At 61.8% G+C, this 113,558-nt stretch carries 101 protein-coding genes and 1 pseudogene (1 of these 102 running past the window's edge); 35 read left to right on the top strand and 67 right to left on the bottom strand.

Annotation, left to right across the window (positions count from 1 at the left end):
- From AC3WG5_RS04910 to AC3WG5_RS04885, 6 genes are all read right to left on the bottom strand, one after another.
- Positions 1-897: the beginning of a TnsB C-terminal domain-containing protein gene (locus tag AC3WG5_RS04910; protein ID WP_492568000.1), read on the bottom strand. It extends 933 nt beyond the left edge of the window; 897 of the gene's 1,830 nt are visible here — the first part of the coding sequence; the start codon lies at positions 895-897; its stop codon lies off the left edge, out of view.
- Positions 898-899: 2 nt separating this feature from the next.
- Complete coding sequence (locus tag AC3WG5_RS04905) at positions 900-1,580, bottom strand: TnsA endonuclease N-terminal domain-containing protein (protein WP_492567999.1); 681 nt, start codon at positions 1,578-1,580, stop codon at positions 900-902.
- 697 nt (positions 1,581-2,277) lie between these two features.
- Entirely contained in the window at positions 2,278-2,673 is a 396-nt protein-coding gene (msrB, locus tag AC3WG5_RS04900; protein WP_492567998.1) for a peptide-methionine (R)-S-oxide reductase MsrB, read from the bottom strand.
- A gap of 127 nt (positions 2,674-2,800) precedes the next feature.
- A complete protein-coding gene (locus AC3WG5_RS04895) occupies positions 2,801-3,448 on the bottom strand; it encodes a histidine phosphatase family protein (protein ID WP_482581293.1) in 648 nt (215 codons plus the stop codon).
- A gap of 33 nt (positions 3,449-3,481) precedes the next feature.
- Positions 3,482-4,357 carry an AEC family transporter gene (locus AC3WG5_RS04890; protein ID WP_492567997.1) on the bottom strand — a complete coding sequence of 292 codons (876 nt, stop codon included), beginning with the start codon at positions 4,355-4,357 and terminating at the stop codon, positions 3,482-3,484.
- 123 nt (positions 4,358-4,480) lie between these two features.
- Entirely contained in the window at positions 4,481-5,845 is a 1,365-nt protein-coding gene (locus tag AC3WG5_RS04885; RefSeq protein ID WP_492567996.1) for a deoxyguanosinetriphosphate triphosphohydrolase, read from the bottom strand.
- Between the two features lie 183 nt (positions 5,846-6,028).
- On the opposite strand from AC3WG5_RS04885, the gene argE reads away from it, so the two are divergent.
- Both argE and AC3WG5_RS04875 read left to right on the top strand, forming a co-directional pair.
- A complete protein-coding gene (argE, locus tag AC3WG5_RS04880; RefSeq protein WP_492567995.1) occupies positions 6,029-7,213 on the top strand; it encodes an acetylornithine deacetylase in 1,185 nt (394 codons plus the stop codon).
- Complete coding sequence (locus AC3WG5_RS04875) at positions 7,210-7,602, top strand: cupin domain-containing protein (RefSeq protein WP_492567994.1); 393 nt, start codon at positions 7,210-7,212, stop codon at positions 7,600-7,602. The genes argE and AC3WG5_RS04875 overlap by 4 nt, the downstream gene beginning before the upstream one ends.
- Here the strand turns inward: AC3WG5_RS04875 and AC3WG5_RS04870 are convergent.
- From AC3WG5_RS04870 to gcvA, 7 genes are all read right to left on the bottom strand, one after another.
- Complete coding sequence (locus tag AC3WG5_RS04870) at positions 7,593-7,874, bottom strand: hypothetical protein (RefSeq protein WP_492567993.1); 282 nt, start codon at positions 7,872-7,874, stop codon at positions 7,593-7,595. The genes AC3WG5_RS04875 and AC3WG5_RS04870 overlap by 10 nt on opposite strands.
- A 162-nt stretch (positions 7,875-8,036) precedes the next feature.
- The gene (locus AC3WG5_RS04865) at positions 8,037-10,145 is read right to left on the bottom strand and encodes a putative bifunctional diguanylate cyclase/phosphodiesterase (protein ID WP_492567992.1); all 2,109 of its coding nucleotides are present in this window, start codon (positions 10,143-10,145) and stop codon (positions 8,037-8,039) included.
- A 333-nt stretch (positions 10,146-10,478) separates the two neighbouring features.
- Positions 10,479-11,564: a TRAP transporter substrate-binding protein gene (locus AC3WG5_RS04860; protein WP_492567991.1), complete on the bottom strand. Its 1,086-nt coding sequence runs from the start codon at positions 11,562-11,564 to the stop codon at positions 10,479-10,481.
- A gap of 77 nt (positions 11,565-11,641) precedes the next feature.
- On the bottom strand, positions 11,642-13,150 hold the full coding sequence (locus AC3WG5_RS04855; RefSeq protein WP_482581303.1) for a TRAP transporter large permease: 1,509 nt from the start codon (positions 13,148-13,150) through the stop codon (positions 11,642-11,644).
- Positions 13,147-13,701, bottom strand: coding sequence for a TRAP transporter small permease subunit (locus AC3WG5_RS04850; protein WP_492567990.1), 555 nt, complete (start codon positions 13,699-13,701; stop codon positions 13,147-13,149). The genes AC3WG5_RS04855 and AC3WG5_RS04850 overlap by 4 nt, the downstream gene beginning before the upstream one ends.
- A 269-nt stretch (positions 13,702-13,970) precedes the next feature.
- The gene (locus AC3WG5_RS04845) at positions 13,971-16,778 is read right to left on the bottom strand and encodes an aconitate hydratase (protein ID WP_492567989.1); all 2,808 of its coding nucleotides are present in this window, start codon (positions 16,776-16,778) and stop codon (positions 13,971-13,973) included.
- Between the two features lie 71 nt (positions 16,779-16,849).
- Positions 16,850-17,752, bottom strand: a complete 903-nt coding sequence (gene gcvA / locus AC3WG5_RS04840) for a transcriptional regulator GcvA (protein WP_008952902.1) — start codon at positions 17,750-17,752, stop codon at positions 16,850-16,852.
- 186 nt (positions 17,753-17,938) lie between these two features.
- Between gcvA and acnB the strand changes: the two genes are divergently transcribed.
- The gene (gene acnB / locus AC3WG5_RS04835) at positions 17,939-20,524 is read left to right on the top strand and encodes a bifunctional aconitate hydratase 2/2-methylisocitrate dehydratase (protein ID WP_294863543.1); all 2,586 of its coding nucleotides are present in this window, start codon (positions 17,939-17,941) and stop codon (positions 20,522-20,524) included.
- 775 nt (positions 20,525-21,299) lie between these two features.
- Here acnB and AC3WG5_RS04830 read toward each other — a convergent pair.
- The 3 genes and pseudogenes from AC3WG5_RS04830 to AC3WG5_RS04820 form a co-directional block, all read right to left on the bottom strand.
- Positions 21,300-22,226, bottom strand: a pseudogene (locus tag AC3WG5_RS04830) (pyridoxal-phosphate dependent enzyme).
- Between the two features lie 71 nt (positions 22,227-22,297).
- Entirely contained in the window at positions 22,298-22,684 is a 387-nt protein-coding gene (locus AC3WG5_RS04825) for a RidA family protein (RefSeq protein WP_008952703.1), read from the bottom strand.
- An 18-nt stretch (positions 22,685-22,702) separates the two neighbouring features.
- A complete protein-coding gene (locus AC3WG5_RS04820) occupies positions 22,703-23,464 on the bottom strand; it encodes a helix-turn-helix transcriptional regulator (RefSeq protein WP_492567988.1) in 762 nt (253 codons plus the stop codon).
- Between the two features lie 352 nt (positions 23,465-23,816).
- Here AC3WG5_RS04820 and AC3WG5_RS04815 point away from each other — a divergent pair, with 352 nt between their 5' ends.
- The 4 genes from AC3WG5_RS04815 to moaA all read left to right on the top strand — a co-directional run bounded on the left by AC3WG5_RS04815 (position 23,817) and on the right by moaA (position 28,202).
- A complete protein-coding gene (locus tag AC3WG5_RS04815; RefSeq protein ID WP_492567987.1) occupies positions 23,817-24,431 on the top strand; it encodes a tyrosine-type recombinase/integrase in 615 nt (204 codons plus the stop codon).
- Positions 24,432-25,249: 818 nt separating this feature from the next.
- Positions 25,250-26,170, top strand: a complete 921-nt coding sequence (locus tag AC3WG5_RS04810; RefSeq protein ID WP_482580986.1) for a bestrophin family protein — start codon at positions 25,250-25,252, stop codon at positions 26,168-26,170.
- Positions 26,171-26,190: 20 nt separating this feature from the next.
- Positions 26,191-27,030: a formate dehydrogenase accessory sulfurtransferase FdhD gene (gene fdhD / locus AC3WG5_RS04805; protein WP_482580985.1), complete on the top strand. Its 840-nt coding sequence runs from the start codon at positions 26,191-26,193 to the stop codon at positions 27,028-27,030.
- Positions 27,031-27,116: 86 nt separating this feature from the next.
- Entirely contained in the window at positions 27,117-28,202 is a 1,086-nt protein-coding gene (gene moaA, locus AC3WG5_RS04800) for a GTP 3',8-cyclase MoaA (protein ID WP_482580984.1), read from the top strand.
- Between the two features lie 88 nt (positions 28,203-28,290).
- On the opposite strand, the gene AC3WG5_RS04795 is transcribed toward moaA, so the two are convergent.
- Together AC3WG5_RS04795 and AC3WG5_RS04790 are read right to left on the bottom strand one after the other, a co-directional pair.
- Positions 28,291-28,593 (bottom strand): helix-turn-helix domain-containing protein, encoded by a 303-nt coding sequence (locus AC3WG5_RS04795; RefSeq protein WP_482580982.1) that lies wholly within the window; start codon positions 28,591-28,593, stop codon positions 28,291-28,293.
- 139 nt (positions 28,594-28,732) lie between these two features.
- Positions 28,733-30,157, bottom strand: coding sequence for an aminotransferase-like domain-containing protein (locus AC3WG5_RS04790; protein ID WP_492567986.1), 1,425 nt, complete (start codon positions 30,155-30,157; stop codon positions 28,733-28,735).
- Positions 30,158-30,408: 251 nt separating this feature from the next.
- Here AC3WG5_RS04790 and AC3WG5_RS04785 point away from each other — a divergent pair, with 251 nt between their 5' ends.
- The 3 genes from AC3WG5_RS04785 to AC3WG5_RS04775 all read left to right on the top strand — a co-directional run bounded on the left by AC3WG5_RS04785 (position 30,409) and on the right by AC3WG5_RS04775 (position 35,237).
- Complete coding sequence (locus tag AC3WG5_RS04785; RefSeq protein ID WP_492567985.1) at positions 30,409-32,736, top strand: FdhF/YdeP family oxidoreductase; 2,328 nt, start codon at positions 30,409-30,411, stop codon at positions 32,734-32,736.
- A 72-nt stretch (positions 32,737-32,808) separates the two neighbouring features.
- The gene (locus AC3WG5_RS04780; protein ID WP_482580975.1) at positions 32,809-34,203 is read left to right on the top strand and encodes a cytochrome ubiquinol oxidase subunit I; all 1,395 of its coding nucleotides are present in this window, start codon (positions 32,809-32,811) and stop codon (positions 34,201-34,203) included.
- Between the two features lie 47 nt (positions 34,204-34,250).
- A complete protein-coding gene (locus tag AC3WG5_RS04775; RefSeq protein ID WP_482580973.1) occupies positions 34,251-35,237 on the top strand; it encodes a cytochrome d ubiquinol oxidase subunit II in 987 nt (328 codons plus the stop codon).
- A gap of 629 nt (positions 35,238-35,866) precedes the next feature.
- Here AC3WG5_RS04775 and AC3WG5_RS04770 read toward each other — a convergent pair.
- Positions 35,867-36,853, bottom strand: a complete 987-nt coding sequence (locus tag AC3WG5_RS04770) for a zinc-dependent alcohol dehydrogenase family protein (RefSeq protein WP_492567984.1) — start codon at positions 36,851-36,853, stop codon at positions 35,867-35,869.
- Between the two features lie 100 nt (positions 36,854-36,953).
- Here AC3WG5_RS04770 and AC3WG5_RS04765 point away from each other — a divergent pair, with 100 nt between their 5' ends.
- Entirely contained in the window at positions 36,954-37,823 is an 870-nt protein-coding gene (locus AC3WG5_RS04765; protein ID WP_492567983.1) for a LysR family transcriptional regulator, read from the top strand.
- Positions 37,824-38,481: 658 nt separating this feature from the next.
- Here the strand turns inward: AC3WG5_RS04765 and AC3WG5_RS04760 are convergent.
- The 11 genes from AC3WG5_RS04760 to AC3WG5_RS04710 form a co-directional block, all read right to left on the bottom strand.
- On the bottom strand, positions 38,482-38,958 hold the full coding sequence (locus tag AC3WG5_RS04760) for an FKBP-type peptidyl-prolyl cis-trans isomerase (RefSeq protein ID WP_008952893.1): 477 nt from the start codon (positions 38,956-38,958) through the stop codon (positions 38,482-38,484).
- 444 nt (positions 38,959-39,402) lie between these two features.
- On the bottom strand, positions 39,403-39,840 hold the full coding sequence (locus tag AC3WG5_RS04755; RefSeq protein ID WP_008952892.1) for an HIT family protein: 438 nt from the start codon (positions 39,838-39,840) through the stop codon (positions 39,403-39,405).
- A 172-nt stretch (positions 39,841-40,012) separates the two neighbouring features.
- On the bottom strand, positions 40,013-40,237 hold the full coding sequence (locus tag AC3WG5_RS04750; RefSeq protein WP_008952891.1) for a TIGR02450 family Trp-rich protein: 225 nt from the start codon (positions 40,235-40,237) through the stop codon (positions 40,013-40,015).
- A gap of 8 nt (positions 40,238-40,245) precedes the next feature.
- Entirely contained in the window at positions 40,246-40,788 is a 543-nt protein-coding gene (locus AC3WG5_RS04745; protein WP_492567982.1) for a lipocalin family protein, read from the bottom strand.
- Between the two features lie 154 nt (positions 40,789-40,942).
- The gene (locus AC3WG5_RS04740; protein ID WP_081455935.1) at positions 40,943-41,122 is read right to left on the bottom strand and encodes a DUF2256 domain-containing protein; all 180 of its coding nucleotides are present in this window, start codon (positions 41,120-41,122) and stop codon (positions 40,943-40,945) included.
- On the bottom strand, positions 41,119-41,535 hold the full coding sequence (locus AC3WG5_RS04735; RefSeq protein ID WP_492567981.1) for a nuclear transport factor 2 family protein: 417 nt from the start codon (positions 41,533-41,535) through the stop codon (positions 41,119-41,121). The genes AC3WG5_RS04740 and AC3WG5_RS04735 overlap by 4 nt, the downstream gene beginning before the upstream one ends.
- 17 nt (positions 41,536-41,552) lie before the next feature.
- Positions 41,553-42,335 carry an SDR family NAD(P)-dependent oxidoreductase gene (locus AC3WG5_RS04730; RefSeq protein ID WP_492567980.1) on the bottom strand — a complete coding sequence of 261 codons (783 nt, stop codon included), beginning with the start codon at positions 42,333-42,335 and terminating at the stop codon, positions 41,553-41,555.
- 3 nt (positions 42,336-42,338) lie between these two features.
- On the bottom strand, positions 42,339-42,869 hold the full coding sequence (locus tag AC3WG5_RS04725; RefSeq protein WP_492567979.1) for a DUF3833 domain-containing protein: 531 nt from the start codon (positions 42,867-42,869) through the stop codon (positions 42,339-42,341).
- Positions 42,866-44,074: a class I SAM-dependent methyltransferase gene (locus AC3WG5_RS04720; RefSeq protein WP_492567978.1), complete on the bottom strand. Its 1,209-nt coding sequence runs from the start codon at positions 44,072-44,074 to the stop codon at positions 42,866-42,868. Before AC3WG5_RS04720 ends, AC3WG5_RS04725 begins: the two co-directional genes overlap by 4 nt.
- A complete protein-coding gene (locus AC3WG5_RS04715) occupies positions 44,071-44,847 on the bottom strand; it encodes a DUF1365 domain-containing protein (RefSeq protein WP_482581331.1) in 777 nt (258 codons plus the stop codon). Before AC3WG5_RS04715 ends, AC3WG5_RS04720 begins: the two co-directional genes overlap by 4 nt.
- Positions 44,844-46,136, bottom strand: coding sequence for an NAD(P)/FAD-dependent oxidoreductase (locus tag AC3WG5_RS04710; RefSeq protein WP_492567977.1), 1,293 nt, complete (start codon positions 46,134-46,136; stop codon positions 44,844-44,846). The genes AC3WG5_RS04715 and AC3WG5_RS04710 overlap by 4 nt, the downstream gene beginning before the upstream one ends.
- A gap of 121 nt (positions 46,137-46,257) precedes the next feature.
- Here AC3WG5_RS04710 and AC3WG5_RS04705 point away from each other — a divergent pair, with 121 nt between their 5' ends.
- A complete protein-coding gene (locus AC3WG5_RS04705) occupies positions 46,258-46,869 on the top strand; it encodes a TetR/AcrR family transcriptional regulator (RefSeq protein WP_014087479.1) in 612 nt (203 codons plus the stop codon).
- 58 nt (positions 46,870-46,927) lie between these two features.
- Here AC3WG5_RS04705 and AC3WG5_RS04700 read toward each other — a convergent pair whose 3' ends face one another.
- The 4 genes from AC3WG5_RS04700 to AC3WG5_RS04685 form a co-directional block, all read right to left on the bottom strand.
- Positions 46,928-47,719, bottom strand: coding sequence for an EAL domain-containing protein (locus tag AC3WG5_RS04700; RefSeq protein WP_492567976.1), 792 nt, complete (start codon positions 47,717-47,719; stop codon positions 46,928-46,930).
- A 96-nt stretch (positions 47,720-47,815) separates the two neighbouring features.
- On the bottom strand, positions 47,816-48,778 hold the full coding sequence (locus AC3WG5_RS04695) for an L-threonylcarbamoyladenylate synthase (RefSeq protein WP_492567975.1): 963 nt from the start codon (positions 48,776-48,778) through the stop codon (positions 47,816-47,818).
- 45 nt (positions 48,779-48,823) lie between these two features.
- On the bottom strand, positions 48,824-51,199 hold the full coding sequence (locus tag AC3WG5_RS04690; RefSeq protein WP_492567974.1) for a YbcC family protein: 2,376 nt from the start codon (positions 51,197-51,199) through the stop codon (positions 48,824-48,826).
- Positions 51,196-52,662, bottom strand: coding sequence for an NADH-quinone oxidoreductase subunit L (locus tag AC3WG5_RS04685; RefSeq protein WP_492567973.1), 1,467 nt, complete (start codon positions 52,660-52,662; stop codon positions 51,196-51,198). The genes AC3WG5_RS04690 and AC3WG5_RS04685 overlap by 4 nt, the downstream gene beginning before the upstream one ends.
- A 96-nt stretch (positions 52,663-52,758) precedes the next feature.
- Here AC3WG5_RS04685 and AC3WG5_RS04680 point away from each other — a divergent pair, with 96 nt between their 5' ends.
- Positions 52,759-53,649, top strand: coding sequence for a LysR family transcriptional regulator (locus tag AC3WG5_RS04680; protein ID WP_014087474.1), 891 nt, complete (start codon positions 52,759-52,761; stop codon positions 53,647-53,649).
- 48 nt (positions 53,650-53,697) lie between these two features.
- Here the strand turns inward: AC3WG5_RS04680 and AC3WG5_RS04675 are convergent, their stop codons facing one another.
- The 6 genes from AC3WG5_RS04675 to AC3WG5_RS04650 form a co-directional block, all read right to left on the bottom strand.
- Complete coding sequence (locus AC3WG5_RS04675) at positions 53,698-54,408, bottom strand: YoaK family protein (protein ID WP_492567972.1); 711 nt, start codon at positions 54,406-54,408, stop codon at positions 53,698-53,700.
- Complete coding sequence (locus tag AC3WG5_RS04670; RefSeq protein WP_492567971.1) at positions 54,389-54,829, bottom strand: DoxX family protein; 441 nt, start codon at positions 54,827-54,829, stop codon at positions 54,389-54,391. Before AC3WG5_RS04670 ends, AC3WG5_RS04675 begins: the two co-directional genes overlap by 20 nt.
- On the bottom strand, positions 54,826-54,981 hold the full coding sequence (locus AC3WG5_RS04665; RefSeq protein ID WP_008952875.1) for a XapX domain-containing protein: 156 nt from the start codon (positions 54,979-54,981) through the stop codon (positions 54,826-54,828). The genes AC3WG5_RS04670 and AC3WG5_RS04665 overlap by 4 nt, the downstream gene beginning before the upstream one ends.
- On the bottom strand, positions 54,978-55,205 hold the full coding sequence (locus tag AC3WG5_RS04660) for a DUF1427 family protein (RefSeq protein ID WP_492567970.1): 228 nt from the start codon (positions 55,203-55,205) through the stop codon (positions 54,978-54,980). The genes AC3WG5_RS04665 and AC3WG5_RS04660 overlap by 4 nt, the downstream gene beginning before the upstream one ends.
- 19 nt (positions 55,206-55,224) lie before the next feature.
- A complete protein-coding gene (locus tag AC3WG5_RS04655; RefSeq protein ID WP_492567969.1) occupies positions 55,225-57,075 on the bottom strand; it encodes an amidohydrolase in 1,851 nt (616 codons plus the stop codon).
- A gap of 62 nt (positions 57,076-57,137) precedes the next feature.
- Positions 57,138-57,791 (bottom strand): hydrolase, encoded by a 654-nt coding sequence (locus tag AC3WG5_RS04650; RefSeq protein WP_008952872.1) that lies wholly within the window; start codon positions 57,789-57,791, stop codon positions 57,138-57,140.
- Between the two features lie 224 nt (positions 57,792-58,015).
- On the opposite strand from AC3WG5_RS04650, the gene AC3WG5_RS04645 reads away from it, so the two are divergent.
- Positions 58,016-58,951: a LysR family transcriptional regulator gene (locus tag AC3WG5_RS04645; RefSeq protein WP_492567968.1), complete on the top strand. Its 936-nt coding sequence runs from the start codon at positions 58,016-58,018 to the stop codon at positions 58,949-58,951.
- A gap of 188 nt (positions 58,952-59,139) precedes the next feature.
- Here the strand turns inward: AC3WG5_RS04645 and AC3WG5_RS04640 are convergent, their stop codons facing one another.
- Positions 59,140-60,132: a TRAP transporter substrate-binding protein gene (locus tag AC3WG5_RS04640; protein ID WP_492567967.1), complete on the bottom strand. Its 993-nt coding sequence runs from the start codon at positions 60,130-60,132 to the stop codon at positions 59,140-59,142.
- A gap of 509 nt (positions 60,133-60,641) precedes the next feature.
- Here AC3WG5_RS04640 and AC3WG5_RS04635 point away from each other — a divergent pair.
- The 4 genes from AC3WG5_RS04635 to AC3WG5_RS04620 all read left to right on the top strand — a co-directional run bounded on the left by AC3WG5_RS04635 (position 60,642) and on the right by AC3WG5_RS04620 (position 67,016).
- Positions 60,642-61,535: a LysR family transcriptional regulator gene (locus tag AC3WG5_RS04635; RefSeq protein ID WP_482581354.1), complete on the top strand. Its 894-nt coding sequence runs from the start codon at positions 60,642-60,644 to the stop codon at positions 61,533-61,535.
- A gap of 371 nt (positions 61,536-61,906) precedes the next feature.
- Positions 61,907-64,888: a DNA translocase FtsK gene (locus tag AC3WG5_RS04630; protein ID WP_492567966.1), complete on the top strand. Its 2,982-nt coding sequence runs from the start codon at positions 61,907-61,909 to the stop codon at positions 64,886-64,888.
- 200 nt (positions 64,889-65,088) lie between these two features.
- On the top strand, positions 65,089-65,421 hold the full coding sequence (locus AC3WG5_RS04625; RefSeq protein WP_008952867.1) for a tetratricopeptide repeat protein: 333 nt from the start codon (positions 65,089-65,091) through the stop codon (positions 65,419-65,421).
- Positions 65,422-65,582: 161 nt separating this feature from the next.
- On the top strand, positions 65,583-67,016 hold the full coding sequence (locus AC3WG5_RS04620) for a coniferyl aldehyde dehydrogenase (RefSeq protein ID WP_492567965.1): 1,434 nt from the start codon (positions 65,583-65,585) through the stop codon (positions 67,014-67,016).
- Between the two features lie 26 nt (positions 67,017-67,042).
- Here AC3WG5_RS04620 and AC3WG5_RS04615 read toward each other — a convergent pair whose 3' ends face one another.
- From AC3WG5_RS04615 to AC3WG5_RS04590, 6 genes are all read right to left on the bottom strand, one after another.
- Positions 67,043-67,621 (bottom strand): PqiC family protein, encoded by a 579-nt coding sequence (locus AC3WG5_RS04615; RefSeq protein WP_492567964.1) that lies wholly within the window; start codon positions 67,619-67,621, stop codon positions 67,043-67,045.
- Positions 67,618-69,267, bottom strand: coding sequence for an intermembrane transport protein PqiB (gene pqiB / locus AC3WG5_RS04610; RefSeq protein ID WP_492567963.1), 1,650 nt, complete (start codon positions 69,265-69,267; stop codon positions 67,618-67,620). Before pqiB ends, AC3WG5_RS04615 begins: the two co-directional genes overlap by 4 nt.
- Before the next feature lie 4 nt (positions 69,268-69,271).
- The gene (locus AC3WG5_RS04605) at positions 69,272-70,543 is read right to left on the bottom strand and encodes a PqiA/YebS family transporter subunit (RefSeq protein ID WP_492567962.1); all 1,272 of its coding nucleotides are present in this window, start codon (positions 70,541-70,543) and stop codon (positions 69,272-69,274) included.
- Between the two features lie 129 nt (positions 70,544-70,672).
- A complete protein-coding gene (locus AC3WG5_RS04600; protein WP_008952862.1) occupies positions 70,673-71,317 on the bottom strand; it encodes a TetR/AcrR family transcriptional regulator in 645 nt (214 codons plus the stop codon).
- Positions 71,318-71,366: 49 nt separating this feature from the next.
- Positions 71,367-72,218: a mechanosensitive ion channel domain-containing protein gene (locus tag AC3WG5_RS04595; RefSeq protein ID WP_492567961.1), complete on the bottom strand. Its 852-nt coding sequence runs from the start codon at positions 72,216-72,218 to the stop codon at positions 71,367-71,369.
- A gap of 6 nt (positions 72,219-72,224) precedes the next feature.
- Positions 72,225-73,835, bottom strand: a complete 1,611-nt coding sequence (locus AC3WG5_RS04590) for a peptide chain release factor 3 (RefSeq protein ID WP_008952860.1) — start codon at positions 73,833-73,835, stop codon at positions 72,225-72,227.
- Between the two features lie 170 nt (positions 73,836-74,005).
- Here AC3WG5_RS04590 and AC3WG5_RS04585 point away from each other — a divergent pair, with 170 nt between their 5' ends.
- The 7 genes from AC3WG5_RS04585 (at position 74,006) to AC3WG5_RS04555 (ending at position 78,805) form a co-directional block, all read left to right on the top strand.
- Entirely contained in the window at positions 74,006-74,617 is a 612-nt protein-coding gene (locus AC3WG5_RS04585) for a riboflavin synthase subunit alpha (RefSeq protein WP_492567960.1), read from the top strand.
- Between the two features lie 99 nt (positions 74,618-74,716).
- Positions 74,717-75,823, top strand: a complete 1,107-nt coding sequence (ribBA, locus tag AC3WG5_RS04580) for a bifunctional 3,4-dihydroxy-2-butanone-4-phosphate synthase/GTP cyclohydrolase II (RefSeq protein WP_014087457.1) — start codon at positions 74,717-74,719, stop codon at positions 75,821-75,823.
- A 41-nt stretch (positions 75,824-75,864) separates the two neighbouring features.
- Positions 75,865-76,332, top strand: coding sequence for a 6,7-dimethyl-8-ribityllumazine synthase (gene ribH, locus AC3WG5_RS04575; RefSeq protein ID WP_294863485.1), 468 nt, complete (start codon positions 75,865-75,867; stop codon positions 76,330-76,332).
- A 65-nt stretch (positions 76,333-76,397) separates the two neighbouring features.
- The gene (gene nusB, locus AC3WG5_RS04570; RefSeq protein WP_008952856.1) at positions 76,398-76,844 is read left to right on the top strand and encodes a transcription antitermination factor NusB; all 447 of its coding nucleotides are present in this window, start codon (positions 76,398-76,400) and stop codon (positions 76,842-76,844) included.
- Between the two features lie 60 nt (positions 76,845-76,904).
- Complete coding sequence (gene thiL, locus AC3WG5_RS04565; RefSeq protein WP_492567959.1) at positions 76,905-77,855, top strand: thiamine-phosphate kinase; 951 nt, start codon at positions 76,905-76,907, stop codon at positions 77,853-77,855.
- On the top strand, positions 77,839-78,336 hold the full coding sequence (locus AC3WG5_RS04560; protein WP_492567958.1) for a phosphatidylglycerophosphatase A family protein: 498 nt from the start codon (positions 77,839-77,841) through the stop codon (positions 78,334-78,336). Before thiL ends, AC3WG5_RS04560 begins: the two co-directional genes overlap by 17 nt.
- A gap of 115 nt (positions 78,337-78,451) precedes the next feature.
- Complete coding sequence (locus AC3WG5_RS04555) at positions 78,452-78,805, top strand: hypothetical protein (protein ID WP_008952853.1); 354 nt, start codon at positions 78,452-78,454, stop codon at positions 78,803-78,805.
- A 206-nt stretch (positions 78,806-79,011) separates the two neighbouring features.
- Here AC3WG5_RS04555 and AC3WG5_RS04550 read toward each other — a convergent pair whose 3' ends face one another.
- From AC3WG5_RS04550 to AC3WG5_RS04475, 16 genes are all read right to left on the bottom strand, one after another.
- A complete protein-coding gene (locus AC3WG5_RS04550) occupies positions 79,012-80,088 on the bottom strand; it encodes a calcium:cation antiporter (RefSeq protein ID WP_492567957.1) in 1,077 nt (358 codons plus the stop codon).
- A gap of 300 nt (positions 80,089-80,388) precedes the next feature.
- A complete protein-coding gene (locus AC3WG5_RS04545; RefSeq protein ID WP_492567956.1) occupies positions 80,389-81,540 on the bottom strand; it encodes a LytR C-terminal domain-containing protein in 1,152 nt (383 codons plus the stop codon).
- 31 nt (positions 81,541-81,571) lie between these two features.
- Positions 81,572-82,516, bottom strand: a complete 945-nt coding sequence (locus tag AC3WG5_RS04540; protein ID WP_492567955.1) for a type II secretion system F family protein — start codon at positions 82,514-82,516, stop codon at positions 81,572-81,574.
- A 35-nt stretch (positions 82,517-82,551) separates the two neighbouring features.
- Positions 82,552-83,526, bottom strand: coding sequence for a type II secretion system F family protein (locus AC3WG5_RS04535; protein ID WP_014087449.1), 975 nt, complete (start codon positions 83,524-83,526; stop codon positions 82,552-82,554).
- Positions 83,527-83,534: 8 nt separating this feature from the next.
- A complete protein-coding gene (locus AC3WG5_RS04530; protein ID WP_014087448.1) occupies positions 83,535-84,893 on the bottom strand; it encodes a TadA family conjugal transfer-associated ATPase in 1,359 nt (452 codons plus the stop codon).
- Positions 84,894-85,015: 122 nt separating this feature from the next.
- The gene (locus AC3WG5_RS04525) at positions 85,016-86,251 is read right to left on the bottom strand and encodes a CpaE/TadZ family protein (RefSeq protein WP_236261528.1); all 1,236 of its coding nucleotides are present in this window, start codon (positions 86,249-86,251) and stop codon (positions 85,016-85,018) included.
- A 47-nt stretch (positions 86,252-86,298) separates the two neighbouring features.
- Positions 86,299-86,772 (bottom strand): TadE/TadG family type IV pilus assembly protein, encoded by a 474-nt coding sequence (locus AC3WG5_RS04520; RefSeq protein WP_492567954.1) that lies wholly within the window; start codon positions 86,770-86,772, stop codon positions 86,299-86,301.
- Positions 86,769-87,239: a TadE/TadG family type IV pilus assembly protein gene (locus AC3WG5_RS04515; RefSeq protein ID WP_008952846.1), complete on the bottom strand. Its 471-nt coding sequence runs from the start codon at positions 87,237-87,239 to the stop codon at positions 86,769-86,771. Before AC3WG5_RS04515 ends, AC3WG5_RS04520 begins: the two co-directional genes overlap by 4 nt.
- A 9-nt stretch (positions 87,240-87,248) precedes the next feature.
- Positions 87,249-88,535 (bottom strand): TadE/TadG family type IV pilus assembly protein, encoded by a 1,287-nt coding sequence (locus AC3WG5_RS04510; protein WP_482581388.1) that lies wholly within the window; start codon positions 88,533-88,535, stop codon positions 87,249-87,251.
- Positions 88,536-88,576: 41 nt separating this feature from the next.
- Positions 88,577-88,873 carry a hypothetical protein gene (locus AC3WG5_RS04505; protein WP_492567953.1) on the bottom strand — a complete coding sequence of 99 codons (297 nt, stop codon included), beginning with the start codon at positions 88,871-88,873 and terminating at the stop codon, positions 88,577-88,579.
- A gap of 12 nt (positions 88,874-88,885) precedes the next feature.
- The gene (locus AC3WG5_RS04500; RefSeq protein ID WP_492567952.1) at positions 88,886-90,448 is read right to left on the bottom strand and encodes a type II and III secretion system protein family protein; all 1,563 of its coding nucleotides are present in this window, start codon (positions 90,446-90,448) and stop codon (positions 88,886-88,888) included.
- Positions 90,449-90,491: 43 nt separating this feature from the next.
- Positions 90,492-91,343 (bottom strand): Flp pilus assembly protein CpaB, encoded by an 852-nt coding sequence (gene cpaB / locus AC3WG5_RS04495; RefSeq protein ID WP_492567951.1) that lies wholly within the window; start codon positions 91,341-91,343, stop codon positions 90,492-90,494.
- A gap of 76 nt (positions 91,344-91,419) precedes the next feature.
- Positions 91,420-92,730, bottom strand: a complete 1,311-nt coding sequence (locus AC3WG5_RS04490; RefSeq protein ID WP_492567950.1) for an ATP-binding protein — start codon at positions 92,728-92,730, stop codon at positions 91,420-91,422.
- 204 nt (positions 92,731-92,934) lie between these two features.
- The gene (locus tag AC3WG5_RS04485; protein WP_482581395.1) at positions 92,935-93,486 is read right to left on the bottom strand and encodes an A24 family peptidase; all 552 of its coding nucleotides are present in this window, start codon (positions 93,484-93,486) and stop codon (positions 92,935-92,937) included.
- A 51-nt stretch (positions 93,487-93,537) separates the two neighbouring features.
- The gene (locus tag AC3WG5_RS04480) at positions 93,538-93,720 is read right to left on the bottom strand and encodes a Flp family type IVb pilin (protein ID WP_482581396.1); all 183 of its coding nucleotides are present in this window, start codon (positions 93,718-93,720) and stop codon (positions 93,538-93,540) included.
- A 498-nt stretch (positions 93,721-94,218) separates the two neighbouring features.
- A complete protein-coding gene (locus tag AC3WG5_RS04475; protein WP_482581398.1) occupies positions 94,219-94,428 on the bottom strand; it encodes a Flp family type IVb pilin in 210 nt (69 codons plus the stop codon).
- Between the two features lie 247 nt (positions 94,429-94,675).
- On the opposite strand from AC3WG5_RS04475, the gene AC3WG5_RS04470 reads away from it, so the two are divergent.
- The 6 genes from AC3WG5_RS04470 to AC3WG5_RS04445 all read left to right on the top strand — a co-directional run bounded on the left by AC3WG5_RS04470 (position 94,676) and on the right by AC3WG5_RS04445 (position 101,205).
- The gene (locus AC3WG5_RS04470) at positions 94,676-96,259 is read left to right on the top strand and encodes a hypothetical protein (RefSeq protein WP_492567949.1); all 1,584 of its coding nucleotides are present in this window, start codon (positions 94,676-94,678) and stop codon (positions 96,257-96,259) included.
- A gap of 45 nt (positions 96,260-96,304) precedes the next feature.
- Positions 96,305-97,249 (top strand): class I SAM-dependent methyltransferase, encoded by a 945-nt coding sequence (locus AC3WG5_RS04465; protein WP_492567948.1) that lies wholly within the window; start codon positions 96,305-96,307, stop codon positions 97,247-97,249.
- A complete protein-coding gene (locus tag AC3WG5_RS04460; RefSeq protein WP_008952835.1) occupies positions 97,246-97,584 on the top strand; it encodes an EamA family transporter in 339 nt (112 codons plus the stop codon). The genes AC3WG5_RS04465 and AC3WG5_RS04460 overlap by 4 nt, the downstream gene beginning before the upstream one ends.
- A 50-nt stretch (positions 97,585-97,634) precedes the next feature.
- Positions 97,635-98,594: a glycosyltransferase family 2 protein gene (locus AC3WG5_RS04455; protein WP_008952834.1), complete on the top strand. Its 960-nt coding sequence runs from the start codon at positions 97,635-97,637 to the stop codon at positions 98,592-98,594.
- 4 nt (positions 98,595-98,598) lie between these two features.
- Positions 98,599-100,473 (top strand): asparagine synthase (glutamine-hydrolyzing), encoded by a 1,875-nt coding sequence (asnB, locus tag AC3WG5_RS04450; RefSeq protein ID WP_492567947.1) that lies wholly within the window; start codon positions 98,599-98,601, stop codon positions 100,471-100,473.
- Between the two features lie 111 nt (positions 100,474-100,584).
- Positions 100,585-101,205, top strand: coding sequence for a methyltransferase family protein (locus AC3WG5_RS04445; protein ID WP_492567946.1), 621 nt, complete (start codon positions 100,585-100,587; stop codon positions 101,203-101,205).
- 121 nt (positions 101,206-101,326) lie between these two features.
- Here the strand turns inward: AC3WG5_RS04445 and adeC are convergent, their stop codons facing one another.
- From adeC to AC3WG5_RS04430, 3 genes are read right to left on the bottom strand one after another with little or no spacing between them, the layout of a single operon-like run.
- A complete protein-coding gene (gene adeC, locus AC3WG5_RS04440) occupies positions 101,327-102,793 on the bottom strand; it encodes an AdeC/AdeK/OprM family multidrug efflux complex outer membrane factor (protein ID WP_492567945.1) in 1,467 nt (488 codons plus the stop codon).
- The gene (locus tag AC3WG5_RS04435) at positions 102,786-105,995 is read right to left on the bottom strand and encodes an efflux RND transporter permease subunit (protein ID WP_492567944.1); all 3,210 of its coding nucleotides are present in this window, start codon (positions 105,993-105,995) and stop codon (positions 102,786-102,788) included. The genes adeC and AC3WG5_RS04435 overlap by 8 nt, the downstream gene beginning before the upstream one ends.
- Positions 105,996-106,010: 15 nt before the next feature.
- Positions 106,011-107,195, bottom strand: coding sequence for an efflux RND transporter periplasmic adaptor subunit (locus AC3WG5_RS04430; protein ID WP_492567943.1), 1,185 nt, complete (start codon positions 107,193-107,195; stop codon positions 106,011-106,013).
- A gap of 373 nt (positions 107,196-107,568) precedes the next feature.
- Here AC3WG5_RS04430 and AC3WG5_RS04425 point away from each other — a divergent pair, with 373 nt between their 5' ends.
- Positions 107,569-108,207, top strand: coding sequence for a TetR family transcriptional regulator (locus tag AC3WG5_RS04425; protein ID WP_492567942.1), 639 nt, complete (start codon positions 107,569-107,571; stop codon positions 108,205-108,207).
- Between the two features lie 46 nt (positions 108,208-108,253).
- Here AC3WG5_RS04425 and AC3WG5_RS04420 read toward each other — a convergent pair whose 3' ends face one another.
- Positions 108,254-108,871, bottom strand: coding sequence for a TetR/AcrR family transcriptional regulator (locus tag AC3WG5_RS04420; protein ID WP_492567941.1), 618 nt, complete (start codon positions 108,869-108,871; stop codon positions 108,254-108,256).
- A gap of 147 nt (positions 108,872-109,018) precedes the next feature.
- Between AC3WG5_RS04420 and AC3WG5_RS04415 the strand changes: the two genes are divergently transcribed.
- From AC3WG5_RS04415 to AC3WG5_RS04405, 3 genes are read left to right on the top strand one after another with little or no spacing between them, the layout of a single operon-like run.
- Positions 109,019-110,395: an efflux transporter outer membrane subunit gene (locus AC3WG5_RS04415; protein ID WP_492567940.1), complete on the top strand. Its 1,377-nt coding sequence runs from the start codon at positions 109,019-109,021 to the stop codon at positions 110,393-110,395.
- A gap of 36 nt (positions 110,396-110,431) precedes the next feature.
- On the top strand, positions 110,432-111,571 hold the full coding sequence (locus AC3WG5_RS04410; protein WP_492567939.1) for an HlyD family secretion protein: 1,140 nt from the start codon (positions 110,432-110,434) through the stop codon (positions 111,569-111,571).
- 12 nt (positions 111,572-111,583) lie between these two features.
- Positions 111,584-113,122 (top strand): DHA2 family efflux MFS transporter permease subunit, encoded by a 1,539-nt coding sequence (locus tag AC3WG5_RS04405; protein WP_492567938.1) that lies wholly within the window; start codon positions 111,584-111,586, stop codon positions 113,120-113,122.
- Positions 113,123-113,558: the final 436 nt, after the last annotated feature.

Below are 113,558 nucleotides of genomic sequence, written 5' to 3'. Positions count from 1 at the left end.
GAGTGTAAATGGAATGCCATACGCCGGCCATTCATGTTGGATGTCTGGATAGTGTTCAGCGATGTAATCCTTTTTGTTGATCATGTGCTTGAGGCAGCAAAATATGGCCTCAACACCAGGAGAGCTGAAAGAAATATAAAACCCCAATATTTGCCTGGAATAATTGTCGATCGCCCACGTGACATAAGGCCTGCCCAGTACAAGGAGGTTTTGCTCATCGAGGACGAATAAATCTAGCGGGGTGTGGTCTATCTCTACGCGTTCCAGCAGAAAAGTGGCACGAGGTGTCACTGAGCTGGAACGATATTTTTGCCGGACATATTCCCGACCATAACGAGCAAGATCGACGTCATAGGCGGGCAACTGCCTGACATATCGACGCAAGGTGTCATACCCAGGAACCTTCAATTGCCGCTCTTTAGCTCGGGTGGCATTCGCTTTTGCGATCTCTGCGATGAGGGCCAGATGGACCTCCCGGATTGGGAGGCGCCTTAGCGTTAAATATTTCTCCTGAACAACTCGTTCCATCATTTCAAGTTGTTCGTCGGCGACCCGTTGTCCTATACCGCCACGCCGATGAAACTTTGGAACTAATGCGTTTAAATTGCACTTTACTTTAATAAAGAATCGGTGCCATCGATATAGGCTCATTGGGCTTGGCGGTGAGGGGTCCCCAATACGATCAGCAACTCTTTTGATCAGTATGGCTAGTTTCCATGGCGTATAACATGGAATAGTCTGGGCACAAAGGGCATCTACATAGGCTTTTCGACGTAGGGCCTCATTTTGTGCCTTTAGCGAATAGGAGTCGAATGTGCGGCCAAGTATTGGAGAGGGCGCCGCAACCTCGGTGGAGAGCCCTTTCGGGCTCGCCAGAATGTTAATCAGGGTCGACATGATCAAGCTCTCCACAGCATGGTGCTTTCAATTGGCTTCGATATGTCACAAGTCAGAAACCCTTGAGAAATCGCCGCCAATACCTGATGCCGATCTCCAATTCGGGCAACGAGAACGGGAAACAAGACCTCAGGCCGGCCAAACCATAGAGAAATGACGTTCTTGGTTTGCTTGGAGAGCAGCACATGCTTATGGGCCTCTAAAAGGGGGAGGTTGACCAGAAGCACAGGCGTCCGTAGTTCCTTGTCCGTTGTGATCTCGAAGTTGATTCTCTCCTGTAACAGCAGGTCTCGGATGGCACGAAAGCGCCGCTGGTTGTGCTGGAGGTCGGCCTCATTGCTGTACTTGACCTCGACCACAAGGATGGAGCCGTCGCGCATCTGCAACAGGTAGTCTGGGGTGTATTTGTACGTGATCCCGTCAAGTTCGTAGGTGAGCTTCCTGGGCTCGGCAACGATCTGCACGACGTCGGGTAGGAATTCGCAAAGGCGCAGGAAGTCGCGGGCCAACCCGGATTCGTAGGGGATGGGCCTTCCCCCGACCCCCTTGCTGCTTGGCCAGTAGCCGCGATAGGACGAGCCATGTCGGCGAACGATATGCCGGACCGGCTGGGTGGAATTCAGCAGCCCTCGTACCGAGTTCATCAGGTAGAGAGGCATGGTGAGGATGATGGGTAATAGCATGTTTTGCTCCCACTCGACGTTTGCGAGGCGCACGTCAGCCTCTCTTCGCGTCGAGATGAACGTGGGATGGCTTGACCGCGTCAGGAAGGGGAGCAATACTGAGCTTGCTGGTAGCTCTGCGTATGCAGACCACAGTACGGTTACCGCCGTACTGGTTCCTAACGAGGCGAGCATCCCGAAGGTTTCTTCGAGGTTGTCTTGCCTTGTTTTCTTTTCAGATCAAGTGATTGTGGTCATTTTGACCTCCTCTGGCCGTGCCGGCCGTCATCGGTTATCAAAATGCCAAGGTGCAGAACACCCTGGCCGTATGGGCTACAGCCCTCACACCAGGTGTCCTGTCGTTGTTGTCGGTGCCGCGTTAACCAGGCGGCAGGCTGGGGCTTTCTCGACTTAGGTAACACCCAAGCCTTTGAAAGAAGGTCTCCCCGTTGTAACAGGTTGGGCGGGGAGTGTGTGAATAATTTGTAGTACTACTTGCAGTGTTTTATGGATGCGCTTGTTTTTCAAGTGCTTATCTTGAGCTTCTACAAGCTAAAGGCATAAGAGGTTGTTGCATTCTTACCAAACTGGATGCGGCAAGTTGAACCCCCTCGTTTTTGAGGTAGCATTTGGCATGGTTGATGCACCATGTTGGGGCTTTTTTCAGTTATATGCGCTGAGTTTTCAGTAACTTAGCTTCCCTACAACAACAGCCTTCTCAGCCCTCCTTGAAGCTGATCGCCACCGAGTTGATGCAATAACGCTCGCCCGTGGGTTCCGGGCCATCCGGGAACACGTGGCCGAGGTGGGCGTCGCAGCGGGCGCAGCGCACCTCGGTGCGGATCATGCCGTGCGAGCGGTCTTCGATGCGGGTGATGCTGCCGGGGATGGCTTCTTCCCAGAAACTGGGCCAGCCGCAGCCGGCATCGAACTTGGTGTCGGAGTGGAACAGCAGCGCGTCGCAGCAGATGCAATGGTAATCGCCGCTGGCGTGGCGATAGTAGTGCTCGCCGCTGTAGGGGCGTTCGGTGCCGGCTTGGCGGGTGACGCGGTATTGCTCGGGGGTCAGTTGGGCGCGCCACTCGGCGTCGCTCTTGTCTATCTTGTCTGTCATGGTGGGCTCCTGTGGGGGCGTCTTGGCCGAAGGCTGTTGGCGTCGGCACGGCTATCCGGGCCGCGGTTCGCGCCGGTTGCGCCGGTTGCGCCGGTTGCGTCGGTTGGTCGTGGCCGATGGGCGGTTCTTACAGCAATTCGTCCAGCGAGCCACCAAGGTGCTCGCTGTCCGCCCATTTCTCCAGCTGCCAGGCCCCCTGATGGTGGATGATCCAGTTGAAGGCGGCGTTGGGGATGGGAAAATCGCGCGGTTCGGTCAGCGGCTTGCCGGTGACGATGCGGTAGACCATGTCGAGTACGCCGCCATGAGTGACGACGAGCAGCCGTTGACCGGGGTGTTCGAGCACCGCCCGCTCCAGGAAGGCCTGAATCCGGACGTGGAAGGCGTACAGGCTCTCGCCCCCTTCCGGGACGTCGTGCGGGTCGCGGTTGCGATGGCGGCGGTAGGCGTCGGGCATGACCTCGCCGGCCTCGTGATAGGTGAGGCCCTGCAGGCGGCCGTAGTGACGCTCGCGCAGCAGGGGGTCGAGGTTGACGTCGAGCCCGGTAGCCTGTCCGATGGGAACGGCGGTCTGGCGGGTGCGCACCAGATCACTGCAGTAGAGCGCGTCGAAACGCAGTGCCCGGGCCGTCAGGGCCAGGCTCAATGTTTGCGCCTGTTCTTGGCCGGTGGTGTTGAGCGGGGTATCGATCTGGCCTTGCAGGCGGCGCTCGCGGTTCCAGTCGGTTTCGCCGTGGCGCACGAAGCAGAAGCGGGTCAGCTGAGTGTGGTCCATCGATTCATTCTAGCAGTCGGGTTCGGGTTGCGATCAGCCCAGCGCCAGCCACAGCCCGAACGGTACGAAGGCGAGGCTGGCCAGGTTGCCAATCAGTACGATCGACGCCATCTTGCCAGGTTCCTGCCGGTAGATTTCCGCCATCATGAAATTGAGCACCGCCGGCGGCAGCACGCCGAACAGATAGACCAGGCCGGCCTGCGCCGGCGACAGTCGCAGCAGTGGCACGGTCACGGCCGCCGCCGCGAGGCCGCTCAGCGGGCAGAGCGCGGCGCCGAGCAGGCCTATCTTCCAATCGCGCAGGTTGGCGTCCACCATGCGCACCCCCAGTGCGAACAGCATCAGCGGAATGGAGGCGTCGCCCAGCATCTTGAGACCGATCATCAGCCCGTCGGGCAGATGCCAGCCCGCCAGTGCAAATAGCAGCCCCAGCGCCGTGGCGAGCACGATGGGGTTCTTCAACAGGCCGCTGAAGCGGGTGTGGCGGTTGAAGATGAAGGCCCCCAGGGTGAAGTGCAGCAGGTTGGACACCACGAACAGCACCACGAAGGCGTTGAAGCCGCTGCGGCCGAAGGCGAGCAGGGCGAGCGGCAGGCCCATGTTGCCGCAGTTGTTGAACATCGACGGGGGTAGCAGGGTGCGCACCTGGTTGCCGGTGGCGCGCGCCACCGGCCAGGCGAGCAGGCCCGACAGCAGGATCACCGCAGCGGAGGCCGGCAGCAGCTTCCACTGGCTGACGAGATCGAAATCCTTGGCCGCCAGCGCCGAGAACACCAGCAGCGGCACACAGACGTCCATGTTGATCGTGTTCGCGGCGCTCATGTCGGGACGCATCTTGCGGCCGTAGAGCCAGCCGATCAGCACGATGATCAGGACGGGAAGAATGATGGTGATGATGCGTTCTAACATGGGACTCAGGCGGGGTGGGATGGTGCCATTATTGGTCAAATGTCTTGACCGGACAAGCAAGGGTAAGCCATGGCTTGCCATGCTTCGGCCAACCTTGTCGTCAAGGTTGGCCGAAAGAGCCGGTCAGAGAATGCCGACGCCGGAGATTTCACGCGCCAGGTTGGCGGCGTAGTTGTCGGTCATGCCGCCGACGAAGTCCAGCACCTTCATGTAGGCCAGGTAGGGGGTGTCCTTGTCGGTGAAGGGGGTTTCCGCCATCAGGCCCAGTGCCAGCGTGTGGCGCGCCGACAATCGTTCGCCTCGCACTCTGGCCGCTACGGCCGGGACCAGCACGTCTAGCAGGGTGGAGAGGCAGGGGAAGGAGGCGATTTCGGTCACCAGCTTGGTGCGGTGCCGGTACACTTTCTGGCTGGCCAGCCGTTTGGCCTCCAGCAGGGTCTCGCGGATTTCCGGCGCGCATACGTCGATCAGGTCCTTGCCCTGGAAGGCGCCTGCCAGCAGCGTGTCCTGGTGCAGCATGAATTTTTCCGCCACCTCGGCCACGCAGCGGCCGATCGCCATGCCGCGCAGCATCGCGCATTTCTGGCGCACCGACGGTGTGGCCCAGAGCTTGTCGACCTCGGCGAACTTGGTGAACAGATTCTCGAATTCGGAATAGTCGAGAATGCCGATCTCGACCGCGTCTTCGAGGTCGAGGATGGCGTAGCAGATGTCGTCCGCCGCTTCCATCAGATAGGACAGCGGGTGGCGTGCCCACTGGTCGGCACCGCGCTCGATCAGGCCGAGTTCGCTGGCAATCTGGCGGAAGTAGGGCAGTTCGGTCTGGTAGATGTTGAACTTGTCGCGCAGGTAGGCCGGTTCGGCACTGGAGGTCCACGGGTATTTGATCAGCGCGCCGATTGCCGCCGCAGTCAGGCGCATGCCGCCTTCGCCGGCGTACATCTCGAGCGTGGCGAGCATGCGTAGGCTGTGCGCGTTGCCCTCGTAGGTTTCGACGTCGCGCCGCTCGGCCGGGCTCAGGCCCGCCATCAGCGGGGCGTGGTGCTCGTCGCGGAACCAGTCGCGCAGGGCGTCTTCGCCGGTATGGCCGAACGGCGGGTTGCCGATGTCGTGTGCTAGGCAGGCCACTTGCACCACGGCGCCGATGTCGTGCGGCGTGTAGCCGGCGGGCAGTTGGCCGGCGTGCTGCATCATCACTCCGGCACGGTTGCCCAGGCTGCGCCCGACGCTGGCCACTTCGACGCTATGCGTCAGGCGGTTGTGGGTGTGGTCGTTCTGCGCCAAGGGGTGGACTTGGGTCTTGCGCCCCAGGCGGCGGAAGGCGCCGGAGAACACCACCCGGTCGTGGTCGATGTGGAAATCGCTGCGCAACCCGGAGGCGCCCTCGCTGGTCGCGGGGGTGCGGGTGGGCAGTACCTCGCCGTCGATCTGCTTGAAGCGCCGGGCCGATAGCAGGTGTTCCCATTTCATGCGGTGTGGCTTGGTCATGGCAGTGTGCGCGCAGTGGTTTGTCATGATCATAACAGTTTGCCGACGCCGGACGCAGCGCCGATGGCGGCGGCAGGCCGGTCTTCGGCCAACTTCGCGCCCCCGTCAAACCGGCCGGTCGGGCATGGTGCAAGGGGGCGCGCTTGGATTATCCTTAGAGCACATCTTGCCCTTGGAAATCGCATGACCGCTTCCGTTCATGACCTGCTCGCCACGCTGGTGGCGTTTGACACCACCAGCCGCCATTCCAACCTCGAACTGATCCGCTGGGTGCAGCGCTATCTGGACTCGTTTGGCGTGGCGTCGCGGCTGACCTTCAATGCCGACGGCAGCAAGGCCAATCTGTTCGCCCAGATCGGGAACCCCGCGCTGCCGGCCGTGGTGCTGTCCGGGCACACCGACGTGGTGCCGGTCGATGGCCAGGCGTGGCAGACGCCGCCGTTCGAGCTGGTCGAGCGCGAAGGTAAGCTGTACGGCCGCGGCTCGGCCGACATGAAGGGCTTCATCGCCTGCGTGCTCGCCAAGGTGCCGTTCTTCCTCGAACTGGCCGACTCCGGCCGCCTGACCCAGTCGGTCGGCATCGCCTTGTCCTACGACGAGGAAGTCGGCTGTCTCGGCGTCCGCGGACTGATCGACGATTTACAGCAATCCGGCATCAAGGTGGCGGGCTGCATCATCGGCGAGCCGACCGACATGAAGCCGGTGGTTGCGCACAAGGGCATTGCCCATTACCGCTGCCACGTCAGCGGCCGCGCAGCGCATTCCTCGCTGACGCCGTACGGGGTCAACGCCATCGAGTACGCGGCCCGGCTGATCACGCACATCCGCAAGCTGGCCGACACCGAGGCGTCGTTCGGGCATCGCCATACCCTGTACGATGTCCCGTTCACCACCTTGCAGACCGGCACCATCCAGGGCGGCACCGCGCCCAATATCGTGCCCAAGGACTGCGAATTCGTATTCGAGTGTCGCTGGCTGCCTGGCGACCAGCCGGAGCGCTACGTCGACTCGGTGCGCGACTACGCTTCCAACCTGCTGGAAGAGATGCGTGCGGTGGCAGAGGAGAGCGACATCACCATCGAGCCCACGGTGTACTGCCCGGCGTTCGAGGCGGTGCCGGAGAGTGCGGTGATGCAGTATGTCGAAACGCTGACCGGTTGTTGCCAGGGCGAGGGTGTGGCCTACGCCACCGAAGCCGGCCTGTTCCATCAAGCGGGAATGCCGAGCGTGGTGTGCGGCCCGGGCTCGATCCGACAAGCCCACCGCCCCGACGAATACGTCGAAGTGGAACAGCTCTACGCCTGCAGCGAGTGGCTTGCCAGGCTGGGCGAGCTGCTCTGCACCCCGGCAGCAGAAAGACCAGCATGACCGATCACGCCGTTGCACCCAAACGCATTACCTTGTTTGCCGACCCCGCCGTTGAGCCCTCCGTCGATTACCCCCGGCCGGAGCGGTTGGTCGCCGGCAATCCGCGTCGCCTCACCTGGAGCCATTTCGAGAACCCGACCGGTGAAGTCAGCGCCGGCATCTGGTCATGCGAAAAGGGGGTCTGGCGCATCGCCTTTGCCGAGCACAAGGACGAGTTCTTTGCCGTGATCGAAGGTCACGTCCGGCTGCACGAAGCCGACGGCCAGGTGGTGGACGTCCGTGCCGGCGAGGCCGCGGTCATTCCCGCCGGCTTTACCGGGGTGTTCGAGGTGATCGAACCGGTGCGCAAGTATTTTGTCGTGGTGGAGCGCAACGCCTCTCACGCCTGATCCGGATCGCCCATGCTGGCAGAGGGCGGCGGCACGGGACAGAAGCGGTTGACGTCCTGCACCGGCTTTTCCAGCAGCAGCACGATCGCGGTGTTGAGCGCACCGAACGACCAGGCGATGAGGAAGAATACCGAATAGGCCGTCAGCTTGTCGGCGAACAGCCGGGCACCGTGCAGGCTCAGTTCGTAGGGATCGAAGATCGAGAAGAACATCATGGTGGCGAAACCGGCGATCAGGAACGACGGCCAGAACAGCAGGATGGCTCTCTTCATAACAGCAACTCCCCCTTGATCAAGGTTGGCCGAAGCCGGCCTTCCTGTTCCAGCCTAGTCAGGGAGTGGCCCAAAAGCAAAAGGCGCCCGAACCTCCGGGCGCTGCCTGGGCCGGGCACCGGTCGCGTTCTCGTGTTGCCTGGCCTCAGCGGCGGATGGGTGTCAGTCTGGCCAGCGCTGCAGGAGCTTGAAAAACTCGTCCTCGGGAAGCGCCCTGGAAAACCAGTAGCCTTGGCCAAAATCACAGCCTGCCGCACTCAATAAATCCCGTTGCTCCCTCGTCTCGACCCCCTCCGCCACCACCCGGAGGCCGAGCTTGTGGGACATGGCGATGATAGCTTCGGTGATGGCCCGGTCACTGGGGGTGGACGTCATGTCGCGCACGAAGGACTGGTCGATCTTCAGGTAGTCGATATCGAGCCGCTTCAGGTACGCCATGGCCGAATAGCCGGTCCCGAAATCGTCCAGCGAGACCTGGATGCCCGCCCTGCGGAATTGCTGCAACTTGCTGGTGACGTCCGGACGCTCGTCCAGCAACAACCCCTCCGTGATTTCGATGGCAATGCACTCGGCTGGCAGGCCGATTTCCTGCAGATGGTCGATCCAGGTTTCATGGGCGTGGCCGGTGAAAAACTGGCGTGGCGATTTGTTGATGCTGATCTGCAGCGGTGCGCCTGCGAGGGTTCCGCTGCGGCCAGACTCCCACAAGCGCTTGGCCATGCCCGCAGCCCGCCGGAACACCCAGTCGCCGATCCCGTTGATGAGGCCGATGTCCTCCGCAATCGGGATGAACTGCGCCGGGCTGATCCAGCCCCGACGCGGGTGGTGCCAGCGCACCAGGGCTTCCGCCTTGACGATTTGCCCGGTGGCGAGATCGACGATGGGCTGGTAGTACACGTCCAGCTGGCCCTGGGCCATGGCACTGCGCAGGTCGTGGCCGAGTTGGAGCCGTTCCGCAAATATTGCCTGAATCGACGGTACGAAGTAGCAGAAACGGTTTTTGCCCAAGGCCTTGGCGTGGTACATCGCCTGGTCGGCGTTGATCAGCAGCGTATCCATGTCCTGCGCGTCTTTGGGATACAGGGTGACACCGATACTGGCCGAGACATAAGCCACGTCAGCCCCCAGCTGGAATGGCTTGCTCAGTGTTTCAATGATCGATTGCGCCACCTGCTCGATAGGCGTCGGTTGCGACAGGTTCTCGAGGATGACCGTGAATTCGTCACCTCCCAGGCGGGCCACCAGGCCCGTCTCGCGCACGCAGTCGGCAATGCGCTGGCCGGCTTGCGACAGTAGCTGGTCCCCCACCTTATGCCCCAGCATGTCATTGACCTCCTTGAAGCGGTCGAGATCGATGAACATCAGTGCCAGCGCGCTGCCCGAGCCTTTTGCGTGCTCAACCCCCTGCTGTAGCCGCTCGAGGAAAAGGCGGCGATTCGGCAGCTCGGTCAAGAGATCGTAATTGGCCTGGTGCCAGATGGTTTTCTCGCTTCGCTTGCGGTCGGTGATGTCGAGGATGACGCCCACCAGGCCGCCAAGCTGGCCACCCGACTTGTTGAAGGTCGCCTTGTAGAACACGACGTTCTTGAGCGTCCCGTCGGTGGACTGCACTTCGGCCTCGTAGGTCTGGGTGCCGGGGGCATCGAACAGGGCCTGGTCGGCGGCGTGGTAGCGTTCGGCCAAGTGGCGGGGGGAGATATCGAAAACCGATTTGCCGATCAGCTCTTCACGCGGGAGCCCAATATAGTGCTCGAACGCCTCGTTGCAGCCCAGATAGCGCCCCGCCTCGTCCTTGTAGAAAACAGGACTGGGGATGGTTTCAATGAGCTGGGAGGTGAAGTTCAGCTGTTCTTCCACCGCGTGCTCGGCTTGGCGGCGGTCGGTATTGTCGATCATCATGCCGATGATCGCCGGCCGGCCGGCAAATTCGGTACGGATGCCGAAAACCTCGACCTGTATACGGCGGCCATCTTTGCACAGACCGTCGAATGAATAGCGGCTGGTCGTTGCTTCGTTGTTGATGCGGCGGTCGATGGCGCGTTTGGCGATGTGTCGAAACTCTGGCGCCGTCAGGTCCATCGGTCCGAGTGTTCCGCACAATTCCGCCTGCGTGTAGCCGAAAAGTTCGGCCAGATGGGTGTTGGCGTAGAGAAAGCGGTTGTCCTGGATGATATACACCCCGACCAGATCGTTGTGCAGAAGCTCAAGGAACAGGCTGTCCGCCTCTCGCAGCAGGTCTTCGGTCAGTGAATCGAGGCGGGAGGCTTCCATCTGGCGGTAATCACAAGGGGCGGATCTGTCCCGGTCGGGATAAACCATGGGTTGGATAGGGGCTGAGCGACGCGTCGGCAGTGGCAATTGCCGCGCCAGACCGGCCATATTCTACTGCATCTATCCGGGATACTTGCGGACTCGTTAGCGAAATCGTGGCGGTTAAGCGGGCGACGGTGCGGCAGGCCGCACTGTGTTCGACGGTCACGGGCAAGACGTGAGACCTGGCGTGCGGGCTTGCCTTTACGTCTGCGGCATGTGTGAAACAACCGCAAAAAAGCCCTCGCCGTATCTCGGCGAGGGCTTGGCGCACCCGGGGCCGGGTGGGCTGTTTTACTTGCGGTTGCTGTACATGAAGCTTTCCATCGACGCTTCCGCCAGGTTGAACCAGCCATGTTCGAGCGTGCGGAATTTCTTCCAGTCGGTGTAGATTTTCTTGAAGATGGGGTTCTTGGCGGCTTCTTCCTCGTACATCTCGAAGGCCGCCTTCTGCCCCGCCTTGAGAATGTCCAATGGGTACTTGTGCAGCTTGACGCCTTTCTGCAACAGGCTCACCAGCGCCTGCGGGTTCTTGGCGTCGTATTCCGCCTGCATCAGGATGTTGGCTTCGGCTGCCGCCGCTTCGAAGGCCGCTTGGTATTCCTTCGGCAGCTTGGCCCATTCCTTGGTGTTGACGAAGAAGGTGATCTGCGGACCCGGCTCCCAGAAACCGGGGTAGTAGTAGTGCTTGGCGACTTTGTAGAAACCGAGCTTCTCGTCGTCGTACGGGCCGACCCACTCGGTGGCGTCGATGGTGCCTTTTTCCAGTGCCGGGTAGATATCCCCGCCGGCGATGGTCTGCGGTACGGCCCCCAGGCGGGCCATGACCTCACCGCCCAGGCCCGGGATGCGCATCTTCAGGCCCTTGAGGTCGGCCAGCGACTTCACTTCATTGCGGAACCAGCCGCCCATCTGCGTGCCGGTGTTGCCACCCGGGAAGTTGACGATGTTGTATTGGGCGTAGAGCTCGCGCAGCAGCTTGAGTCCGTTGCCGTAGTACATCCAGGCGGCTTGCTGGCGCGAGGTCAGGCCGAACGGCACCGAGGTATCGAAGCCGAAGGCCTTGTTCTTGCCGACGTAGTAATAGCCGCAGCTGTGGCCGCATTCGACGGTGCCGTTCTGGACCGCGTCCAGCACCTGGGTGCCCGGCACGATTTCCCCGCCGGCGAACACCCGGATCTGGAATTTGCCCCCGGTGAGCTGGCTGATGCGGTTGGCCAGGGTGACGGCGCCGCCGTAGATGGTGTCCAGACTTTTCGGGAAGCTGGAGGCCAGGCGCCAGCGGACGGTCGGCGTGTCGGCGGCGAGGGCGGGGGCCGAAACAGCTGCCGCGGCCAGGCCGGTGGCACCGGCCTTCTTCAGAAATGAGCGTCGTTCCACGTTTTGTCTCCTTTGTTGTGTGCTGCTGTCGTCAGTGGGGCGGTCGGTGCCGCCCCGGCTGAAGGGATTCGGCGGATTCACTTGCCATCGCCGGTGAGTTGTTTGAGCAGTTCGGCGCTCGAGTCGCTGGCGGTCTCACCCGCTGGGGCAGAACTTTCCTGGGGGGGCGATGGAATCTCGATGGTTCCCGACGAGGCTGTGGGGGAGGTGTCCCCCATCTGCTGCAGCGTGGCTTCGGCCTCGCTGGCACTGGTCAGGGCTTCATGGCCGACAAACGACGTTACCAGCCCCGGCAGAGTGATGATCAGGCCCACCATGAAAAGCTGGATCACGACGTAGGGGATGGCGCCCCAGTAGATGTCGGTGGTCTTGATCGATTTGGGGGCCACGCTCTTCAGGTAGAACAAGGCGAAGCCGAACGGCGGGTGCATGAACGACGTCTGCATGTTGACCCCGAGGATCACGCCAAACCATACCAGATCGATACCGAGTTTCTGGGCCACCGGTGCTAGGAGCGGTACCAGAATGAAGGCGATTTCGAAGAAATCGAGGAAGAAGGCCAGGAAGAACACCAACAGGTTGACCACGATCAGGAAGCCGGTCGTGCCACCCGGCAGCGAGGTCAGCAGGTGCTCCACCCAGCGGTCGCCGTCCACACCAAGGAAGGCGATGCGGAACACCCGTGCACCGATCAGGATGAACACCACGAAGGTAGACAGTTTGAGGGTGGAATCCATCGCCTGCTGCAGCAGCGATAGGCTCAGGCGCCGGTTCAGGATGGCCAGGATCAGCGCGCCGACGGCGCCCATCGCCCCGCCTTCGGTCGGGGTGGCGATGCCGAGGAAGATGGTGCCCAGCACCAGGAAGATCAGCAGCAGCGGCGGCACCATCACGAACAGGGCGCGGCTGGCCAGCGCCAGTCCGTGCAGGGTGCGCGCCTCGGCGGGCAAGGCCGGCGCCCAGTGCGGTCTCGCCATGGTCACGGCGAAGATGAACACGGCATAGAGCAGGCACAGCAGAAGACCCGGCGCCATTGCACCGGCGTACATGTCGCCCACCGAGGTGCCCAACTGATCGGCCAGCACGATCAGCACCAAGCTCGGGGGGATGATCTGCGCCAGCGTGCCGGAGGCGGCGATGACGCCGGTGGCAATGCGTTTGTCGTAGCCGTAACGCAGCATGATCGGCAGCGAAATCAGGCCCATCGAGATCACCGACGCGGCCACCACGCCGGTAGTGGCGGCGAGCAAAGCGCCCACGAAGATCACGGCGAAGGCCAGTCCGCCACGGATACGGCCGAACAGCTGGCCGATGGTGTCGAGCATGTCCTCCGCCATGCCGCTGCGCTCGAGGATCAGCCCCATGAAGGTAAAGAAGGGGATGGCCAGCAAGGTGTCGTTCTTCATGATGTCGAACACCTGGCGCGGCAGGGCTTGCAGCAGCTCGGGGCGCAGCAGATCGAAGTGAATGCCGATCCAGCTGAACAGCAGGCCGACCGCGCCTAGCGCGAAGGCCACCGGATAGCCGATCAGGAGAAACACGATCAGCGATCCGAACATGACGGGAGCCATCATTTCCAGGTTCATACGTGCTCCTCCTTGTGCGGATCCAGCGTCTTCTCGGTCGGGTCAGGTGCCAGGCCCTGTAGGAACGCGACGCGCTTGATGATCTCGGATACCCCCTGCAGCAACAGCAGTGTGAAGCCGATCGGGATCAACATCAGGACCGGCCAGCGGATCAGCCCGCCGGGGTCAGACGACATCTCTCCGCTGCGCAAGGCGTCGATGAAGATCGGCCAGCCGTAGTAGGCGATGATGGAGGTCATCGGGAGCAGGAAGAGCACCGTGCAGACGATGTCGAGCACGGCTTGGCCGCGCTTCGAGAGCCGGCCCGCCAGGAGGTCGATGCGGATGTGCTCGTTGCGTTGCAGGGTGTAGGCGGCAGCCAAAAGGAACATGGCCGAGAACAAATACCACTGGATTTCGAGAAAGGCGTTGGAGCTGACGTTGAACAGTTTCCGGATAACGGCGTTACCGGCGCTGATGAGCACGACGATCAGCACGATCCATGAGGCGGAACGGCCGATGCGCGCTGTGATCCCGTCGATGAGACGCGACAAGGCGAGCAACGAGTGCACGTAAGTCTCCTTTGTAGTTCTTCCTGATGCCGCCGCTGGGCGGAACCTTATCGTTCGAGCGATAGGCCGGTCTGCGCCGGTTCGAACTATCTAAGCATATGGAATAGTCTTTGAGAAGGCGTTTAGGTATGCGGGTTTACCCTTGGACGTGCCGGGGTGTCTTGCCACGGGCGAAGGAAGGCGATGGAAAGAGCGGTGCGACCCGGGCCCGCGCTCGGCCCCGGAGCGCACCGCTTTGTGTTGCAGCAGAGGGAAGAATCGGGAGGAGGTTACTGCATCAGTTCCCGTAATACGTAGGGCAGGATGCCGCCGTGGAGGTAGTATTCGACCTCGATCGGGGTATCGATGCGAGAGCGCAAGATGACGTCGCGCTGCCTCCCGTCCGGACGGGTGATGCGTAGCGTCAGTTCCTGTTGAGGCTTGAGGCCCTGTTCGATACCGACGATGTCGAAGCTGTCGTCACTGCCGAGGCCCAGGCTTTCCCAGCTGTCCCCATTCTGGAACTGCAGCGGCAAGACCCCCATGCCGACCAGGTTGGAGCGGTGAATGCGTTCGAAGCTCTTTGCCACCACAGCCTTGACGCCCAACAGCAGGGTGCCCTTGGCGGCCCAGTCGCGGCTGGAGCCGGTGCCGTATTCCTCGCCGGCGAACACCATGGTGGGGGTGCCACGATGACAATACTTCATCGCCGCGTCGTAGACCGTGGTCTGATGGCCGTCGAACAGGGTGTAGCCGCCTTCGACCCGGCTGCCGTCGTCCTTGCCCGGCAGCATCAGGTTCTTGACGCGGACGTTGGCAAAGGTGCCACGGATCATGACCTCGTGATTGCCGCGCCGGCTGCCGTAGCTGTTGAAGTCCTTTTTCGTGACCCCTTCGGCCAATAGATACTGCCCGGCCGGGGTGCTGTCACGGAATGAGCCGGCCGGGGAGATGTGATCGGTGGTCACCGAATCGCCGAGCATCAGCAAGGCACGCGCTCCCCGGATGTCGCCGACCTTGCCGGGCTGCATCGCGAAGCCGTCGAAGAACGGCGGACGGGCGATATAGGTCGACTTCGGCCAACTGTAGACGTTGCCGAGCGGCGCGGCGATGGCGTTCCACAGATCGTGGTCGTGGGTGAAGTCGCCGTACAGGCGGCGGAAGGTGTCCGGGTCCATGGCACGCGGCAGCAGCGCGGCCACTTCCTCCGAGCTGGGCCAGATGTCCTTGAGGTAGACCGGCTGGCCATCCCGGCCGATGCCCAGCGGCTCGCGCGTCATGTCGATGGTGACGCGTCCGGCCAGCGCGAACGCCACCACCAGCGGCGGCGAGGCGAGGAAATTGGCGCGCAGGTTGGGGTGAATGCGTGCCTCGAAGTTGCGGTTGCCGGACAGCACCGCGGCGCAGACCAGGTCGTGGCGGGTGATGGCCTCGTTGAACTCGGGGCGCAGGTCGCCAGCGTTGCCGATGCAGGTGGTGCAGCCGTAGGCGGCGACGTTGAAGCCGAGGCGCGCCAGCGGCTCCAGCAGGCCGGTCGTTTCCAGATAGTCGGTGACCACGCGCGAGCCGGGCGCCAGGCTGGTCTTGACGCGCGGATGGACCGTCAGCCCCCTGGCGACGGCCTTTTGCGCCAACAGACCGGCCGCCAGCAGCACGCTGGGGTTCGAGGTGTTGGTGCAGCTAGTGATGGCGGCGATCAGTACGTCACCGCTGCCGATATCCATGGCCGGCATTTCGGGTTCGATGTCCGTGCCCGGCTCCCTGCGGTCGAGCATAGGGTGGTCATCGACCATCTCGATCTGATGACGTACAGCCGGCACCGGGGCGTCGTCGCCGGCAGCGGCCTGGGTGGGATAACGCAGCGTCAGCTCGTCGGCGTGCTTGTTGAAGCCGTTCTGTGCCGCCGGCAAGGAAAACAGGTGGGTGAAATTCTCTTTCATCGCCGCCAGTTCGATACGGTCCTGCGGGCGTTTCGGCCCGGCCAGCGACGGCACGATGCTGGATAGATCGAGCCGCAGCGTCATGCTGTAGTCGATCTCGCCCGCCTTGGGTACGCCGAACAGTCCCTGGGCGCGGAAATAGTCCTCGAAGTGCTCCACTTCGCTATCGCTGCGGCCGGTCTTTTTCAGGTAATCGACCGTTTTCTCGTCCACCGGGAAGAAGCCCATGGTGGCGCCGTACTCCGGGGCCATGTTGGCGATGGTGGCGCGGTCGGTGACAGTCAGGCTGGCGGTGCCCTCTCCATAAAACTCGACGAACTTGCCGACCACCTTCTGGCGGCGCAGCAGTTCGGTCACGGTCAACACCAGATCGGTGGCGGTGATGCCTTCGGCCAACCTGCCGGTCAGTTCCACGCCCACCACGTCCGGCGTCAGGAAGTACACCGGCTGACCCAGCATGGCCGCCTCCGCCTCGATGCCGCCCACCCCCCAGCCGACCACGCCGACGCCGTTGATCATGGTGGTATGGCTGTCGGTGCCGACCAGCGTGTCGGGGAACACCACACCGTCACGGATCTGCACGCCGCGGAACAGGTATTCCAGGTTCACCTGGTGCACGATGCCGATCCCCGGCGGGACTACCTTGAAAGTATCGAACGCCTGCATGCCCCACTTCATGAACTGGTAGCGTTCGCGGTTGCGCTCGAATTCCAGCTCCATGTTGAGGCGCAGTGCATCCGGTCCGCCGTAATGGTCGATCATCACCGAGTGGTCCACCACCAGGTCGACCGGCACCAGGGGCTCGATCAGCTTCGGGTTCTTGCCCATCTCGTCGGCCACATTGCGCATTGCCGCCAGATCGGCCAGCAGCGGCACGCCGGTGAAGTCCTGCAGCACCACGCGCGCGACGACGAAGGGAATCTCGTCGGTACGCGGGGCGTTCGGCTGCCAGGCGGCCAGCTGACGCACATGCGCCTCGGTGACTTTCTTGCCGTCGCAATGCCGCAGCACCGACTCCAGCACGATGCGGATCGACACCGGTAGGCGCGACACCGCGCCCAGGCCGGCCGCCTCCAGGGCCGGCAACGAATGGTAGAGCAGGGGGTTGCCGGGATGCGTCTCGATGGTCTTGAGGGTGTTGAGCGGGTTGTTGTCCATGGTCTCTCCCTGCCGGTTGCGCCGCTAAAACGTACCTTTCATTATGGCCAATCGACGTGATTTCGCTGCCTTCAGGCGGTCGGCGGCACGCTGAGCCCGGCGGCGCAGGTCTCCAGCCAGTGGCAGAAGGCGCTGACGGTCGGGTCGTCCACGGCGGTACGCGGTGCGACCCAGCAGTAGGCCCGTACCGGTACGATGGGGCTCGACAGCGGCGTGGTCAGGCGGCCGCGGGCAATTTCGTCTTGCGCCATCGGCATCGGCCCGAGCACCACGCCCAGTCCGTCCATGGCCGCCTCCAGCGCCAGCGAGAAGCGATCGAAGTGCAGCGTGCTGGCCGGCTTCAGGTCCGGCACCCCGGCCAGCGTGAGCCAGCGTTGCCAGGCGGTCGGGCGGGTGTCGGCGTAGAGCAGGGTATGGCGGGCCAGGTCGGCGGGGCTGGCGACGGGAGCCCGCTCCAGCAGCGCGGGGCTGCACAGCGGCAGCTCCCACTCTTCCAGGAAGGGCTTGGCGATGTGGCCCGGCCAGTCGCCGGGGCCGCGCCGGATGGCGATGTCGAAGGGGGTATCGAGGCGGCCGATGTCGCGGTCGGAGGTGACCAGGTGCAGCTCCACGTCCGGGTAGGCGTCGCGAAACTGGGTCAGCCGGGGAAGCAGCCAATGCCGCGCAAAGGTCGGGGTGGAGTTGACCGTGAGCCGCCGCAGCCGGTCCGGCTGCAACAACTGCGAGGTGGCGTTGGCGATCAGGTCAAGCCCGTCCTGCACCTGAATCAGATAGCGCCAGCCTGTATCGCTCAGCTTGACCCGCCCGCCGGTGCGGTCGAACAGCTTCACGCCCAGCCATTCTTCCAGCTGCTTGATCTGCTTGCTCACAGCGCCATGGGTGATGAAGAGCTCGTTGGCCGCGGCCGAGAAGCTTTCCAGCCTTGCTGCCGCTTCGAAAATGCGCAAGGCATTGAGAGGAGGATAGGTATTCATACTGTGATTTTAACTCACAGGCGCTGTGGCGATTACTCGTTTGTAAGCGTGGGCCAGACCGCGTAATCTTCCAGCATCAAAAAATAGGGGAGAGAATGCGATCTCCCCAGGGCGCTAGCTGGCAGGAGTCATACCAATTGCCGGCCGACTCAATCACCAACATCTCCAGCGTAAAGGTTAAGAACGATGCTTGAAGCTTACCGCCAACATGTTGCCGAGCGTGCCGCTCTCGGCATTCCGCCGCTGCCGCTTTCCGCCAAACAGACCGAAGAGCTGGTCGAGCTCCTGAAAAACCCGCCCAAGGGCGAAGAAGATTTCCTGGTCGAGCTGATCACGCACCGCGTGCCGCCGGGCGTGGATGACGCTGCCAAGGTCAAGGCGTCCTTCCTGGCCGCCGTGGCCGACGGCGACGTGGCCTGCGCGCTGATCTCCCGCGAAAAAGCCACCGAACTGCTCGGCACCATGCTGGGTGGCTACAACATCAAGCCGCTGATCGACCTGCTGGACGACGCCTCCGTGGCCCAGATCGCTGCCAACGGACTGAAGAAAACCCTGCTGATGTTCGACTCCTTCCACGACGTGAAGGAAAAAATGGACGCCGGCAACACGTTCGCCCGCGAAGTAGTCGAATCCTGGGCCAACGCCGAGTGGTTCACCAGCCGTCCGGCCGTGCAGGAAAAAATCACCGTGACCGTGTTCAAGGTCACCGGCGAAACCAACACCGACGACCTGTCGCCGGCTCCGGACGCCTGGTCGCGCCCCGACATCCCGCTGCACTACCTGGCCATGCTGAAGAACGCCCGTCCCGGCATCACCCCGGAAGAAGACGGCAAGCGCGGCCCGATCCAGTTCATCGAAGACCTGAAAGCCAAGGGCAACCTGGTGGCCTATGTCGGCGACGTGGTTGGCACCGGCTCTTCCCGTAAATCCGCCACCAACAGCGTGATCTGGGCGACCGGCGAAGACATCCCGTTTGTGCCGAACAAGCGCTTCGGCGGCGTGTGCCTCGGTGGCAAGATCGCTCCGATCTTCTTCAACACCCAGGAAGACTCCGGCGCGCTGCCGATCGAAGTCGACGTGTCGAAGATGGACATGGGCGACGTGGTCGACATCTACCCGTATCAAGGCAAGATCGAGAAGAACGGCGAAAAGATCGCCGAGTTCGCGCTCAAGTCCGACGTGATCCTGGACGAAGTGCGCGCTGGCGGCCGTATCAACCTGATCATCGGCCGTGGCCTGACCAGCAAGGCGCGCGAAGCGCTGGGTCTGCCGGCCTCCACCGAATTCCGCCTGCCGACCGCACCGGTCGATTCCGGCAAGGGCTTCTCGCTGGCGCAGAAGATGGTTGGCCGCGCCTGTGGTCTGCCGGAAGGTCAGGGCGTACGTCCGGGCACCTACTGCGAACCGAAGATGACCACCGTCGGCTCGCAGGACACCACCGGCCCGATGACCCGTGACGAGCTGAAAGACTTGGCTTGCCTGGGCTTCTCCGCCGACCTGGTGATGCAGTCGTTCTGCCATACCGCGGCCTACCCGAAGCCGGTGGACGTGAAGACGCACAAGGAACTGCCGGCGTTCATCTCCACCCGTGGCGGCGTGTCCCTGCGCCCGGGCGACGGCGTGATCCACTCCTGGCTCAACCGCCTGCTGCTGCCGGATACCGTCGGCACCGGTGGTGACTCGCACACCCGCTTCCCGATCGGCATTTCCTTCCCGGCCGGCTCCGGTCTGGTGGCCTTTGCCGCCGCCACCGGCGTGATGCCGCTCGACATGCCGGAATCGGTGCTGGTGCGCTTCAAGGGCGAAATGCAGCCGGGCGTCACCCTGCGTGATCTGGTCAATGCCATTCCGCTCTACGCCATCAAGCAGGGCCTGCTGACCGTGGCCAAGGCCGGCAAGAAGAACATCTTCTCCGGTCGCATCCTGGAAATCGAAGGTCTGCCGAACCTGAAGGTCGAGCAAGCGTTCGAACTGTCCGACGCCTCGGCCGAACGTTCCGCCGCCGGTTGTTCCGTGCGCCTGAACAAGGACCCGATCGTCGAGTACATGAAGTCGAACATCACCCTGATGAAGGTGATGATCGCCGACGGCTACCAGGACGCACGTACCCTGGAGCGCCGCATCAAGGCCATGGAACAGTGGATCGCCAACGGTGAACTGCTGCAGCCGGATGCCGACGCCGAGTACGCCGCCGTGATCGAGATCGATCTGGCCGACATCCACGAGCCGATCGTGGCCTGCCCGAACGACCCGGACGACGTGAAGACCCTGTCCGAAGTCGCCGGAGCCAAGATCGACGAAGTGTTCATCGGTTCGTGCATGACCAACATCGGTCACTTCCGTGCCGCTTCCAAGTTGCTGGAAGGCAAGCGCGACATCCCGGTCAAGCTGTGGGTGGCTCCGCCGACCAAGATGGACGCTCAGCAGCTGACCAACGAAGGCCATTACGGCGTGTTCGGCTCTGCCGGCGCCCGTACTGAAATGCCGGGCTGCTCGCTGTGCATGGGTAACCAGGCTCAGGTGCGCGAAGGCGCCACCGTGATGTCGACCTCGACCCGTAACTTCCCGAACCGTCTGGGCAAGAATACCAACGTGTATCTTGGCTCGGCGGAACTGGCTGCGATCTGCTCCAAGCTGGGCCGCATCCCGAGCAAGGAAGAGTACATGGCCGACATCGGCGTCATCAACAAGCAGGCTGCCGACGTTTACCGCTACATGAACTTCGACCAGATTGATGAGTTCAAGGAAGTGGCCGACACGGTCAACGTCTAACTACAGCAAGGGTTTCGGTTGGTTGGGTATTCTGACGCTGTCTTCCGTCAGTGGATGGATACCCCCAAAGATTCCCCCAATGTAAAAAGCTGCCCCGCCAAGTGCGGGGCATTTTTTTGGGACATTCTCAGCCTAGCGCCGGGGCCATCAACAATCGTGACGGAGCCAATCCGCCGCGGTATCCCCTGACGAGGGGGGAGTGAACCGTGGTTCCGGTCAATTGCTCTCCTTGAGTTCGGGCCAGGCGGCAATGATGCGTTTGGCGCACCCCTTCAGCTTTTCCCTGTCTTCCCGCCGTGCTGTATGCGGAGCAAGGAATTCCCCGCTGTATTACGGAATCACGTGGATGTGAAAGTGCGTACGGTCGGGCCGGCCGCGCTGCCGTTAGCCTGCGCCAGGATAATGCCAGGCGGCCCCTGGGCGGTCCTGGCCGTGAAGGCTGCCGTAGCCGACAGCATCCAGAAAGCGGCCCTTGAGTTTCCACCTGTCGGCTATCGGAAACCAACATGAAGTCCCGCTCTCGGCCAACTGCTGCCGTTCGCTCATTTGGCATAGCCGCCATTCAAGCGGCGGCGCACTCTAAAACCTGCCGAACAGTCAATGCGAACTCTTCGGCCTGAGCGGTCATCCCGCCCTAGAAACGAAAACGGCTGCTTCCTAATGAGAAAACAGCCGTTCAATTGTCGAGAAAAGCCGAGGGAGATTCACTTTCAAGAACAGCAGAGGCAGGGCAAAAGAGGTTACATAGTAATCCCCATGTTGCGCAGCTTAAGCATTACGATTTATCCAATTGGCCTGCCCAAGTGCGAATTTGATCGATAGTCGCCGTAGCGCCCCCGCATACGATGACCAAAACCTTGGAGTAACTGGCCAACACGGGTGCCTGGTCGTAGACTACGGAAAGGGCCGCGCCGCAAGCTGGTTCAACCAGGATGCGATGGTCCGCCAGAAAACGCTCGCAGGCGGCAAGGGAGCTGTGGTCCGACACGACGAGGCTCTGGATGGGGTGTTCATGTGCACAACGCAATGCCTGTTCGCACACCCGCTTGGCGCCTAGCGAAGTGGCGACGCTGCTGATGCGCTCCAGCTCCACCGTATATCCGGCTTGGACGGCTGCATGGAACGAGGCTGCGCCTTCGGTTTCCACCGCCAACACCGGCACATCATGCCACTGATTGCGCTGGAGGCCCTCCACCACGCCGGGAAGTAGACCGCCCCCACCGACGGACAGCACCACGGCATCTGGCTTGAGGTTCGCTTGGGCAACCTCATCGATCATCGTGGCATGTCCATGCCACAGCAGCGGGTCATCGAAAGGATGCAGAAAAGCATCCGTCGGCCCAAGTCAAGTTTGCGCGAACTGATTGGCCTCTTGCCAGGAACTGCCGTGCACCACAACCTCTGCCCCTTCCAAACGGAGCAGCTCCTTGGCCCGCTCCGTGGTCGTTTCCGGCACCACCACCGTTACAGGAACACCCAGACGACGCCCCGCATAGGCCACAGCAAGCCCTGCATTGCCGCCAGAGGATGAGACGAAACGCTGCGCGCCTTGGCTCTGGTAGACGGCACAAGCGTGGCCGATGCCCCGGATCTTAAAAGATCCAGGCAATTGCAAAGCATCGAGCTTGAGCCATATGAATCGGCCTGCAAGAACGCTCAAGGGACGCGACTCCATCAAAGGAGTTTCAAAGTGCAGATTCATGGCGATGTCTTTACTAGGCTGTGGCATGAAAGTGGGAAAGGCCTCAGGAAAGGCAACGGAATGCTCTTGTTTCATGGGGCGGCTTTGTTTGGGGCAAGCGCCTGCACTTCAATCTCGACATCCAGATCGAACGCCAGTTTGCAGCTAACCACCGAGCGCACCGGGAAGCCCTCTGGGAAATAGACGGCATAGGCCTGGTTGAACTCGGCAAAGTGTTTCATATCGGATAGCCACACGGTGACTTTGACCACTGCGCTCAAATCCGAACCGCAGGAAAGCAAGGTGCGTTCGATGCCTGCCATGATGTTGTGGGTCTGGGTCTGAACATCACCTCGAATGGGCTCCCCCGTCTCCGACATCGAGACCTGTCCGGATAGAAACAGGAATCCGCCCGCCTCGACCGCTCGGGAGAAAGGGAAAGGCAACTCGCTGGCAAAGCGAGTAATGGCATAGGGCATAGCGTTAGCTCCTAATCTTCAGCGGGAGGATCCTACGGTTGAGGGCTCATTGACAGAGTGCTGCCGGATTTCATCCAGATAGTTGTAAATGGTGTAACGCGTCACGCCGAGGGCGGCGGCGGCTTTTTCGATGCCACCCTTGACGATGAAAATGCCTCTTTCCTGCATCTGGCGGACGGCTTCGAGTTTTGCCTTCTTGTTCTGCGCGCGGTTAGGCGAATTCATCCTGGCCAGCGAGTTCTGGATGATCTCCGCCATCAGTAATTCCATGTCGGCCGGTTCCGATACTTTTTCAGCCGTAGATGGCGGCGCAGCCAGCAATTGTTCTAAGCAGGCTTGGGCTGTCAGCAGACCACTGATATCGGTATTGATGCACAGGCTTGCAAACGGTTGACCGGTCTTGTCCCGGAACACGGCAGTGGCACTGCGCAAGGTTCGACCGTCAGCTGCGGTGGTCGGGTAGTTTGGAATGACCACCGGCTCACAATCAACATCCGTCTCGGCGGTGCGCATTACGGCAGCAAAGCCCTTGTCTTGCTGCGGCCCGCCCAGCACGGGGCTCCCCACCGAACGGCCTGATACATGGCCGTTCACAATATCGATCACCGACCTTTCGGGCTGCGTCAGGTCGTGAAGGATTATCTCGGTATTGCGGCCGACGACACTGCCCATGGCTGCCAGTGCGGCTTTCAGCGTGGTCAGGACCAGTTGTCTTTCTTCGGTCGTGTCGGTATCAGACCTGGCGTCATTCATTGGCACATCCATGTTGGTATAGGGCATGCAGGAGCAAGTGAGATAAAGGTTGCAACTCCTTGGGTGGCAGCAGAATATCAACACTGTGTTTTAATTTCAACAAATTGTTGAATTTTATTGTAAATGCCACGCCGTTGGGCACTAAGAGGCATGTCCGAAAAGCCGTTGCCTATCAATCTGTGGAAAGGCCGCTTAGGCCGAGTTGTTCACGTAGGCCAAACGGCAGCTTACAGAGTCAAGCAGCCAATCCAATGGCGCGCATCCAGATTTGCCAACCGGCAGATTGTGGCCGGGAGCGCGTATTCTCCAGTAAGCCCGAAACCTGCCGTTCCCGGTTTGGCAGAACAATAAGACTCCCTTCAACAACAAGGAGTCTGTCATGGAATCCACTCGCTTTCGGGAACCTTGGAACAAGGGCAAACTGGTAGGCCAGAAGCCACCGCTGAAGCCGAAGGACATATGGGCCATCCGGATCCACCTGCAGAATGCCCATCAGGTGCGAGACCTGGCCATGTTCAATCTGGCCATCGACAGCAAGTTGCGGGGCTGCGACCTCGTGAATCTGCGGGTCCGGGACGTCACCCACGGCAATCAGATCCTGCCCCGGGCCATGGTCATGCAGCGGAAGACCCAGCGTCCTGTTCAATTTGAGCTAACCGAACCGACCCGGACTGCGGTGGCGGCGTGGATTGCCAAGGCGAATCTCAAGTCAGAGCAGTATCTGTTTCCCAGCCGGGTCACCAGGTCGCCTCATGTTTCGACACGGCAGTATGCCCGGATCGTCCATCAGTGGATCGCCGCGGCTGGACTCGACACCTCCGCCTACGGCACCCACACCATGCGCCGGACCAAGGCGACACTGATTTACAAACGGACGAAAAACCTGAGGGCCGTTCAGTTGCTCCTGGGCCATGCCAAGCTGGAGAGCACAGTTCGATACTTGGGTATTGAAGTCGATGATGCCCTGGAAATCTCAGAGCAGACCGAGATATAGCCAAGTCCTGAGATGCCCCCATTCGTACCGAGCCGACGCGGCTGGGGCATAATGAACAGACCACGGGCGCCTGCATCGCAGGTGTGAAGGTACGCATCACTCGCCAGCGTATGGTCGGAAGAATCGCCCGACACAGTGGTGCAGACATAGCAGCCGGAGTAACGACCGACCGCCCGTGGCTATCTGTCCCAATGGGCGGCAGCTTTCGGGCGTCTCCTGGATACGTGCTTCCGGCCAACAGTTGCCGGTCATGATCCCCATGTATCAGGCATTCGCGAGTCCGCTTCGATCGTTTACCTGCCGGAGAGCCTACGCGTACAAATCGGCCTAAGCGGTCCTCCACCCCATCGGCCCTGAGCGTCCGTTCAGGACCACATACCGGCCATTTCACTTGCACCGTAGCCGAAGGGCGGCTTTCTGACTTGGGGAAAGCTCACTTTCGACCCGTAGCTGCCGGTCGATCCGTCAACGGTTCAACGGTAGGTATCCGAGTGAAGTAGTCACCCGGTATGGCTATTGACGGACAGCGGTTCGGCCAGAGCGGTCAGACGAAAGAGTCTTCGGATCGTCCGCTTCAAGCAGATGAACCGTCTTCAGAAATACAAATCCTGAACGGAACCGATTACGCCAACGGGCGTGACTGCCGCGCGAACCTGACAGAAGGCCGTCCTGGCGGCAACTGTGCTCTTTTCCCCTACGCCGATGTGTGATCACTAGGCACGCCGGATTGCCCATAACCTTGGAGCTAATCCGATGCCGGCTGTGATGGCTGGTCAACACACGCACCGCTTTCCATCGACTCTTTTAGTGTATCCGTCATGATCATCAGACCCACACCCAACTGGTTCCGCATGCTCTTCATCTGGCACGGTTCGGTTCTCCCATCGATCATTCCGCAACTGGTCTTCATGGCGCTGATCAGCGTACTCGCAATGCTCACCGATGGTCGCCTGTTGGGCGAGAAAATTCCCTTGAACGCGATACCGTTTACCCTGTGCGGCGTTGCGCTGGCCATCTTTCTCGCGTTCCGCAACAACGCCAGTTACGAGCGGTTCTGGGAAGCGCGCCGGCTGTGGGGAAACGTACTGATTTCCGCGCGCGCACTGACGTCGCAGGTGATTGCCTACGCGCCGGACGACCCCGCCGTATTCGATCGCGACGGCTTCGTGCGGTTGCTAATTGCATTCGTCTACGCGTTCAAGCACCAACTGCGGCGCACTGATGTGGCAACCGATCTGGCGCGACTGCTCGGGCCGGACAACGCGATGGCCGTGGCGGGCCGTTTGTTCCGCCCCATCGTTCTGCTCAACGAAGCGCGCTGCCGCCTCGGCGAGCTGAAGCGCAGCGGCGCGCTCACCGACAGCCAGCTTTGGCTGCTCGACACGCAGCTCAACGAACTCGGAGCGGCCGTCGGCGGCTGCGAACGCATCGCGGCGACACCGATTCCGTTCGTGTACGGCGTGCTACTGCACCGTACCGTCTATGCCTATTGCGCGATGCTGCCGTTTGGGCTCGTCGACACGATTAACATTGCGACACCGCTCGTGTGCACGTTCGTGTCATACACGATGATCGCGCTTGAGGCGATCGCGGGCGAGATTTCCCAGCCGTTCGGCGTCGCGCCCAATCAGTTGGCACTCGACGCGATGACGTGCAACGTGGAGAGGGCGCTGCTCGATCTCTGCGACGAGACCGTGCCACCGGAAACCCTGCCCGACGCACGCTATCAACTGACTTGATCTCATCGGAGGAACCCATCATGCAGCCCTGCCCCACCTCTGCCGATCACACCGGCAGCGTCGCTCGCACGGTGATTCGTCGCCGGCACTGCGATACCCGCCGGACTGGCGACCGCATCGTCGAGGAGGTCCCGGTCGCGCTGGTCTTCAACGGCATCGCGCACGCAGTGATGATGGCGACCCCGATCGACCTTGAAGCGTTTGCGCTGGGCTTTGCGCTCAGCGAAGGCATCGTCGAGCGTATGGCTGAGGTGTTCGATATCGAAACGTTCTCGGCAAGCGACAGCGCCGAGGTGCAAGTCACCATCGCGCAGAAGGCCTTCATGGCGCTGAAAGGGAAGCGACGCGCGCTGGCAGGGCGAACTGGCTGCGGGGTCTGCGGAATCGAGAGCATCGAGCTGCTGGATCTGCACCCCGCCCGTATCGCCCATGCCGGCGCCGCCTCCAATATCGGGGCCGATGCCGTCGAGCGCGCAGCGCGCGAATTGCCCACTAGACAGGTTCTGATGCACGAGACCGGAGGCATTCATGCCGCCGCATGGTGTGACCGTGACGGTGCGGTGATCGACGTATTCGAGGACGTCGGCCGACACAACGCGCTCGACAAGCTGATCGGCCACCTCGCGCGCCGTCAGGCGGATACGCGCGATGGCTTCGTGTTTCTGTCCAGCCGTGCCAGTTACGAGCTGGTGCGCAAGGCAGCTCGCTTGCATATCCCGATGATCGCGACCATTTCGGCCCCAACGTCTCTTGCGATCGACGTCGCACAGCAGGCCGGGATACGGCTGCTCGGCTTCTGCCGCGACGACAGCTTCGTCGAATACGCGGCTCCGGAAGACGAAACTGTACTCCTGGGATGAGGAGCGGACTGTGTATCCGGCCCAACGCACCTACGTACTATCCTGCTGGTGAATCGTTTCATCCTCCGAGGAGCATCGGACAGATCATGAACGCCATCGACCACGCGGCACTCGCAGCCGCACTTGCTGACGCCGCCGCGAATCCCATCGACCAACTCGACCGCCCGTTGCGGGATCTGCGTCTGTCTGTGATCGACCAGTGCAACTTTCGGTGTACTTACTGTATGCCACGCGATGTTTTCGATGTGAATTACCCGTTTTTGTCATCATCCGAGCGCTTGTCGTTCGATCAGATGGTCAAGATCGCGCGAGCGTTCGTGTCGCTCGGCGTCGAGAAGATCCGCATCACCGGTGGCGAGCCGCTGCTGCGACGCGGGCTCGAAACGCTGATCGAGCGGCTAGCGGCACTAACAACCTGGAACGGCAAGCCGGTCGAGCTCGCGCTCACCACCAACGGTTCGCTGCTCGCCGGCAAGGCACGCTCGCTACGCAACGCCGGCCTGACCCGCGTGACGGTCAGCCTCGACGCGGTAGAAGACGCGGTGTTCCGCCGCATGACCGATGTCGACGTGCCCGTGGCACGCATCCTTGACGGCATCGACGCGGCGTGTGCCGCAGGGCTTATGCCCATCAAGGTCAATACGGTGATCGAGCGCGGCGTGAACGATAGCCAGATCCTGCCGCTGGTCCGCCTGTTCAAGGGCAGCGGCGTGGCGGTGCGCTTCATCGAATACATGGATGTCGGCGGCGCGGCATTCTGGGCAAGCGACAAGGTGCTCACGTCGCGGCAGATGCAGGACATCATCGAAGCGGAATTCTCCCTCGTTCCTCTCGACAATCACGAACCCACCGAGACATCGGTCAACTATCGCCATGCAGACGGCTCCGGCGAGGTCGGGTTCATCTCGAGCGTATCGCATCCCTTCTGCGGCTCGTGCACGCGTGCGCGCTTATCGGCCGACGGCCAACTGTATACCTGCCTGTTCGCGACGCATGGTACGGATCTTAAGCCCTGGCTGACCGAGGCCGCTTCCATCGAGCAACTGGCCGATGCGGTCCGTCGGAGTTGGAGCCACCGCGACGACCGCTACTCAGAGCTTCGCGCGACGAAGCGCAAGGCCGGATCGGGTAAGGTCTACCCCACCGTCCGCATGTCGCTGGTCGGCGGTTGATGCCTGCCCACCCCGTACGGTAAAGCCCCCCTGAAAAAAGAGACGGCGCGCCCGAAAGCCCGCCGTCTCGCGCTGACAGTCCCCTGCATCAACCCGCGCCGTCGGCCTCGATCCCCGCCACCGTCTCGCAGAGCGCGCGCCCTTGCTCGGTCAGCACGGCCATCCCGCGTCCGTTCTCGTCGATGCTAAAATCGGCCAGTCCTGCAGACTTCAGCACCGTGAGTGTCCGTCGCAACGTGCTCATCGGCAGTCGGGCGCGTTTTGCCAGCTTGGCCAAGGCCCATGGCCTGTCAGGACCATCCTTGGACGACACCCACAGTTGCTCGAGCACCACGGCGACGACCGGGTCGAATTCGCCGTCGTTCGTCTGTCCTGCTTGCACTTCGTTCATGCTCGTCCTTCCCTCGCAACGATGACGACACAGCCGATTCTAGCCGCGGCGCGCAAGCTTGAGGGTGCCTGACGCGCGATCCGCATACTGTACTGGCTGTGCCGCCCGCGAGCTGTACTGCTTTCGCTGACCTCACGCGTCAGCGGGCTAACGTTCCGACCAGCTTGCCGACGGTAATCAACGCCTGTTCGATCTCGCTGGACCATGGACTGCTGTAGTTGAGTCGGATGAAATTCCGGTAGGTGTCCGAGGTCGAGAACATATAGCCCGGCCCGATCGTGATACCCCTCTCGAGAGCCAGCTGATAAAGCCGCATCGAGTCGACCTTGGGCGGCAGCTCGATCCACAGTACATAGCCGCCCGCCGGAGAGGACATGCGCGTGCCGTCGGGAAAGAAGCGAGACACCATCGCCCGCATCAGATTGGCCTGTTGCGCATAGGCCTTCCGGACCCGGCGCAGGTGATGCTCGTAGCCATCCCGTTCGAGAAATTCCGCTATCGCGAGTTGCGGAATGGAGGGCGTCGTCAAGGTGTTGAGGAACTTGAGCCTCTCTACCTCGTCGCGATAGCGGCCAGGCAGCGCCCAGCCGATCCGGTAGGCCGCCGTCAGGCTCTTCGAGAACGACGCGCAATGCAGCACGAGCCCCTTCTTGTCGTAGGACTTCAGTGTGCTCGGGTGCGAAGCGCCGAAGTACAGCTCGTTGTACACGCCGTTCTCGATGACCGGAATGTCCTTCTTGGTGACGAACTCGACCAGCTCGCGCTTGCGTTCGTCCGGCATCTGGAAACCGAGCGGATTCTGGAAGTTCGGCATCACCATGCACGCGGCGATGGGTTGCGATTCCACGATCGCGGCGAGCGCCGCAATGTCGATGCCGTGCTCCGGATGCGTCGAAACCTCGATCGCCTTCATCCCCATCCGCTCGATCGCGTGTAGCATCGCGTAGAAAGTCGGCGATTCAACGGCGATCACGTCACCGGGTTTGGCGACCGCCTGCAGACAGAGGTTGATCGCCTCCGTCGCACCGACCGTGATGATGATCTCGTTCGGATCGACCGACATGCCGTTTTCGAGGTAGCGTCGCGCGATCTGGCGCACAAGTTCCGGATTGCCGGGCGGCAGCGCATTCGTCACGCCCCATTGCCTTTTTTCCCGGCCGGCCAAATACGCATAGCGGTTCAGCTTTTCAAACGGAAACAGGCCCGGATCGGGATAGGGCGAGCCGAGCGGCACGGCACCGTCTGTGCTGATCGAACGCAGGGTCGACAGCACCAGCCGGCTTACGTCGACCGACGACGAAATGGCGATCGGCTTGGTGGGCCGGAGTTTGCGTACTTGGCGCTCGCCATCGTCACTGCGCAGGCTGACGAAATAGCCGGACTGAGGCCGGCTTTCCAGCAGGCCGCGGCTCTCCAGCAGCAAATAGGCACGAATCACGGTGGTGATGCTGAGCCGGTGCTGCTGACTGGTCTGCCGTACCGACGGCACGCGATCACCGTGACTGTACACGCCTTGCCGGATCAGCTTCTCCAGATCGTCCGCAAGCTTTTCGTAAAGTTTCATCGCCCCACTCCCGCATCCGATCGCAGCCCGGCCGAATGCGGTGGCATGGGGACGAATGCACTTCAGTATACAGTCCACGTGAATGCGGGAGGATAACAGAACTGTACTCTTGTAAATCGAATGGATGTGTGTGCCCCGCCCCTCCTCCTGCGCTTTTACTCTTCGGCTCATGGAACGCGCCGCATGGCAGAACCCGACTTCAGGCTGCTTGGGCACGACATAGACGACGCGTCATCAATGGAGCCAAGGTTATGGAAAAGGCAACACCGAAGGGAAAAATCGAGGCATACGACCATCCGGCCGCAGGCTGGGGCGCCCTCAAATACGTCGCGATCAATCTGATCAAGGAGCGGGTCGCGGGCGGCAACTATCGAACGCTGTTCAAGCAAAACCAGCCAGATGGCTTCGACTGCCCCGGCTGCGCGTGGCCCGACCGGCAGCACGCGTCGACCTTCGAATTCTGCGAGAACGGCGTAAAAGCAGTCGCGGCCGAGGCGACGACAAAACGCGTGACCCCGGCGTTCTTCGAGGCCCATACCGTCGAGGAGCTGATGAAGCAGACGGACTACGAACTCGAGCAGCACGGCCGGCTGACCGACCCGATGGTGTATGACCCACGGACCGACCGCTACCAGCCGATCGCGTGGCACGATGCCTTCGCGCTGGTCGCGAAGCATCTGAACCAGCTCGACTCGCCCCACGAAGCAGCGTTCTACACGTCCGGCCGCGCGAGCAACGAAGCCGCGTTCCTGTACCAGCTGTTCGTACGCATGTACGGCACCAACAACTTCCCCGACTGCTCGAACATGTGCCACGAAGCGACCAGCCGCGGTCTGCCGACGACAGTCGGCATCGGCAAGGGCACGGTCACACTCGACGACTTCGAGCTCGCGGACACCATCATTATCTTCGGCCAGAATCCCGGAACCAACCATCCACGCATGCTGGGTGAACTGCGCGAGGCATCCCGCCGTGGCGCCACGATCGTCTCGGTCAATCCGCTGCGCGAACGGGGGCTCGAGCGCTTCGCGAGCCCCCAGCATCCGCTTGAGATGCTCACCTTCGGCAGCACGAAGATCGCATCGACGTTCATCCAGCCGAAGCTGGGGGGCGACTTCGCGCTGATCAAGGGCGTCGCGAAGCATGTGATCGAACTCGACGACCTAGCCGTCGCGAAAGGCACTGAGCGCGTGATCGACGTGGATTTCATCCGCGAGCACACGCTCGGCTTCGACGCGTTCGCCGCGGATCTGCGCGCCGAGAGCTGGCCGCTGCTCGAATCCGAATCCGGCGTCGCACACGAAGACATCGAGGACCTGGCCCGCATATATGCAAACGGAAAGAGAGTGATCGCAACCTGGGGTATGGGCATCACGCAGCACAAGCACTCGGTGCAGACCGTGCACATGCTGTCGAACCTGCTGATGATGCGCGGAAACATCGGCCGCGAAGGCGCGGGGCTCTGCCCAGTGCGCGGACACTCGAATGTGCAGGGCAACCGCACTATGGGGATCGAGGAGAAACCCTCGCAGGCCTTCCTCGACCGCCTCGGCCAGGTTTTCAGCTTCGAGCCGCCACGCGAGCATGGCCTCGACGTCGTCGAGACCATCGAACACATGGTGGAAGGTCGTCTGAAGGTGTTCATTGGCCTTGGGGGCAACTTCGCGATGGCGACGCCGGATACGCTGCGCACCTTCGACGGCCTGCGCTCGTGCGATCTCACCGTCCATATCACGACGAAGCTGAACCGCAGCCACCTCGTGCACGGCAAAGAAGCCCTGATCCTGCCGACACTTGGCCGCACCGAGATCGACGCGCAGGCTGGCGTGGCACAGGGCATCACCGTCGAGGACTCGATGAGCATGGTGCACATCTCGTACGGGATGAACAAGCCCGCCTCTCCGAACCTGATGTCTGAGACCGCAATCATCGCGAACATTGCGTATGCAACACTCGGTTATGCCAAGGTGGATTGGCTCGGGTTCGCGCGTGACTACGCGATAATCCGCGACGCGATCGAACAGGTGTTCGATGGCTTCGAGGCCTACAACGCGCGTATTCAACAACCAGGCGGCTTCCACCTGCGCGTAGCGTCGCGCGAGCGCGAATGGGAAACACCAACCGGCAAGGCCAACTTCGTCGTGCATCCGGTGCAACAAGACACGCCGATCGCCCGTGCGAAGAAAATCCATGGCGAGCGCCTCATGACGCTGATGACGACCCGTTCGCACGACCAGTACAACACCACCATCTATGCGCTCGACGACCGCTATCGCGGCGTGTTCGGACAGCGCCGCGTCGTGTTCATCCATCCGGCCGACATCGCGATGCTCGGCTTCAAGAACGGCGACTGGGTAGACATGACGACGGTCTGGGACGACGGGATCGAACGCCGCGCAAATTATTTCCGCTTGGTCGAGTACGACATTCCGCGCGGCTGCATCGGCGCGTACTACCCGGAAACGAACCCGCTGGTCCCGCTATCAAGCGTCGGCGACGTCTGCAATACGCCAACCTCGAAGTCGATCCCGGTGCTGCTGCACCGTTCAGTGGAGCCGGCCAGCCTGCCTGCCTTTTGAATTTCGTTCGATCCATGCGGCCGCATCCCGTCGGGGGTGTCCACCACGTTCTCCATCCTTAGGGTGACCATCATGCCTGTAGAAGCTCTCAACCTCGCGCGTGGCCAGTTCGCCATGACCGCGGTGTTCCACATACTCTGGCCGATCCTGACGATCAGCCTGTCTGCCTTCCTGCTCGTTATCGAAATCCTGTGGGTCAAGACGAGCGACGTTGTCTGGTACCGCCACGCACGGTTCTGGAGCAAACTTCTGTTGCTCAACTTCGCCGTCGGTGTCGTGACCGGCATTCCGATGGAGTTTCAGTTCGGCACCAACTGGGGGCCGTTTTCGGAGTACACCGGCCAGTTCTTCGGCAACATCCTCGGCTTCGAGGGGGCGATGGCCTTCATGCTGGAGGCGGGCTTCGTCGGCATCATGATGCTCGGCTGGGGGCGCGTGCCGAAGGGCGTCCACCTGTTCGCGACAGCGATGGTCGCGCTGGGCTCATCGCTCTCGGCGTTCTGGATCATGGTCGCCAACTCCTGGCTGCAGACCCCGAGCGGCGTCGCCGTCGTGAATGGCAAGCTGGTGGTGACCGACTACGTGGAGGCGATCTTCAACCCCGCCATGGCGTGGGGCGTATCGCACATGTGGTTTGCGGCGCTGGAAACCGGCCTCGTCGTGGTCGTCGGCATCTCCGCCTACTACCTGCTGAAGCGCCGCCATCCGGAATTCTTCGTCCGCTCGTTCAAGCTAGCGCTGCTGATCCTCGCGTTCGTCACCCCCGTGCAGATCTGGTTGGGCGATTCGAGCGGTGTCACCGTGTTCGAGACCCAACCCGCCAAGGGGGCCGCCATCGAAGGCCACTGGGAGACGAACGCACCCGGCACGGGCGCAAGCTGGTCGCTGATCGCCTGGCCCAACGCCGCGCAGCAGCGCAACAACTGGTCACTCGAAGTGCCGGGCATGCTGAGTATTCTGGGCACCCACAACCTGCACGGCCAAGTGAGGGGGCTGAGGGACATTCCGGTTGTCGACCAGCCGCCGATGCTCCCGTTGCTGTACTACGCGTTCCGTGCAATGGCGGGGATCGGCTTCCTCTTCATGCTGCTGGCGTTCTGGACCCTCTACGCACTGCGCAAGGCGCGCGGCCGCGTCGACGCGCTCCTCTCGCAGCGCAAGCTGCTACTGGCGTGGGTATTCACGATCCCGCTGCCGTATATCGCGGTGGAGTGCGGCTGGATCGTACGGGAAGTCGGCCGCCAGCCGTGGGCCGTCTACGGCTTGCTGCGCACCGAACATGCTGCATCCGCCATCTCGTCGACCGCCATCACGGGCAGCATGGTCATGTTCGCGGCGTTCTTCGCCGTGCTGATCTCGTCGTTCTTCATCTTCGCGTACCGCTGGCTGCGCAAGGGCCCGGACCTCACGCTGATGCCGCCCGCCGAGCCTGACCGCGAGAGCCCGTCGCACGCCGTCGATTACTGACGCATGGCCCGCTCAATCCTTCGCGCCTACTTTGTAAGGAACCCAAGATGACTTCCCTCTCTACCCAGGCCCTGCTGAGCCATGCGTGGTTCGGCCTCATCGGCCTGATGCTCGTACTATACGTCGTCACGGACGGCTTCGACCTCGGGGTCGGCATCCTGACCTTGCTGCGCAGCCGTGAGAGCGACCGCGACGTGATGATCCAGTCCATCGGCCATGTCTGGGACGCCAACGAGACTTGGCTTGTCGCCCTCGGCGGCGCGCTGTTCGGCGCGTTCCCCAGCGCCTATGCGATGATCCTCACCGATCTTTATGTTCCCGTGATGATGCTGATCGCGAGCTTCATCATGCGTGGCGCCGCGATCGAGTTCCGCCACGCCGCGCATAGCAGCAAGACGGCATGGGACCGCATGTTCGGCTTGGGCAGCCTGCTTGCGGCGATTTCGCAAGGTATCGTGCTCGGCAAGGTCCTCACCGGACTCGCGCCCGGCGCGGCGAACACCGGCTTCGTTATCGCCACCGCGATCGGCGTCGTGGCCGGTTACAGCCTACTCGGCGCGACCTGGCTGATCAAGAAGACGACCGGCGGCATCGAGGATGCGGCCCGTCGCTATTCGGTCGCCGCCCTGTTCGCGACGCTCGCCGCTGCGCTCGTCGTATCTTTCGCGACGCTGAAATTCAGCACAGTGGGTATCACGCGCTGGCAGCAGGACGGTGTCTTCCAGGTGCTGGTCGTGCTCGCAGTGGTGGCCGCATTGGCATCCGTCTACGTGCTGTACTCGGTGCACATGCGCGGTGAGCACGGCCCGTTCGTGGGGGCGACGTTGCTCTTCGTCGTGTCGTTTGCGGGCCTTGCAATCAGCCTGTTCCCGTATATCGTGCCGGGCCGCCTGACCGTTGCCGCTGCCGCTTCCGACAGCCCGACCCTGACGTTCATGCTGTTCGGCATCGGCTTTGTGTTCCCGATCATGCTCGGTTACAACCTGTACCAGTACCATCTGTTCCGGGGCAAGGTGGTGCTGGTCAAGCACTGATCACGGGAGCTGCCGGGCGCAAACAGATCGATGCCACGGACCACGGTCCATTTCATGGATGATAGCGTGGATCGACCGTCGCCGCTTCGGATTAGCCTGCGGCACAATGAAGCATTGCCCCCTAGTCTACTCGTCATTTTGGTGGCTGCTTCTCTTACTGGAGCAGCCATTGTTCGTCTAAGGCCAAGTGGCTGCTCCGGCTGAAATGCACTCGTAGGCTATCTGGCGGGTTCCGTGGCGGACCAGCCGCTCGAATGGCAGCTTTGTGGGATGGGCGACTGACAGCAGTTGGCCGGGATCTGCCGATGGGGCGTTCCGCCGGATACCGGTCATTCGCACTGAAGTCTGGAAGGCCAGTGGCCGCTTTTGAGAAGCTATCGCCAACGCTTACTGTCGGCCAACTTCGGCCTTTCTTACGTTTGTTGGAGCGGTCATTTGAACGTCAGCTCACCCTCAGCTAGCTGATGCTTGTCTCCCCACCACCGACGTCACATCGTCGGCCAAACCGGACGCCAGTACGGTAGGTTAGACAGCAAAGCCCAACACACAAACCACCTTATTCACTAATTTTTGGGGCTTGATAAATGTTGGGCTTTTTAGCCCAACCTACCGTGCTGTCAGATGAGATTTCAGGCAACGTCCACCACGATTTTTCCGCGCGCGGTGCCACTCGTGATTGCGTCGTATGCTAGTTCCGCCGAATGCAGATCGAACCGGCGAGAGTCAAGATTGGGCGTAAGCTTGCCCGTTTCAACCAGGCGCGTGGCTTCGCGCAGCATCGCTCCATGGTGAGCGCGATGCTCACCTGTAAGGAGCGGATACAGAGTGAACACGCCCGAATAGCTCGCTTCGCGAAACGAAAGAGGCGCTAGCGCATGCGTTCCCCAGCCCAACGCGCTGACCACGTGGCCGAAATGCTTTACTGCTGCGAACGATGCATCGAGCGTCGCACCGCCGACGGTGTCTACGACCAGATCGAAACCTGCGCCTTGCGTCAACGACTCAACATATTGCTCGACGGACTGCGCACGGTAGTCGATTGGCGTGGCGCCAAGGCGCGCGACGAGATCCTGGTCGCGTGAGGTCGCTGTTGCGAATACCTTTGCGCCGAGTGCGAGCGCCAGTTGTACCGATACATGTCCGACCCCGCCCGCACCGCCTTGCACGAGCACCGTTTGCCCAGGTTGCAAACGCGCCCGATCGACGATACCCGAGTACGACGTGATGAAGGCGAGCGGCAATGCAGCGGTTTCGCGCATCGACAGGTTGAAAGGCTTCGGCGCGAGCAGATCCACGTCGACAGCTGCGTACTGTGCAAGCGATCCCTGAATGCCACCGACCCCTCCTGTCATTCCATAAACCTCATCGCCGACTTTGAATGCGCTGACGCCGGGGCCCGCCGCCACGACCACGCCGGCCATGTCTATGCCCAACACGAGCGGCAATGGATGCTTTGCGTGCGCGGCGCTGCCGGCGCGAATCTTGGTGTCGAGCGGATTCAACCCGCTTGCTGCGATGCGCACTAGCACTTGCCCTTGTAAAGGCTGCGGGCGCGAGAGTTCCGTCAGTTCGAGGGGGCCGTTGTAGCGGTTGAGAACGAGCGCTTGCATGGACATGATGATTTCCTTTTGGGTTGAATGAACATGTTGGTAAGTTCATACTCGCCCATGCATAAAGGCACGTAAATCCACGCCATCGCATGGTAAGCAAACGAAAATGATTGGGAAGAGTTTGGAGTGGAGCGATGTCCGCATCTTTCTCGCCATCGCCCGCAGTGGCACGTTGGGCGCAGCGGCAAAGCTCGTCGGGCAGACACAGCCGACGATGGGCCGACGGCTGCGTGCGCTTGAGGAAACGCTTGGGCACGTGTTGTTTCAGCGCACGAGAGACGGCTTTGTATTGACCGACGAAGGTGTGGCCGCCCTGTCGTACGCCGAGAGAATGGAAGAAGAAGCACTCGGCTTCACGCGCGCGTTGGCCGGCAAGGAGTCACATCTGACGGGCTTGCTGCGGGTGTCGTCGTCGGACTGGTTCGGCATTCACGTGCTCACGCCGGTGTTCGCGCGGTTTCTGACAAAACATCGGGGCGTCTCGCTGGAGCTTGTCACGGACTCGCGCCGATACAACCTTGCTCGGCGCGAGGCGGACGTGGTTTTTCGCATTACGCCTTTCGACGAACCCGATGTCATCCAGCGAAAGCTGATGCACGTGGATTACGCGTTGTACGGGCGCATCGACCTCGTCCCGCCGCACCTTGGCGATGGTGAAGGCCATACGCTCATCAGCATGGACAGCGCTTTTGGCACGTTGCCTGATGTCGTGTGGGTCAAGCGCATGTTGCCAAAAGCGAAGATCGCGTTTGGCAGCAACAATCGCGGAGCGCAGGCGCGCATGTGTGCTGAAGGAGGCGGCTTTGCTGTGCTCCCTTGTCCGCTTGGCGACACGACCTCAGGACTGCAGCGTATTGATCTGGGCGAAGCGCCGCCGGGCCGCGACGTCTGGCTTGGCTATCACCGCGACCTGCGTCGCGTTGCGCGGCTGCGTGCGCTTTTGGATGCGACGATCGAAGCGTTAGCGAACATTTGACCCTCTCTTAGTAGGCTGTTGACTGAAAAGCTGATTTTTTGATGGAGCGACGCCGACCGGTCAGCAGCTCAATGCGCCATGATGTTTTGAAAATTGAGATTTTCATCTGCAAGTTGCCTTTACAGAGTCAACATCCACGGATGTTTATTCTTGGCGGCTCATCAATATGACCTTTGCCTTAAGGCACGCGAGCGTCCGCTTGCGAACATCTTGACTGTCTCTTATGTCGGACAAGCCGAAGATCACGGAGCGTTGGGGAGCGGCAGCTACACCTCAGATAGCTGCCCTTCATGACGTCGAAGGTCGAACGGCTCTTCAGGGTCGATAGTGAGCGCTCCCCAAATCAGAAAGCCGACCTTCGGCTACTGTGTAAGGGAAATGGCCGGTATGTGGCCCTGAACGGAAGCTCAGGGCAGATGGGGTGGAAGACCGCTTAGGCCGAACTTCAGACGAATTCTCAGCAATCAAGAATGGCCACCATCAGCACTAGGGACTAAGTGTGGCCATTTGGGAGGGAGCGGGTCGAGACCTCGAAGTTGGGCTTGTTGGTGGCGAGCGGATCAGGAGTAGATCACCAATTCCAAATAGCAGGTGGGGTCCAGGCAAAACAAAGCCCTCCTGGATGGGGAGGGCTTTGTTTGTGTGGGGCAGGGTGGTGTCAGTGCTGATGCCCGTGCTCGCCATGTACATGCTGGTGGGCAATTTCCTCGGCGGTTGCCTCTCGCACGTCCACAACTTTGAGGGCGAAGCGCAGGGTTTTGCCGCACAGTGGGTGGTTGCCGTCCAGCAATACGGTTGGGCCTTTGATCTTGGTGACGAAATAATAGCGCGGGGTGCCATCCGGCCCAGGGCGTTGGATCTGGCCGCCTACCTTGATGCCGGGCGGGAATTCGGCCTTGGGCATGGTGGTGACCAGGGCTTCGTCGCGTTCGCCGAAGGTGTCTTCGGTAGCGAGTTCCAGCGTGGTTTGAAAGCCTGATTCCTGACCTTCAAGTGCGGCTTCCAGTTTGGGGAAGAGGTTGTCGTAATCGCCGTGCAGGTAGGAAACGGGGTTCTTGCCATCGTCGTAAACCAGACCCTGGCTGTCTGTGACTTTCATTCGCAGGGTGACGGCGGTGTTTTGGGTGATTTTCATGGCGGGCAATGGCAAATAAATTGGAGCGGGAAGGTTCGCAGTTCAGCGGGGGAGTGTCAACTGGCGGGCGAGTCACCTCGCTCACGCCGATATCCGCCGCATATGCTCGCGTTGCAGTGTTGGCTGCTGTTGAATATTGGCACTTAACACTGGATTGGGTAATGGTGCGGATGAGCAAGGAAGTGACGGTTTGTCTGGCAGGAGTGGTTCACTGGGATTGCAAGCAGGCGGAACTCCGCCGTACCGTCTCCTCGAGGTTCCCTCGTCGTGCCGAACTAGCCGTCAATGACATGCCACGGATGCTTCCGGTTTGAAAAAATGCCCCGCCTGGTGCGGGGCATTTTTTTGCGCATGTTCAGCTCGCTTCCGATGTCATCAACAATCGTGCAGGAGCCAATCCGCCGCGGCGTCCCCTGACGAGGCGGGAGGGAGCCGTGGTTCCGGTCAATTGCTCTCGTCGAGTTCGGGCCAGGCGGCAATGATGCGCTTGGCGAGCTCCTTCAGCTTTTCCGTGTCTTCCCGTCGTGCTGCATGCGGAGCAAGGAATTCCCCGCTGTGCCTCGGAATCACGTGGATGTGAAAGTGCGGCACGGTCTGGCCGGCCGCGCTGCCGTTCGCCTGGGCCAGGATCATGCCGGGAGGGTTCAGGGCCGCCCTGACCGCGATGGCCGCCTTGCGTGCGGTCAGCATGCAGGCCGCCGCCGCATCGTCCGACAGCTCGAAAATCTGCGATGCGGGTTCTTTGGGGATAACGAGGAGATGGCCGTCTGCCTGGGGCATGATGTCCATGAACACGAGCGTCATCTGATCTTCGAAAACTTTGATGCATGGGGCTTGGCCACGCAGGATTTGGGCAAAGATGTTGTTGGAGTCGTAAGACATGGCACTTTCCGTTCGATGAACCAAGGTTCATTGTAGTGCAGGCCGGGCGTGGTCGAAGCTCCGGAACGGTTTGCCATCAGTTCCAGGAAGCGGATAGCAAAGTGTGATCTATGCTCACCAGCGCCACCGCTGTTGGCGATGGCGCAGTGCAGGAAACGGATTGCCCCGACGGTTAATGCCAGCCTTGCCGCCACTGGGTGGCGTCGGTCAGCGTTTTCCAGGGAATGATGCGGCTGCGTCGGCTGTAGACCGCTTCCAGTTCCACTTCGGTAATCGGTGCGTCGGGGTGTTCCGGCTCCAGCACGCGCACCACGATGAAGTGCTTTTCCTTGTTCTGCGGCGCCAGGGCCGTCCACTTGCTCAGCAGCAGCTTGCGCGGGTTGAGGCGTATCGTCATGGCGCGCCTCAGCCGTCGCTGCGGGTCTGGCCGACCCGGATCAGTTTGCCGGTGTCGAAACCCAGTTGCCGCGCCTTTTCAAGCAGGCGGGCGGTGACGTCATCGGGCAGTTGCTTGTCGCGCGCCAGAATCCACAAGTAGGAGCGGTCGTTGCCGGCCACCATGGCCCAGCGGTAGTCCGGGTCCAGCGCCACCACGTGATAGCCGCCGTAGAAGGGGCCGAAGAACGACACCTTCAGCGAGGCGCGGTGCGGGTCGCCGTTGAACAGCGCGCGGCCTTCCGCCTGTTTCCAGCGCCCGGCGGCGGGATCGAAGCCGCGATTGATCACGCTGACGCTGCCGTCCGCCTGCGGCGCGTAGCTGGCGCTGACGTCGCTGAGCCCGCGTTCGAAGCGGTGCTCCAGCCGGGCGACTTCATACCACTTGCCGCTGTAGCGTCGCAGCTCGAAGCCGCTGACCGGCTGGATGCCGGGCGGCGGCAGGGTGGAGCAGGCCGCCAGCAGCAGGCTGCCGCCAAGGAGCATGAGGTGTTGCAGTCGGGAGCGTCGCATGGTGTCTTCCTCTATTGATGACTCACATGGTTTCGATGCGTTGCAGAATGCGGCGACAGGCCGACCCGCCGCGAGACGCTGCCGATCCCCCTCCGCCGCTGGATGGGATGGCGCAGGCGTCGCGCAAGGTTGGCCGAAGACGGCGCGCGTGTCGTCATGGCGGCGGTAGATCAAGGCGGTCATGGGCTTGGCGCCGCTGGCGGCAGCGTTCGGAACAAAACTTCACCTCATCCCAGCAACGCGCCCATTTGCGCCGCCAGCTCATGGGGTGGCCGCAGCCGGCGCACGGCTTGGCGGGAAGGGCGGACTTGTTGCCCTTGAAGGATGGCTTCATGCGCGCCAGCCTTCGTCATGCACCGACAGCAGGCGCCGCAACAGGCGCAAGGGCGGGCCGATCAGCGGCAGCTTGTGCAGCAACTCTTCGGCGGAATCCCAGTAGTCCCGGTGCGCTACCACTTTGCCGCGAGAGTCGAAGCGTAGATGGCTGCCGCCATGCAAGAGATAGGCCTTGCCGCGGCGGCGGAAGCGGAAGTCCCAGGTCAGGAAAGCCTGGCTGCCGTCCAGCAATTGCTCGCGGAGGATGAACACCGGCTGTTCCAGCACGTTGAACATGTGCCGGAAGACATCGTGTATGCCGTCGCGGCTCTGCACCGTGTTGAACGGGTCCTTGAAGCAGGCCGACGCGGCGTAAAAACGGTCGATGTCATCCAGCGTGACCGGGCTCAGATGGGCATACCAGTCGGCCAATTCGGCCAGCCGCGCTCTCAGGTTCGGGCCAGGTGGCGCAGCAGCGGCAATCTCAGGCGATAGGGCAGCATGGCGATCAGCTTGATCCATAGCGTAAACCTGCGAGGAAAGTGGATTTCGAAATGGCCGCGCTCCAGTCCGCGCACTATGCACCGCGCGGCGTCGTCGGCACTCATGATGGCGGGCATCGGGAAGTCGTTCATGGCGGTGAGCCGGGTGGTCACGAAGCCGGGGTTGATCAGGTAGACAGGAATGCCGTGGCAGCGCAGTTCGGCGTGCAGCAATTCGGCCAGGTTGATCAGCGCGGCCTTGCTCGGGCCGTAGACGCTGGCGCCGGGCAGACCGACATAGCCCGCCACGCTGGCCACCAGCGCGATGCCGCCGGACTGGCGCGCCATCAGCGCGGGCAGGATGGTTTCCAGCCCGAAGTACACGCCCGCCAGGTTGGTGTCGAGGGTCTGCCGAACGCGCTCGTGCTGCAGCTCCCAGCAGCGCTCCGGCCGGTAGTCGGCGGCGCAGAATACCACCAGGTCCGGCAAGCGCTGCTGGCCTTGCCATCGCGACCAGCCCTCGCGCCAGGATTGCGGGTCCGTGACATCCAGCGGCAGCACGGTGGCGCGTGGGTGGGCATGGGCCACCTGCATCAACTGGGCCTGGCGGCGGGCGGACAAGACCACTTCCGCGCCCTTGTCCAGCAGCAGGCGGGATAGCGCCGCGCCGATGCCGCTGGAGGCGCCGACGATCCACACCCGTTGACGGCGCCAGTCACGAATAGGGGGATTGATGGGCGCGAGCGGCATGGCTCACTCCTTGCGGAAGAACAGGCTGACCTCGCCAAGCCCGAAGCCGAACTTGCTCATGCGGGCGCTGTTGAGCATGGCGTGATCGTCCAGCAGGAACATCCAGTCATCGAAATGCACGGTCCACTCGCGGCCATCCACCGGCAGCCTCAAGTTGTAGCGCCAGTGCAGGGCGTTGCCGGCGACTTCGCCCTCGGCCTCGCCGACCACATCCGCCGCGGTGCCGCGCCACTTGCCGTCGCCTTTCGGCTCCAGCCGCCAGTTGCGTTGTTGTCGCGTGCCGTCGGCGTACAGGAAACGCTCTTCAAGGATCAGGGTGTCGCCTTCGCGACGGCCGTCGATATCCACCGTAAAGCGCTTGATCAACTGGCCCTTGCGGTCGCGGAACATGCCCCAGGCCCGGGTGTGGCCGCCAAAGAATTGGTATAGGTCGAGGCGTGGCGTGTTGTCGCGGTACGCCTGCACGCTGGGGGTGCCGCAGCCGGTCAGCAAGGCCAGCGCCGCCAGTATCAGACGCGGTAATCGATGGCTCATGGCTGGGCCTCCTTCAGCACGAACTGCGAGACGCCGATGCGGTCTTCGTCGAAGCCGGCTTCGCAGTAGCACAGGTATAGCCGCCACAGCCGGATGAAGGCTTCATCGAACCCCAAGCGGCGCACCGGCTCCAGCGCGCCTTCGAACGCTTGCCGCCAGCGGCGCAGGGTTTCCGCGTAGTCGGGGCCGAAATCCAGCCGGTCATGGGTGGCCAGGCCCGCTTTGCGCGCCTGTGCTTCAAAGATGGTGCAACTGGGCAACATGCCGCCGGGGAAGATGAATTCCTGGATGAAATCGCTGCCGCTGCGGTAACGCTGGAAACGGTTTTCGGCGATGGTGATGCTCTGGATCAGGGCCTTGGCGCCGGGCTTCAGGAGGCTGCGCACTTTGCGGAAGTAGTCCAGCCAGTAGGCTTCGCCCACCGCCTCGAACATTTCGATCGATACGATGGCGTCGTAGCGGCCGTCGAGGTCGCGATAGTCGCGCCACTCGAGGTGGGTCAAGGCATTGCCCGCCAGCCGCCGTTGGGCGAAATCCAGCTGCGCGTTGGAAATGGTCACGCCATGCACGGCGATGCCCTGGCGCGCGGCGTGTTCGGCGAACCCCCCCCAGCCGCAGCCGATTTCCAGCACACGCATGCCGGGCCGCAGGCCCAGCACGTCGCAGATGCGCTGGTACTTGGCGGCCTGCGCCAGCGAGAGCGGCTGCTCGTAGTGGCCGTCGAACCAGGCGCTGGAGTAGGTCCAGCTCGGGTCGAGCCAGAGCTGGTAGAAAGGGTTGCCCAGATCGTAGTGAGCGTGGACGTTACGCCGGCTGCCCGCGCGGCTGTTGCGGCGCAGGCGGTGCTTGAGCCAGTACCAGGCCCGCGCCGGCAGGCTGCCGGACGTGGCGGGCCCCAGCGCCGCCTCGTTGCGCACGGCGAGGCGCAACAGGGCGGTGAGGTTGGGCGAGTCGAGCAGGCCGTCGCGATAGGCTTCGGCAAAGCCGATGTCGCCCGCCAGCAGCAGCGTGCGGCAGGCCGACCAATCCCGCACGGTCAGCTCCGCTTCCGGCATTTCGCCGGGGTTGCCGAACCACAGCGCCGATCCGTCCGGCGTGATGAGGCGCAGGCAGCCGTGTTCCAGCCGTTTCAACCGGGAAAGAAAGATCCTGGCGATAACGGGCAGCGGTGAACAGGGGGCGCCAAGGGCGCGGGATAGGCTCATGGTTGACACTCCTCTCCGTGAGTCAGGCGGGTGGCGGGGGGCCGGGGTTTGCCGAAGAAAGGCACTTTCTTCCGCCACAGGTGCCATGCCTGCCAGTGAATGCGGCTGATGATGGCGAAGGTCAGTAGCGGTTGCCGCAGCAGGGCGGCCAGGGCGGTCGTTGGCGTCAGCGGCGTCATGCGGCCGGAAATGCTGGTGTTCAGCAGAAGGCCTTGCGTGTCGTGGTAGTCGATGCGCATCAGCATGCGGTCGGCCTTTTCGGCAAGCCGGAAACGGTAGTGGCCTTCCACCTGGCAGAAGGGCGATACATGCAGCTGCTTGCGGCAGGTGAGCGTCGAGCCCGCCGTGATCGGCTCACCCGCCTTGTTGGCCAGCAGGTAGGCGTGATGCTCGCCGAAGGTGTTGTTGACGTCTGCGAGCACGGCCACCAGCTGGCCGGCCGCATCGTGGCAGTACCAGAAACTCACCGGGTTGAAGGCGTAGCCGAACAGCCGGGGAAAGGTCTGCAGCCAGACCTCGCCGTCGTGCGGCAAGCCCGCTTCGGCCAACTGTTGGCGGATCCAGGGCAGAAGGGGCGAGCCGTCGCGCGGGCCGTAATCCTTGGTGCGCACCGACATCGGCCGCCGCCGGTCCACCCCGAACCAGGCGTTGCCAAGACGATCGAGAGCCGACAGGCGCAGGCGCACGGCGAACACCGGGTAGAGGAAGCGATGGCGGGCGGGGCGCAAGCGCTGGTGCATCACCACGCCCTTGATCAGGTAGGCGTCGCTCATTCGGCCAACCTCGCCCAGGCCGGCAGCGCGACGAAATCGCGCGCGACGCGCAATGCCGATTTCAAGCCGTCTTCGTGGAAACCGTAGCCCGTCCAGGCGCCGGCGAACCAGCTGCGCCGGCTTCCCTGCAGCGCCGGGAGGCGGGCCTGCGCCTCGATGGCGGCCTTGTCGAACAGGGGGTGTTCGTAAACGAAGCGGGCGTATTCCAGCGCGCGTTCCGGGTCGCGTACCGGATTGAGGGTGACGATGACCGGCGACTGAACCGGCAAGGGCTGCAAGGTGTTGAGCAGATAGCTGACGCAGACGGCGCGCTGCTCGGATTGCCCGCTGTCGGCCAGAAAATTCCAGGCCGACCACACCTTGCGGCGTCTCGGCAGCAGGGCGGCATCGCCGTGCAAGACAGCGGTATTGGTCTGGTAGCGGACCGCCTCCAGCACGCGGCGCTCCTCCGCGCTGGCGTCCGCCAGCATCGCCAGCGTCTGTGGCGCGTGGGTGGCGAAAATCACGCTGTCGAAGCGTTCATCGCCGAAACGGCTGCTGAGGGTGACGCCGTGGTTGTCTCGCCGCACCGCCTCGACAGGCGTGCACAGACGCAGATCAGTGATGCGAGCCAGCAGCTTGTGCACGTACTGGCGCGCGCCGCCGGGCACGGTGAACCAGCGCGGGCGCTGGCGGATTTGCAGCAGGCCGTGGTTCATGCAGAAGCGCAGGAAGGTAGCGGCGGGGAAATCAAGTATCTCGTTGCTGGGGCTGGACCAGATAGCGGCGGCCATCGGCACCAGGTAGTGGTCGCGAAAGCGAGCGCCGAAGCCTTCCAGCCGTAACAATTCGCCCAGCGTGAGCCGCTGACGCTCGGCCGTTTCCAAGAGGCGCGGGGCCGCGCCGTTGAACCGCAGGATGTCGTACAACATGCCATGAAAAGCCGGGGACAGCAGTTTGCCGCGCTGGGCGAAAACCGTATCCAGATTGCTGCCGGCCCATTCGTCGCGGCCCTGGTCCAGCGAGACGCTGAAAGACATCTCGGTGCTGCAAGAGGGCACGCCAAGCTCGGAGAACAGGGCGATCAGATTGGGATAGGTGCGCTCGTTGAAGACCAGAAACCCGGTATCCACCGCGAACTCATGCCCGTCGAGCTTGAGGTCGACCGTATTGGTATGGCCGCCAGGGTAGTCCGCCGCCTCGAAGAGCGTGACATCATGCTTGGCCGCCAGCAGCCAGGCGCTGGCCAGGCCGGCGATGCCGGCGCCGATGACGGCGACGCGCTGACGTTCGACAGGATCTGCTTTCACCTTCACTCCCGTAGTGGATTCGTGTGCTGCGGAAACTGCTTGGCACGGTGTGGCGTGGTGCTTATAGTCAGGATATAACCGCTTTGGAAAAAAAGCTACTGATTAGTAAAAGGTTGTACTCATGAGTATTTTAAGCAAGCTCAGCTTCAAGGATCAGGCGTTCAAACTGCGCGAACAGGCCGTGCTCGACGCCACCACCAAGCTGTTGGCCAGCAAGGGTTTCGACCTGATGACCATGGACGATGTGGCTGGCGAGGCCGGCATCTCCAAGCCCAGCCTGTACAAGCATTTCAAATCGAAAGAAGACCTCGCCACCGAGGTGATGATTCGCCTGCTCGATGGCGCGCTGGAGTATCTGGACGGTCTGGACGCCGGCATGAGCGGCAAGGAAAGGCTGGGCAGCCTGCTGGAGTGGGCGCTACGCGTCAGGCTGCAAGGCGGGCTGCCGTTTCTGCCGTCCAGCAGCCCGCAGGTGAGGGCGATGCTGACCCGCAACATCCGCTACGTGACGCGCGTCTACCAATTGCACAAGCAATTGCAGGGCATGGTGGACAAGGCAAAAGCGGCGGGCGAGATTCGCGACGATCTACCGACCGACGTCATCCTCTACGCCTACTACTCGCGCACCTGCGACCCCGCCGTCGACTACATGAAGGACTACGGGCATTACAGCGACGACGACATCGTGGCACACATGCGTTCCATGATTTTTACCGGGATTGCCAAAGACTAGGCCTGGCAAGCCGGGGGAAGGGCGGCCGCGAAGCTGGCTTGATGGCCGCGCCGCAGACTCATCGCGGCAAAACCGCCTCCGCGTCGTACAGGCTGTTCTCCAGCAGAGGCTTGCACAACAGATAGCCCTGCATCAGCTCTACGCCGATGTCCTGAAGACAAAGGTACTCACCCAGGGTTTCCACGCCTTCGGCGATGAGCTGGATGCCAAGTTGCCGGCAGATGTCGGCGACGCTGCGGACGATGGTCTGACTGGCATTGCGGGAGGCGATATTCCGCACCAACGCCATGTCCAGCTTGATGATATCCGGCTGGAAATCCGCCAGCAGGTTGAGGCCCGCATAGCCGGCACCGAAGTCGTCGATCGCCGTCATGAAACCGATACGCTGGTATTCCCTGAACACATCGGCCAACCATTTGCCATCTTCGATCTGCTCGCCTTCTACCGTTTCGAACACGATCCTGTCGACCGGAAAGCCATATTCTTGGGCCGCCTTCAGCGTCGTGCTGATACATACCTCCGGCCGGTAAATGGCATTGGGAAGGAAGTTGATCGAGACCTTGCTGGCGAGGCCCAGCCGGGCTGCGGTTTTGATCGCCTTTACCCGGCAGGCCTGATCAAACCGGTAGCGGTTGGCTGCCGTGACCTGATCCAGCACAAACTGGGCGCCCTCTCCGCGCGGGCCGCGTACCAGCGCTTCATGGGCGAACACCGTTCTGGCGCGGATATCGATGATGGGCTGAAAGGCAAAGCTGAAATCAAAATCCAGCGCATCGCCATCGCGGCAGATGCTACATGTGGGAGCATCACTCAAATGCCGTGCATGTTGCCCCTTGCCGATCGGATTCATGTGTGATGTCACCCCGAGAAAATGGTTTTGTGTGTCTTCATTACCCGTGCATCATACGTTGCGCCGGGAGCAGGGCAAGCAGGGGTATCGCTCTGTTCAGCCCAGGCTGGTGCTGGCGCGCAGCAGCCGATCGCGAACATGCAGCCATTGCGGCGTGTCGGGGGGCATCTCGATCAGGATGCTCTCGCTGCCGCTCGATTCCGCCTGATGCAGCGCGGCGTAAATCTGGCTGGCGTAGGCGGCCGGATCGGCTGGCAGCAGATAGCTGCGGTGCATGCTCATCGGTAACTCGTGAAACCCGATGAAGGCGCATTTTCCGCTCGGCACGCCCTGCGACAGATGGGCTCGCTCGTCATGCTCGAAGCGGTGGCACGGCAGCCGCGGCGCGTAGTGGGAGTCCAGCGCGCCCGGCACTCTGGGTGTCGGAGCAGCCGGCCGTTCCGCCAGCGGCAGGTAGGCGGCCAGTTGGCTGGCGCCGATGCAGCCGGGTCGTAGGATTCTCGCCTCCGGCCCGGACAGGTCCAGGATGGTGGATTCCACGCCGACGCGGCAATCGCCGCCATCCAGCACGGCGTCGATACGGCCCTCCATGTGCTTGAGCACGTGCGCGGCGCTGGTGGGGCTGATATGGCCGAAGGGGTTGGCCGAAGGCGCGACGACCGCGCTCCCCAGCTGGTCGAGCACCGCCTGGAACAGCGGGTGCGCCGACCAGCGCACCGCGACGGTGTCCTGGCCGCCGGTAATCAGCGGGGAGACGGCTGGCGCCGCGGGCAGCACCAGGGTGAGCGGACCGGGCCAGAAGGCTTCGGCCAGACGGAAAGCCACGGGCGGTATCCGGCAGGCCCAGCGCGTCAGATGGGCGAGGTCGGGCAGGTGAACGATGAGCGGATGATCGGCCGGCCGGCCTTTCGCACTGAAGACCGTGGCGATGGCCTGTGGGTTTTCCGCACAGGCGGCCAGACCGTACACGGTCTCGGTCGGCAGGGCGACCAGGCCGCCCTCTCGGAGCAGGCGGGCGGCGCGGTCGATATTTTCGGGGTGGGCGTTCAGGTAGTCCATGCTTGGGTTCTCAAGGGTTGCGGACAGCGCAGCAGGCCGGCGGCTTCACAGCTCGGCGGCATGCCAGTCGCCCTCGCGCCATTGTTCCAGTTGGTCTTCGGCGATGCGGTACAGGTGCAACCAGCGGTTGGCGACGAGTCTTGCCACGTCCGGCTGGCGCGCCAGGGCCTGTTCGATCAAAACGGCGGGCGCGTCGATGCAGGCCGCCAGGCGCAAGGGTTCATGCCGCCAGCGGCTGCCGTCATGCACTGACTGCCAGGAAAGACCGATGCGCAAGTCGCCGCTATTGCCTTCAAACACGCCGATACGGCCGCCCACCACGTTGTGCAACAGCTTGTTGCCGCTGCCGAAGCGCGTGGGATCGACCACGGAAGCGAAGTACTGCATGTTGATCCAGTGCGCCACCACCAGCGGCCCCGCCAGGATGCCGGTGAGCCGGCTGGCGTCCGCATCCTGCCGCCAGTCGTATTCCTGCAGGAAGGCGCGCCCGCCCAGGTCCAGTTGCGCGGTGCGAGCGCGCGGAGCGGCGATAAAGAACGCATTGTTGGTCAGGCCCCATTCGGGCCGGGTTTCCGCCCAGTGGTGCCCCTTTTGCCGCAGCAGCGCCAGCAGCTCGGCGTCGTCGAGGTTGTCCGGCACGCCATCGATGCCAGCCCGGCGGGCGCGGGCGCGGCGTTCCACTTGGTCGAGCACGGGCCGCAGCGCTTCGGCGCGCTGGCGCAAGGCCGGGTCTGGCGAGCTGGCCGGCAGGAGGTGCAGCTCATCGCTATGGGTCAGGTGCAGCACCGGCAGGAACACGGTGTCGGACGGAATCGCCAGCCCGGCGGCGGCGAGGCCCACACGTACCGCTGGACGGTGCAGCCAGTCGCTCAGCAACAGCACGTGCAGGTGTCCGCCATGTCCGCCGCAGGCGCCGCACTGCAGCGCCGAGGCTTGCGGGTTGTTGCTGCTGTGGCTGGCATGCCCGATCAACAGCACGGTGCGGGGAAAGTCGGCGCCGAGCCCCATGGCCGGCAGCAGCGTGGTCAGCACCGAGACGATGGTCCCGGTGTCGAGCTGGCGGCCAGCCGACACCATGGCCTCGTCCTCGCCGTTCAGCCAGGGATCGACTTCGGCCAACGTGGCGCGCGTCTTGCGCGGAAACGCCTTGCGCAGCAGCTTGCCGGCCTTGGTCAGGCCGGCGCTTTCCACCAGCGTGAAGGAAGACAGCGGGGCGCGCTGGAAATGACCCCACTCTTCGAGCCCCTTCTCCACCGGCGGCGCCAGCGCTTCCCAGCTTGGCGCCAGCAGGCCGGGCAGGCGCGGCTGGGTCCGGGTTTCTCCGGCGAAGCGGATCGCCAGCGGCAGCCCGAAAAAGCCGGCGAAACCGGCGCTGCTGGCCTCGGGTATCACCTGTTCCAGCGCCCGGCGCATCGGTTCGGAACGCACATCGATACAGAACACCGCATGCAGTTCGCGACCGACGCGCACAGGCTGAGCGTCCTGACGCGGCAGGGCGGCCAGCAGGGGCGCATGAGTGGCCAGCTCGGCGGCGCGTTGCCAGATCAGCTCGCGGTTGCCGGCCGGCGTTGTCGGCGCTGTCTCGGACCAGGCGGCTTGCCAGCGGTGCCAGCGGCTGCCGCTCTCGCGCTCGCCGTCATCGAGCAAGCACTCCCAGGCCAGTTGCATGGCCAGCAGCTCTTGCAGCAGCGAACAGCGCTTGCCCGCTAGTTCGGCCTGCCACAGCTGGTAGCGGCACCATGCCGCCCAGCCGCTGTTGCGCAGCAACAGGGCATAAAACCAGTCGTCGAGCCAACGGTTGGCGGGCTGTAGCTGTGCCAGCGCGTGTTGAAAGAGCCGGTCATGGTCCTCCGGCAAGCCTGCGATCGCCCCTTGCAGCCGTTGCTTGAGCCTGGCGTCGGGAGTGGGGACCGGCTGGATCGCCATTTCCTCCAGCCACGACTGGTACAGGTTGCGCTGGCGGTCTGGCTGCCAGTCGGCCTGGTCGTGGTCGAACCAGGCCGCGCAACACTGGCTGATCTGTTGCGTGACGACCTGGCGCCACGCCTGCACCCCGGCGTGGCCGGCCGGGTCGGGCCGCAAGTCGCTCAGCAGCAGCGCCGCACTTTCCTGACTCGGCTTGTTTGCCGGGGCGAGCAGCCACTGTTCCGGCGACAGGGTTTCGCCGTACTCCCGCATGGCGGCGTCCAAGTGGCGGGGGCTGATCAGGCCGCTGTCGTATTGCCGCCGGTAATGCGTCTCGTCGAGATGCAGGCCGCTGCCCGCCAGCCGATGCAGATAGTCGTGCGCCTGGGCAAACGGCTTGTCACGCAAGCCCCAGTAGGGGGAGCTGGCCAGCAGGCTGTCCAGCGGCCAGCTTGGCGCGATGCGATTGGCCGCCGCGTTTGCCGCCGTCTGCCAGTCAAGGTCGGGCTTTGTCATGAGCGGGGGCCTCCCTGAGCGCCGGAAAGGGTTGGATTGCCCGGCATCGCCAGGCGGGAGCGCACCGTGGCGCGCACCCACCATTCGTCCAGATACAAACCGCCGAATGCCAGCGCGTAGAGCCGTTGGCTGAGGCGGTGGCCGGGATGACGCACCAGCCAGCCTTGCAGCAGGTAGAGCGCGGCAAAGAACAGCGCAACCAGCAGCTGGCAGGACAGCGGCGCCCCGGCATGGTCGGTCTGCAGGCGGGCAAATAGGCTGTGCAGCAGCAGGTAGGCCTGGCACAGCGCCAAGGCCAGCACGTAGCCGCGCAGCCGCTGACACAGCGGGGCCAGCCCCAGGCCGATCACCACGACCAGCAGCAGCGGCGGTTGCACGGGGTGAGCAAGGGCATATGACCAGGCCTGCAGACTCGCTACCAGTAGCGCGATGCCGGCGATGCCGCTGGCAAGGTGCCGCCATGCGCCGCTGGCCTGCGCCGAGGCAGATTGACGGATGGTGGTGCGCACCTGGCTGCCGGAGCTGAGAAAGGCGTGCGCCTTGTAAATGGAGTGCGCCACCAGGTGGAGCAGGGCCAGCGAATACTGCCCGAGGCCGCATTCCATCAACATGAAGCCCATCTGCGCGCAGGTAGACCAGGCCAGGCGCAGTTTGATGCTGATGCGGGTTTGCATCACCCAGCAGGCCAGGCCGGCGGTGACCCCGCCCCACAGCGTCAGTAGCCAGGCCGTGGCGGGCGCCACGCTCCACAGCGGCGCCAGCTTGATCAGCACCAGGCCGCCCAGATTGACCACGCCGGCATGCAACAGCGCCGACACCGGGGTGGGGGCCTCCATGACCTGGGTCAGCCAGCCATGGAAAGGCAGCTGAGCGGTTTTCAGCAAGACGCAGCACACCACCAGCACGGCGCCCAGCGCTCGTGCAGCTTGCCGCAGCGGCTCGGCCAGCGGCTGCGCCGCATCTGCGAAATGCAGCGAGCCGACCGCCCAGGCGATCAACAGCGCACCCAGCACCAAGCACAGTTCAGCCAGCCGGCTGGCCACCGCCTCGCGCCGGGCGGCAATGCCGGCCTGGGGGCGGGACGGATAGAACGTGAGCAGGCTGTGCAGCGCCCGGCTGGTCAGCAGCCAGCCGCCCAGCAGGGTTGGCCAGTCGCGGCTGGCCACCACCAGCGTGGAACCGACAAGCAGCCAGCCAATCGCTTTCAGGTAGCGGGCCTGGCCCTGTTCGCCGCTCAGATAGCGGACGGAGAACCGCAGAATCACCCAGGCCAGCAACTGGATCAGAAGCTGGAACAGCAAGGCGGGCTGGATTCCCTTGGCCGCCATCAGCAGCGCGGCGGCTAGGGCGCCGGCCGCCGCGCTGGCCTGGGCGAGCCACCAGTGACGAGGCAGCGCTGGCGTACCGATGGCCGGCAGCAGCCACAGCAGGGCAATCAGCGCGTGTTCGGACAGCAACAACATAAGGACACCATGCCGGAATTGAGACAGCGGCACTATGCCCGGCAAATCATGTTCGGTAAAATACATTAATAAGTACAAATCGATCTATTTTATCGAATGATAAGCCGACTCAACTATCACCACCTCTATTACTTCTGGCGCGTGGCGGCCGAGGGCCACCTCACCAGAACAGCCGAACGCCTGCACATTTCGCAGTCCGCGCTGTCGGCGCAAATACGCCAGCTGGAAGAGCAGCTCGGCACGCCGCTGTTCTTGCGTGAAGGCAAGAAGCTGCTGCTGACGGAAATGGGTTCTTCCGTGTTGCGCTACGCGGAAGCGATTTTTGCGCTGGGCAATGAGTTGCTGTCCGCGACGACCAGCCAGGATGCGGGACAGGGTGGGCAGCTGCGCATCGGCAGCGTTTCCACCCTGTCGCGTAATTTCCTGGAAAACTTTCTGAACCCGGTGTTGAGCAAACAGGCCGTCAAGCTGAACCTGGAGGCGGGCGGGCTGGAAGAGCTGCTCAACCGGCTGAGCGCCTACGAGCTGGACGTGGTGCTGAGCAACCGCCCGGTCATCGCCGACGACAAGCACCCCTGGCGCTGCCGCACCCTGGCGCGGCAGGAGGTCTGCCTGATCGGGCCGCCGGGACTCATCGGCGAAGGGTTCGACCTGGGCAAGGTCCTGACCCGCCACCAATTGGTCGTGCCGAGCGCGAAAAGCGAAATCCGGGTTCGCTTCGACCTGCTGTGCGAGCAATTGGGCATCGAGCCGTGGATTCGCGCCGAAGTCGATGACATGGCTGCCTTGCGCTTGCTGGCGCGGGACTCGGGTGCGGTGGCACTGATTCCCGCCATCGTGGTCAAGGACGAGTTGAACAAGGGCCTGCTGGAGAAATATGGTTCAGTGCACGGCGTGGAGGAAACGTTCTATGCCATCACGGTGAGGCGTCGGTTTGAAACCCCGCACTTGAAAGACCTGTTTCAGCAGTTCTCGATGCCCGGCTAGATACTGGACGCGGCCGAGTCGACGCCTCCCGCGACGGCAGGCTGTCCGTCATGTTTCACCCCTGGGATCGTTCCCCCTGGCGTCGAGCAGCAACGCCGCAAGAATGCCGATGGGCAGCAGCAAGGCCCAAAACGACAGATTGACGTAGCCGAAGGCACCGCCGATGGCGCCGACGGCGAAGGCAAGAATGGGCCACAGGAACCTGACGATGCGTTCCCTGACGGCCGGGTCGGGCGTGGGGCAGGTCAGATCCAGCAGGTCGATCACCAGCTGGGTGACATTGCCGGTCATCACCGTGGTGGGGATGAGCTTGCTCAGCGCCAGCCGGCTGGCGGCATTTTGCACCCCCATGCCGGCGGCACCGAACATGCCGGCGACGAGCGCCGCCGTGGAGCGGCTGTCGCTAAGCGGCAAGGCGTAGAGGCCTGCCAGCATGAAGCCGGCCAACAGCATCAACTGCATGCCATAGAGCCACGGCAACGGGGATGTGCCCCGTGGCTCTTGCTGGCGCACGATCGCTCGCGTCAGCGCGATCCCGGCCACGAAGGCGGGGAAGGCGAGAAACTTGATCAACACGCCGTGGCTCGGCCTGGCCAGCTCGCTGCCAATCAGCACGAAGTTGCCGGTGACGTGTGCGGTGAACAGGCCGAACAGCGCGACGAAGCCGAGCGTGTCCACATAACCGGCGGTAAAGCCGAGCGCCACGCTGGTCCACGAGATGCGCGGCGCGGCGCCGTTGCTAGCGGTGCTGATGGCCATCGATCGAATACTCCCCCGGGCCGGCCAGCGCGATCGTGCCGAACACGATGACCAGCAGCCAGGCAAACTGGCCGGTGGCCACATCCCAATCCGGATGCACCAAGGCCATGGAAACGAGCAGCAGGAACAGGATGGGCAGGGTGGCCAGACGCGTCAGCCAGCCGGCGGCGATCAGCAGCGGGCACGCGATTTCGGCAAACAGCGCCAGCACCAGCGTCACCCCGCGCCCCAGGTGCAGGGGGTCGTCGATGTGCTGCAGTTCGGCGCTGAAGTGGATCAGCTTGGGCACGCCGTGCACGTAGAGCAGCAAGCCGCTGCCCGTCAGGCGCAGGAACAGCAGGCCGGCGTCCGGCCGCGGCCGGCGCGTCAAGTCAACCGGTTTGGCGGGATGGGGCCCGCCGTTGTTCTGGCGGCTGCTCATGCGAAGCTTCCCGCTATCACGTAGCCAGCCGTCATGGCGACCACCAGCAGGGCGCCGATGGGGGAAGGCGGCGCGGGGGAGGGAATATCCAGCCAGCGGCACAGGCCGCCGACCGCGATGCCCAGGACGGAACCGATCAACAGCGCTGTCATGCTTCGTTCCTTTTACCCAAGTCATGCCCGCCGCAGTGTTTCTTTTCTTGCGCAGGGCGTGAGGCAAGGTAGCGGTCGACCAACCAGTACCCGATGCTCATCATGAAAACCAGCAGGGCACCGGACAGGACCGGCGGCGACGCCGCCGGGATGCCGGTCAGCCGACAGCCGAATCCGATCAGGAACGACAACGCCAGGCCGAGCAGGATTTTCCAATAGTTCATGGTGATGCTCCTTCCTGCCTCAGAAGGCAAAGCAACTGCAACCGAACGCTCCCCAGAATCCGGCGAAGTCGGACACCGGCACGTTTGACTTGCGAGCCCTGTCGTGCGCATGGCCATGCACGCCGCAAGCGCCGCGGCACTGGTGCGGCAGCGGATTGCGCTGCTGTGTCGGCGCGGCACGGTAATGGCCCGGCACGGTCCTGACCGGAGACCAGTCCGGCAGGACCGGCAACGCTGACGGGGCCAGCGGGGTGAATTCATCGGCGCCGTAGACGATGTTGCCGCCCACGATGGTCAAGACCGATTCGATCGCCTTGATGGCTTCCGGCGTTACGCTGAAGTAATCGGCCGACAGCACGGCCAGGTCGGCCAGCTGCCCGGCCTTGATCCGCCCTTTCTTGCCTTGCTCGCTGGAGAACCAGGCGCTGCCCGCCGTCCACAGTTCCAACGCCGTTTCGCGCGACAGCCGGTTCTGCTCGTCATACAGCGGCAGCCCGCCCACCGTGCAGCCGGAAACCAGCCAGTAGAGCGCCGTCCACGGGTTGTAGCTGGCCACGCGCGTGGCATCGGTGCCCGCGCCGACTGGCACGCCCATGTCGAGCATGCGGGCGACCGGTGGGGTGTGTCTGGCCGCTTCCGCGCCATAGCGCTCGACGAAATATTCACCCTGAAACGCCATGCGGTGCTGGATGGCGATGCCGCCGCCCAGGGCGCGCACGCGTTCGATATTGCGCGGCGAGATGGTCTCGGCGTGGTCGAACAACCAGTGCAGCCCGTCAAACGGGATATCGCGATTCACCTTCTCGAACACGTCCAGCATGCGTCCGATGGATTCGTCGTAGGTGGCGTGCAGGCGGAACGGCCAGCGCTTGGCCACCAGGTGGCGCACGACCTTTTCCAGCTCGTCTTCCATCTGCGGCGCAAGGTCCGGGCGCGGTTCGAGGAAGTCCTCGAAATCGGCGGCGGAAAACACCAACATCTCGCCGGCGCCGTTGTGGCGGAAGAAGTCGTCACCCTGGCCGGGGCTGACCATGGCGGTCCATTGCTGGAAGTCCTCCAGTTCCTGCCCCTTGCGCTGGGTAAACAGGTTGTAGGCGATGCGGAGGGTTAACTGCTTGTTCTTCGCCAGCTCGGCGATGACATCGTAGTCTTCCGGGTAGTTCTGGAAGCCGCCGCCGGCATCGATGGCACTGGTGAGCCCGAGGCGGTTCAGCTCGCGCATGAACTGGCGTGTCGAGTTGACCTGATATTCCAGCGGCAGCTTCGGCCCCTTGGCCAGGGTGGCGTACAGGATCATCGCGTTGGGGCGGGCGATCAGCATGCCGGTGGGGTTGCCGGCCGCGTCGCGCTGGATCTCGCCACCGGGCGGGTTGGGGGTGTCCTTGGTGTAACCCACGGCGCGCAGGGCGGCGCGGTTGAGCAGGGCGCGATCGTACAGGTGCAGGACGAAGACCGGCGTGTCGGGTGCCGCCGCGTTGATCTCATCCAGCGTGGGCATCCGCCGTTCGGCGAACTGGAATTCGGTCCAGCCCCCCACTACGCGCACCCACTGTGGGTTGGGGGTGCGGTCGGCCTGTTCCTTCAGCATGCGCAAGGCGTCGGCCAGCGACGGTACGCCCTCCCAGCGCAGCTCCAGGTTGTAGTTGAGCCCACCACGGATCAGGTGCAGGTGGGAGTCGTTCAGGCCCGGGATCACTGTCCGGCCACCCAAGTCCACCATGCGGGTGGTGCCCGAACGGTGCCGCATCACCTCGTCGGCTTCGCCGACTGCAAGGAACGTGTCGCCTTTTATGGCCACCGCCGTGGCCTCGGGGTGTTCCCGATCCACCGTGTGGATCCGGCCGTTGAACAGAATCAGATCTGCGCTCATGGGAGCTTCTCCTGAAGGGGCCGGTCGTCGGGGCCGGCCCAGGTTGGCTTGCCTGCCGCTGCTCAGTGGCCTTCGCCGCCGCCGAACATGGTCTTGGCGTAGATCAGGCCCAGGCCATAGCCGCCGCCATGCGCAATCGAGGTGGCGACGGTTTCGTTGTAGGTTTCCCCGCGCGCCCAGTCGCGTTGCAGTTCGAGCAGGTACTGCAACGAGGTCATCGGGCGGGCGCCTTGTTGCACCATGCGCTCCATCGCGCGCTCGTGCGCCTCGTCGGAGACGTCGCCACAGGCATCGGCGATCACGTAGACCTGGAAGCCCTGATCCAGCGCCGACAAGGCCGGGCCGACGATGCATACCGAGGTCCACAGGCCGGCCAGCACGATCTTGTCCTTGCCAATCGCATTCACCCGCTCGGCGATGCGGCCGTCTTCCCAGGTGTTCATGGTGGTGCGGTCGATCGCCGACTCGTCGGGAAATACCGATTTGATTTCATCGAACAGCGGGCCGGAGAAGCTCTTCTCCGCCACGGTGGTCAGAATGGTCGGCACGCGGAATTCCTTGGCAGCCTTTGCCACCAGGGCAGCGTTGTTGCGCAGGGTGACCGCGTCGATCGACTTGGTCGCAAAGGCCATTTGCGATTGGTGGTCGATCATGATGAGGGTGTGGTTGCTCGGGTCAAGCAGGGTCTGGCCAGGCTGGGCTTTGGCGATGGGCATGATGGTCTCCTGATAGGGGCTTCTCGATGGGTGGGTGACTGTCGCGCAAGACCGGTGCGCCGGAGGCAGGTCCGGCGGCGGCGTCTTGTGTTGGAAAAGTAGTTTTGTCGCCCCAATGGCACAAGCGAAGATTTCCGATCGGCCTGATCACATTTTTCGAACCCCATGGCAAGCCGGCCGGCGGCGCGCTACGCTGTCATCTGGCCTGTGGGGAAAAACGAGCGATGAAACTGAGTCTGGAAGCGCTGGAAGTGCTGGATGCGATCGACCGGCACGGCTCCTTTGCCGCGGCGGGGGAAGCCTTGTTCAAGGTGCCGTCCTCGATCAGCTACATGATCGGCAAGCTGGAAGAAGACCTGGGCGTCACCTTGTTCGACCGTACCGGCCTCAAGGCCAAACTGACGCCCACCGGGCAGGCCGTGCTGGAAGACGGGCGGCGTCTGCTGCGCGGGGCGATCGCGCTGGAGAGGCGCGCCAAGAAAATCGAAGCCGGCTGGGAGAGCGAGCTGCGCATCGCCGTGGACGTCATCCTGCCGTTCCGCATCTTGCTGCCGTATATCACGACCTTTTACGGGGAAAACTCACAAACCCGCCTGCTGTTCAGCCACGAGGTGTCGGGCGGGCCTTGGGAGGCGCTGCTGGACGGCAGGGCGGATTTCGCCATCGGCGCGCTGGATCACGCGCCCAATCTGCCCGGTTTCTCGAGCTGTGCCATCGGCCAGGTGCAGTCCGCCTTCGCCGTTGCCCCCGGGCATCCGCTCGCCGATGCCGTGGAGCCGCTCGACCGCTCGGTGATCGGGCAGTATCGTCAGGTCGAAATCCAGGATACGTCGCGGCAACGATTATTGCGCCCGCTCGATCTGCAAATCGGCCAGGATTTCCTGCTGGTGCCCAATCTCGAGGCGAAGCTGGAGGCCGTACTGGCCGGGCTCGGCTGCGGCTTTTTACCGGGCTGCCTGGTTCAGCACTGCGCCAATCTGGGCAAGCTCAAGGTCAAGGAAGTGAAAGAGCCGCGGCCGCTCAAACAGTTCTTTGCCGCCTGGAATACCGGCGATGCCGGGCTTGGTGTGCAGTGGTGGATCGAGAAGCTCTCGCAGGGGGATTTCATCAACGATGCCCTGATCGTCAAGACGCTGGCGGCCACGCCTTTGTCCCTGTAAGCGCAGGTCAGCTCCTGCCGGGTTGGCGGCAACGGCGATACGCGATCGGTTGGCTATGGTGATCGCGCTGACAGATGGCGATGGACTCGGAGATGGCTGCTGGGGTAAGGCACTTCGGCCAACGGGGGGAGAAGACATCGGGCTCCCCTCGTCGGCGGGAGCCCGATGTTCGTTGCGGTGGTATCGGTTTACTTGGCAAGAGCGGTGTGGATGGCCTTGACGGTATCGGTGCCGATGCGCGCGGCCATCTCGTTCTGAACCGGCTGCATCGCCTTCACCCAGGCGGCTTTCTCGGCCGCGGTGGGCTCGTAGATTTGCGTCTTGCCCGAAGCCTTGATGGCGTTCAGGGCGGCGGTGGTGTCTTTCTCGGCCATCTGGTCGTTGTACTCGGAGGCGTCCTTCATCGCCCCTTCCAGCGTGGTGCGGATGTCCCCGGGCAGGCCGTCCCAGAACTTCTTGTTCACCACCACGGCGTAGCCGCTATAGGAGTGGCGGGTATTGGTCATGTATTTCTGCACCTCGAACTGCTTCTGGGTGTACAGATTGGAAATGTTGCCGTCGGCGCCGTCCACCACGCCGGTCTGCAAGGCCTGGTAGACCTCGGACAACGCCATGGTCTGGGGCAGGGCGCCGACCGACTGCACGATGGCGGTGTTCACCTTGGACGAGTTGATGCGGATCTTCAGGCCCTTGATGTCCTGCGGTGTGCGTACCGGCCTGTTGGCGCTGAACACGCGAAAACCGTTGTCCCAGAACGCCAGTCCTTTGAGCCCCCGGGGCTCGAGTTTTTTCAGCAGGGCTTGCCCGACCGGGCCGCGCGTCACTTTGTGCACCTGGTCTTCGTTCATGAAGAGATAGGGCAGGTCGAAGACCTCGAATTCCTTCAATCCCATCGGACCGAATTTGCTGGTGGTCGGCGCCAGCATCTGCACGGCGCCCAGTTGCAGCGCTTCCAGTTCTTCCTTGTCCTTGTACAGCTGGCTGTTGGGATAGATGACGACCTTGACCTGGCCCTTGGTGCGTTCTTCGGCCAACTTCTTGAAGTACTCGGCAGCCTGGCCCTTCGGCGTGTCGGGTGCGACGACGTGGCTGAACTTGATGACGATGGGGGTGCTGGCAAAGGCCGGGGCGGTTGCGCTAAAGGCGGCGGCGATGGCCAGCGAGGTGATCAGGCGCTTCATGAATCTGTCTCTCCTTGACGTTGTAGGCTTCCTGGCCGTCGGGCCAACAGCGATCGTGATCGTGTCTGCCGTTCAGGCTCTTTTCATGGCGTCGCGCGGTGGTGGGTGTTCGGCCAACCCTTGGTTTGGTGGAGGCTCCGCTTCCGCGCTTCGGTGAGGCCATTGTCGCCAGAGACTTCTCTTTTGTTAAATGCATTATTGTTGTGTATTGATGAGTTTTTCTGTATTTGGCGAGTGGAGGAAATTCCGTACCGGCAGCGGCTGGCGCGGCGCAATCCAAGATGGCGGCGGAGGCGCGTTCCCGGCGCCTCGACCAAAAAAAGAGCCGCCCTGATTGCGGGGCGGCTTAATGGAGTCACACTGTGGAAACGGTGCCGATCATGCTGGCTCGCGGTGCGGGCGGAATCGGGGTTTTCTCTGCCTGTACTGGCAGAGGCCATGTCCGAATTGTGCGCATCCGCTGGGTATGAGTAAAATGAATTGATATAAGTGATTGTTGAGTATTGCTCATGAAAATCGACACGATCGGCGTGCAGGCCTTCATTGCCATTGCGGAGAGCGGCAGCTTCCAGACCGCCGCCGAAAGCCTGTTCCTGTCCCAGGCCGGCATCACCCGACGGCTGCAGAATCTCGAGGAGTACCTGGGCGTCAAGCTGATCGAGCGCACCACGCGCTCGGTGGCGCTGACCCGCGTCGGCGAGGATTTTCTACCGCATGCCAAGCGTTTGCTGGGGGAGCTTGCCAGCTCGCTGGGCGAAATCCGCGATACCGGCAAGCTCAAGCGCGGCAGCGTCACCATCGCCTGCGTGCCGACGGTGGGGGTGCGCTTCCTGCCCCGGATCATCCAGGCCTATTCGGCCAAATACCCTGACAACCGCATCAAGATCCTCGATCACACCTCCGCCGGGGTGTCCAGCGCCGTGCTGCAGCGCGAGGCCGAGTTCGGCATCACCATCGCCGGCTCGCACCACGCCGAACTGAGCAGCGTCCCGCTGCTGGAGGACGACTTCGTTCTGATCTGTCGCGACGACCACCCGTTGAGCGAGCGCACGCAGCTCTCCTGGAAAGAGTTGGAGCCCTATTCGCTGATTTCGATCGGCCAGTTCAGCGGCAACCGGCCCTTGCTCGACCGCGCCCTGGAGGGGCAGAACCTGGCCCTGCAGTCGGTGTACGAGGTGCAGCGTGTTTCCACCGCGCTGGGGCTGGTGGCGGAAGGGGTCGGCGCCGCCGTGTTGCCGCGCCTGGCCTTGCAGAGCGACGCCTACCCGCGCATTCGCGTGCTGTCCCTGGTCGATCCGGTGATCGCCAGGGGCTTGGTGCTGATCGCGCGTAAAACGGCCGAATTCTCGCCGGCCGCTGGCGCGCTCTACCAGATGGTGCGCGAATCCACGGAGAGTGGTTAGAGGCCACGGCAGGTGCGGTCTGGGGCCGCGACAATGCCGGTTTCCGGGCTGGGCGCGGGTCGAAATGAGCGCTGGCATGGCTATCGTCACCGGCCTGTAGTCCTGCCTGAGTCGGAGTAGATCAAAAATCGAATTAGAAGGGTGGCATAGCTCCCGCCAGGGGCTATGCTGAAATCAGATTTCTCCTCTTTGGGCCCCGCCAGCGTTGCCGGGGCCCTTTTGTATTTCCACCGCCTGGGCAGGAAAGGCCGGGAGCGCATGCGGCAGCCTGTGTCAGCAAGGGGGGGCTCAGCCTTTGCGAGCACGATGTCGTGATAAAAGCGGGTACAATTTGCGTTTACGCTTCAAGACAAGATGGAAAGCTGGATTTGATGGTGTGGGTCCTATTGTTGCTGTGTGTGGTGGTGGCGGGTGCCTGGCTGGTGCGTAGTGGCAGGTTGCCGCTGGAAAAGCTCACGCACTGGTTTGATCGTCTGTTCGACATTGGCGATGACCGGCGTGCCGAGGAATGGGATGACACGACCTTGTTCGAGCCGGTGCCGCGCCCGAATCAGCCCGCCTCGCCGGCCATGGAAGAGGCCCGACCGGTGTCGGCGCCGGGTGACGCCGCGTCCCGCCCCGCATCCGCGCCTCCGGCTCGGCGCACTCCGTCGATGCCGGACCCCGGTCTGCCGCAAGTTGAACTGCCGCGCTTCCAGGCCCCCCTGCGCCGTCCGGCCGAGCCTCTGCGGGTGCAGCCCGGGGCCGCCGACGCCGTGGAATCTCGTTCCGCGCCAGCGGCGACGGCTCGCCGCGGCTCGGTCGCACCCGCACCCGACAGGAACCTGCCCCATGTCGAGCTGCCCCGTTTCCAGACGCCCGCCCGCCGCCGCCAGGCCGAACCGGCCAACCCGGCGCTGCCGGTGATCGGGCTGGCCGACGTGCAGCATAACCTGCACGCCGGCGTGCGACGGCGCCAGCGCGAGAACGATCTGAAAGGGGGTGGGCGTCCCCGCGCCGGGCTCGAGTCCACTGCCCCGGAGTTGCCGCTGATCGGTGCCGACGAGGTGAGGGCGCAATTGCGCCAGATTCATGGCGACAAGCCGCCGCAGCACTTCACCCCGGTGGCCAAACCGCTCAAGGGTGTTCCGGCGCCAGCCAGCCCGCGTCCCGTCGTGGTGCCGCCAAAACCGGTGATCGCCACGCCGCCCCTGGCACGGCCGGCCACGGTTGCCGCGCCACGCGCCCCCATCATGCCGCCGGCCGCGATGGAGCCGCCTTCGGCGATTCGGACCGTTGTCGATGCCGCGCCTGTCAGCATGCCGAGCGCTCCGGCCATGCCCGAGTTTGTCGCCGTAACGCCGCCGCCGGCCCCGGCGACAGCGGTTGTGACGGAGCCCCCGCCGCAATGCGAACCGGCTGTTCGCGAGTCCGCGCCGGCTCCGGTGCCGGCGGCGGACGCCGCCCCGGTTGCCGTCGCGGTGCCCAACATGAAGATGAAGGCGGCTCCCGACGAGCCCGCCCCCCGGCCCGATCCCGCGGCGTCGGGGCAAGCGGCGGTTACCGCGCCAGCCTGGAGTGCGGTGTCAAAGCCGGCGGCTGCCGTGGTTGAGGAGGTCGAGCCGGAACCTGTTGCCACCACGCCACCTGAAACGCCGCAGCGGCCGGCGTCCGGTCTGGTCTGGGAAATGATCAGCGAGCGTCCCGCACCCGCACCCGCATCAGGTTGGCCGAAAGCCGAGCCGGTTGCCGCCGCCACGGCCGCGTCAGTCTATCCCGTCTCCGAGCCGATCGAGATCGAGGCCGAGGATGCGATCTGGCCTGACGTGGAACCCGCCCGCGCGCCCGCGGCCCCCGTGCTGCATAAGCACCCCTTGCCGGTGATCTACGGCGAGGTCTGCCTGCCGCCGCTGGAGCTGCTCAACCCGGCCGACGGTTTCGAAGAACCTCAGAACGAGGAGCTGCTGCTCGAACGCGGTATCGTCATCGAGGAAAAATGCGCCGAGTTCAAGGTCAAGGTTAGCGTGGTCGATGCCTACGCCGGCCCGGTTATCACCCGCTACGAGGTGGAGCCGGCGGTCGGCGTGCGCGGCAACCAAGTGGTCAACCTGGTCAAGGACCTGGCGCGCGCGTTGGGCCTGGCGTCGATCCGCGTGGTCGAAACCATTCCCGGCAAGACCTGCATGGGGCTGGAGCTGCCCAACCCGCGCCGACAGATGATCCGCCTCTCGGAAATCTTTTCGGCCAACGTGTTCCAGGGCTCCGCCTCGCGCCTGACGCTGGCGCTGGGCAAGGACATCACCGGCCAGCCGGTGGTGATGGATCTGGCCAAGGCGCCGCACCTGCTGGTCGCCGGCACCACCGGCTCCGGCAAGTCGGTCGGCGTCAACGCCATGATCCTGTCGATGCTGTACAAGGCCACGCCGGACGAAGTGCGCTTCATCATGATCGACCCCAAGATGCTCGAACTGTCGGTGTACAACGACATCCCGCACCTGCTGGCGCCGGTCGTGACCGACATGAAGCTCGCTGCCAACGCGCTCAACTGGTGCGTCGGCGAGATGGAGAAGCGCTACCGTCTGATGAGCGCGCTGGGCGTGCGCAACCTGGCCGGCTTCAACCAGAAGGTGCGTGAGGCCGAAGAGGCCGGCCACAAGCTCACCAACCCGTTCAGCCTGACGCCGGAAACCCCGGAACCGCTGGCGCCGCTGCCGTTCATCGTGGTGGTGGTGGACGAATTCGCCGACCTGATGATGGTGGCCGGCAAGAAGATCGAGGAACTGATTGCCCGCCTCGCGCAGAAGGCCCGTGCCGCCGGCATCCACCTGATTCTGGCCACGCAACGCCCGTCGGTGGACGTCATCACTGGCCTGATCAAGGCCAACATCCCGACCCGCATCGCCTTCCAGGTGTCGAGCAAGGTCGACAGCCGCACCATTCTCGACCAGATGGGGGCGGAAAGCCTGCTGGGTCAGGGCGACATGCTGTTCCTGCCGCCGGGCACCGGCTACCCGCAGCGGGTACACGGCGCCTTCGTCACCGACGAGGAGGTGCACGCCGTGGTCGAGCACCTCAAGCAGTTCGGCGAGCCGGATTACGTGGAGGGGCTGCTCACCGGCGAAGCGGAGGCGGAGGAGGCCGCCACGGCTGATACTGGCGGCAAGAGCACGGCGGAAACCGATCCGCTGTACGACGAGGCGGTTGAGATCGTGCTGCGCACGCGCAAGCCGTCGATCTCGTCGGTACAGCGCCACCTGCGCATCGGCTACAACCGCGCCGCGCGGCTGATCGAAGAAATGGAGGCGGCCGGCATCGTCAGCGCCATGGAGAGCAACGGAAACCGTACCGTGCTGGTGCCCGACCGCTCTTTCTAGCCCCGGCTTTTTCCCATGACAAAAGCGCGGCTTCGGCGGCGCTTTTGTCGTTTTATGTCCAACGTGGCAAATGCTGACCGGGCCGGCATGGCCAGGAGGCAAGCGGTGAAGGAGCCGGCGGTTCCCGTTTTTCGCCGTCCAGCTCCGGGATAGGGCGGATATGAGATCATGGGGAGCATTCAACTAGCGGAGGGATGGCCATGTCGCCAATACTGCAAAACCTGCTGAAACTGCTCGATACCCCGCGCGACGGAGCGCTGTTGCGCTTCGGCATCGCCAACGAGTACGTGCATGCGCAAGACTGGGCCGAAGCCGAAAAGCACCTGAGGGCGGCGCTGACGATGCAGCACGACTACTCGGCGGCCTGGAAGCTCCTGGGCAAGGTGCTGGCCTCGGCCGGTCAGGAGCGAGAGGCGCTGGCCGTCTATCAGGAAGGCATCGCCGTGGCCCAGGCCAAGGGCGACATCCAGGCGGTCAAGGAAATGACCGTGTTTGCCCGCCGCCTGCAGAAAAGCCTGGGCGAGACCGGCTGATCGCGCCATGGTCCGCCCCGAAAGGGGGCCTGCTGCAAATCCCGCCTTAGGATGATGCCGATGCTGTTTCACAGCGTCGGATGTCGTCCTGCCCCTTCGAGGTGATATGCTCGCAGCGTGCCAATAAGCCAAACAATCGTTTGGTTGATCGGAGGCGAGACATGGACGTCAATAACCGTGATGTGGCGGGCGACGCGCCGACCTTGTCGGAGCGGCTCGCAGCACTGCGCCAGCTATGCCGCGAGCGGGACGATTCGACGCTACCGCAGCGGCGCACGCTGTTGCAGTCCCTGGCGCACCTGCTGGTCGACCACCAGGCTGCGTTGGCGGAAGCGGTATCGGCCGATTTTGGCCGCCGCAGCGAGGTGGAAACGCGCGTGTTGGAGCTGTTCCCGACGCTGGAGGCGATACGCCACGCTCGGCATCACCTGCCGCGCTGGATGAAGCGTCAGCGCCGTGGCGTGGCATTCTGGTTCTGGCCAGGGCAGGCCTGGGTCGAGCCGCAGCCGCTCGGCGTGGTGGGGATCGTGGTGCCATGGAATTACCCGCTCTACCTGGCGCTCGGCCCGCTGGTGAGCGCGTTGGCCGCCGGCAACCGGGTGATGATCAAGATGTCCGAATTCACCCCGCGCACCGGCCAGCTGTTGGCCAGCCTGCTGGAACGCTACCTGGGGTCCGAATGGGTGCAGACGGTCAACGGTGGCGTCGATGTGGCCCGGGCCTTCAGTGCGCTGCCCTTCGATCATCTGCTGTTCACCGGCTCCACCGAGGTGGGGCGGCAGGTGATGAAGGGCGCCGCCGACCATCTGGTGCCGGTGACGCTGGAGCTGGGCGGTAAATCCCCGGTCATCGTCGCCCCCGGTTTCTCGCCGGCGCGTGCTGCGGCCGCCATCGTGGCAGGCAAGCTGCTCAACGCCGGCCAGACCTGCGTGGCGCCGGATTACGTGCTGGCTCCGGCCGGCGAGCGTCAGGCTTTGCTCGACGCCATCGAGAAGGAGGCGGCTCGACGCTACCCGCACTGGGTCGACAACCCCGATTACACCACCATCATCAACCCGGACCAGCTGCAGCGCCTGGAAGGGCTGCTCGACGATGCCAAAGCAAAAGGGGCGCAGATACGCCAGGTGAATCCGCCGCCCGAGGACTGGCGCATTCGCCGCGCCTTCCCGCTGACGCTGGTGTGGAACTGCCCACGGGAGGCCGCGCTGCTGCAGCAGGAGATTTTCGGCCCCATCCTGCCTCTGATCGAATACGACTCCATCGAGACCGCAATCGCCTACGTCAACCAGCGGCCTCACCCCCTCGCGCTCTACCTGTTCGACGACAACGCCCAACGGGTTCGCTCAGTGCTGCGCCAGACCCGCTCGGGCGGGGTGACGGTCAACGAGACCATGCTGCACGTGGCGCAGGGCGATCTGCCCTTCGGTGGCGTCGGCCACTCCGGCATGGGGCATTATCATGGCCGAGAGGGCTTTCAGGCGTTCTCCAAGCTGCGTCCGGTCTTCCGGCAGGGGCGGCCGAACGCCATCGCCTGGATGCGGCCGCCCTACGGCAGCCGCGCACGCTGGCTGCTGAAGCTGATACTGCGGCGTTGAGCAGCCGCGTCATCTGCCGGCAGCGCTTACGCCGGCTTGAATGCTGGGGGCGGCAACTGGCGGGCGATCTGCCCAGCCAGCTCGACCAGCCCCTGGTTGAGCGCCCTGACCAGGGCCGGGTAGCCGTCCCCTTGCTGGCTGGCTTCGATGCGGAAGGGGTGGCGGCTCGGCGTCGCCGACCGTCCATCGCGTAGCAGCCAGTGCCCGCTCAGCACGGCACGTCCATTGAAGCGGCCGTTGAACTGGTCGAACACGACTTCCAGTACCGGATCACGCGGGCCGCCGCCGCTCAGCGGGGTGGACCAGCCGTAGTGCGGTCGCAACCGGCCCAGCTCGGCGCTCAAGCGGCGGCCGATGGCTTGCTCCGGCGGTTCCGCCCAGAGGTTTTGGCGGGCGGTGGCGATGGTGACGTCGTCGCTCTGGTAGACGATGTTGCGGTCGTTCAGGTAGTCGGGTAACCGGACGCTGAGCTGAATGTTGCCCTCGACAGCGACGGACTGGGACGCCGCCATGGTCTCGTCCGACAGCCGGTAGTAGTGGACCTCGGGTGCGCTGGCGCAGCCGGCCAGCGCGGCCAGTAGTGCAAGCCCGGAACAGCGCATCATGGTGTGGCTCCTTTCGGCTCGGGGTCGCGGGCGGAACGGTTGAACAGCAGGGCGTTGGGGGTTTCGTCCAGGGTGCGGACGACCGGGCGCATCTCCCGCAGCAACTGGTTCAGCGTCGACAGCGATTGTTGCAGCTGCTGGTAAGCGGGGGACTGCGGCGAGACGCCATTCAGCGTTTGCTGCAATTCCTGCAGGGTGCCGCGCAAGTCTTGAGGCAGCTGCTGCGTATCCGGCTGGGCCAGCAATCCGTCCAGGCGCTGGGTCAGGCGGCGTACCTCGCTCAAGGTGCGCTGTCCTTCGGCCAAGGTCTGGTCGGCGGTGTTCAGCGTCGTGTCGAGCTTCAGGCCGTTGAGTTTGTTGAGCAGGGCGATCACCTTGGTCTCGATCTGGGCCAGCCCTCCGCTGGTGGTCGGCAGCACCGGCAGGCCGTCGACGCTGGCGGTGTGCCGTTCGCGCAGCTTGCCGTCGAAATCGAGGTCGACGAACACGGCGCCGGTCAGCAGGCTGCCGGTTTTCAGGCGGGCGTTGAGCCCTTCGCCAATGGCGCGTTCGATTTCTTGCTGCCAGTCGTTCGGGCGGGATTGGGTAAAGGATTCGATGCGGTCGGGTTCGATGCGCAGCAGCACCGGAATGCGCCGCTCGCCGAGCACCCAGCGCTTCTGGCTCTTCAGCGGGTAGGGGAGCGCTTGCACCGTGCCGATGCGCAGGCCCCGGTACTCCACCGGCGCGCCGACCGTCAGGCCACGCACCGATTCGTCGAAGAAGGCCAGGTAATCGATATGCCGCCCGCTGTATTGCTCGTTGATGCTGTCCTGGTCCGGGTAGAGGTTGAACGGAGTCATGTTGGCAACCCGCCCTCCTAACGGTCGGCCACGCGGAACGTCGAAGGCGACGCCCCCGCTGACCAGGGTTTCCAGCGAGCCGGTGCGTATCTTGAGCCCTTCGGCGGTGGCGCTGATCTGCAGGCCGCTGGCGACCCAGAAGCGGGAGGTGTCAGTCACCAGCCGGTCGTAGGGCTGTTCGATGAACAACTGGTAGTTCATTTGCCGGGTGGCCGGGTCGAAGTGGGCCGTTTCAACCCGTCCGACCTGAAACCCCTGGTACAGCACCGGGTCGGCCACCGACAGCACCCTCACATTCTGGCCGTTGAGGCGAATCCGCAGCCCCGGGACATCGGGGCCGGTGACCGGTGCCGACGCCAAGGCCTGGAACTCCGTCTTCCGTTCCGGCGACTTGCCTGGCTGCAGTTGGATATAGGCGCCGGAGAGCAGCGTGCCCAGCCCGGATACCCCGGTCTTGTCGATGCGCGGCTTGACCACCCAGAAGCGGCTGTCGACGCTCAGCAGCGAGTCGGTGCCGGCGTCGAGCCGGGCCGTGACCCGCACGCTCTTGTTGTCGGGGCTCAGCCGTACGGCGGTGACTTTGCCGATATTGACGTCGAGCACCCGTATGGTGGTTTTTTCCGGGGTGATGCCCTCGGCGCTGGCCATGTTCAGCGTGATCTCCGGCCCCAGCTTGCTCCAGGTGTCGTAGATCATCCATAAGCCCGCCAGCATGGCGATGATCGGTACGATCCAGACCATGGAGAGCCGCCGCTGTGGCCGGGTTCGTGCCGGATGTTGGTTTTCGTCAGTGGAATTCGTCATGTTCTTATCCGGTTGAACCCGGTTGTTTTACATCCCATAACAAGCGTACGTCAAAACTCATGGCCGACAGCATGGTTGCCAGGACCATGCCGCAAAAGGAGAGTGCGGCGACACCGGGGTGGACCGACATCAGCGAGCCCATGTGCACCAGCGTGACCAGGATGATGACCACGAAGACGTCGACCATCGACCAGCGGCCGATAAAATCGATGACGCGGTACAACCGTGTCAGGTGCAGCGGGTGGACCTGGTGCGGGATGGCGGCGGCTAGGCAGAGCAGGGCGAGCGCAATCATCTTGGCGATGGGAATGAACACGCTGGCGACGAAGATGATCAAGGCAATCGGGTAGGAGCGGTTCTGCCACATCACGAAAATACCCTGGACGATGGTCGACGGGGTGATACGGCCGAGCGACTCGGTCAGCATGATCGGGTACAGGTTGGCCGGGACGTAGAGCACCACCGCGGCCAGCAGCAGTGCAGCGGTCTTCTGCAGGCTGCGGGGATGACGGGCATGCAGGGTGGCGTGGCAGTAGCGGCAACGCGCTTCGCTGGCCGGCGACAGAAAGCCGCAGGTATGGCAGCCATGGCTCGGTTCGGCCTGGTCCTGCGTGGGGTCGGTGCCATGCAGCAGGTTGATGCGGTAATGCAGCCAATGCGGCTCGATCAGGCTGCCGGTGCGCGTCAGCGCCAGGCTGAAGCCCAGCAGCGCCCAGAACGACAGCCCGAAACCCACCTGGGCCAAGGAGGCCATCTTGATCATGCTGACGATGGCGCCAAGCAGGAACACGTCGACCATCATCCACGGTTGAATCCGCCCGACCAGTGTGGCCAGTGGCCGCAGGCCGGGCAGCCGGCGCCCGGTCTTTATGCCGGAAAACAGATAGATCACGGTCAGCAGGAACAGCCCGGGCAGCAGCAGCACGCACAGCAGCAGCACGTTGGCCAGCAGGGCGAAGTCGCGCCGGTAGATTGCCTCGGCGTTTTGCAGCAGCGAGATCTGGGTCTGGTTGCCTTGCACGTCGATGGCGAGCAGCGGAAAGCTGCACGCCAGCAAGAGCAGTATCAGCGAGGTCCAGGCGAAGGCCAGGGGGGCGTCGACGGGTGAGCGCGGGATGCTGACCAGGTGCTCGTCACAGCGCGGGCAAAACGCCTCTTCGCCTACCCGCAGAGCGGGCAGGGTGACGTGCAGACCGCACTGCGGGCAGGCCATGACGTGCGAGGGCAGGGTCATCGGCTCGGCCGGGGCGAACGGGGTGGCCAGGGTGGAGGGCATCTTGTGCTGGATCGATAGCGATATAACCGACAGTCTACGTCGAAACCGCGCCGGAGGGAGGTATTGGTCGGCAGGGAGGGGCACCGAGCCCGAGGGGTGTCGGCAGTTGGCGGGGCCGTTTGACCGGGTCTAGCTGTCGTAGCGGCGGCGCAGTTCGGTGAAGGCGGCCAGGAAGGGCGGTTGCACATAGGGCTTGAGCAGGGTGAGCACCTGCTTGACGCCACGCCGGCCCGACGCTTCTGTGATGACGGCCTTGGGGTGGGCGGTTTGCTCGAAGGCGAACCAGAACTTCACCACCAGCCAGATATTGACCGAGATCGACTCGATATCGTCGTCGTCCATTTCCAGCAGCCCGAGCTGGATGAAGGCGCGAAAGTGATGGCCGAGAATGTCTTTCAGTTCGCTGTTGACGAACTGGTGGTACTCGTTCTGCAGCTGCGGGTTGCGCGCCAGCAGGCCGGGCAGGTCGTAGAACATGAAGCGGAAGCGCCACATCGCGAGGAAGGCGGTGTCGAGGTAGTTCACCAGGTCTTCCACCTGCAGCTCGCGTTCGGGTGGAACGGCAAGCCGCTCGGTGATGAAGCGGCGGTATTGCAGGAAGATCTGAAGGACGATTTCTTCCTTGTTGCGGAAGTGGTAGTACAGGTTGCCCGGGCTGATCCCCAGGTGGGCCGCGATGTGGTTGGTGCTGATGCTGCGTTCGCCCTGTTCGTTGAACAGCGTCAGGCTTTCCTCGACGATACGATCGTACGTCTTGATGCGTTTTCGGGTCATGGGGCAGGGTGGCAGCAGGGTGAAGGCCGTGAGTATGCCATGGCTAGAGCTATTGCTCTACGGCCTTTTCCGGAAAACAGCGGCACATGAACTGGTGCAGAATCGCCTGTTCGACCCGATGTCTGTCCTTGGCGGGGATGGAGATGCGCAGGATGAGGTTGTAGCGCTTGTCGTCGATCGGGAAGATGGCAATGCGCGGCTCTACCGACGGGGTGTCGACCAGGTGGCGGGCGGCGATGCGCTCCATGTGCTGGCGCGCAGCCTGCACGTGCGGGGCGCACGCCTCCTCGGCGGCGGCTTTCAGCAGGCGTTCGGCCTGGGCCGGCGGGACGCTGTAGGGCACCGCCACGGTCGTGACGTGCACCACGTAGTCGCCCATGTAGTTCTCGCGCACCACAGGGTGGCTCAGCAGCAGGCTGTTGGGGAAGGAGACCGCGCGGCCGGTGAGCTGGTGGGCGTCGTGGCGCGGGCCGATCTCCATGATGGTGGTAGAAAACAGGTTGATGTCCACCACTCGGCCGCGCAGGTTGGCGATTTCGATATGGTCGCCCAGGTCGAAGCTGTTGCTGGTGGTGCGGATCAGCGATCCGCCCACGCACATGAAGAGCTCCTTGGTGGCCACCACCAGGGCCGCCGCGAAGGCGACCATCGACAAGGCGATGGTCTCCAGCTGCTTGGCCCAGATGGTCACCATGCCGATCAAGCCCAGGATCACCAAGCCGTTGCGCAGGCTGATCGACCAGCGCCGCCGCACCTCCAGGGGCACGTTGGGGTTGGCCGAAATGGCGCGCATCACGGTGCTGCGCACCACCACCAGCAACAGCACCAGCGCAACCGAGCGGATGATGTCGATCACATAGAGGTGGCTGAGGCTGGCCAACCAGTCGAACAGACGCTCCATTCCGGCTTAGTCGTTCAGCTTGACCGCGTGTTCACGGGTCTCGTGGAAGGTGATGGCGGGCCAGCGTTCCTGCGTCAGTTGCAGGTTGACGCGGTTGGGGGCCAGGTAGGCCAGGTTGCCGCCGGCGTCGGTGGACAGGTTGTTCAGGTTGCCCTTCTCGAACTCCTCCAGCTTCTTGCGGTCCTCGCACGATACCCAGCGTGCCGACCAGATGCTGGCCGATTCGAATACCGCGTCCACGCCGTATTCGGCGGCCAGACGCGACGCCACCACCTCGAACTGCAGTACGCCGACGGCACCCAGGATCAAATCGCCGCCGTTGTGCGGCTTGAACACCTGCACCGCGCCTTCTTCGCCCAGCTGCTGCAGACCTTTCTGCAGCTGCTTGATCTTCAGCGGGTTGCGGATGCGCACCGAGCGGAACAGTTCCGGGGCAAAGAACGGGATGCCGGTGAAGGCCAGTTGTTCGCCTTCCGAGAAGCTGTCGCCGATCTGGATGTTGCCGTGGTTCGGGATGCCGATGATGTCGCCGGCAAAGGCCTCTTCCACGATCTCGCGGTCGTGCGACATGAAGGTCACCACGCTGGAGGCGGCAATGTCGCGGTTCAGGCGCAGATGCTTCATCTTCATGCCGCGTTCGAATCTGCCCGAGCACACGCGCAGGAAAGCGATGCGGTCGCGGTGCTTCGGGTCCATGTTGGCCTGAATCTTGAACACGAAGCCGGAGAACGGCTCTTCGGTCGGGGCTACCTCGCGCAGCGTGGCGTCGCGGGTGGCCGGCATCGGCGCCCAGTCGATCAGCGCGTTGAGGATTTCGCGCACGCCGAAGTTGTTGATGGCCGAGCCGAAGAACACCGGGGTCAGTTCGCCAGCCAAGAATTCGTCCAGATTGAACTCGTTCGACGCGCCCTTGACCAGCTCGATCTCCATGCGCAGCTGTTCCATCTCGAGCGGGAACAGCTCGTCCAGGCGCGGATTGTCGATGCCCTGGATCACTTCCAGATCGAGCGTGATTTTTTCGGCGCCGGCCTCGAACAACAGCACTTCGTCGCGCAGCATGTGGTATACGCCGCGGAAGTTCTTGCCCATGCCGATCGGCCAGGTGACCGGGGCGCAGCGGATCTTCAGCACGCTTTCCACCTCGTCCAGCAGTTCGAGGGAGTCGCGCACTTCACGGTCGTATTTGTTCATGAAGGTGACGATCGGCGTCGAGCGCAGTCGGCACACATTCAATAGCTTGATGGTCTGCTCTTCCACACCCTTGGCGGCGTCGATCACCATCAGCGCCGAGTCCACCGCCGTCAGAACGCGGTAGGTGTCCTCGGAGAAGTCCTGGTGGCCCGGGGTGTCGAGCAGGTTGACGGTGTGGTCGCGGTAGTCAAACTGCATCACCGACGAGGCGACCGAGATGCCGCGCTGCTTCTCGATCTCCATCCAGTCCGAGGTGGCGAACTTGCCGGTTTTCTTGCCCTTGACCGTGCCGGCCATCTGGATCGCGCCCGAGAACAGCAGCAGCTTCTCGGTCAGCGTGGTCTTACCGGCGTCAGGGTGGGAGATGATGGCGAAGGTGCGGCGGCGCGCCACTTCTTCGGCAATGCGGGTCAATTCGGCAGACATGGGGCTTGAGATTGGATTCAAAACCCCAAATTTTACCCGATAACGCCTGTCGCAGGCACATCGCGCCGGATTCTTTTTCCGGTGCGGGCGTCGGCACCAGGCGCGGATTTCGTTATCATGGCCGTTTCACGTTCACCGGCCGCAGTGCTCCGGCAGAAAAGACCCTTACCATGTTTACCGGCATAGTCCAGGCGGCCGCCGAGGTCGTCCGCATCGAAGAAAAAGAACGCTTCCGCACCCACGTCGTGCGCCTGCCCGTCCACCTGCTGCAGGGACTCGAACTGGGGGCCTCGGTGGCGCACAACGGCTGCTGCCTGACCGTCACTCGTGTCGAGGGCGATCTGGTCTATTTCGACCTGATGCAGGAAACGCTACGCATCACCAATCTCGGCGAGCTGAAGGTAGGCGACCGCGTCAACATCGAACGCGCGGCGCGCTTTGGCGACGAGATCGGCGGCCACGCCATGTCCGGCCATATCCTGTGCCTCGCCCGTGTCGTCGAAGTTGTCGAAAGCCCGAACAACCGTACCATCTGGTTCGAATTGCCGGCGGAGCACGCCAAATATGTCCTCACCAAGGGCTATATCGGTATTGACGGCATCAGCCTCACCATCGGCGCGGTCGACGACAACCGCTTCTGCGTCCACCTGATCCCCGAGACGCTGGAGCGCACCATCATCGGCAGCCGCCAGCCCGGCGACGCCATCAACATCGAGATCGATCCGCAGACGCAGGCGATCGTCGACACCGTCGAACGCGTGCTGGCGCAGCGCAAGGACTGAAATCCGGCAGAGGGTTGGCCGAAGAGCCTGTCCCATGACCGCCGCCACGAACATCCCACGCGACCGGCACGGCCGCATGAAAGCACAAGGAAAACCGAAATGACCATCTCCCCGATTCAGGACATCATCGCCGACATCAAGGCCGGCAAGATGGTGGTGTTGGTGGACGCCGAGGACCGCGAGAACGAAGGCGATCTGGTAATGGCAGCCGAGCACGTCACGCCGGAAGCGATCAATTTCATGGCCAAGCACGGCCGCGGCCTGATCTGCCTGACGTTGACCGAAGAGCGCTGCAAGCAACTGAACCTGCCGATGATGGCGACCAACAACGGCACCAGTTTCGGCACCAATTTCACCGTGTCGATCGAAGCCGCCGAGGGCGTTACCACCGGCATCTCCGCCGCCGACCGCGCCCACACCACCCTGGTGGCGGTGGCGCGCGAGGCCAAGCCGACCGATATCGTGCAGCCGGGTCACGTTTTCCCGCTGAAGGCGCAAAAGGGCGGCGTGCTGGTGCGTGCCGGCCATACCGAGGCAGGGTGCGACCTGTCGCGTCTGGCCGGGCTGGAGCCGGCCTCGGTGATCTGCGAAATCATGAATGACGACGGCACCATGGCGCGCCTGCCCGAGCTGATGGAGTTTGCTGCCACTCACGGCTTGAAGATCGGTACCATCGCCAGCCTGATCAACTACCGCAGCGAGACCGAGAACCTGGTCGAGCACGTCGGCCAGCGCCCGATCGACACGCCGTTCGGCTCGTTCGATATGCACGTATTCCGCGACACCATGACGCAGGCCACCCACCTGGCGCTGGCCAAGGGGGATATCCGTGCCGATCAGGAAACCCTGGTGCGCGTGCACGAGCCGCTGTCGGTGATGGACCTGATCGATCCGCTCGGCAGCCCCCACTCCTGGACCGTGCCCAATGCCCTGGAAATCATCGAGGAAACCGGCAAGGGCGTGATGATCCTGCTGCATCGCAACGAAACCGGGCTGGATCTGCTGGCCCGTGCCTTGCCGCAGCAAGAAGCGCCCAAGGCAAAATGGGATGGCAAAACCTTCGGCATCGGCGCCCAAATGCTGAAATCGCTGGGGGTAGGCAAGATGAAGCTGATGTCGACTCCGCTCAACCTGCCGTCGATGACCGGCTTCGAGCTTGAGGTCACCGGATTCTGCCAGCCCGAACACGTCCACATCGAAATCTAGTAGAATGCACCGTTTTGTTACCGATTTGCCGCGAGGTCACCATGCTTGAAGCTATCCAGCGCATCGATTCCGATTTCAACGGCCAAGGCCTGAAGGTGGGCGTGGTCATGGCCCGCTTCAACGAGAACGTGTGCCACGGTCTGCGCGATGCCTGCCTGGGCGAGCTGCGCGCGCTGGGCGTCGACCCCGCCAACATCACCCTGGCTACCGTGCCGGGCGCGCTGGAAGTGCCGCTGGTGTTGCAAACCATGGCCAAGTCCGGCCGTTTCGATGCACTGGTGGCGCTGGGAGCGGTGATTCGTGGCGAAACCTACCATTTCGAGCTGGTGTCGAACGAATCCGGCGCTGGGGTAACCCGTGTCGGCCTCGATTTCGACATCCCGGTTGCCAACGCCATCTTGACCACCGAAACCGACGAGCAGGCCGAGGCCCGCATGATCGAGAAGGGCCGCGAGGCTGCCCGTGTCGCGATCGAAATGGTCAACCTGCGCAAGGCGTTGCGCGGCTAAGCCGTTCCCTCTGCCGGCGCCGCGTCGCGTCGCCATCGTTCTTTAAAGACAAGGATTCGCATTACATGAAAACGTCTCGCCGTCGCGCGCGCGAATTTGCCGTTCAGGGCATCTACGAGTGGGAGCTGAACCCGGACCGTCCGGCTTCGCTGATCGAGAAACACCTGCGCGAGAACGACTATTTCGTCAAGGCCGACGAAGCGCTGTTCCGTACGCTGCTGTTCGGCGTACTGAAAGATGCGGCTGAATTGTCGCCTAAGATCGACCGTTACTACGAGCGTCCGGCCGACGAAGTCAGCCCGGTTGAGCGCGCGGTCTTGCTGATGGCGGCCCTGGAGCTGACCCAGCATCCGGAAACACCGTACCCGGTGATCATCAACGAAGCCATCGAGATCACCAAAACCTTCGGCGGCACCGATGGTCACAAGTTCGTCAACGGTGTGCTCGACAAACTGGCCGCCGACGTGCGCCCGGACGAGGTCGCCTCGCAGCGCTCCCGTCGCGCTCACTAAATAAAGCGCCTATTTTCACAGCAACACCCGCTGCCGGCGGGTGTTTTTACGTGTGTGCCCATGAATGAATTTGAACTGATCCAGCGCCACTTCACCCGACCGGCGGCTAACGCCGTGCTCGGGGTCGGGGATGACGCGGCCATCGTCAGGCCGACTCCCGGCCACGATCTGCATGTTTCGGTCGACATGCTGGTGGAGGGAAGGCACTTCTTTGCCGATGTCGAACCGAGGGCGCTGGGTCACAAGACGCTGGCGGTAAACCTCTCCGACATCGCTGCGATGGGAGCCACGCCGCGCTGGGCCGTGCTGTCACTGGCCTTGCCCCAAGTCGACGAGCACTGGGCCAGCGAGTTCGCTGCCGGTTTCTTCGGCCTGGCCGAAGCTCATGGTGTGAGCGTGATCGGCGGGGACACCACGCGTGGCCCGCTCACGCTCTCCGTCACCATCTTCGGCGAAGCCCCTGCCGACCAGGCGTTGCGGCGCGATGCTGCCCAAGTGGGGGACGACGTCTGGGTCAGCGGCGAGCTGGGCCTGGCCGCGTTGGCGGTGGGCCAGCGGCTGCGTGGCGATGTCGCGCTTCCACCGGAGGTGCTCGCCGTCTGTCGCCGCAAGCTCGACTACCCCACGCCGCGCGTCGCGCTCGGCCAGCGCTTGCTGGACGTGGCGCACGCCGCGATCGACGTGTCCGACGGCCTGATGGCCGATCTCGGTCACATCCTGGAGCGCTCTGGCGTCGCCGCCGAGGTGTGGCTGGAATCCTTGCCGACCTTGCCCTGGATGGCGGAAAACCGCGGCCAGCTGGCCGACGCCATCGCGGCCGGGGGTGATGATTACGAGTTGTGCTTCACCGCCGCGTCCTCGGCCCGTGCCGAGTTGCAAGGGTTGGCCGAAGAACTGGACTGCACGCTGACGCGTATCGGCCGTATCGTGGCGGGGCAGGGAAGCCGCCTGCTGGATGCCGCCGGGCAGCCGGTGACTCTGCAAAGGGGCGGGTTTGACCACTTTGCGTAAACCTGACTGGGCCTTCGTCCTGCGCCGTCCGGCCCACTTCCTGGCGTTCGGTTTTGGCTCCGGCCTGGCGGCGCATGCACCGGGCACCTGGGGCACGCTGGCCGCCTTGCCGCTGGCCTGGCTGCTGCATCGGGTCGGGGTCGACGGAGCGTTGCTGGCAGCGCTGAGCCTGCCCCTGTTCGCCTTTGGCGTTTGGGTGTGCCAGGTGACCGGGGATGCGCTGGGAGTGCACGACTACGGCGGCATCGTCTGGGACGAGATCGTCGCCATGCTGCTGGTGCTGTCGATAACACCATTCACCGTGCCCGGCTGGACGTTGGCATTCGGGCTGTTCCGCCTGTTCGATATCGTCAAGCCGTGGCCGATCCGCTGGTTCGACCGCCACGTTCACGGTGGTTTCGGGGTGATGCTGGACGATCTGATCGCCGCGTTGTTTGCCATGGCCGTGCTATGGCTGGCCAGCGGGTCTGGTCTGGTATGAGGTCGATCGGGGTCGGGAAACCGGCCTGAATCGGCTCTAGAGACAGCGAGGGTCTCCCGCTGCAAGCCGCTTCGTGGTATTCTTGCGCCCCTCCAACGTGACCCGTCACCATTGCATGATAGACCCCTGTGATCACTACACCCTCGACCTGATTGGCGGGGTGCGCAAAAAGCCCGGCCGCAAGCCGTTGGGTGAGCGCGCCATGAGCGTGGCCGAGCGCAAGCGGCGCAGCCGCGAACTGCGCCGCAACCGCCTGCAGGAGTTGTCGATCACCGTGGAACTCAATCGCGAGGCGCAGAAGTCGCTCGACAAGATGATCGAATGGTGGGGGGTCAGCAAGAAAGAGGCGATCAACCGGGCGTTGCTGATCGCCTGTCAGTCCCAGACTGGTCGTACCGGCATGCTGTTCGATGCCGACCCGCTGTTTTTGCAGCCCGATAGCGGGCAAAAGCCGAAGCGTCGCAAGTAAGCCGGGCTGGGCGTCCATTAAGCCTATACCCGCCGGAAACGACGGCCTCTACTCCAGCCACGTTTCTTTCCGTCGGTAGGATGGGTGAAGGCGCTGGCGTCGCAACCCATCAGCAACGCGCAGGAGGTGCAGATGGGTTCCTCAACGTCTCACCCATCCCGCGCAGGACGGGCCATCTGCCCCTCTTTGAGGTTCCCGCCAAGCCTCTACAGCCCGATCCCGGCCAAAAACAGGAACGTGGCAAGCAGTGCCACATGCGTGTAGCCCTCGATGGCGTTGGTCTCCCCATCGTGCAAGTTGATGGTCGCCACCAGCAGGGTCAGCAGCACCATGGCGGTCTGCGCGGGAGTCATCGCCATCTGGATTGGTTGGCCGGTAAACAAGGCAATCCCCTCTATCACTGGGATGGTCAGAACCACGGTTGCCAGCGATGCTCCCAGCGCAATGTTCAGCACCGATTGCATGCGATTGGCAACGGCGGCCCGCATCGCGGTCAGAATCTCCGGGCTCGCCGAAATCAAGGCCACCAGGATGGCCGGAACGATCGCGGGCAGCCCGCTGCCTTCCAGGCCTGCGTGCAGGAAAGCCGCCATCAATTCCGACAACACCCCGATCAACCCGATGCTCAGCACCAGCAGGCCAGCGTGCTTTCCGGTCGAAATGCTCTCGGCCCCGTGTTCGTGCTCTTCCTGGTGCTCGTAGGCGTAATCGAAGAAATAGCTGTGCTTGCCGGTCTGCAGGCGCAAGAACAGGCCATAAAGCAGCGCCATCGCCACGATGGTAAAGGCTGAGTAGGCCTGCCACTTTTCTTGTGGCACAAATTCGGGCACGAACATAGACACGCCTACCGCCACTAGGATCATCGATACGTAGCTGTTGCCCGAATCGAGGTTATACGGCTGCTCCCCGTGCTTCAGTCCGCCGATGATGGCGGCAAAGCCGAGTATGCCGTTGATGTCCAGCATCAGCGCCGAATAGACCGTGTCGCGCGCCAGGGTGGGACCGCCGCCTGAAAGCATCATGATCGCCAGAATCACCACCTCCACCAATACCGCCGATAGCGTCAGGATCATCGTCCCGTAGGGCTCGCCCAGCTTCACCGCCAGCATCTCGGCATGGTAAGCCACGCGCAGGGCGGCGCCCATGATGGTGGCGAGCAGAATGACGATGACAACAAAAACTACCGGTTTGATCATCTGGAGCAGGCTGTGCTCAAGGGCAAAAAGAACAATCGCCACAAAAGTGGCGATCAAAAGGTTTTTTTCGGAGAGTATGGCCTTCATCAAAAATCCGCAGTTGTATTGATCCGGAATATCATAACAAACACTGAGCTGACGTGTGACGCGGCGCTAAACCAGCAACTGTTTTGGCCCTCGATCGGGCGCGCCAAGTTCCTGATGGCAAAGGGGCCGTAGGATGGAACTGGGTCTGCCTTTGTCAGAGAAGTGGTCGTTGCTTGAGGTCGTGGGTATTTTCTCCGAGAACGAAACCCGACCGGTCTCAGGTAAAACAGAGAGACAGTGCAAAATTCAAGTGGCTGGATGGTTTGGTATTGCTGCTGTAGTTCCCGTGCATCCAGCTTGTCATTTGAGCGCGAAGCGGATGGGTTGCTGTTTCGGCGTTACAAGAGCAATGTTGCGCTTCACGTCCTTTCCTAGCACTAAGCGTATGTCCGTGCTGGTTCTCAGATCGTTCTTTTCCTTGATCATTGGCTTGACCGGCAGGCTGGCGCTGAGTCTTTCCGCTTCGGGAGCAAAGCCTTGTCGGTACTCCACCAGCGTTACCGATTGCTGGAAGGGTTTCTGGTTGGTGAGGCGAGCTTTTGCGAAGCCTTGATTGGCAAGCGCATAGCCGACCCGCTTCGCCATTCCAGTGACACCATTTCCATTCGACACCTCAACACGCGGAACGGGGTGAGTCATTGCGGCCTTCGTTGTTTCTTTCCAGGTCAACATGGCTGCTGGAGCATTCTTTTCCTGTTGCGGCTCATGGCGGTCAGTGCTCGGAGGTTCAATGGCAGTTTTTTGCACGGGATGCCCTTCCTCCGCAGTGTAAGGTACGGGCGATGATATCAGCGGAGGAGCGCTTGCCAGAGGTGTTGCCACTGCGACTATGGTGTCCTGCCGTCTCTGATCGACTGCTGTCTTCGTGGGATCGCTAGCCGAGGCCAGGGTGGTGGGGGAGGGAGTGGCTTGTGGCATGCCGGCCAGCAGCGGCGCCGGTTTAGCTTGCTCTCGTCCTCCCAGCTTGCCCAAGGTGAGGTTGCGGTTATTGACGATTTTGAGGTCGGAGGGGCTTAGTGCCACCGCTTTCTCGTAGATGGCGGCGGCTTCGGCATAGTGGCCTTGCAGATAGAGGGTGTAGCCAAGATTGTTGAGGAAATGAGGGCTGCCTGGGGACGTGGTCAGTGCTTTTTGAAATTCGGCAATGGCCATGTCGTAACGGCCTTGTGCCGCATATAACGCCCCCAGTGCATTGTGGGCCTCGGCATACTGGCTATCCAGAGCGAGAGCTTTCTGAAAGGCTGGGATAGCCTTGTCAGCTCGATTCTGTCCCTGGTAGTAGCGGCCGAGTTGGTAGTACGCAGCCGGACTATCATTGGAGTTGCTTACCCGCATCAACGGCTGCATTTCCCATGCTTGTTTTGGCGGAGTGGATTCGCAACTTTGCAGAAAAGGTGCAAGGCATAACAACGGCAACGCCATATACTTTGTTTTCATGATCAGGCCTTTCATAGCGACTGTCTATCAAGTTATGTGATATGACTCATTGCCCGCCACCCATTGTGGGAAGCAGCACACGGTAAATCTGGATAAAGGCCGGTCCGAGCAAGACCAGCAGCAGGGCCGGGAAGATGCAGAAAATCAGAGGGAAAAGCAGTTTCAGTGGAATCTTTGCCGCGGCTTCTTCGGCGCGTAGGCGGCGCTTGGTACGAAGGTCGTCGGCATGCACGCGCAGCGATTCGCCGATGCTGGTACCAAAGCGGTCTGATTGAATCAGCATGGCAACCAGAGTGTCCACTTCCTGTACCCCGGTACGGATGGCCAGATTGCGCAGGGCTCTTTCCTTGGTGCTGCCGGCGCGCAATTCGAGGTTCACCAAGTGAAGCTCGTCAGCAAGAATAGGGCTCTTGATGCGCATTTCTTCCCCAACCTTGAGTAAAGCGGCATCGAGTCCCAGGCCCGCCTCGACACAGACCAGCAGAAGATCGATGGCATCCGGGAAGTTGTTGAAAATCTCGCGCTGACGGTTTTCGATACGACGGGAGAGAAGGATATTGGGCAGGTAGTAACCGATCCCGGCGGCAAGGAGCATGAACAGCAGGAAGTTGGTGCCGTCCTGATGCCCACCGGTCAGCCCCAGGTAGAGAAACAGAATGGTGGGAAGCAGCAGCGCGAGAAAGGTCTTTGCGCCGAAGAACAGTGGCACGGCGGATGGGCCGCGGTAACCCGCGTTCATGAAGCGAATACGAATGGGGGAGGTTTCCCAGCCTTCTGCTGGAACCGAGAGCTTGGCGAGTGGGGTCGCGATTTTGACGGCTTTGGCAACCCAGGCTGACGAGTTATCCGAATCGATGGGGGTTTCTGTTTCGGAAATCTTGTCCAGGCGCGCTTTGACGCGGTTGGGCGCCATCTGTAGCGAAATGGTCAGGGCAACGCCAAAAACCGCCACAAAAATGATGCCCAGATAAATCCACTGCGAGGTGTTCATGTCGTTTCCCTCTCAATGCGTTGTGTGGCCGACGATCAAACCTGAATCTTGATGATCTTGCGCATCCAGACAATGCCGGCCAGCATCATGCCGCCGATACCTACCACCATCATCAATCCCGTTTGGTCTTCCCAGAGCACCTTCATGAAGTCTGGGTTGAGCAGGTGGATGATGAGCGCGACAGCAAAGGGCAGGATGGTCAGGATCCAGGCCGAAAGCTTGCCTTCGGCGGAGAGAACCCTGATCGTGCCGTAGAGCTTGAGCCGTGCACGAATCAGCGCGCTGATATTGCCCAGCAGCTCAGCCAGGTTGCCGCCGGTTTCGCGCTGAATCAGCACGGCGATCACCATGTAGCGAAGATCTGTACTCGGGATGCGGGTAGCCAGGTTCATCATGGCCTCTTGTAGTGAGAAACCATAATTCACTTCATCGAACGTGGTGCGAAACTCGCCGGCGATCGGGTCGGACATTTCGTCGCCTATCATTTTCAGCGATTGCGGAAGGGCATGACCGGCACGCAGGGCGCGGCACATCAGGTCGATGGCATCGGGTAACTGCTCTTCGAACTTTACCAGGCGCTTATGGCGGAAACGCATTACCACCATCCAGGGGATGGTGGCACCAGCCAAACCGACGAGAACCGGAACGAGAAGGGGAAGTGGTAAGAGCTGTAACAGGAAAAAGGTAGCCAGGCCACATGCCAGTGTCAGCCCAAGGAAACTCCCCACCTTCAGCTTGAGGCCAGACTGCAAGAGTATCCGATCCAGTTGGTGCGCACGGGGGATGCCGAGCAGAAATCGCTGAACGACCTTGGTGTCGCTGAGCAGCCGTTCTTTCATCAGGCTCATCGACTCGCTGTGGTGAGCTCCAGCGGACATGGCCTGCAGGCGTCGCTCGATGCGCGTCGCTTCCGGTCCTTTGTAGGTGTTCCAAGTGAGATAAGCGCCTTCCAGCAGGAAGACCACGGCGATGAAAATCAGGACGATGAGTATCGCGAAGGTGGTGTCCATGTCTGCACCTATTCGAAGCGTTTATTGGGGTCGAACAGCGCGTCGGAGATGTCTACACCGTGCGTTTTGAGGCGGTCAATGAATTTTGGTCGAACGCCTGTGGCGCAGAAGTACCCTTGCACTGCGCCATCCATGCCGATGCCGGTCTGAACATAATGGAACAGTTCCTGCATGGTGATGACATCGCCCTCGGTGCCGGTGATTTCCTGAATGCTGACCACTTTGCGTTTACCGTCCGTCAGGCGGGCGATCTGGATGATGACGCTGATGGCGGAGCTGATCTGTTGGCGGATGACCTTGGGCGGCAGATTCATCCCGGACATGCCGACCATGTTCTCCAGGCGGGTAATGGCATCGCGAGGCGTATTGGCGTGAATGGTCGCCATGGAACCTTCGTGCCCTGTATTCATGGCCTGGAGCATGTCCAGTGCTTCCGCCCCGCGCACCTCGCCAAGGATGATGCGGTCCGGCCGCATGCGCAGACTGTTGCGTACCAGGGCACGCTGGGGTACTTCGCCTCGCCCTTCGATATTGGGTGGGCGTGTTTCCAGCCGGATTATGTGTGGCTGCTGCAGTTGAAGTTCGGCGGCGTCTTCAATCGTGATGATGCGCTCAACTTCAGGAATGAAGCCGGAAAGAATGTTGAGCATGGTGGTCTTGCCGCTGCCCGTTCCGCCCGAAATCAGCATGTTCATCTTGGCCTTGGCCAACCCTTTCAGCACCGTGGCCATGTCCGGGGTCAAACTCTTGTATTCAATGATGTCGTCCATGCGCAGGGGCACGGCGGCAAAGCGGCGGATCGACATGATCGGGCCATCGATGGCCAGAGGCGGGATGATAGCGTTGACCCGCGAGCCATCCGGGAGGCGGGCGTCGACCATCGGGCTGGATTCGTCGACACGTCGGCCGATGCGCGACACGATCTTGTCGATGATCTTCATGAGGTGGGCGTCGTCATTGAAGCGGATGTCGGTCAGCTCCAGCTTGCCGCGCCGTTCGATATAGATTTGCTGGTAGGTGTTGACCAGGATATCGGAAATGGTGGGGTCGGCGAGCAAGGGTTCCAGGGGCCCCAGGCCCAGCATTTCATGCTGGATGTCGCGGACCAGATTGCGCCGCTCCGTCTCGTTGAGTGCGGTGTTTTCTTCACTCAACAAACGCTCTACCAGGATTTTTAGCTCATCCTTCAAACGGTCTGGGGTCAGGCTTTCCATGACGGTCAGGTCCACCCGGTCCAGCAGCTTTTGGTGGATGCGCGCCTTCAGGTCATGGTAAGTCTCATAACCCAGGCCTGATGCCGATTTGACGATGTTTTGCAGCGCTTCGGGTGGGGTGTGCAGCGATTCGAGCCGGTCTCGCAAGGACATGATGATTACCCCTCTACATGTGATCAGGCGACAGGGAGCAAAACAATAATCCAGTCAGCTGATGCGGTGGTTACAGTGAAAATGCCATGCTCGTTAGCAGATCTCGGCCCGTGCCGGGCCTATCATTCCCGTGTGGATGAAATGGGCCTGGTCATACTAGGGTCGGCTATTACCTTTTTTGAGGTTTCGCCACCCTTGAAGTGATTCAATAAATTGCCCCACCACGATTCTCCGGAGCTTGCTTCGGAGACCAGCGATTTGCTGAGCTCCTGAATGGTTCGTGTTACCGGGTTGTTGGGAGATAGTTTCGCGATGGGAATGCCTTGGTTAACCGAGGCGGCAACTGCCCGAAAACTATTGGGTATGGTTTTGAATACCGGCAGGCCCAGCGTTTTTTCAACATCCTCGAGATTGATCTCCCCCCCTTTTTCGTAGCGGTTGACCAGTAACTTGATCTTGTCGCGCGAGTACCCCAGAGAGCGCAGTACGTCGAGCAGGCGACGCGCATCGCGCACGAAGGGCAGGGTGATTTGCAGGACGGGGAAAACGATGTCGGCGTGATCCAGTGCCTTGATGCTGACCGGGTCCAAAGCTCGACCAATATCGAGAATGATCACGTCGTAGTGGTTTCGTGCCAGGTTGACCAAGGTGTCGATATGGGCCGGAGTCACTTCCATGGCCTGAACCGGGTCGTCAGGTGCGGCCAGAATACCCAGATTGGGCAACACCGTTATCAGGCTCGATGCCAGAAACGAGGCATCCATGCGGTGTATTTGACGAGCCACTTCGGCCAAGTTTACCGAAGGCTTGTGGTCGGTGACGAAAAGCGCGGCATCGCCAAACTGCAGGTTGAGATCGATCAGGATGACATTCTTGTCTTCTTGGGTGGCCAGGTTATAAGCCAGATTGGTTGAAAGAAACGTGGAACCGCTGCCGCCTTTGCACGGGATGAAGGCGAATACCTTGCCTTTGGGGCGTGCCGAGTTTTGCAGCATGCGTTTTTCCTCGACACGGGAAATGGCGAGGTTCAAGGCTTCACGGTTTGCCGGAGAGGGGAGTACTTCCCGAACGCCAGCCCGCATCGCGCTCAGCAGGGTTTCGGATGCCTGGATGTTGGATAGCAGAATGACGGTAATATCCGGGTGGCGAAGGTTCAAGCGCGACAAAGCCGAAAAATCCGTCAAATCTTGCTCATCGCATTCGAAGATCAAAATGTCGGGATGGAACTGATCGGCAACCGGCGCCAGCATTTCCATTCCACCAGGAAATACCTTGACGTCACGGTTGATGTCTACCTCGGTAAAACGGCGCATTTCATCGAGATGCTTGGTATTCAGGGAGACAATCGATATTTTCATGGCAACCCCCATCTAGTTATTGCTATCGTGACGTCCGATTTGTTGCATTATGTAATCGAGCAATCGGGATTTTGATCGGCTCCAGAACCGTTGCTCAGACTTTCCCTTGTCAGCGTGGTACTGAATGCCGGAATCCGCCATGAAGTACCGATATAAAGGAAGTTGTAATGAAAGGCCGGCGCGTTGGGAGATATGGAAACCGTCACGCTTTGACAGTCTGCCGACCCTGTACAGGTGCTGGGTGAATAGCTGACACTGATATCCCCTGTCGCGACAATGGGAAGAATTTTCCGCATGGCATTTTTGACTCCTGTGGCATTCATGTCGCACACCACGGCAAGCCGGGCTCCCCGACGAGTGGCTTCCACGGCGGAATTCCAAGTGAACAGTAGGCGGCCAAATTCCATGATTCCCAATAGTAGGGCGAAAAGAATCATGGCGATCAATGCAAACTCCACCGTTGCAACTCCGCTTTGATGCTTTTGGGTTGATGCAAACAACCGTGCTTTGGCCGTTTTCATAGGTTCGCCTTCATCGTGGTATGAATGTCACCAAAGGTGATTGTCGATAAACCCGATGTGACAAAAGGTACCAAGGAAGTAAATTGATAGTTGCTTACCGTGACTGAAACCAGATTCACGACTGGATCGCTGCCTTGTGCATTATGGTTGGCACACCGTGGCCAGTCGCAGATCGTGATGGTTGCTGTTGCCAAGCCGGGAGCCAAAAGTGGGCCGGTATAGCTAGGGTCGGCAAGGCAGGCACTGTAATTACCGTACTTGACGAGACATGTAGCCTCGGCGTCCTTTGTCCCCGGTTGCTGCGCGGATAGATAGCGGGCCGCATCCCGTGTCGCCTTGACCACGGTGTTGTATTGGTAGAAAGCACGGCCAAATTCGGTAATGCCGAATACGATAAAGATCAATGGCATCAACAAGAACGCCATTTCCACCGCGGCAACACCTGCTTGTCTGGAGTAGCGTCGCATCTCCGCCTCCTACCGTACGAGCGCTGGGACTTTGGGGCCGATACCGCCCCCCGCACCAGGCAAGCCCAGGGTGGCGCACGGATTTCCCGGTACATCAGCTTGGCCACGGTATTCGATATAGGTATCCGATCCGGGGGCCTGCATCGGTTGCAGCAGCAGCGCACAGGCGAATTTCTGGATGGGAACTGTCTGAGACCCCGTCCACCCTCCACAATTGACGATAGGCATCAGGACCATACGTCGGTCTGCTCCGTTATCCCTCAACTGGGTGGATGTGGCACTGCTCCCACTGCCAGTCAGACTCAGACCGGCGGCAGCGTCGCCTTGGTAAACGGTATGGGCTGTGCGAGAGTCTTGAAAATTTGGGCGAGTGCCATCAGTACCGTCATAAGCGTTGTACTGACTTGGCCAGGAAATGGCTGTGTAGGCATAGCCAGTGAAGTCGGGAGGCGCATTGCTTACGTTGTAACTCCCCTGATACAGCCCGAAGCGGGTATTCCATGCGTTGGCAATGGATTGCTGCATCCCGGTCTGCCCAACAGGATTTGTAACATTCAGATTGCACTGGCCGGCACCTGTTAACTGGCCAGACAGTTCGCTGGCCCCGCCTGAGGGAGGGCTGTAGTCAATGAGGTTGAAGCTACCGGTAAAACCACCTCCTGCACTAAATCGACTCCCATACCACTTTCCAATACAGAAGCCGTATTCATCTGAATTAAAGCCAAGCGGATTACCATTGATATCCGTACAAGCAGTTCCAGGGCTTGGCTGACTGCAAAGACCTACTGGGATTGCACAGTTGGTTTGGGAGGGAGAGAGGGCTGCGACCGCTTGGGCATTGACACTCTGGGCGCCGATGCCCATAACCTGCATGAACCAGGGCATGATGCCGGTGCGCGGCAGGGTGCACTTGGCGTACTTCATGTTGGCAATATTGATTGGTGCAACTGCGTTCTTGGTGTAGTACGTGCCGTTCAAGTGGTCGCTGAACGTGACATCTAGATTCGGCACTATCGTGACGTTATTGGCTTGAAAATCGACCTTGTTGCGTTGGCCTACTGTTATGCCCGCACTCTCGGCCCTGTTCAGCGACTCAGCATCCCCTTTGAGTTCAGCCGCCGCAGCGAGGGAGCAGGCATCGGAGGCATCGCTGAGTTCGGTCTTGGTGATGAATAACCGGCCAAGATCAGCCACTAGGCCCAGAAAACCAATCAGCACAACAATGCATAACCCGACGATGATGGCGGCCACACCCTTTTGATGTTGTCGGGTCGGCAGCTGGGCAAAGCGCTTCATGAAACCACCTCGCGCGTTTTGTCTATCTAATAAATAGCGTGCTATTTACTACCACCACTGCTTCCGCCCAGGACATCAATAGTGAGTATGTCCTTGGTAGAGGGGGGAGTTTTGAACGAGTCGTAATAGCGACCCATAGCCTCTTGCCCCGCTTTACCGTCAATTCCGGCTACCGGATCCATGTTTTGCGATGCCTGAGGATTGATGGTCTGTTGGGCCTTGATCATGTCCACCGACTCGCCGAAATGACTGTCCAGATACGGGGTGGAGGAACAACCGGTCAGCAGCACAGCCAACACAGTCCCACTCATGGTGATCATCAGTTTGTAAGCTTGCATGGCGTGGCCTCCTTATTTCACTTCGAAGCCGCTGGTGGCTTGTGTTGATGCTTCGGGCTGGGGCGAGGCCTCGCTGGCCTTGCTTGCAGAGGGTTCGGGTTGTCTGCCTTCCATGCGGCCACCCAGGAAAAGTTCTGCCCGGTTCGGCGGGATATAGTTATCTGTTGGCAGCTTGTAATCAGGCGGCAACGGTTTCACCAGCCGCGGGGTGACGACAAAAACCAGTTCCGACTTGTCGGTCTGGAAGCTGGTGCTGCGGAACAGTGCGCCCAGAATCGGAATTTCGCCCAGGAACGGGAAGGCACTGATGTTGGTGGTGACATTGTTTTTGAGCAGGCCGCCGATGGCAAAACTCTGGCCATCATGCAGTTGTACGGTGGTGGCGGCGCGCCGAGTAGTGAAGGATGGCAGGATAGATTTTCCTGCTACACCGATGGCGGAGATGCCGACGCCCTCCGGGTTCAGCTCCGATACTTCAGGGGCGACTTTGAGATTGATGCGGCCACCGTCGAGCACGGTCGGTGTGAAGCGCAGTGCGACCCCGAATTCCTTTTCTTCCAGAGTGATGGTCGACCCGCCATTGTTTGTATTGTTCTGTGCCACCGGTATGAAGATCTTACCACCGGCGAGGAAGCTTCCCTCCTGGCCGCTGATCGCCATGAGGTTCGGTTCTGCCAGAACCTTCAGCAGGCCGTCATCATGCTGGGCATCGATTTGAAATGCTCGTGTCGCACTATCATTGATGCCGCTTAGCAAGGCTTTGCCCAGCGGATCATTGGCAAAAAGGCTATTCCAGGAGTAGGTCCAGCCCCCATGGTTCAGGATGCCTGCGATATTGACGCCGAGCTTGTCGAGCAATTTCTTGGAAATCTCGGCAATTTTGACTTCCAACAGCACTTGCTGTGGGGCATCGACCGATAGCATGTTGATGACTTTGGATTTGCCGGCGTAGGCTTCGGCCAACGTCATGGCTCTGTCGAGCTTGGCGGTATCGGCCACCGTGCCCGTCAGTACCAACGAATCCGACGCTGCGCTGACCTTGACGTTATTGGCGCCGGGAGAGAGCAATTGGTTGAGCGATGCTTGCAGTGAGGCAGTGTCCGCGCCGACGGCTACGTCGACCAGGGTGCATTGGCCGTTACGCCCGAGCAGGATGATGTTGGTAGAACCGACGCTCTTGCCCAAGAGGTAGATTTCGCTGGGGCTCAGCAGAATCACATCCACGTCGGCCACACCGGATTTGGCACTTCCTCCTGCCGAGGACTTTCCCTTGTCTGCGTTGGCGTCGGAGCTTTCCTTGGGCTGAGCCGCTTGTGACCCTTCCGGGTTCCCCAGCAGGATGCGACTGATGGGCACCGGGGTTTTCAGCCTGAACGATTTGCCGACGGTGACATTGACCAGCGGCGCCGATTCGATCGCATTGCAAGGCGCCACGGTAGAAGGCGTGGCTGCCAGCCGTTTCGGCGTGGTTGTTGCGGCCTGGCTGTAGGAAGCCAGAAGAAGCATGCCGCAGGTGGCGAGGGCGTAAGCACAGGCATTGAGTCCAGGCAGCGCACCAACAGGATTCTTGTTCATTATGGTTCCCTCACGTAATGAGCGGTTTTATCTGGCAATCAGGCTAGAAACACTCACGGTGGCGCGATGTGCCACGTACAATTTCCACACAGGTCTGGGCCGCGGCGACGGTGGGGGCCGTGTGGGCTGGCTTGGTCGCTTTCTTGGCTACTTTGACGTGCTTCTTGACGGGTTTGGCTTCGGCGGTGGCCTTGGGCGGTAGCGGTTCGTCATGGCCGCGCAGCAAGACCTGCTTGGTGATGCCCGCTGTCTGTACCGGCTTAGGATCGACCTGATTGCGCAGTACCAGCGAGAGGGTGCCCACACTGCGGGCCAGGTCGAGCTTTTCGGCTTGCTCTGGCGTTACCTCGAGGGTTACGGCATTGACCACTTTGGGTTTGGTGTCGTCCCGGCTCGCTTCCTGGGCCACGGCGAGAACGAGGATGTGCTCCAGCACGATCTTGGAGATGCTGGCATCGCTGTTCTGGGCTTTTTTAGCGTCGTCGGTGGTGTTGACCAGGATGTCGACGTAGTTGCCGGGCAGGGCGAAGCCGGCGACGCCGACAACGTCGTTGACCCTGACCGTCATGGCGCGCTTGCCTTCCATGACGACGGCGGAAAGCCCGCCCTTGGTGCCGACCGGAGCCAGCTTCGATTCGAGGATGGCCTCGCCACGATTCACGCTGGTTTTCAACACCCGGCCGTCCAGTGCTTTCGGGTCGAGAATCGCCCCTTCCGGAATGCTGCCGCTTGGCCAGTCGACGGAGCGCAGCATCTCGGGTGACAGTTTGGAGCCGAGGTCGATGTCCATCGAGGCGACGACGACTTTTTGCGCCGCCACGTTGGTCTGCTTGTTGATCCACTGGGATGCCATCACCACGGCCACCAGGCCGATGATGACGGACACCACGATCATTCCGATTGCTCTTGGGTTTTTCACTGGCATCTCCCCGTGCGTGATGTGAGGCTCGAATCCGGGTCAGTCAACCAACCTAGCCTCGGGTGTAGTAGTTTTCCCATGCCCATGACAACATCTTTTCCGACAGTTCCGGTTCCACGCCCTGATAGAAGGCAAAGTCGCGCACCTGCTCGAGCAGATCGCGCGGGATGCAGGCGAGGAGGGGTTTGTCGTGCTTGGCATGCAACTGATCGATGACAAAGCGCAGCCCCGCTTCGCTGAACGGAATATTCATCCGGTTGCAGTTTTGCTCGAAGATGGAGCGATATTCGTTTTCATGGAGTTCCCCGATATAAATCTTGTAGCCGAGGCGCCGCAGGAAGGCTTCGTCGGCCAACTGGCTGGGCGGGATGTTGCTGGAGAAGATCACGATGACGTCGAACGGCACCATGAACTTGGTACCGGTATGCAGCGCGAGGTAGTCGACCTTGCGGTCCAGCGGGACAATCCAGCGGTTCATCAGGGTTTGAGGCGAGACCAACTGGCGTCCCAGGTCATCGATGATCAGCAGGCCATTGTTGGCCTTGACCTGGGGCGGTGCCTGATAGAAGCGCGTGTTCTGGTCGAATTCCAGATCCAGCATCGACAGGGTCAGTTCGCCGCCGGTAATCACCACCGGCCGCTGGCAGAGCACCCAACGCGGGTCGTGCCGCACGCCCCGGTCGAGCGAGCCCGCGGCGCCGGTATTGCTCACCGGCTTGTGCACCAGCGGGTCGAAGATCTGGACGACTTCTCCGTTGATCTCCACCGCATGCGGGATGGCCGTGTAGCCGGTAAGCAGCGTGGCCAGGTGCTCGGAGACGTAGGTTTTGCCGCTGCCGGCCGGGCCGTAGACGAAGATGGCCCGGCCCGAATTCATGGCGGCGCCGAACTGGTCCAGTGTGCTCTGCCGCAGTACGAATCCTTCGAACCCTTCGGCGACCAACTCCTTGGTGATCTTCATGCCGCTGACAGACTGCTTGTGCACCATGTCGATGTACGAAACCAGGCTCACCGGGGCCGGGCCGGCGTAATGGCTTTTCTGGAGGAAGGTTTGCGCCCGGCTTCGGCCAACGTCGGTCAAGTTGAAGGCGATGGTGGCTTCGGTGTCGCTGCGCCCGGACACTTCGCAAAGCTGCTCGGTGCGCATGAAGGCAAGCAGCGGTTCGAGCACGGAAATGGACAGCTTGGTGTGGTTAACCAGTTCGACCAGTCGCATCTGCCCGTGGAAGAACAGGGTCTTGCAGAGCAGTTCCACCAGGAAGAGAAAATCCAGTTCGGTTTCTTTGACGGATTGCGGCGCTTTGGGCAATAACTCTTGGGATGAGCCGCTATTGTGCGACTCCAGACCATCCGGATTGAACATCGTCGTTCCTTCCCCGATTATTTGGCACAATCCATAACCTCATGTTGAGAACGTGGATCTTGCCAAATCAAAACTTCAACTTCATAGATAACCCGAAATGCATGTGACTTGGCCCAAAAAAAGCCGCTTTGCGCCGCAAGCCCCTTGGTCAGTCGGATGAGTTATTGTTTTATTGTTGTTCGAGCTTTAATGCTGCACTGGATTTTACAGTGAGTGCCAAACAAAATAACTTGCTGTCCCTAGCGTTATAGCCCAAGCGTAGGGCAGTGTTCCTATCGAATTGACAGGAAAATCATTGACCGGCATTTTCCCTGCGGCAACTTTGCTCATTCCAGCCAGAGTCAGGTATTTCACGTTGTCGATCAGCTGGTGAAGCGATTTCAGCTTCAAGGCAAATGCCAGGGACAATACCCCGCCAGCCACAAGCGTGAATAACACGATGCCGACGATATCCTGCATGCCGGTAAACGCACCCACCATGGCCATCAACTTTACATCGCCCGCCCCCATGGCGCGTAAAAGGTAGAGGGGCAGAAACAGCACGAACCCCAGCCCCATCCCTTTTGCCGCATCCAGCAAACCCCCTCCACCGAAAAAAAGCCCTTGGCAGAGAAACGCCACTGCTAATCCCCCTAGCACCAGTTTGTTGGGAATCTTCCTGGCGGCCGTATCAGTGATAACGGCGGCGAGGAGGAAGCCTGCAAGCAGGCCCAGCCTCGCCCCAAGCAAGATGCTTATCGTTATGGTTGATGGCATGATGAGCCGTGTGTTGTTACTGTGGCATGCGTTTTTTTAACTTATTTGATATTAAAGTGCAGCGTTTAGTGCCGTTGCGATGTTGTTAAACACAAGGCTCAGTTGGTTGCCGACGGCTTTAACCGAAGCAATGATCACTACCGCAATGAGTGCGGCAATCAAACCATATTCAATGGCGGTCACCCCCTCTTCGTCCTGGGTGAATTGTTTCAATGCATACGTCAGCTTTTTCATGGCCATACTCTCCATCATGAGTGATCCCAAAGCAGCAAGGTGCTGCCATTGTCATTGCGCCATACGTCATGACGCCTTGCTTCGTGGCATTCCAGGCTGAAGCATTGGATTGCCAGGTTTCCCTTGGGCCGCCTTCCAGCAGTCAATATTGTGAAGTTTCTGCTAAGCATACTTCGTTGCATTTGTTTTAAATTAGGGCATAAAAAAACCGTGTCTTACAGCTGCAGCTCAACCCGGATGGTATTATTTTCGCCGTTAAAAATAGTCTATTTGCATAAGTTGCTTTTTGGCGGCATTGCTTGGCTTGCTAATTGCGTAAAAGAGCCCTCCGTTAAACCCAATTTAGTACAACTTGTTTGCGATGCAAGATGAATCGCAAATTTTTATTCTCCATTTGCATTTCTTTTGACTTTCCACAAAACCCCGGTCCCATCTATCACGATTTGATAGATTGTCCGGTGCCTTTATGAATTAAGCTTTGGCCGGGAGGCGGTCTGGCTATAGGGCGCCGCCGATGGCATCCGCAATCTGTGTCGCCACATTCGCAAACAATGCTGCCAAGTTGGTTCCAAGCCCCAGTACAGACGACAGGATCACCACGGCGATCAAGGACCCCAATAATGCATATTCGATGCTGGTGACACCTTCTTTATCATTGAAGAGTGACGTCAGAATGCTTTTTAGTTTTGACATGGAGGCTTGGCTCATTGTTGAAAGCGCCTGTTTATGGTTTTGGTATAAATGACATTTGTTAATAATGCTTATTGAATTACTGGCGGGTTGCTTGAATGTTGTGTGGCCATGTATTCGGGTATGACATGCACTATGGTTTAGGCTGTTCTCAAATGGGTGTCAAGCTCTTGATAATGTTTTGTCATGCACTATAGTGCATCTCAAGGGTGAAACGGGTGCGATTGACAAATCAATTATAAAAATAACGGGGGGATTTAAAGAGATGGCTTACTTGAAAGGGTTTTTGACGCTGCCGATCGTTATTTTCATCGTCATGTTTATGGTGGTCGGGTTTTTCCCCAGATTTGAGGACCCAGATTTTTACTGGCATCTCAAAACGGGCGAGCTTATTGCTAGCTCTTCGCAATTGCCCTGGCATGATGTGTTCACTTATACCAATTTTGGGCATTCCTGGGTCAATTCCGAGTGGTTGTCTCAATGGCTGTTGTACCAGTTGTTCCGGCTGGGCGGCTTGAAAGCGGTGTGGTTGTTTACCACTTCCGTTTACGTGTCGTGCTGGGTCGTCAGCTACAAGACCTGTCTTGACGTCCTGAAGGATGAGGGCAAGGCGGCCCTGGCGATTCTGCTGTTCTGTGTGTTCATGGGATTGCTGGCCCCGCGGCCCCATATCTTTACTTTTTTATTGTTCGCCCTGTTGCTCAGGGTACTGTTCCGCTTCAAGTATTGCGCCTCTGACCGGGGGCTGGGGTGGATACCCCTCATCATGCTGCTGTGGGCCAACCTGCACGGCGGCTTCTTCCTCGGTCTGGTGTTGATGGCAGCGTTCACGGCGGCGGAATGGGCCAAGTATTGCTGGCGCGATGCGGCAGGCTGTATTGCCGTTTCACGGCTGACACGACTCTCCCTGGTTGTGCTGCTGGGGCTGCTTGCGACGGCAATCAACCCGCAAGGGTTCAGCTACTGGCTTTATCCTTACAATGCCATTGTGGCCTCGGGCGATATGCAATTCATTACCGAATGGCAGTCGCCCAGCTTTCACCAATGGCTGTTCCAGTACTTTTTGACCATGGTGTTCATTTTCTTCCTGACCATGGTCTATTCGCGCAGGAAGCCCGACCTGACCGAAGCCGGTGTGTCGTTGATTTACATCGCGGGCGCGTTCATCTCGGTGAGGAACTTGCCTTTAGCCGCACTCGCTATGGCCCCGCATTTTGCGCTGTTCTACCGGGATCTACCGGTATCTGAGGGTTTGCACAAACTTCGATTCCCGATCCAACGGGCAAGCGTTGCTCCACATCCCTTGGCCGCTAGGGCCGGAAAGGCCTGGGCTGCGGGAAACAGGCAGGTTGGTGGGGCGGAAGGAGTGATGAACCTGTTGCTCCTGATATTTGCCCTGCTGGCGATTGCCCTGATCTACCCTTCGCGGAAAAACCTTGCGGAAGAATCTCTGACTGAGCTGATGCCGGTGAAAGCCGTGGATTTCATCCTGGCCAACCACATCGAAGGGCGCATGTTCAATACCTACCACTACGGCGGCTACCTGATTTACCGGTTGTACCCGCAGCAGCGTGTGTTTATCTACGGCAGAACGGACATCTACCCAAAGGGCTTTGTGGATCGCTACCTGGCAACTTATCGGGGTGACAAGGATTGGAAAAAGCACTTTGCCAGCTACGGCATCGATTATGTCGTGTGCGACAGCTCGGCGCCGATCCGGCAGCTCATTCTGGCGGACGGAAGCTTCAAGTCCGTTTTTGATGATGGCAAGCATTCCGTCTTGCTCAGAAACGTTAGCAAGTATCAGACGCTCATTGCCCGATATGGCCAAAACAGTGGTCGGGGCTGAGGCGGATGCCGCAAAAGGGTCCAGTCAGGTTTGGGGGAGGGAGCGATGAATCTCAACTCGCAGTTTGTCCGGATGATGCGCTGCCCCAGTTCCGGGAGTGTGCTGGAATACGACGGGCAGGGCCTGTCGAGTTCTGATGGCGCCAATTGCTACCGGGTCAATGCCTCCGGAATTCCCCTGTTTGCCGAAACCCTGTGCACCGAGGATGCCAAGCGGCAGCAGGCGCATTTCGAGAAGGTTCATGCGCAGTATCTCGAAAATCTCGGTTATCCCCATACACAGGAGTATATGGCCCATCTGGACGATGCCTTTCATCGGGTGGTCTCGGATGCCGAACTGGCGGTGACGGCAGAAATCTGCTGCGGCAGTGGCGAGGCGTTTCGTCTTTTGGGTCGGCGGGTCGGCAGCGGGGTCGGCGTCGATATCTCCGCCTCGATGCTGGCGGTGGCGCGACGGCATCTGGACGATGAGCGCTACTGCTTCATCCAGGGTGACGCCACCAACCTGCCGCTGAACGATGCCACCTTCGATAGCGTATTCATCATTGGCGGCATTCACCATGTCAACGACCGGGAGCGTCTGTTCGGTGAGATCTGCAGGGTGTTGAAACCGGGCGGGCGCTTCTACTGGCGCGAGCCGGTGAGCGACTTCTTCCTGTGGCGCTGGCTGCGCGCGCTCATCTACTGGCTGTCACCCGCACTCGATGAAAAGACCGAACGGCCTCTGCTTTATGAGGAAACGGCTCCAGTACTAACCCAGGCGGGCCTGGAGCTGAAGCACTGGGAAACCCATGGGTTCTTGGGTTATTGCCTGCTGATGAACAGTGACGTGCTGGTCTTCAATCGCCTGTTTCGCTACCTGCCGGGTATTCGAGCGCTGACGCGACTGATGGCGAAACTGGATGGTTGGACGGTCAGGATTCCCGGGCTCCGACATGCCGGGCTGATCGTGATCGGCATGGCGGAGAAGCCGAAGAGGGCACAGTCATGAAGATTCTTGCCTGTTATCTGGCGATGGTCTTGCTCACGGTTTCGGCCAACCTTTTCTTTAAATCCGGGGCGATGCGTGCGGAGGGCGGACTGCTTGGGCTGCTCAACATCAAGATCGTCCTGGGCTTTGTATGTTTCGGGCTGGCGGCGCTGTTGTACATCGTCGTGTTGCGGGTGCTGCCGCTGAACGTGGCGCAATCGCTGGCGGCAATGCAGTTCGTCGCGGTGATTATTGCCGCGCATCTGGTACTGGGTGAGCCGATTGGTGCTACCAGGCTGCTGGGGATCGGGTTGATCTTTTCCGGAATCGTGCTGGTCGGGCGGACCATCACCTGAGTTTGACGTCATCAACGTTGCGCCGTGCTTACCTTGAGCGAGAGGTGCTTATGATCTCGGTTATCGTGCCTGTATATAACGAGGCGGACAATCTCACCGCGCTATACGAGCAGGCGGTTTCAGTGCTCGAGAGATTGGGGCAGCCTTGGGAGCTGATCTTCATCAACGATGGCAGCACCGATGGCAGCCAAGACAAGCTCGAAGAGCTGGCGGCACGAAATGCGTCGGTCAAGGTGATCAAGTTCTGCCGCAATTTCGGCCAGACCGCGGCGATGATGGCGGGGGTCGATTATGCCGAAGGCCACGTCATCATTCCCATGGACGGCGACCTGCAGAACGATCCGCAGGACATCCCGCGCCTCTTGGAGAAACTGGAACAAGGCTTCGATGTTGTTTCCGGGTGGCGCCAGGATCGAAAAGACAACCCCTTCAACCGTACGCTTCCGAGCCGGGTCGCCAACGGGATCATTTCGTACGTATCCGGGGTGCACCTGCATGACTACGGTTGCTCGCTGAAGGCGTACCGGAAGGACATCATCAAAGGCATCCGCCTGTACGGCGAAATGCACCGTTTCATCCCGATCTATGCGAGCTGCCTCGGGGCGAGGATCGCGGAGATTCCGGTCCAGCACCATCCCCGTCAGAACGGGGTGTCCAAGTATGGCATCAGCCGGGTGGTGAAGGTCCTGCTCGACCTGCTGGTGGTGAAGTTTTTGGCCAAGTATTCCGGCAAACCCATGTATTTGTTCGGTTCGGTCGGCGTCGTGATTCTCGCTGTGAGCCTGCTGGTGGTGACCTGGGCGCTGTACCTCAAGTTTGTCGAAGGCGTTTCCCTGATTTCGACGCCCCTTCCGCTGCTGGGTGTGATGGCAGGTATCTCGGGTTTCATGTGCATTCTGATGGGGCTGTTGGCCGAAGTGCTGATCCGTACTTATTACGAGGCGCAAGGCAAGACCGTGTATCTGATCGGCAAGACCTGCAACATCAAGCCGCACGGCCTTCAGGGGTAGTCCGATGTGTGGCATCGCCGGGTTCGTGGGCAAGGGCACATCCGAGGATCTGTCGCGGATGCTCCGACTGTTGAGTCATCGCGGGCCGGATGGGGCAGGGGCGTGGTGTGACCGGGGCCGAGGGGTGTATCTCGGCCATACGCGGCTTGCCATTGTCGACCTCGCCGATGGCCATCAACCGATGTGGACTGCGGACGGCCGCCTGGGGGTGGTGTTCAACGGTGAAATCTACAACCATCAGGCATTGCGCGCCGAACTGGAGCGGGCAGGGCACGTCTTCACCACCGACCATTCCGATACCGAGGTGCTGCTGCATGGCTACCGCGAGTGGGGAGAGGCACTGACGCACAAGCTCAACGGCATGTGGGCGTTTGCGCTTTACGATCAGGCCCGGCAGCGGCTGTTTTGCAGCCGTGACCGTTTCGGCAAGAAGCCGTTCTACTATACGTTTCAGCAGGACACTCTGGTCTTTGCGTCCGAACTGACCGCCCTGCTGACGCATCCGCATGTCACCGCCATGGTGTCGACCCGGGCCATCCAGAAATACATCGGCTATGGCTACATTCCGGCGCCGCACACACCCTACGAAGGCATTTTCAAGCTGCCGGCGGGGTGCTCGCTCTCCTTTGCGCTGCAGGAGCGGGTGGTCGAGGTAGAGCGCTACTGGTCCTTCGTTCTCGAGCCTACCGAAACGCGCCCTGCCGGCTTCGAACGCCAGTGCCAAGAAGAGCTGACCGCGTTGCTGGACCAGGCCGTTGCCCGGCGCCTGGTGGCCGATGTGCCGGTGGGCGTGTTTCTCAGCGGCGGGGTCGACTCGTCGGCGGTGGCCGCGCTGGCGGCCCGCCGTCTCGAGCCGGGCCAGTTGCAGACGTTCAGTATCGGGTTCGACGAGAAGGGCTTTGACGAGTCGGGCTATGCGCGCCAGATGGCGGAACACATCGAGGCGCAGCATCATGAGCAGATCTTGCGGTGCGAGGCCGCCAGGGCGTTGCTGCCCGAGGTGGTGAGGCGGCTGGATGAGCCGACGGGCGACAGCTCGCTGCTGCCGACTTATTTATTGTGCCGCTTTGCCCGCGAGCGCGTGACGGTGGCGTTGGGGGGCGATGGCGCCGACGAGCTGTTCGGGGGGTACGCGCCGTTTCGGGCCCTGAAGTGGGCGGGCTTTTACCAGAAGGCCGTACCGAGGCCGGTACATCAGGTGATCCAATTACTGACAAGCCACCTGCCGGTGCTGGATGGCTACATGAGCCTCGACTTCAAGCTGAAACGGGCCATCCGTGGGGTCGGCTATCCCTCCCGGCTGTGGAATCCGGTATGGATGTGCCCGCTCGACGAGCAGGAGTTCGCCGAGTTGTTCCAGCAGCCGGTCGACCTCGACGAGGTGTTCTCCGAGGCGATCGACGCCTGGGAGCGCTGCTCGCAAACCGATCCGGTCGATCGGACCCTGCAGTTTTTCACCGATATCTATCTGCAGGACGACATTCTGGCGAAAACCGATCGCGCCAGCATGATGAACTCGCTGGAGCTGCGTTCGCCGTTTCTGGATATCGATGTCGTCAACCTGGCACGGACCATTCCGTCCGACTACAAGATCCGGCACGGCGAAACCAAGTACATCCTGAAGAAAGCGATGGAGCCTTTCTTGCCGAGGGACACCCTGCGTCGGCCGAAACAGGGCTTCGCGGCACCGGTCGCCCAGTGGCTGAGGGGCAGGAGTCTGTTCTCCGAAAAGTCCGGCCTGTCCTGTCTCAACAACGACTTTATCGATGCGGCCTTTGCCGATCACGCGTGTCATCGGAAAAACCATCATTCCTTTCTTTGGAGCCAGTGGGTGTTGGGCATGGTGGTGCCGCCGCGTGCCGACGGGGCGTTGATGTAGTGCGGGTGTGCATGAATCTCTCTGGCGTGGCGAGTCACGCCCCGAAGAGGGGCGGCAGGGGGGATACGGTTCTCCCGCCAGAGCTTGTTTGACGAACGGAAGGGGTTGGTCATGGACACGTTGACGGGCCTGTTGTATTCAAAGCGCTTCAATCTGTATGTCGGGGCGGCTTTTTCACTGGTCTGGTGGCTATTTTCTTACGCCCATCTGACCCGGTTTCAGCAGACCCATGACGTTGCTCTGATGGTGGTGGTCTTGTCAGAAACGCTGACGGCGGTGCTTTTTTTCGTGCGCAGCAGCCCCAAGACCATCTCCCTAGCTCCTGCGGACTGGCTGATCGGCGTGGCCGGCAGTTTTCTGCCGATGCTGTTTCGGCCCGCGCCGTGGGGTGTCATGCCAGCGGCGAGCGTGCTGGTGTTGGCCGGGACGGTATTGCAGATCGTCGGCTTGCTGTCGTTGAACCGTAGCTTTGCCATCGTCGCGGCAAAACGGGAGCTCAAGACGGCCTGGATGTACCGAATCGTGCGTCATCCGATCTATGCCAGCTACTTTCTGGTTTTTGCCGGCTATGTGCTGCAAAACACGTCCCTGACCAATGTGCTGATCTATGCCCTGTTGCTGGTGTTGCTGTTTACCCGCATCGTCCGTGAGGAGCGCCATCTGGCGCTCGATCCGGCGTATCGGGACTATATGCAGACGGTACGCTACCGCCTGATCCCCTTCGTGTACTAGAAGATAGGCTTCGGCCAACGTTGTACGTTATGCGATCGGGTGCGAGCTGACAAAAAAACGCCATGAGCCTTGCTCATGGCGTTTTGCTTGAACCGCCTGTCGGCGGGCGGGATACCTATCACTAGGAGGGGGCGCCCGCCTTGGGCGGTGCCTCTCCCGTGGCGGCCGAGTGTTCGAGCCAGCCGCCACCCAACGCCTTGTACAGGGTCACCTGGTTGGTCAGCCGCGCGAGCCGGGCCTGGATCAGGCCTTGCTGTGCGCTGTAGAGCGAGCGCTGGGCATCGAGCAGCGTCAGTGCGCTGTCCACACCATTGCGGTAGCGCAGCTCGGCCAGCTGGTAGCGTTGGGTTTCCGACTTCACCAGCGCCTCTTGCGCCGCGATCTGCTGCTCCAGCATGGCTCGCGCCGTCAGCGCGTCGGACACTTCGCGGAAGGCCGATTGCACCGACTTTTCGTACTGCGCCACCGCGATCTTCTTGCTGGTGGTGGAGACGTCCAGCCCGGCCGCGTTCTTCCCCCAGTCGAAGATGGGCAGGTTGATCTGCGGAATGAAGCTCCAGGCGAGCTGTCCCCCCTTGAACAGATTGCTGAGCTCGCTGCTCGCGGTGCCGTAGCTGCCGGTGAGCGAGATGCTCGGGAAGAATGCCGCGCGCGCCGCGCCGATATCGGCATTCGCCGCCTTCAGCTGGTGCTCGGCCTGGGCGATGTCCGGGCGCCGTTCCAGCAAGTCGGACGGCAGGCCGGCCGGCAGATCCGCCAGCAGGCCCTGGGCATCGAACGCATTGCCTTGCGGCAGGTCGGCCGGCAGCGGCTGGCCCACCAGCAGCACCAGCGCATTCTCGGCCTGGGCGCGTTGCTGCATCAGGCTCGCCAGATTGCTCTTGGCGGTTTGCACCTGGCTGTCGGCGGTGCTCAGGTCGAGGGCGGTGACGGTGCCGACGTCGAAGCGCTTCTTGGTCAGGTCATACGAGCTCTGCTGGGCGGTAAGCGTGTCAGTGACCACCTTCTGCTGCTCGTCCAGCGCACGCAGCGTCAGGTACTGGCTCGCCACTTCCGATACCAGCGAGATTTGCGCCGATTTCTGCGCCTCGCCGCTGGCGAAGTACTGCTCCAGCGCCTCGTTCTTCAGGCTCTGCACACGCCCGAACAGATCAAGCTCGTACGCGGTGAAGCCGACGGAGGCGCTGTACTTGCCGCTCACGCCGGCGCGTCCGCTGCTCGACAGGTCGGCCGGCAGACGCTGGCGCGTGCCGCTGCCGGTGGCGTCGATCGCCGGGAACAGATCGGCGCGCTGAATCTGGTACTGCGCGCGCGTCTTTTCGACATTCAGCATCGCCACCCGCAGGTCGCGGTTGTTGGCAAGGGCCAGCTCGATCAACTTTTGCAGCCGTGCATCGGCGAAGAACTCGCGCCAGCCGATGTCCGCGGCATTGCCTTTGGTCGCCTGGGTGGCGGTATCGCCGCCGTAGGCCGGTCCGCTCGGCCATTGCCCGGCCACCGGCGCCGCCGGACGTTGGTAGGTCGGGGCCAAAGAGCAGCCAGCGAGCAGCGTGGCGGCGAGCAGGGCGGGCAAGGTGTATTTAGTCATGGTGTTTTCCTTCCTGGTCCGCGTTACGCGTTTCAACCGTCACCGGCACCGTCGCAACCGCCGCGTCCTCGTCTTCCATATGGTGCGTGTAGAACTTGCGCTGACGCTCACTGCCCTTGAAGCGGCTGCGTACGACCACGAAGAACACCGGCACGAAGAAGATAGCGAGGAACGTGGCCGACAGCATGCCGCCGATCACGCCGGTACCGATGGCGTGCTGGCTCGCCGAGCCGGCGCCATTGCTGATCGCCAGCGGCAGCACGCCCAGCACGAAGGCCATCGAAGTCATCAGGATCGGGCGCAGCCGCAGGTGAACCGCTTCCAGCGTCGCTTCGATCACGCTCTTGCCCTGTGCCTGCAGGTCTTTGGCGAATTCGATGATCAGAATCGCGTTCTTGGTCGACAGGCCGATCGTGGTCAGCAAGCCCACCTTGAAGAAGACGTCGTTGGGCAGGCCGCGTAGGTGTGCTGCCAGCAGCGCGCCAAACACGCCAAGCGGTACCACCAGCATGACCGAGAACGGGATCGACCAGCTTTCGTACAGCGCGGCAAGGCACAAGAACACCACCACCAGCGAGATCGCGAACAGGGCCGGCGCTTGCGAACCGGACAAGCGCTCTTCATAAGACTGGCCGGTCCATTCGATGCCGAAGCCCGCGGGCAGCTTGGCGACGATTTCCTCGACCGCCTGCATCGCCTCACCGGAGCTCTTGCCCGGCGCTGCGGTGCCGACGATTTCCATCGAGGGCACGCCGTTGTAGCGCTCCAGGCGCGGCGAGCCGTAGCTCCACTTGGCGCTGGCAAAGGCCGAGAACGGCACCATGGTCCCGGAAGCGTTACGCACGAACAGCTTCTCGATGTCCTGCGGCTGCATCCGGTACGGCGCATCGGCCTGCACGATCACCTGCTGCACGCGGGTGCCGTTGGTGAAGTCGTTGACGTAGGACGAACCGAAGTTGGTGCTCAGCGTATTGTTGATGTCCGCCAGCGACAGACCCAGCGAGCTGGCCTTTTCCTGATCGATGGTGACCTGGAACTGCGGCGCATCTTCCATGCCCTGCGGACGTACGCCCGCCAGGCGCGGGTCCTTGGCCGCCATGCCGAGCACCATGTTGCGCGCTTCCATCAGCTTGTCGTGGCCCTGGCCGTTACGGTCCTGCAGCATGAAGTCGAAACCGGTAGCGTTGCCCAGTTCCGGAATCGGCGGCGGGTTGAGCGGGTAGATGATCGAGTCCTTGATCTGCGAGAAGAAGCCGAAGGCCCGTCCGATCACGCCCTGCACGTGGTGCTCGCTGGCCTTGCGCTCGTCCCAGTCCTTGAGCGGCGTAAACACCAAACCCAGGTTCTGGCCGTTGCCGTTGAAGCCGAAGCCGGCCACAGCGATGGAGTGCGCGGTTTCCGGTTGCTTCAGGTAATACTGCTCCACCTTCTCCAGGATACCGCGGGTGTTCTCCGCAGTAGCTCCGGTCGGCAACTGAACCATGGTGATCGAGTAGCCCTGGTCTTCTTCCGGCAGGAACGACGAAGGCAGACGCGCGAACAGCAGCGCCACCACGCCGATGATGACGAAGTAGAGCAGCATATAGCGGCCGGTCTTGTGGATGATCTTGGCGACCGCCCCCTGGTACTTGTTGGTGCTGGCCGCAAAGCTGCGGTTGAACCAGCCGAAGAAGCCGCTCTTGGCGTGGTGATGGCCGGCGTCGACCGGTTTCAGCAGGGTCGCGCACAGGGCCGGGGTCAGAGTCAGTGCCAACAGCACCGAGAACACCATCGACGCCACCAGCGACAGCGAGAACTGCCGGTAAATGGCCCCCACCGAACCGCCGAAGAACGCCATCGGGATGAACACCGCGGTCAGTACCAGCGAGATGCCGATCAGCGCGTTGGTGATCTGCTCCATCGCCTTGCGCGTCGCCTTGCGCGGCGGCAGGCCTTCCTCGCTCATGATGCGCTCGACGTTTTCCACCACGACGATCGCGTCATCCACCAGCATGCCGATCGCCAGCACCATGCCGAACATGGTCAGCACGTTGATCGAGAAGCCGAACGCCGCCATCGCACCGAGCGTACCGGCCAGTGCGACCGGCACCACGATGGTCGGAATCAGCGTGGCACGGAAGTTCTGCAGGAACAGGTACATCACCAGGAAGACCAGCGCCACGGCTTCGATCAGCGTCTTCACCACCTCTTCGATCGAAATCTTGACGAATTTCGAGGTGTCGTACGGCACGTCGGCCTTCACCCCCGCAGGGAAGTACGGGGACAATGCCTTGACCTTGTCACGTACTGCTTGTGCCGTGGCCAGGGCGTTGGCCGAAGGAGCCAGCTTGATGCCGACTGCCGCCGCCGGCTTGCCGTCGACGTAAGCCTTGGTGGTGAAGGTCTGCGCACCGAGCTCGATGCGAGCCACATCGCGCAGCAGCACACGCGAGCCATCCTTGTTGACGCGCAGCAGGATGTTGCCGAACTGCTCGGGGGTCGACAAACGGCTTTGCGCCCGAATCGTGGCGTTCAGTTGCTGGCCCTTGATGGCAGGCAGACCGCCCAGCTCACCGGCCGACACCTGCACGTTCTGTGCCTTGATGGCGGCGATGATGTCGGAGGTGGTCATCTTGAAGCTGTTGAGCTTGTCCGGGCTCACCCATACGCGCATCGCGTACTCCGAGCCGAACAGATTGGCCTCGCCTACGCCGGTCACCCGGCTCAGCTGGTCGAGCAGGCTGGACGAGATGTAGTTGCCGAGCCCTACCGCATCCACGCTGCCATCCGTCGACGACAGCGTGACGAACATCAGGTAATTGCGGGTCGCTTTGGCAACCTTCACCCCCTGCTGTTGCACCTCGGTCGGCAGGCGCGGCATGGCCAGTTGCAGCTTGTTCTGCACCTGGACCTGGGCGATGTCCGGGTTGGTGCCGGGCTGGAAGTAAAGCGTGATGGTGGCCTGGCCGGACGACTGGCTGTTGGACGACATGTACAGCAGGCCGTCGATGCCGTTCATCTGCTGCTCGATCACCGTCGTGACGGAGTTTTGCAGTGTTTCCGCCGAGGCACCGGCGTAGGTGGCACTCACCGATACCGATGGCGGCGCGATGCTGGGGTACTGTGCCACCGGCAGCTTGACCACCGACAGCCCCCCGATCAGCAAGATCAACAGGGCAATCACCCAGGCGAAGACCGGGCGATCGATAAAGAACTTAGGCATGTTGAGCGGTCTCCGTTATTGACCTTGGACGGCCGAGGCGGGGGCGGAAGAGGTCGCCGCAACCGGTTTCACCGGAGCGCCGGGGCGGATTTTCTGCAGGCCCTGCACGATGACCTTGTCGCCGGCCTTCAGGCCTTCGGTGACCACCCACTTGTCGCCGACCGCCGTTTCGGCCTTCACGGGTTGCGCCACCACCTTGTTGTCGGCGCCGACCAGCATCACCGAGGCGCTGCCGCCCTGGCCGCGCTGCAGCGCTTGTTGCGGAATGGTCAACGCCGCCTTGTCGACCGCCTGTGCCAGGCGCGCGCGGGCGTACATGCCGGGCAACAGCTCATGCTTCGGGTTCGGGAACTCGGCGCGCAGCGTGACCATGCCGGTACTCTGATCCACCGTCACATCCGAGAACAGCAACTTGCCGGTCAGGGGGTACTCCGTACCGTCTTCCAGGACCAGGCGGACTTTGGCCTGGCCCGGTGCCACGCTCTCCAGCTTGCCGCTGTCGAAAGCGCGGCGCAGGCGCAACATGTCGGAACTCGACTGGGTGAAGTCGAGGTAGATCGGATCGAGTTGCTGCACGGTGGCGAGTAGGGTGGGCTCGTTCTGGCCAACCAGTGCACCTTCCGTCACCTGGGCCTTGCCGATGCGGCCGGGGATCGGCGACGTCACCGAGGTATAGCCCAGATTGAGCTTGGCGGTCTGCACCGCCGCCTTGCCGGCGGCCACGTCGGCCAGCCCCTGTTTCACGGCAGCGACCGCGTTGTCGTAATCCTGCTTGCTGACTGCATTGACCGCAACCAGCTCCTTGTAGCGGCCCTCTTGCAATTTGGCCTGGGCCAGCGCCGCTTCCGACTTGGCCAGCGACGCCTCGGCGCTCAGCAGGCTTGCCTGGAGGGGGGCCGGGTCGATACGGAACAGCAATTCACCCTGCTTGACGTCGCTGCCTTCATGGAAAACCTGTTTCAGCACAATGCCGGCTGCACGTGCGCGTACTTCGGATACTCGATAAGGATTCAGTCGGCCCGGAAGCTCGGTCGACAGAGCCAGGCTTTCCTGCTTGACGGTGACGACGCCGACTTCCTGTGGTTGACCCGCGCCGGGGGGCGGCGTCTGCTGCTTCTCGCCGCAGCCGGTCAGGACGGCTACCGCCGCAAGGGTTGCGGCTGTGACCAGACGCAATGAGGAGTTTTTATTGATGCGCATGGAACGCTCCCGATACTCAAGTGGGTGATTGGGTATGGCTAAGTCGAAGACCCGAGAGAGACGGGCTATGGGAGACAGCCGGCCTGCTTCTCGTCTGGAAATGCAAATATCCTAATTATGCGATTTTCTGGTGATCCTTACATCTGGATGGCGCGTCAACCATGCGAGTGCAGTGGCGGGGAGGCCGCTCTGCCTTAGTGCGATGGCAGCAGCCATAAGACACATCACCAGGCTATTAAAACCACACTAATAAAGTGGATTACACGGGGTGCTGGGAAATTACCAAGCTGGCTGATAGTATATATACATTCATGAATGTATGTCTATGACGTGTGGGGCGCTATGAACGCCTTGCCAGTTCGGGAGAGGCTTGATGGCCCGCAAAACTAAAGAAGAGTCACTGGAAACACGCAGCCTGATTCTCGACACGGCCGAGAGGGTCTTCGCCGAGCAGGGGGTGGCATGTACCTCTCTGGCAGATATCGCCACCGCCGCCGGGCTGACACGCGGTGCGATCTATTGGCACTTCAAAAACAAGGTGGATGTGTTCACGGCGATGGTCGACCGGGTGAGCCTGCCGATCGAAACCCTGTTCGCTGACGTGGTGGACAATCCGCAACATCCTGATCCCCTTGGTGAATTGCGTGCTGCTTGCCTGAGCATTCTGCAAAGCCTGGTGCGCAACGAACAGCGCCGGCGCGTGTTCGATGTGCTCTATCACAAGTGCGAACTCACCAACGACATGGGGCCGGTGCTGCAGCGCCAACAAGAGTGCCTCGTAGATTGTACCGACCGTATCCGCCGTATCCTGCAGCGGGCGGTTGAGCTGGGCCAGTTGCCGGCCGGGCTCAACATCGCTCGCGCCGACATCATGCTGCATGCCTTGGTTAGCGGTTTGATGGGCAACTGGCTGTTCAGCCCCGAGAGCTTCGACCTGGAAGGCGAGGCCGCAAACCTGCTGGATGGCTACTGTGAAATGCTCAAATCCTGTCCTGCGATGCGCCGCCCCTGAAGTAACGACCCGGCGCGCCTGAACCTGGCATCAGCCTCCGGTGGCGTCACTCCCGAGAGATGGGTTGAGTGCCGTAAGCGGCAAAAAATACCGTCAGCGCGGAGCGCACATGCTCGGCGATTTCCTGGTCGGTCGGTTTTTCCCTGACGCCCCACAAGCACTCATCGGCCAGCTCGGATGTCAGCAGAGCCAGCAAATGCAGGGCGGCACGCCATGGGTCGGCCTGCTTCAGGAGCCCCAATTGCATCTGTTGCTCCAGGTAATGGGCGATTCTGGTTCGGCCAACCTTGGGCCCCTCGTTGTAAAACAGTTGCCCGATGTTGGATCGCCCGGCCTCTGTCAGCATCATGCGGCGAATCGCCAGCAGGTCGGGGCTAAGAATCTCCCGTAGAAAGCCGATTGCGAACGTCTCCAGCGTCTCGGCCAACTGTTCCCCAGTCTCCAGCACGGTAAAGACCGGCTGTACCCGCGCGGCGCACAAGTCCCGCATGACCTCGCAAAACAGCTCTTCCTTGGACAGAAAGTAGCTGTACAGGGTGGCCTTGGAGCCGCCCGCCCGATTGGCGATTTCCGACATGGAGGTGGCGGAGAAGCCCTGCTCCATGAATATCTCGGCGGCCGCATCGATGATGCCTTGCCGCTTTGCCTCGCTTTTTACTCTCACAACATGGCGCCTCAAAATTGAACCAACTAGTTCAGTTTTGCTTGACGGCAGAAATCTGTCAAGTTATAACTAAACCGTACAGTTCAGTTTATGAGGATATCACCAGTCATGAGCGCTTCATCACCCACGGCTTTGCTGCGACGTGCCATGCCTCTGGCCATCACACTCGCCTTGGCCGCCTGCGCCAGCGTGCCGGATCTCGGCCCGTTGCCACAACCCAAATCCCTGGGCGCCAGCTCAAATGCGGGGCAGGTCCAACTCGACGCCAGCTGGTGGCAGCACTACGGCGATGCCCAGTTGAATCAGCTGATCGACGAGGCGCTTCGCAATGCGCCCGACCTGGCTGCTGCTGATGCGCGGGTGCGCAAGGCCATCGGCGCGGCGCAGCAGGCTGGTGCCGCCACGCTGCCGTCGGTGGGGGTGAATGCTTCGCTGAGCCGCATGAAGCAGAGTTACAACAACGGTGTTCCGGCCGCATTCGTGCCACAGGGGCTCAACAACTCTGTCCGGGCCACGCTCGACCTGAGCTACGAAATCGACTTCTGGGGCAAAAACCGCTCGGCCTTGGCTTCGGCCACCAACGAGCAGGCGGCGGCCGAAGCCGATGCGGCGCAGGCGCGCCTGACCTTGTCGACCGCCATTGCCTCGGCCTATGCCGAACTGGCGCACTTGTACGCCCAACGGGATGCGGCACAGCAGGCCCTCGAGATCCGCACCCAAAGCGCGCAGCTGATCAGGGAGCGGCAACAGCAAGGGCTGGAAACGCTGGGGACGGTGCGTCAGGCAGACTCCCGCTCCGCCTCGGCCAAGGCTGAGCTGCTGGCCATCGAAGAATCCATCGCCTTGCAGGGGCATCAACTGGCCGCCCTGATGGGGGCCGAGCCGGAGCGGGGTGATCGCATCCAGCGGCCGGCAATCAACCTGGCACAGAACATCACGGTTCCCGCGCAACTCCACGCCGATCTGCTCGGGCGCCGCCCGGACCTCGCCGCCTCCCGGCTGCGTGCCGAGGCGGCGGCCAAACGGATCGATCAATCGCGGGCCGAGTTCTACCCGAATATCAACCTGTCGGCTTATGTCGGGGCGCAATCCTTGGGGCTGGGCTTGTTGACCAAGGCCGGCTCCGGTATTGCCGGTTTCGGCCCAGCCATCAGCCTGCCGATCTTCCGGGGGGGGCAGCTGCAAGGCCAGTACCGCATCGCCCGGGCCCAGTACGACGAAGCCGTCGCCAATTACGACCAGACCCTCAATCACGCATTGCAGGATGTTGCCGATGCTTTGAGCAGCCAGGCGGCACTCGATGGCCGGCTGTCGGCACAGCAGGAGTCGCTGGCGGCGGCCGAGGATGCCTTGCGCATCGCTCGTAACCGCTATCAGGGTGGTCTGGCTACCTATCTGGACGTATTGACTGCCGAAGACAGCGTGGTTGCCAGCCGCCGCTCGCTGAGCGATCTGCAGACCCGCCGCCTGAGTCTCGATGTCGCTCTGATCCGCGCCCTTGGTGGCGGTTATCGCGCGGCATGACAACCGACACCAATTCAATAATCCAAGGAATTCATCATGTCTGAAACGTTGACTGCCACCGCGCCGCTTCCTCAAATCGACAATGCGGCCAAGCGCAAGAAACTGTTCCTCGCTCTGGGCGGTGCGGTAGCGCTGTCCGCTGCGGCCTATGGTGCCTACTGGACGCTGGTCGCCTCGCATCACGTCACAACCGACAACGCCTATGTCGCCGCCGAAATCGCCCAGGTGACGCCGTCCATCAGCGCCAACGTCCGCGCCGTCAAGGTGGTGGACACCCAGGCGGTAAAACGGGGCGATGTCCTGGTCGAGCTGGACGACACCGATGCCCGACTGGCCCTGGAGCAGGCCGAGGCCGAACTGGCGCGGGCCGAGCGTAAGGTCAAAGGCTATTTGGCCAGCGACGATGGCCTGCAGGCCCAGGTCAGCGCTCGCGATGCCGAACTGCTGCGCGCCAAGGCGCAGTTGAGCTCCGCGCAAAGTGATCTGGAGCGGGCCAAGATCGACCTGGAGCGTCGTCAGGCACTGGCGAAATCCGGCTCGGTATCGGGTGAAGAGCTGACGCATGCCAAGACGGCTTACGACACCGCCCAATCTGCCCTGGAGGCCGCCAAGGCGGCGCTGGCTCAGGCGGAGGCCAACAAGCTGGCGGCCCAGGGCTCGCTCAAGGCCAATCAGACGTTGACCGCGAACGCCACCGTCGATACCAATCCGGAGGTCGCCCTGGCTCGTGCCAAGCGTAATCAGGCACGCGTGGATCTGGAGCGCACCGTCATTCGTGCCCCGATCGACGGCGTGGTGGCCAAGCGCCAGGTGCAGGTGGGGCAGCGCATCCAGTCCGGTGCGCAGTTGATGTTGGTGGTTCCGCTGCAGCAGGTGCACGTGGATGCCAACTTCAAAGAGGTGCAGTTGGAGAAGGTCCGGGTCGGCCAACCGGTCACGTTGCATTCGGACATCTACGGCTCCGACGTGGTGTACCACGGCAAGGTGGTGGGTTTCTCCGGCGGTTCGGGCTCGGCGTTCTCGCTGATTCCGGCCCAGAACGCCACCGGCAACTGGATCAAGGTGGTGCAGCGCCTGCCGCTGCGCATCGAGCTCGATCCAGCCGAACTGAAGGTTCACCCGTTGCAGGTTGGTCTGTCCATGACTGCCACCGTCGATACGGCCAGCAATCTCTAAAGGGGTCTTGTCATGAGTGCTCACGTCGCTGCTGCACAGACCAAGCCGCTCGAAGGCGGGGCGCTGTGGCTGGCTGCATTGATGCTGGCAGCCGCCAACTTCCTGGTGGTGCTCGACACTACTATCGCCAATGTGTCGGTGCCCAATATTGCCGGCGGATTGGCCGTGTCAGCCAGCCAGGGTACCTATGTCATCACCTCGTACGCCGTGGCGGAGGCCATCATCGTTCCTTTGACGGGCTGGCTGGCCGCCCGCTTCGGCACGGTGCGCCTGTTCGTCGTCTCGATGCTGCTGTTCGGGCTGTTTTCGGTGTTGTGCGGTTTTGCCAACTCGATCGAGCTGCTGGTGCTGTTCCGCGTATTGCAGGGTTTGGCCGGTGGCCCGTTGATGCCGATGTCCCAGACCTTGCTGCAGCAGATTTTCCCGAAAGAGAAAGCCGGTGCTGCCATTGGTCTGTGGAGCATGACCACGCTGGTGGCACCCATCATGGGGCCGATTCTGGGAGGCTATCTCTGTGACCAGGTGGGCTGGTCGTGGATCTTTTTCATCAATGCGCCGCTCGCGATTGCGTGCAGTTACTTTGGCTGGCAGATGCTCAAGCGTTTTGAGGGCAAGCTGATCAAGCTGCCCGTCGACGCCGTCGGGTTGGCCTTGCTCATTGCCTGGGTGGCGGCCTTGCAGCTGATGCTGGACGAGGGGAAGAATCTCGACTGGTTCTCGTCTCCCGAGATCGTGGCCCTGGCGATCATCGCCGTCATCGGGTTTGCCGCTTTCATGATCTGGGAAATGACGGCCAGCAACCCCATCGTCAATCTGCGCGTATTCCGCCATCGTGGGTATTGGGCCAGCGTGCTGACCATTTCGCTGGCCTTCGGCTCGTTTTTTGGTGCCACGGTCCTGACGCCGCAATGGCTGCAGAGCTATATGGGCTACACCGCCACACAGGCCGGTTATGCCACGGCCATGAGCGGCATCCTGGCGGTGATCGCCGCGCCGATCGCGGCACAAATGTCGACCAAGATGGACCCGCGGCCGCTGGTGTTCTTCGGCGTGATGTGGCTTGGCGGTGTGACGCTGTTCCGTAGCTTCGGCACCTCCGATATGGGTTTCTGGCAGGTGGCCTTGCCCTTGCTGTTCCAGGGGCTCGGCATGCCTTTCTTCTTCGTCCCGCTCACCGGGCTGGCCATGGCGAGTGTGGAGACCGAGGAGATGGCTTCCGCCGCGGGGTTGATGAGCTTCCTGCGGACGCTATCCGGCGCTTTTGCGACGTCGTTGGTGACGACCTCCTGGGAGGATAAGGCCTCCTACAATCGGGCGGAACTATCTGGCTTTGTCGATGCGACCGGGCAGACTTTGCAGAGTCTGGCGCAGAACGGCATGAGTGTCGAAACCGCCCGGGGCATGATCGACCAGTTTGTGCAGTCGCAAAGCATCATGCTCTCGACCAACCAGATTTTCTGGCTGAGCGGGCTGTCGTTCGTGATTGCGGCGTGCGCGATCTGGCTGGCACCGCGTCCGACCAAGGTGGCGGATACCAGCAACGTTCATTAGTAACGTTGTCTGGCGGGCGGCTGAGGCCGTCCGTGTTCAAGAAAGGTCTTGAGCGTGCCCAAGGCAAAAGACCTTTCTTGCTCTCGCATTGATAGATTCTAAACGACGCTGGTGGGACGCCCGTCCTGCCGTACAAGCCCTGCCGTTTCTGGTGTGTCCTGCGCCATCGCTTCTCACTATTTCCTCTTCCGATTGCGTGCTCGACAGTGGCCTGTGCGTCATTTTGGCTCGGCCATTCGACCTGGCTGTTCTCATCCTTAGCACGACAAATTCCTGCATTGATTTACCTGCTTGCACCGGTGCACTGGGCTGTTTGGCATGGTTATCTTGAAATTTAATGTATATTACGTATAACATGTAATAAATACGACAATATAAAAATATGCAATGATTATTTACATAATCGTTGCTATATAATGTTGGGTAACAAAATCGG

It is taken from the genome of Pseudogulbenkiania sp. FW507-F1, assembly GCF_058781125.1.
The sequence above is the reverse complement of the archived record's forward strand: the minus strand, read 5'-3'. Positions and strand labels throughout refer to the sequence as shown.

Excerpts from the sequence above, each read along its gene's own strand:
- AC3WG5_RS04905 (WP_492567999.1), bottom strand. The coding sequence starts at position 1,580 with ATGCTATTACCCATCATCCTCACCATGCCTCTCTACCTGATGAACTCG.
- msrB (WP_492567998.1), bottom strand. The coding sequence starts at position 2,673 with ATGACAGACAAGATAGACAAGAGCGACGCCGAGTGGCGCGCCCAACTG.
- AC3WG5_RS04895 (WP_482581293.1), bottom strand. The coding sequence starts at position 3,448 with ATGGACCACACTCAGCTGACCCGCTTCTGCTTCGTGCGCCACGGCGAA.
- AC3WG5_RS04890 (WP_492567997.1), bottom strand. The coding sequence starts at position 4,357 with ATGTTAGAACGCATCATCACCATCATTCTTCCCGTCCTGATCATCGTG.
- AC3WG5_RS04885 (WP_492567996.1), bottom strand. The coding sequence starts at position 5,845 with ATGACCAAGCCACACCGCATGAAATGGGAACACCTGCTATCGGCCCGG.
- argE (WP_492567995.1), top strand. The coding sequence starts at position 6,029 with ATGACCGCTTCCGTTCATGACCTGCTCGCCACGCTGGTGGCGTTTGAC.
- AC3WG5_RS04875 (WP_492567994.1), top strand. The coding sequence starts at position 7,210 with ATGACCGATCACGCCGTTGCACCCAAACGCATTACCTTGTTTGCCGAC.
- AC3WG5_RS04870 (WP_492567993.1), bottom strand. The coding sequence starts at position 7,874 with ATGAAGAGAGCCATCCTGCTGTTCTGGCCGTCGTTCCTGATCGCCGGT.
- AC3WG5_RS04865 (WP_492567992.1), bottom strand. The coding sequence starts at position 10,145 with ATGGAAGCCTCCCGCCTCGATTCACTGACCGAAGACCTGCTGCGAGAG.
- AC3WG5_RS04855 (WP_482581303.1), bottom strand. The coding sequence starts at position 13,150 with ATGAACCTGGAAATGATGGCTCCCGTCATGTTCGGATCGCTGATCGTG.
- AC3WG5_RS04845 (WP_492567989.1), bottom strand. The coding sequence starts at position 16,778 with ATGGACAACAACCCGCTCAACACCCTCAAGACCATCGAGACGCATCCC.
- gcvA (WP_008952902.1), bottom strand. The coding sequence starts at position 17,752 with ATGAATACCTATCCTCCTCTCAATGCCTTGCGCATTTTCGAAGCGGCA.
- acnB (WP_294863543.1), top strand. The coding sequence starts at position 17,939 with ATGCTTGAAGCTTACCGCCAACATGTTGCCGAGCGTGCCGCTCTCGGC.
- AC3WG5_RS04825 (WP_008952703.1), bottom strand. The coding sequence starts at position 22,684 with ATGCCCTATGCCATTACTCGCTTTGCCAGCGAGTTGCCTTTCCCTTTC.
- AC3WG5_RS04820 (WP_492567988.1), bottom strand. The coding sequence starts at position 23,464 with ATGCCCTATACCAACATGGATGTGCCAATGAATGACGCCAGGTCTGAT.
- AC3WG5_RS04815 (WP_492567987.1), top strand. The coding sequence starts at position 23,817 with ATGGAATCCACTCGCTTTCGGGAACCTTGGAACAAGGGCAAACTGGTA.
- AC3WG5_RS04810 (WP_482580986.1), top strand. The coding sequence starts at position 25,250 with ATGATCATCAGACCCACACCCAACTGGTTCCGCATGCTCTTCATCTGG.
- fdhD (WP_482580985.1), top strand. The coding sequence starts at position 26,191 with ATGCAGCCCTGCCCCACCTCTGCCGATCACACCGGCAGCGTCGCTCGC.
- moaA (WP_482580984.1), top strand. The coding sequence starts at position 27,117 with ATGAACGCCATCGACCACGCGGCACTCGCAGCCGCACTTGCTGACGCC.
- AC3WG5_RS04795 (WP_482580982.1), bottom strand. The coding sequence starts at position 28,593 with ATGAACGAAGTGCAAGCAGGACAGACGAACGACGGCGAATTCGACCCG.
- AC3WG5_RS04790 (WP_492567986.1), bottom strand. The coding sequence starts at position 30,157 with ATGAAACTTTACGAAAAGCTTGCGGACGATCTGGAGAAGCTGATCCGG.
- AC3WG5_RS04785 (WP_492567985.1), top strand. The coding sequence starts at position 30,409 with ATGGAAAAGGCAACACCGAAGGGAAAAATCGAGGCATACGACCATCCG.
- AC3WG5_RS04780 (WP_482580975.1), top strand. The coding sequence starts at position 32,809 with ATGCCTGTAGAAGCTCTCAACCTCGCGCGTGGCCAGTTCGCCATGACC.
- AC3WG5_RS04775 (WP_482580973.1), top strand. The coding sequence starts at position 34,251 with ATGACTTCCCTCTCTACCCAGGCCCTGCTGAGCCATGCGTGGTTCGGC.
- AC3WG5_RS04770 (WP_492567984.1), bottom strand. The coding sequence starts at position 36,853 with ATGTCCATGCAAGCGCTCGTTCTCAACCGCTACAACGGCCCCCTCGAA.
- AC3WG5_RS04765 (WP_492567983.1), top strand. The coding sequence starts at position 36,954 with ATGATTGGGAAGAGTTTGGAGTGGAGCGATGTCCGCATCTTTCTCGCC.
- AC3WG5_RS04760 (WP_008952893.1), bottom strand. The coding sequence starts at position 38,958 with ATGAAAATCACCCAAAACACCGCCGTCACCCTGCGAATGAAAGTCACA.
- AC3WG5_RS04755 (WP_008952892.1), bottom strand. The coding sequence starts at position 39,840 with ATGTCTTACGACTCCAACAACATCTTTGCCCAAATCCTGCGTGGCCAA.
- AC3WG5_RS04750 (WP_008952891.1), bottom strand. The coding sequence starts at position 40,237 with ATGACGATACGCCTCAACCCGCGCAAGCTGCTGCTGAGCAAGTGGACG.
- AC3WG5_RS04745 (WP_492567982.1), bottom strand. The coding sequence starts at position 40,788 with ATGCGACGCTCCCGACTGCAACACCTCATGCTCCTTGGCGGCAGCCTG.
- AC3WG5_RS04740 (WP_081455935.1), bottom strand. The coding sequence starts at position 41,122 with ATGAAGCCATCCTTCAAGGGCAACAAGTCCGCCCTTCCCGCCAAGCCG.
- AC3WG5_RS04730 (WP_492567980.1), bottom strand. The coding sequence starts at position 42,335 with ATGCCGCTCGCGCCCATCAATCCCCCTATTCGTGACTGGCGCCGTCAA.
- AC3WG5_RS04725 (WP_492567979.1), bottom strand. The coding sequence starts at position 42,869 with ATGAGCCATCGATTACCGCGTCTGATACTGGCGGCGCTGGCCTTGCTG.
- AC3WG5_RS04720 (WP_492567978.1), bottom strand. The coding sequence starts at position 44,074 with ATGAGCCTATCCCGCGCCCTTGGCGCCCCCTGTTCACCGCTGCCCGTT.
- AC3WG5_RS04715 (WP_482581331.1), bottom strand. The coding sequence starts at position 44,847 with ATGAGCGACGCCTACCTGATCAAGGGCGTGGTGATGCACCAGCGCTTG.
- AC3WG5_RS04705 (WP_014087479.1), top strand. The coding sequence starts at position 46,258 with ATGAGTATTTTAAGCAAGCTCAGCTTCAAGGATCAGGCGTTCAAACTG.
- AC3WG5_RS04700 (WP_492567976.1), bottom strand. The coding sequence starts at position 47,719 with ATGAATCCGATCGGCAAGGGGCAACATGCACGGCATTTGAGTGATGCT.
- AC3WG5_RS04695 (WP_492567975.1), bottom strand. The coding sequence starts at position 48,778 with ATGGACTACCTGAACGCCCACCCCGAAAATATCGACCGCGCCGCCCGC.
- AC3WG5_RS04690 (WP_492567974.1), bottom strand. The coding sequence starts at position 51,199 with ATGACAAAGCCCGACCTTGACTGGCAGACGGCGGCAAACGCGGCGGCC.
- AC3WG5_RS04685 (WP_492567973.1), bottom strand. The coding sequence starts at position 52,662 with ATGTTGTTGCTGTCCGAACACGCGCTGATTGCCCTGCTGTGGCTGCTG.
- AC3WG5_RS04680 (WP_014087474.1), top strand. The coding sequence starts at position 52,759 with ATGATAAGCCGACTCAACTATCACCACCTCTATTACTTCTGGCGCGTG.
- AC3WG5_RS04675 (WP_492567972.1), bottom strand. The coding sequence starts at position 54,408 with ATGGCCATCAGCACCGCTAGCAACGGCGCCGCGCCGCGCATCTCGTGG.
- AC3WG5_RS04670 (WP_492567971.1), bottom strand. The coding sequence starts at position 54,829 with ATGAGCAGCCGCCAGAACAACGGCGGGCCCCATCCCGCCAAACCGGTT.
- AC3WG5_RS04665 (WP_008952875.1), bottom strand. The coding sequence starts at position 54,981 with ATGACAGCGCTGTTGATCGGTTCCGTCCTGGGCATCGCGGTCGGCGGC.
- AC3WG5_RS04660 (WP_492567970.1), bottom strand. The coding sequence starts at position 55,205 with ATGAACTATTGGAAAATCCTGCTCGGCCTGGCGTTGTCGTTCCTGATC.
- AC3WG5_RS04655 (WP_492567969.1), bottom strand. The coding sequence starts at position 57,075 with ATGAGCGCAGATCTGATTCTGTTCAACGGCCGGATCCACACGGTGGAT.
- AC3WG5_RS04650 (WP_008952872.1), bottom strand. The coding sequence starts at position 57,791 with ATGCCCATCGCCAAAGCCCAGCCTGGCCAGACCCTGCTTGACCCGAGC.
- AC3WG5_RS04645 (WP_492567968.1), top strand. The coding sequence starts at position 58,016 with ATGAAACTGAGTCTGGAAGCGCTGGAAGTGCTGGATGCGATCGACCGG.
- AC3WG5_RS04640 (WP_492567967.1), bottom strand. The coding sequence starts at position 60,132 with ATGAAGCGCCTGATCACCTCGCTGGCCATCGCCGCCGCCTTTAGCGCA.
- AC3WG5_RS04635 (WP_482581354.1), top strand. The coding sequence starts at position 60,642 with ATGAAAATCGACACGATCGGCGTGCAGGCCTTCATTGCCATTGCGGAG.
- AC3WG5_RS04630 (WP_492567966.1), top strand. The coding sequence starts at position 61,907 with ATGGTGTGGGTCCTATTGTTGCTGTGTGTGGTGGTGGCGGGTGCCTGG.
- AC3WG5_RS04625 (WP_008952867.1), top strand. The coding sequence starts at position 65,089 with ATGTCGCCAATACTGCAAAACCTGCTGAAACTGCTCGATACCCCGCGC.
- AC3WG5_RS04620 (WP_492567965.1), top strand. The coding sequence starts at position 65,583 with ATGGACGTCAATAACCGTGATGTGGCGGGCGACGCGCCGACCTTGTCG.
- AC3WG5_RS04615 (WP_492567964.1), bottom strand. The coding sequence starts at position 67,621 with ATGATGCGCTGTTCCGGGCTTGCACTACTGGCCGCGCTGGCCGGCTGC.
- pqiB (WP_492567963.1), bottom strand. The coding sequence starts at position 69,267 with ATGACGAATTCCACTGACGAAAACCAACATCCGGCACGAACCCGGCCA.
- AC3WG5_RS04605 (WP_492567962.1), bottom strand. The coding sequence starts at position 70,543 with ATGCCCTCCACCCTGGCCACCCCGTTCGCCCCGGCCGAGCCGATGACC.
- AC3WG5_RS04600 (WP_008952862.1), bottom strand. The coding sequence starts at position 71,317 with ATGACCCGAAAACGCATCAAGACGTACGATCGTATCGTCGAGGAAAGC.
- AC3WG5_RS04595 (WP_492567961.1), bottom strand. The coding sequence starts at position 72,218 with ATGGAGCGTCTGTTCGACTGGTTGGCCAGCCTCAGCCACCTCTATGTG.
- AC3WG5_RS04590 (WP_008952860.1), bottom strand. The coding sequence starts at position 73,835 with ATGTCTGCCGAATTGACCCGCATTGCCGAAGAAGTGGCGCGCCGCCGC.
- AC3WG5_RS04585 (WP_492567960.1), top strand. The coding sequence starts at position 74,006 with ATGTTTACCGGCATAGTCCAGGCGGCCGCCGAGGTCGTCCGCATCGAA.
- ribBA (WP_014087457.1), top strand. The coding sequence starts at position 74,717 with ATGACCATCTCCCCGATTCAGGACATCATCGCCGACATCAAGGCCGGC.
- ribH (WP_294863485.1), top strand. The coding sequence starts at position 75,865 with ATGCTTGAAGCTATCCAGCGCATCGATTCCGATTTCAACGGCCAAGGC.
- nusB (WP_008952856.1), top strand. The coding sequence starts at position 76,398 with ATGAAAACGTCTCGCCGTCGCGCGCGCGAATTTGCCGTTCAGGGCATC.
- thiL (WP_492567959.1), top strand. The coding sequence starts at position 76,905 with ATGAATGAATTTGAACTGATCCAGCGCCACTTCACCCGACCGGCGGCT.
- AC3WG5_RS04555 (WP_008952853.1), top strand. The coding sequence starts at position 78,452 with ATGATAGACCCCTGTGATCACTACACCCTCGACCTGATTGGCGGGGTG.
- AC3WG5_RS04550 (WP_492567957.1), bottom strand. The coding sequence starts at position 80,088 with ATGAAGGCCATACTCTCCGAAAAAAACCTTTTGATCGCCACTTTTGTG.
- AC3WG5_RS04545 (WP_492567956.1), bottom strand. The coding sequence starts at position 81,540 with ATGAAAGGCCTGATCATGAAAACAAAGTATATGGCGTTGCCGTTGTTA.
- AC3WG5_RS04540 (WP_492567955.1), bottom strand. The coding sequence starts at position 82,516 with ATGAACACCTCGCAGTGGATTTATCTGGGCATCATTTTTGTGGCGGTT.
- AC3WG5_RS04535 (WP_014087449.1), bottom strand. The coding sequence starts at position 83,526 with ATGGACACCACCTTCGCGATACTCATCGTCCTGATTTTCATCGCCGTG.
- AC3WG5_RS04530 (WP_014087448.1), bottom strand. The coding sequence starts at position 84,893 with ATGTCCTTGCGAGACCGGCTCGAATCGCTGCACACCCCACCCGAAGCG.
- AC3WG5_RS04525 (WP_236261528.1), bottom strand. The coding sequence starts at position 86,251 with ATGAAAATATCGATTGTCTCCCTGAATACCAAGCATCTCGATGAAATG.
- AC3WG5_RS04520 (WP_492567954.1), bottom strand. The coding sequence starts at position 86,772 with ATGAAAACGGCCAAAGCACGGTTGTTTGCATCAACCCAAAAGCATCAA.
- AC3WG5_RS04515 (WP_008952846.1), bottom strand. The coding sequence starts at position 87,239 with ATGCGACGCTACTCCAGACAAGCAGGTGTTGCCGCGGTGGAAATGGCG.
- AC3WG5_RS04510 (WP_482581388.1), bottom strand. The coding sequence starts at position 88,535 with ATGAAGCGCTTTGCCCAGCTGCCGACCCGACAACATCAAAAGGGTGTG.
- AC3WG5_RS04505 (WP_492567953.1), bottom strand. The coding sequence starts at position 88,873 with ATGCAAGCTTACAAACTGATGATCACCATGAGTGGGACTGTGTTGGCT.
- AC3WG5_RS04500 (WP_492567952.1), bottom strand. The coding sequence starts at position 90,448 with ATGAACAAGAATCCTGTTGGTGCGCTGCCTGGACTCAATGCCTGTGCT.
- cpaB (WP_492567951.1), bottom strand. The coding sequence starts at position 91,343 with ATGATCGTGGTGTCCGTCATCATCGGCCTGGTGGCCGTGGTGATGGCA.
- AC3WG5_RS04490 (WP_492567950.1), bottom strand. The coding sequence starts at position 92,730 with ATGTTCAATCCGGATGGTCTGGAGTCGCACAATAGCGGCTCATCCCAA.
- AC3WG5_RS04485 (WP_482581395.1), bottom strand. The coding sequence starts at position 93,486 with ATGCCATCAACCATAACGATAAGCATCTTGCTTGGGGCGAGGCTGGGC.
- AC3WG5_RS04480 (WP_482581396.1), bottom strand. The coding sequence starts at position 93,720 with ATGAAAAAGCTGACGTATGCATTGAAACAATTCACCCAGGACGAAGAG.
- AC3WG5_RS04475 (WP_482581398.1), bottom strand. The coding sequence starts at position 94,428 with ATGAGCCAAGCCTCCATGTCAAAACTAAAAAGCATTCTGACGTCACTC.
- AC3WG5_RS04470 (WP_492567949.1), top strand. The coding sequence starts at position 94,676 with ATGGCTTACTTGAAAGGGTTTTTGACGCTGCCGATCGTTATTTTCATC.
- AC3WG5_RS04465 (WP_492567948.1), top strand. The coding sequence starts at position 96,305 with ATGAATCTCAACTCGCAGTTTGTCCGGATGATGCGCTGCCCCAGTTCC.
- AC3WG5_RS04460 (WP_008952835.1), top strand. The coding sequence starts at position 97,246 with ATGAAGATTCTTGCCTGTTATCTGGCGATGGTCTTGCTCACGGTTTCG.
- AC3WG5_RS04455 (WP_008952834.1), top strand. The coding sequence starts at position 97,635 with ATGATCTCGGTTATCGTGCCTGTATATAACGAGGCGGACAATCTCACC.
- asnB (WP_492567947.1), top strand. The coding sequence starts at position 98,599 with ATGTGTGGCATCGCCGGGTTCGTGGGCAAGGGCACATCCGAGGATCTG.
- AC3WG5_RS04445 (WP_492567946.1), top strand. The coding sequence starts at position 100,585 with ATGGACACGTTGACGGGCCTGTTGTATTCAAAGCGCTTCAATCTGTAT.
- adeC (WP_492567945.1), bottom strand. The coding sequence starts at position 102,793 with ATGACTAAATACACCTTGCCCGCCCTGCTCGCCGCCACGCTGCTCGCT.
- AC3WG5_RS04435 (WP_492567944.1), bottom strand. The coding sequence starts at position 105,995 with ATGCCTAAGTTCTTTATCGATCGCCCGGTCTTCGCCTGGGTGATTGCC.
- AC3WG5_RS04430 (WP_492567943.1), bottom strand. The coding sequence starts at position 107,195 with ATGCGCATCAATAAAAACTCCTCATTGCGTCTGGTCACAGCCGCAACC.
- AC3WG5_RS04425 (WP_492567942.1), top strand. The coding sequence starts at position 107,569 with ATGGCCCGCAAAACTAAAGAAGAGTCACTGGAAACACGCAGCCTGATT.
- AC3WG5_RS04415 (WP_492567940.1), top strand. The coding sequence starts at position 109,019 with ATGCCTCTGGCCATCACACTCGCCTTGGCCGCCTGCGCCAGCGTGCCG.
- AC3WG5_RS04410 (WP_492567939.1), top strand. The coding sequence starts at position 110,432 with ATGTCTGAAACGTTGACTGCCACCGCGCCGCTTCCTCAAATCGACAAT.
- AC3WG5_RS04405 (WP_492567938.1), top strand. The coding sequence starts at position 111,584 with ATGAGTGCTCACGTCGCTGCTGCACAGACCAAGCCGCTCGAAGGCGGG.